Origin of the sequence: Phycicoccus sp. Root101 (assembly GCF_001426245.1) — a bacterium.
In the GTDB taxonomy this organism is placed as follows: domain Bacteria; phylum Actinomycetota; class Actinomycetes; order Actinomycetales; family Dermatophilaceae; genus Pedococcus.
Genome location: NZ_LMCM01000001.1, coordinates 57,672 through 171,324 on the forward strand (window position 1 = coordinate 57,672; position 113,653 = coordinate 171,324).

108 protein-coding genes and 1 pseudogene (2 of these 109 only partly in view) are annotated in these 113,653 nt (G+C 71.9%); 44 read left to right on the forward strand and 65 right to left on the reverse strand.

The features are described from left to right. The 3 genes in view from ASC58_RS00270 to ASC58_RS00280 are tightly spaced (at most 1 nt apart) and all read right to left on the reverse strand, a layout consistent with a single transcriptional unit that may run on beyond the window. Positions 1–2,266, reverse strand: the 5' portion of a protein-coding gene (locus ASC58_RS00270; protein ID WP_056918039.1) for a DNA polymerase III subunit alpha. The gene continues 1,862 nt to the left of window position 1, outside the view; only the first 2,266 of its 4,128 coding nucleotides appear in the window; it begins with the start codon at positions 2,264–2,266; its stop codon lies off the left edge, out of view. Further along, positions 2,263–2,748 (reverse strand): SAV_6107 family HEPN domain-containing protein, encoded by a 486-nt coding sequence (locus ASC58_RS00275; protein ID WP_162246802.1) that lies wholly within the window; start codon positions 2,746–2,748, stop codon positions 2,263–2,265. Before ASC58_RS00275 ends, ASC58_RS00270 begins: the two co-directional genes overlap by 4 nt. A 1-nt stretch (position 2,749) precedes the next feature. Continuing rightward, entirely contained in the window at positions 2,750–3,130 is a 381-nt protein-coding gene (locus tag ASC58_RS00280; RefSeq protein ID WP_082552798.1) for a DUF6504 family protein, read from the reverse strand. Between the two features lie 312 nt (positions 3,131–3,442). Between ASC58_RS00280 and ASC58_RS00285 the strand changes: the two genes are divergently transcribed. After that, the gene (locus tag ASC58_RS00285) at positions 3,443–3,979 is read left to right on the forward strand and encodes a YbaK/EbsC family protein (protein ID WP_056914858.1); all 537 of its coding nucleotides are present in this window, start codon (positions 3,443–3,445) and stop codon (positions 3,977–3,979) included. Between the two features lie 54 nt (positions 3,980–4,033). Here the strand turns inward: ASC58_RS00285 and ASC58_RS00290 are convergent, their stop codons facing one another. Next, positions 4,034–4,423 carry a VOC family protein gene (locus tag ASC58_RS00290; RefSeq protein ID WP_157581320.1) on the reverse strand — a complete coding sequence of 130 codons (390 nt, stop codon included), beginning with the start codon at positions 4,421–4,423 and terminating at the stop codon, positions 4,034–4,036. A gap of 95 nt (positions 4,424–4,518) precedes the next feature. Here ASC58_RS00290 and ASC58_RS00295 point away from each other — a divergent pair, with 95 nt between their 5' ends. Beyond that, positions 4,519–5,328, forward strand: coding sequence for an HAD-IIA family hydrolase (locus ASC58_RS00295; protein ID WP_056917152.1), 810 nt, complete (start codon positions 4,519–4,521; stop codon positions 5,326–5,328). Here ASC58_RS00295 and ASC58_RS00300 read toward each other — a convergent pair. Then, positions 5,325–5,720, reverse strand: coding sequence for a helix-turn-helix domain-containing protein (locus ASC58_RS00300; protein WP_082552799.1), 396 nt, complete (start codon positions 5,718–5,720; stop codon positions 5,325–5,327). The two genes, ASC58_RS00295 and ASC58_RS00300, sit on opposite strands and share 4 nt — an antisense overlap. A gap of 117 nt (positions 5,721–5,837) precedes the next feature. Between ASC58_RS00300 and ASC58_RS00305 the strand changes: the two genes are divergently transcribed. Then, on the forward strand, positions 5,838–7,106 hold the full coding sequence (locus tag ASC58_RS00305; RefSeq protein WP_157581322.1) for an MFS transporter: 1,269 nt from the start codon (positions 5,838–5,840) through the stop codon (positions 7,104–7,106). A gap of 156 nt (positions 7,107–7,262) precedes the next feature. On the opposite strand, the gene metF is transcribed toward ASC58_RS00305, so the two are convergent. Then, positions 7,263–8,180, reverse strand: coding sequence for a methylenetetrahydrofolate reductase [NAD(P)H] (metF, locus tag ASC58_RS00310; protein ID WP_056914860.1), 918 nt, complete (start codon positions 8,178–8,180; stop codon positions 7,263–7,265). A gap of 82 nt (positions 8,181–8,262) precedes the next feature. Between metF and ASC58_RS00315 the strand changes: the two genes are divergently transcribed. Then, positions 8,263–9,348: a polyprenyl synthetase family protein gene (locus ASC58_RS00315; protein ID WP_056918419.1), complete on the forward strand. Its 1,086-nt coding sequence runs from the start codon at positions 8,263–8,265 to the stop codon at positions 9,346–9,348. Positions 9,349–9,430: 82 nt separating this feature from the next. Here ASC58_RS00315 and ASC58_RS00320 read toward each other — a convergent pair whose 3' ends face one another. Further along, on the reverse strand, positions 9,431–9,814 hold the full coding sequence (locus ASC58_RS00320) for an Rv2175c family DNA-binding protein (RefSeq protein ID WP_056914861.1): 384 nt from the start codon (positions 9,812–9,814) through the stop codon (positions 9,431–9,433). Positions 9,815–9,988: 174 nt separating this feature from the next. Here ASC58_RS00320 and ASC58_RS00325 point away from each other — a divergent pair, with 174 nt between their 5' ends. From ASC58_RS00325 to ASC58_RS00335, 3 genes are all read left to right on the forward strand, one after another. Beyond that, positions 9,989–11,308 (forward strand): LysM peptidoglycan-binding domain-containing protein, encoded by a 1,320-nt coding sequence (locus ASC58_RS00325; protein WP_082552800.1) that lies wholly within the window; start codon positions 9,989–9,991, stop codon positions 11,306–11,308. A 69-nt stretch (positions 11,309–11,377) separates the two neighbouring features. After that, the gene (gene pknB / locus ASC58_RS00330; protein WP_056918041.1) at positions 11,378–13,348 is read left to right on the forward strand and encodes a Stk1 family PASTA domain-containing Ser/Thr kinase; all 1,971 of its coding nucleotides are present in this window, start codon (positions 11,378–11,380) and stop codon (positions 13,346–13,348) included. Positions 13,349–13,399: 51 nt separating this feature from the next. After that, a complete protein-coding gene (locus ASC58_RS00335; RefSeq protein WP_056914865.1) occupies positions 13,400–14,314 on the forward strand; it encodes a DMT family transporter in 915 nt (304 codons plus the stop codon). 48 nt (positions 14,315–14,362) lie between these two features. Here the strand turns inward: ASC58_RS00335 and ASC58_RS00340 are convergent, their stop codons facing one another. Continuing rightward, entirely contained in the window at positions 14,363–14,848 is a 486-nt protein-coding gene (locus ASC58_RS00340) for a VOC family protein (protein ID WP_369796174.1), read from the reverse strand. Positions 14,849–14,860: 12 nt separating this feature from the next. Here ASC58_RS00340 and ASC58_RS00345 point away from each other — a divergent pair, with 12 nt between their 5' ends. Next, positions 14,861–15,328 (forward strand): isoprenylcysteine carboxylmethyltransferase family protein, encoded by a 468-nt coding sequence (locus ASC58_RS00345; RefSeq protein ID WP_056918042.1) that lies wholly within the window; start codon positions 14,861–14,863, stop codon positions 15,326–15,328. A gap of 19 nt (positions 15,329–15,347) precedes the next feature. On the opposite strand, the gene ASC58_RS00350 is transcribed toward ASC58_RS00345, so the two are convergent. The 5 genes from ASC58_RS00350 to ASC58_RS00370 all read right to left on the reverse strand — a co-directional run bounded on the left by ASC58_RS00350 (position 15,348) and on the right by ASC58_RS00370 (position 20,672). Continuing rightward, positions 15,348–16,409 carry a low specificity L-threonine aldolase gene (locus ASC58_RS00350; protein ID WP_056918043.1) on the reverse strand — a complete coding sequence of 354 codons (1,062 nt, stop codon included), beginning with the start codon at positions 16,407–16,409 and terminating at the stop codon, positions 15,348–15,350. 8 nt (positions 16,410–16,417) lie between these two features. Beyond that, the gene (locus tag ASC58_RS00355; protein WP_056918044.1) at positions 16,418–17,767 is read right to left on the reverse strand and encodes a class II 3-deoxy-7-phosphoheptulonate synthase; all 1,350 of its coding nucleotides are present in this window, start codon (positions 17,765–17,767) and stop codon (positions 16,418–16,420) included. 82 nt (positions 17,768–17,849) lie between these two features. Next, the gene (locus ASC58_RS00360) at positions 17,850–18,545 is read right to left on the reverse strand and encodes a response regulator transcription factor (RefSeq protein WP_056914869.1); all 696 of its coding nucleotides are present in this window, start codon (positions 18,543–18,545) and stop codon (positions 17,850–17,852) included. Beyond that, a complete protein-coding gene (gene macS / locus ASC58_RS00365) occupies positions 18,542–19,741 on the reverse strand; it encodes a MacS family sensor histidine kinase (RefSeq protein WP_157598313.1) in 1,200 nt (399 codons plus the stop codon). The genes ASC58_RS00360 and macS overlap by 4 nt, the downstream gene beginning before the upstream one ends. Positions 19,742–19,763: 22 nt before the next feature. Then, complete coding sequence (locus ASC58_RS00370; RefSeq protein ID WP_082552801.1) at positions 19,764–20,672, reverse strand: 1-acyl-sn-glycerol-3-phosphate acyltransferase; 909 nt, start codon at positions 20,670–20,672, stop codon at positions 19,764–19,766. Positions 20,673–20,784: 112 nt separating this feature from the next. On the opposite strand from ASC58_RS00370, the gene ASC58_RS00375 reads away from it, so the two are divergent. Beyond that, positions 20,785–21,540, forward strand: a complete 756-nt coding sequence (locus ASC58_RS00375) for a carboxylesterase (protein WP_200947695.1) — start codon at positions 20,785–20,787, stop codon at positions 21,538–21,540. Between the two features lie 35 nt (positions 21,541–21,575). Next, the gene (locus ASC58_RS00380; RefSeq protein ID WP_056914872.1) at positions 21,576–22,067 is read left to right on the forward strand and encodes a hypothetical protein; all 492 of its coding nucleotides are present in this window, start codon (positions 21,576–21,578) and stop codon (positions 22,065–22,067) included. Between the two features lie 42 nt (positions 22,068–22,109). Here ASC58_RS00380 and ASC58_RS00385 read toward each other — a convergent pair whose 3' ends face one another. The 7 genes from ASC58_RS00385 to ASC58_RS00415 are packed head-to-tail and all read right to left on the reverse strand — an operon-like array spanning position 22,110 to position 27,316. Further along, complete coding sequence (locus ASC58_RS00385) at positions 22,110–22,811, reverse strand: endonuclease/exonuclease/phosphatase family protein (protein WP_056918047.1); 702 nt, start codon at positions 22,809–22,811, stop codon at positions 22,110–22,112. Then, positions 22,808–23,773 carry an ROK family glucokinase gene (locus tag ASC58_RS00390; protein ID WP_056914874.1) on the reverse strand — a complete coding sequence of 322 codons (966 nt, stop codon included), beginning with the start codon at positions 23,771–23,773 and terminating at the stop codon, positions 22,808–22,810. Before ASC58_RS00390 ends, ASC58_RS00385 begins: the two co-directional genes overlap by 4 nt. Then, entirely contained in the window at positions 23,770–24,726 is a 957-nt protein-coding gene (locus ASC58_RS00395; RefSeq protein ID WP_056918048.1) for an ROK family glucokinase, read from the reverse strand. Before ASC58_RS00395 ends, ASC58_RS00390 begins: the two co-directional genes overlap by 4 nt. Beyond that, positions 24,723–25,256, reverse strand: coding sequence for a hypothetical protein (locus ASC58_RS00400; protein ID WP_056918049.1), 534 nt, complete (start codon positions 25,254–25,256; stop codon positions 24,723–24,725). The genes ASC58_RS00395 and ASC58_RS00400 overlap by 4 nt, the downstream gene beginning before the upstream one ends. Next, the gene (locus ASC58_RS00405) at positions 25,249–26,484 is read right to left on the reverse strand and encodes an ArsA family ATPase (protein WP_056918050.1); all 1,236 of its coding nucleotides are present in this window, start codon (positions 26,482–26,484) and stop codon (positions 25,249–25,251) included. Before ASC58_RS00405 ends, ASC58_RS00400 begins: the two co-directional genes overlap by 8 nt. A 24-nt stretch (positions 26,485–26,508) precedes the next feature. Next, positions 26,509–26,955, reverse strand: coding sequence for an SRPBCC family protein (locus ASC58_RS00410; RefSeq protein WP_056914878.1), 447 nt, complete (start codon positions 26,953–26,955; stop codon positions 26,509–26,511). A gap of 10 nt (positions 26,956–26,965) precedes the next feature. Beyond that, entirely contained in the window at positions 26,966–27,316 is a 351-nt protein-coding gene (locus ASC58_RS00415; RefSeq protein ID WP_056914879.1) for a hypothetical protein, read from the reverse strand. A gap of 130 nt (positions 27,317–27,446) precedes the next feature. Between ASC58_RS00415 and ASC58_RS00420 the strand changes: the two genes are divergently transcribed. Both ASC58_RS00420 and ASC58_RS00425 read left to right on the forward strand, forming a co-directional pair. After that, positions 27,447–29,246 (forward strand): long-chain fatty acid--CoA ligase, encoded by a 1,800-nt coding sequence (locus ASC58_RS00420; RefSeq protein WP_056918051.1) that lies wholly within the window; start codon positions 27,447–27,449, stop codon positions 29,244–29,246. Between the two features lie 16 nt (positions 29,247–29,262). Then, complete coding sequence (locus ASC58_RS00425) at positions 29,263–30,639, forward strand: DUF2029 domain-containing protein (protein WP_056918052.1); 1,377 nt, start codon at positions 29,263–29,265, stop codon at positions 30,637–30,639. A 3-nt stretch (positions 30,640–30,642) separates the two neighbouring features. Here the strand turns inward: ASC58_RS00425 and ASC58_RS00430 are convergent, their stop codons facing one another. From ASC58_RS00430 to ASC58_RS00450, 4 genes are all read right to left on the reverse strand, one after another. After that, a complete protein-coding gene (locus tag ASC58_RS00430; RefSeq protein WP_056914882.1) occupies positions 30,643–31,332 on the reverse strand; it encodes a snapalysin family zinc-dependent metalloprotease in 690 nt (229 codons plus the stop codon). A 169-nt stretch (positions 31,333–31,501) separates the two neighbouring features. Then, positions 31,502–32,017 (reverse strand): NUDIX hydrolase, encoded by a 516-nt coding sequence (locus tag ASC58_RS00435; RefSeq protein ID WP_056918053.1) that lies wholly within the window; start codon positions 32,015–32,017, stop codon positions 31,502–31,504. Continuing rightward, on the reverse strand, positions 32,014–33,225 hold the full coding sequence (locus ASC58_RS21210; RefSeq protein ID WP_056918054.1) for a hypothetical protein: 1,212 nt from the start codon (positions 33,223–33,225) through the stop codon (positions 32,014–32,016). Before ASC58_RS21210 ends, ASC58_RS00435 begins: the two co-directional genes overlap by 4 nt. Before the next feature lie 198 nt (positions 33,226–33,423). Then, on the reverse strand, positions 33,424–33,645 hold the full coding sequence (locus ASC58_RS00450; RefSeq protein ID WP_056917156.1) for a hypothetical protein: 222 nt from the start codon (positions 33,643–33,645) through the stop codon (positions 33,424–33,426). 195 nt (positions 33,646–33,840) lie between these two features. On the opposite strand from ASC58_RS00450, the gene ASC58_RS00455 reads away from it, so the two are divergent. From ASC58_RS00455 to ASC58_RS20845, 3 genes are all read left to right on the forward strand, one after another. Continuing rightward, positions 33,841–35,556: a DEDD exonuclease domain-containing protein gene (locus ASC58_RS00455; protein ID WP_056918056.1), complete on the forward strand. Its 1,716-nt coding sequence runs from the start codon at positions 33,841–33,843 to the stop codon at positions 35,554–35,556. A gap of 35 nt (positions 35,557–35,591) precedes the next feature. After that, positions 35,592–35,876 carry an Lrp/AsnC family transcriptional regulator gene (locus ASC58_RS00460; protein WP_056914887.1) on the forward strand — a complete coding sequence of 95 codons (285 nt, stop codon included), beginning with the start codon at positions 35,592–35,594 and terminating at the stop codon, positions 35,874–35,876. Positions 35,877–36,036: 160 nt separating this feature from the next. Then, on the forward strand, positions 36,037–38,895 hold the full coding sequence (locus ASC58_RS20845) for a zinc ribbon domain-containing protein (protein ID WP_056918057.1): 2,859 nt from the start codon (positions 36,037–36,039) through the stop codon (positions 38,893–38,895). A 33-nt stretch (positions 38,896–38,928) separates the two neighbouring features. Here the strand turns inward: ASC58_RS20845 and trpD are convergent, their stop codons facing one another. Next, positions 38,929–39,987, reverse strand: a complete 1,059-nt coding sequence (trpD, locus tag ASC58_RS00470) for an anthranilate phosphoribosyltransferase (protein WP_200947696.1) — start codon at positions 39,985–39,987, stop codon at positions 38,929–38,931. Positions 39,988–39,992: 5 nt separating this feature from the next. Beyond that, entirely contained in the window at positions 39,993–40,445 is a 453-nt protein-coding gene (locus ASC58_RS00475; RefSeq protein ID WP_056914889.1) for a response regulator transcription factor, read from the reverse strand. 164 nt (positions 40,446–40,609) lie between these two features. On the opposite strand from ASC58_RS00475, the gene ASC58_RS00480 reads away from it, so the two are divergent. From ASC58_RS00480 to ASC58_RS00500, 5 genes are all read left to right on the forward strand, one after another. Further along, positions 40,610–41,281 carry a heme-copper oxidase subunit III gene (locus ASC58_RS00480; protein ID WP_082552803.1) on the forward strand — a complete coding sequence of 224 codons (672 nt, stop codon included), beginning with the start codon at positions 40,610–40,612 and terminating at the stop codon, positions 41,279–41,281. A gap of 73 nt (positions 41,282–41,354) precedes the next feature. Further along, the gene (locus tag ASC58_RS00485; protein ID WP_056914890.1) at positions 41,355–42,137 is read left to right on the forward strand and encodes a c-type cytochrome; all 783 of its coding nucleotides are present in this window, start codon (positions 41,355–41,357) and stop codon (positions 42,135–42,137) included. Positions 42,138–42,222: 85 nt separating this feature from the next. Beyond that, positions 42,223–43,317, forward strand: coding sequence for a ubiquinol-cytochrome c reductase iron-sulfur subunit (locus ASC58_RS00490; protein WP_056914891.1), 1,095 nt, complete (start codon positions 42,223–42,225; stop codon positions 43,315–43,317). Then, the gene (locus ASC58_RS00495; protein ID WP_056914892.1) at positions 43,314–45,080 is read left to right on the forward strand and encodes a ubiquinol-cytochrome c reductase cytochrome b subunit; all 1,767 of its coding nucleotides are present in this window, start codon (positions 43,314–43,316) and stop codon (positions 45,078–45,080) included. Before ASC58_RS00490 ends, ASC58_RS00495 begins: the two co-directional genes overlap by 4 nt. Positions 45,081–45,205: 125 nt before the next feature. Next, positions 45,206–45,547 (forward strand): metallopeptidase family protein, encoded by a 342-nt coding sequence (locus ASC58_RS00500; protein WP_082552804.1) that lies wholly within the window; start codon positions 45,206–45,208, stop codon positions 45,545–45,547. Between the two features lie 9 nt (positions 45,548–45,556). Here ASC58_RS00500 and ASC58_RS00505 read toward each other — a convergent pair whose 3' ends face one another. The 5 genes from ASC58_RS00505 to coxB all read right to left on the reverse strand — a co-directional run bounded on the left by ASC58_RS00505 (position 45,557) and on the right by coxB (position 51,334). Continuing rightward, positions 45,557–46,612 carry an alkaline phosphatase family protein gene (locus ASC58_RS00505; protein ID WP_056918058.1) on the reverse strand — a complete coding sequence of 352 codons (1,056 nt, stop codon included), beginning with the start codon at positions 46,610–46,612 and terminating at the stop codon, positions 45,557–45,559. Between the two features lie 13 nt (positions 46,613–46,625). Further along, complete coding sequence (locus tag ASC58_RS00510; RefSeq protein WP_235529033.1) at positions 46,626–47,867, reverse strand: Ig-like domain-containing protein; 1,242 nt, start codon at positions 47,865–47,867, stop codon at positions 46,626–46,628. 367 nt (positions 47,868–48,234) lie between these two features. Then, a complete protein-coding gene (locus ASC58_RS00515) occupies positions 48,235–48,636 on the reverse strand; it encodes a cytochrome c oxidase subunit 4 (protein WP_056914896.1) in 402 nt (133 codons plus the stop codon). 2 nt (positions 48,637–48,638) lie between these two features. Then, positions 48,639–50,438, reverse strand: a complete 1,800-nt coding sequence (gene ctaD, locus ASC58_RS00520) for a cytochrome c oxidase subunit I (protein ID WP_056914897.1) — start codon at positions 50,436–50,438, stop codon at positions 48,639–48,641. Then, complete coding sequence (gene coxB, locus ASC58_RS00525) at positions 50,438–51,334, reverse strand: cytochrome c oxidase subunit II (protein WP_056914898.1); 897 nt, start codon at positions 51,332–51,334, stop codon at positions 50,438–50,440. The genes ctaD and coxB overlap by 1 nt, the downstream gene beginning before the upstream one ends. A 96-nt stretch (positions 51,335–51,430) precedes the next feature. On the opposite strand from coxB, the gene ASC58_RS00530 reads away from it, so the two are divergent. After that, positions 51,431–52,657 carry a cysteine desulfurase family protein gene (locus ASC58_RS00530; protein WP_235529034.1) on the forward strand — a complete coding sequence of 409 codons (1,227 nt, stop codon included), beginning with the start codon at positions 51,431–51,433 and terminating at the stop codon, positions 52,655–52,657. Then, positions 52,654–52,926 (forward strand): sulfurtransferase TusA family protein, encoded by a 273-nt coding sequence (locus ASC58_RS00535; protein ID WP_056914899.1) that lies wholly within the window; start codon positions 52,654–52,656, stop codon positions 52,924–52,926. Before ASC58_RS00530 ends, ASC58_RS00535 begins: the two co-directional genes overlap by 4 nt. A gap of 6 nt (positions 52,927–52,932) precedes the next feature. Here ASC58_RS00535 and aat read toward each other — a convergent pair whose 3' ends face one another. Together aat and ASC58_RS00545 are read right to left on the reverse strand one after the other, a co-directional pair. Further along, entirely contained in the window at positions 52,933–53,613 is a 681-nt protein-coding gene (gene aat / locus ASC58_RS00540; RefSeq protein ID WP_056914900.1) for a leucyl/phenylalanyl-tRNA--protein transferase, read from the reverse strand. Between the two features lie 3 nt (positions 53,614–53,616). Further along, positions 53,617–54,603, reverse strand: a complete 987-nt coding sequence (locus tag ASC58_RS00545) for a carbohydrate kinase family protein (protein WP_056918060.1) — start codon at positions 54,601–54,603, stop codon at positions 53,617–53,619. Positions 54,604–54,680: 77 nt separating this feature from the next. On the opposite strand from ASC58_RS00545, the gene ASC58_RS00550 reads away from it, so the two are divergent. Next, on the forward strand, positions 54,681–55,406 hold the full coding sequence (locus ASC58_RS00550) for a flavodoxin family protein (protein ID WP_157581326.1): 726 nt from the start codon (positions 54,681–54,683) through the stop codon (positions 55,404–55,406). A gap of 74 nt (positions 55,407–55,480) precedes the next feature. On the opposite strand, the gene ASC58_RS00555 is transcribed toward ASC58_RS00550, so the two are convergent. Further along, the gene (locus ASC58_RS00555; protein ID WP_056914903.1) at positions 55,481–55,870 is read right to left on the reverse strand and encodes an iron-sulfur cluster assembly accessory protein; all 390 of its coding nucleotides are present in this window, start codon (positions 55,868–55,870) and stop codon (positions 55,481–55,483) included. A gap of 106 nt (positions 55,871–55,976) precedes the next feature. Next, complete coding sequence (locus ASC58_RS00560; RefSeq protein ID WP_056918061.1) at positions 55,977–57,143, reverse strand: glycerate kinase; 1,167 nt, start codon at positions 57,141–57,143, stop codon at positions 55,977–55,979. Positions 57,144–57,418: 275 nt separating this feature from the next. Here ASC58_RS00560 and ASC58_RS00565 point away from each other — a divergent pair, with 275 nt between their 5' ends. Continuing rightward, entirely contained in the window at positions 57,419–57,640 is a 222-nt protein-coding gene (locus ASC58_RS00565) for a hypothetical protein (protein WP_056914905.1), read from the forward strand. Positions 57,641–57,653: 13 nt separating this feature from the next. On the opposite strand, the gene ASC58_RS00570 is transcribed toward ASC58_RS00565, so the two are convergent. Further along, positions 57,654–58,433, reverse strand: a complete 780-nt coding sequence (locus tag ASC58_RS00570) for a maleylpyruvate isomerase N-terminal domain-containing protein (RefSeq protein WP_056918062.1) — start codon at positions 58,431–58,433, stop codon at positions 57,654–57,656. Between the two features lie 30 nt (positions 58,434–58,463). Beyond that, positions 58,464–59,600, reverse strand: coding sequence for an esterase family protein (locus ASC58_RS00575; RefSeq protein ID WP_082552806.1), 1,137 nt, complete (start codon positions 59,598–59,600; stop codon positions 58,464–58,466). Between the two features lie 92 nt (positions 59,601–59,692). Here ASC58_RS00575 and nadA point away from each other — a divergent pair, with 92 nt between their 5' ends. Both nadA and ASC58_RS00585 read left to right on the forward strand, forming a co-directional pair. Further along, positions 59,693–60,895, forward strand: a complete 1,203-nt coding sequence (gene nadA, locus ASC58_RS00580; protein ID WP_369796204.1) for a quinolinate synthase NadA — start codon at positions 59,693–59,695, stop codon at positions 60,893–60,895. A 102-nt stretch (positions 60,896–60,997) separates the two neighbouring features. Next, a complete protein-coding gene (locus tag ASC58_RS00585; RefSeq protein WP_056918065.1) occupies positions 60,998–62,155 on the forward strand; it encodes a ScyD/ScyE family protein in 1,158 nt (385 codons plus the stop codon). A 193-nt stretch (positions 62,156–62,348) separates the two neighbouring features. Here ASC58_RS00585 and ASC58_RS00590 read toward each other — a convergent pair whose 3' ends face one another. From ASC58_RS00590 to ASC58_RS00605, 4 genes are all read right to left on the reverse strand, one after another. Continuing rightward, entirely contained in the window at positions 62,349–63,923 is a 1,575-nt protein-coding gene (locus ASC58_RS00590) for a DEAD/DEAH box helicase (protein WP_056918066.1), read from the reverse strand. A 197-nt stretch (positions 63,924–64,120) separates the two neighbouring features. Beyond that, positions 64,121–65,356, reverse strand: coding sequence for a trans-acting enoyl reductase family protein (locus ASC58_RS00595; protein WP_056918067.1), 1,236 nt, complete (start codon positions 65,354–65,356; stop codon positions 64,121–64,123). Beyond that, positions 65,353–66,366 (reverse strand): glutathione S-transferase family protein, encoded by a 1,014-nt coding sequence (locus ASC58_RS00600; RefSeq protein WP_056914912.1) that lies wholly within the window; start codon positions 66,364–66,366, stop codon positions 65,353–65,355. Before ASC58_RS00600 ends, ASC58_RS00595 begins: the two co-directional genes overlap by 4 nt. Before the next feature lie 23 nt (positions 66,367–66,389). Further along, positions 66,390–67,754, reverse strand: coding sequence for a dipeptidase (locus ASC58_RS00605; RefSeq protein ID WP_056918068.1), 1,365 nt, complete (start codon positions 67,752–67,754; stop codon positions 66,390–66,392). Positions 67,755–67,828: 74 nt separating this feature from the next. On the opposite strand from ASC58_RS00605, the gene ASC58_RS00610 reads away from it, so the two are divergent. Beyond that, entirely contained in the window at positions 67,829–68,410 is a 582-nt protein-coding gene (locus ASC58_RS00610; protein WP_056914914.1) for a DUF3043 domain-containing protein, read from the forward strand. 32 nt (positions 68,411–68,442) lie between these two features. Here ASC58_RS00610 and ASC58_RS00615 read toward each other — a convergent pair whose 3' ends face one another. Then, positions 68,443–68,658, reverse strand: coding sequence for a hypothetical protein (locus ASC58_RS00615; protein ID WP_056918069.1), 216 nt, complete (start codon positions 68,656–68,658; stop codon positions 68,443–68,445). Positions 68,659–68,741: 83 nt separating this feature from the next. Here ASC58_RS00615 and ASC58_RS00620 point away from each other — a divergent pair, with 83 nt between their 5' ends. After that, positions 68,742–70,340 (forward strand): ABC transporter ATP-binding protein, encoded by a 1,599-nt coding sequence (locus ASC58_RS00620; protein ID WP_056918070.1) that lies wholly within the window; start codon positions 68,742–68,744, stop codon positions 70,338–70,340. Positions 70,341–70,415: 75 nt separating this feature from the next. Here the strand turns inward: ASC58_RS00620 and ASC58_RS00625 are convergent, their stop codons facing one another. Both ASC58_RS00625 and gcvT read right to left on the reverse strand, forming a co-directional pair. Beyond that, positions 70,416–70,874 carry an OsmC family protein gene (locus tag ASC58_RS00625; protein ID WP_056918071.1) on the reverse strand — a complete coding sequence of 153 codons (459 nt, stop codon included), beginning with the start codon at positions 70,872–70,874 and terminating at the stop codon, positions 70,416–70,418. 16 nt (positions 70,875–70,890) lie between these two features. Next, positions 70,891–71,997, reverse strand: coding sequence for a glycine cleavage system aminomethyltransferase GcvT (gene gcvT / locus ASC58_RS00630; protein WP_056918072.1), 1,107 nt, complete (start codon positions 71,995–71,997; stop codon positions 70,891–70,893). A 94-nt stretch (positions 71,998–72,091) separates the two neighbouring features. On the opposite strand from gcvT, the gene ASC58_RS00635 reads away from it, so the two are divergent. Beyond that, entirely contained in the window at positions 72,092–73,624 is a 1,533-nt protein-coding gene (locus tag ASC58_RS00635) for a leucyl aminopeptidase (protein WP_056918073.1), read from the forward strand. Positions 73,625–73,750: 126 nt separating this feature from the next. Here the strand turns inward: ASC58_RS00635 and ASC58_RS00640 are convergent, their stop codons facing one another. After that, positions 73,751–73,957, reverse strand: coding sequence for a DUF5302 domain-containing protein (locus tag ASC58_RS00640; protein WP_056918074.1), 207 nt, complete (start codon positions 73,955–73,957; stop codon positions 73,751–73,753). A 144-nt stretch (positions 73,958–74,101) separates the two neighbouring features. After that, on the reverse strand, positions 74,102–74,437 hold the full coding sequence (locus ASC58_RS00645) for a hypothetical protein (RefSeq protein ID WP_056918075.1): 336 nt from the start codon (positions 74,435–74,437) through the stop codon (positions 74,102–74,104). 177 nt (positions 74,438–74,614) lie between these two features. Between ASC58_RS00645 and lpdA the strand changes: the two genes are divergently transcribed. The 3 genes from lpdA to ASC58_RS00660 are packed head-to-tail and all read left to right on the forward strand — an operon-like array spanning position 74,615 to position 78,918. Beyond that, positions 74,615–75,994, forward strand: a complete 1,380-nt coding sequence (gene lpdA, locus ASC58_RS00650; protein WP_056918076.1) for a dihydrolipoyl dehydrogenase — start codon at positions 74,615–74,617, stop codon at positions 75,992–75,994. A gap of 48 nt (positions 75,995–76,042) precedes the next feature. Continuing rightward, on the forward strand, positions 76,043–77,989 hold the full coding sequence (gene sucB / locus ASC58_RS00655; RefSeq protein WP_056918077.1) for a 2-oxoglutarate dehydrogenase, E2 component, dihydrolipoamide succinyltransferase: 1,947 nt from the start codon (positions 76,043–76,045) through the stop codon (positions 77,987–77,989). Positions 77,990–78,015: 26 nt separating this feature from the next. Beyond that, on the forward strand, positions 78,016–78,918 hold the full coding sequence (locus ASC58_RS00660; protein ID WP_056914924.1) for a TIGR01777 family oxidoreductase: 903 nt from the start codon (positions 78,016–78,018) through the stop codon (positions 78,916–78,918). A 17-nt stretch (positions 78,919–78,935) separates the two neighbouring features. Here the strand turns inward: ASC58_RS00660 and ASC58_RS00665 are convergent, their stop codons facing one another. Continuing rightward, positions 78,936–80,522, reverse strand: coding sequence for a serine/threonine-protein kinase (locus tag ASC58_RS00665; RefSeq protein ID WP_056918078.1), 1,587 nt, complete (start codon positions 80,520–80,522; stop codon positions 78,936–78,938). A 94-nt stretch (positions 80,523–80,616) separates the two neighbouring features. Here ASC58_RS00665 and ASC58_RS00670 point away from each other — a divergent pair, with 94 nt between their 5' ends. The 4 genes from ASC58_RS00670 (at position 80,617) to ASC58_RS00685 (ending at position 83,992) form a co-directional block, all read left to right on the forward strand. Further along, positions 80,617–81,363 (forward strand): peptidase E, encoded by a 747-nt coding sequence (locus ASC58_RS00670; RefSeq protein WP_056914926.1) that lies wholly within the window; start codon positions 80,617–80,619, stop codon positions 81,361–81,363. Between the two features lie 10 nt (positions 81,364–81,373). Continuing rightward, positions 81,374–82,009: a lipoyl(octanoyl) transferase LipB gene (gene lipB / locus ASC58_RS00675; RefSeq protein WP_056914927.1), complete on the forward strand. Its 636-nt coding sequence runs from the start codon at positions 81,374–81,376 to the stop codon at positions 82,007–82,009. Positions 82,010–82,200: 191 nt separating this feature from the next. Next, a complete protein-coding gene (lipA, locus tag ASC58_RS00680; protein WP_056914928.1) occupies positions 82,201–83,238 on the forward strand; it encodes a lipoyl synthase in 1,038 nt (345 codons plus the stop codon). Positions 83,239–83,257: 19 nt separating this feature from the next. Then, a complete protein-coding gene (locus ASC58_RS00685; protein ID WP_056918079.1) occupies positions 83,258–83,992 on the forward strand; it encodes a DUF4191 domain-containing protein in 735 nt (244 codons plus the stop codon). A gap of 32 nt (positions 83,993–84,024) precedes the next feature. Here ASC58_RS00685 and ASC58_RS00690 read toward each other — a convergent pair whose 3' ends face one another. From ASC58_RS00690 to ASC58_RS00715, 6 genes are all read right to left on the reverse strand, one after another. Continuing rightward, on the reverse strand, positions 84,025–85,086 hold the full coding sequence (locus ASC58_RS00690) for a LacI family DNA-binding transcriptional regulator (protein ID WP_056914930.1): 1,062 nt from the start codon (positions 85,084–85,086) through the stop codon (positions 84,025–84,027). A gap of 4 nt (positions 85,087–85,090) precedes the next feature. Next, positions 85,091–86,440: a GH1 family beta-glucosidase gene (locus ASC58_RS00695; RefSeq protein WP_200947697.1), complete on the reverse strand. Its 1,350-nt coding sequence runs from the start codon at positions 86,438–86,440 to the stop codon at positions 85,091–85,093. A 2-nt stretch (positions 86,441–86,442) separates the two neighbouring features. After that, entirely contained in the window at positions 86,443–87,420 is a 978-nt protein-coding gene (locus ASC58_RS00700; protein ID WP_082552810.1) for a carbohydrate ABC transporter permease, read from the reverse strand. An 8-nt stretch (positions 87,421–87,428) separates the two neighbouring features. Then, positions 87,429–88,391, reverse strand: coding sequence for a carbohydrate ABC transporter permease (locus ASC58_RS00705; RefSeq protein ID WP_056918080.1), 963 nt, complete (start codon positions 88,389–88,391; stop codon positions 87,429–87,431). 5 nt (positions 88,392–88,396) lie between these two features. Then, on the reverse strand, positions 88,397–89,692 hold the full coding sequence (locus ASC58_RS00710) for an ABC transporter substrate-binding protein (RefSeq protein WP_056918081.1): 1,296 nt from the start codon (positions 89,690–89,692) through the stop codon (positions 88,397–88,399). A 136-nt stretch (positions 89,693–89,828) separates the two neighbouring features. Beyond that, positions 89,829–90,689, reverse strand: a complete 861-nt coding sequence (locus ASC58_RS00715; protein ID WP_200947698.1) for a RimK family alpha-L-glutamate ligase — start codon at positions 90,687–90,689, stop codon at positions 89,829–89,831. 128 nt (positions 90,690–90,817) lie between these two features. On the opposite strand from ASC58_RS00715, the gene ASC58_RS00720 reads away from it, so the two are divergent. Further along, entirely contained in the window at positions 90,818–91,642 is an 825-nt protein-coding gene (locus ASC58_RS00720; protein ID WP_056914934.1) for a DUF4097 family beta strand repeat-containing protein, read from the forward strand. After that, positions 91,639–92,250 carry a PadR family transcriptional regulator gene (locus tag ASC58_RS00725; RefSeq protein ID WP_056918082.1) on the forward strand — a complete coding sequence of 204 codons (612 nt, stop codon included), beginning with the start codon at positions 91,639–91,641 and terminating at the stop codon, positions 92,248–92,250. Before ASC58_RS00720 ends, ASC58_RS00725 begins: the two co-directional genes overlap by 4 nt. A gap of 29 nt (positions 92,251–92,279) precedes the next feature. Here the strand turns inward: ASC58_RS00725 and ASC58_RS00730 are convergent, their stop codons facing one another. Further along, complete coding sequence (locus ASC58_RS00730) at positions 92,280–92,756, reverse strand: RDD family protein (protein WP_056914936.1); 477 nt, start codon at positions 92,754–92,756, stop codon at positions 92,280–92,282. Positions 92,757–92,915: 159 nt separating this feature from the next. On the opposite strand from ASC58_RS00730, the gene glnA reads away from it, so the two are divergent. Then, on the forward strand, positions 92,916–94,340 hold the full coding sequence (gene glnA, locus ASC58_RS00735) for a type I glutamate--ammonia ligase (protein ID WP_056914937.1): 1,425 nt from the start codon (positions 92,916–92,918) through the stop codon (positions 94,338–94,340). Positions 94,341–95,360: 1,020 nt separating this feature from the next. On the opposite strand, the gene ASC58_RS21460 is transcribed toward glnA, so the two are convergent. Together ASC58_RS21460 and ASC58_RS21880 are read right to left on the reverse strand one after the other, a co-directional pair. Then, positions 95,361–95,846, reverse strand: a complete 486-nt coding sequence (locus ASC58_RS21460) for an Ltp family lipoprotein (protein ID WP_235529035.1) — start codon at positions 95,844–95,846, stop codon at positions 95,361–95,363. 264 nt (positions 95,847–96,110) lie between these two features. Then, positions 96,111–96,215, reverse strand: a pseudogene (locus tag ASC58_RS21880) (DUF2510 domain-containing protein); the annotation flags it as partial. Positions 96,216–97,162: 947 nt separating this feature from the next. On the opposite strand from ASC58_RS21880, the gene ASC58_RS00745 reads away from it, so the two are divergent. From ASC58_RS00745 to ASC58_RS00755, 3 genes are all read left to right on the forward strand, one after another. Beyond that, positions 97,163–97,903, forward strand: coding sequence for a DUF222 domain-containing protein (locus ASC58_RS00745; RefSeq protein ID WP_056918084.1), 741 nt, complete (start codon positions 97,163–97,165; stop codon positions 97,901–97,903). Between the two features lie 88 nt (positions 97,904–97,991). Further along, complete coding sequence (locus tag ASC58_RS00750; protein ID WP_056918085.1) at positions 97,992–98,771, forward strand: HNH endonuclease signature motif containing protein; 780 nt, start codon at positions 97,992–97,994, stop codon at positions 98,769–98,771. Between the two features lie 146 nt (positions 98,772–98,917). Then, complete coding sequence (locus tag ASC58_RS00755; RefSeq protein ID WP_056918086.1) at positions 98,918–99,274, forward strand: VOC family protein; 357 nt, start codon at positions 98,918–98,920, stop codon at positions 99,272–99,274. Between the two features lie 100 nt (positions 99,275–99,374). Here ASC58_RS00755 and ASC58_RS00760 read toward each other — a convergent pair whose 3' ends face one another. The 3 genes from ASC58_RS00760 to ASC58_RS00770 are packed head-to-tail and all read right to left on the reverse strand — an operon-like array spanning position 99,375 to position 102,616. Continuing rightward, entirely contained in the window at positions 99,375–101,651 is a 2,277-nt protein-coding gene (locus ASC58_RS00760; protein ID WP_056918087.1) for a glycoside hydrolase family 3 N-terminal domain-containing protein, read from the reverse strand. A 10-nt stretch (positions 101,652–101,661) separates the two neighbouring features. Beyond that, positions 101,662–102,036, reverse strand: a complete 375-nt coding sequence (locus ASC58_RS00765) for a DUF805 domain-containing protein (protein WP_056914940.1) — start codon at positions 102,034–102,036, stop codon at positions 101,662–101,664. 10 nt (positions 102,037–102,046) lie between these two features. Then, complete coding sequence (locus ASC58_RS00770) at positions 102,047–102,616, reverse strand: TetR/AcrR family transcriptional regulator (RefSeq protein WP_056914941.1); 570 nt, start codon at positions 102,614–102,616, stop codon at positions 102,047–102,049. Between the two features lie 195 nt (positions 102,617–102,811). Here ASC58_RS00770 and ASC58_RS00775 point away from each other — a divergent pair, with 195 nt between their 5' ends. Further along, on the forward strand, positions 102,812–105,031 hold the full coding sequence (locus tag ASC58_RS00775; protein ID WP_056918088.1) for an MMPL family transporter: 2,220 nt from the start codon (positions 102,812–102,814) through the stop codon (positions 105,029–105,031). Here ASC58_RS00775 and ASC58_RS00780 read toward each other — a convergent pair. From ASC58_RS00780 to ASC58_RS20850, 3 genes are all read right to left on the reverse strand, one after another. Further along, positions 105,028–105,507 carry a hypothetical protein gene (locus ASC58_RS00780; protein ID WP_056918089.1) on the reverse strand — a complete coding sequence of 160 codons (480 nt, stop codon included), beginning with the start codon at positions 105,505–105,507 and terminating at the stop codon, positions 105,028–105,030. The genes ASC58_RS00775 and ASC58_RS00780 overlap by 4 nt on opposite strands. A gap of 67 nt (positions 105,508–105,574) precedes the next feature. Further along, positions 105,575–106,324: a hypothetical protein gene (locus ASC58_RS00785; protein ID WP_056918090.1), complete on the reverse strand. Its 750-nt coding sequence runs from the start codon at positions 106,322–106,324 to the stop codon at positions 105,575–105,577. Positions 106,325–106,485: 161 nt separating this feature from the next. After that, entirely contained in the window at positions 106,486–106,644 is a 159-nt protein-coding gene (locus ASC58_RS20850) for a hypothetical protein (protein ID WP_157581328.1), read from the reverse strand. Between the two features lie 262 nt (positions 106,645–106,906). Here ASC58_RS20850 and ASC58_RS00790 point away from each other — a divergent pair, with 262 nt between their 5' ends. Then, the gene (locus ASC58_RS00790) at positions 106,907–108,664 is read left to right on the forward strand and encodes a VCBS repeat-containing protein (protein ID WP_056918091.1); all 1,758 of its coding nucleotides are present in this window, start codon (positions 106,907–106,909) and stop codon (positions 108,662–108,664) included. A 107-nt stretch (positions 108,665–108,771) separates the two neighbouring features. On the opposite strand, the gene ASC58_RS00795 is transcribed toward ASC58_RS00790, so the two are convergent. The 3 genes from ASC58_RS00795 to dnaE form a co-directional block, all read right to left on the reverse strand. After that, positions 108,772–110,931 carry an ATP-binding SpoIIE family protein phosphatase gene (locus ASC58_RS00795; RefSeq protein WP_056918092.1) on the reverse strand — a complete coding sequence of 720 codons (2,160 nt, stop codon included), beginning with the start codon at positions 110,929–110,931 and terminating at the stop codon, positions 108,772–108,774. A 94-nt stretch (positions 110,932–111,025) separates the two neighbouring features. Continuing rightward, positions 111,026–113,182, reverse strand: coding sequence for a S9 family peptidase (locus ASC58_RS00800; RefSeq protein ID WP_056914947.1), 2,157 nt, complete (start codon positions 113,180–113,182; stop codon positions 111,026–111,028). Positions 113,183–113,204: 22 nt separating this feature from the next. Further along, positions 113,205–113,653, reverse strand: the final stretch of a protein-coding gene (gene dnaE / locus ASC58_RS00805; RefSeq protein WP_056918093.1) for a DNA polymerase III subunit alpha. The gene runs 3,163 nt beyond the window's last position; only the last 449 of its 3,612 coding nucleotides appear in the window; the start codon falls outside the window, past its right edge; the stop codon is at positions 113,205–113,207.

Here is a 113,653-nt window from a genome sequence, read left to right on the forward strand (position 1 = left end):
GCGCCTCGATGAGGGTGGGGTGCAGGTAGCTGGGCTCCTTCCACCCGTGCCTGGCCTCGAGGAACGGCGTGATCATGTCGGACTTCACCGGTCCGGGCCGGAACAGCGAGATGTCGATGACGAGGTCCTCGAAGCGCTCCGGCCCGAACTTGCCGATCAGCTCGCGCTGGCCGGGACTCTCGATCTGGAAGCAGCCGAGCGTGTGGCTCGTGCGGATCAGCCGGAACGTCGCCTCGTCGTCGAGCGGCACCTGCCGCTGGTCGTCGAGGTCCACCTCCACGGCGTCGACCCGCTGCACCTCCTGCAGCGCGTGGGCCATCGCCGACTGCATGCGGATCCCCAGCACGTCGAGCTTGAGCAGGCCCAGGGCCTCGACGTCGTCCTTGTCGAACTGGCTCATCGGGAACCCCAGCCAGCTCGCCTCCACCGGGGTCCGGTCGAGCAGCCCGCCGTCGGACAGCACCACCCCGCAGGGGTGCAGCGCGATGTGGCGAGGGAGCCCGTCGAGGCGCTCGACGAGGTCGAACAGCACCCGCATCCGGGGACTGTCCAGCCCGCGCGAGCGCAGCTCGGGCAGCTCGGCGATGGCGCTGCGTGCGTCCCGGGCCCGGATGTGCGGGAAGGCCTTGGCGATCTCGTCGATCTCCGTCGGCGGCAGGCCGAGCGCCGCGCCCACGTCACGGATCGCGTGGCGCACCTTGTAGGTGTCCATCATCGAGACGCAGGTGACACGCTCACCGCCGAACCGGTCGAGGATGCGCTCGTAGACCTCGGTACGGCGGGCGGACTCCACGTCGATGTCGATGTCGGGTAGCTCGGCCCGCAGCGGCGAGCAGAACCGTTCCATGAGCAGGTTGTAGCGGATCGGGTCGACCCCGCTGATGCCGAGCAGGTAGTTGACCAGCGACCCCGCCCCCGACCCGCGCGCGGCGACGCGGACCCCCATCTCCCGGATGAGGTCGACGACCTCTGCGACCGTGAGGAAGTAGGTGGGGTAGCCCAGCTCGGCGATGACCTTGAGCTCTTCGGTGAGCCGGCGCTCGACCGCGGCGAACTCCTTCTCCCCGATGCCGGGGTAGCGGCCCCCGACGGCTGCGCGGCAGCGCTGCTCCAGCCTGGCCTGCGGGCTCTCCCCCGGCTCGATCTTCAACGTGTGGGGCTCGGGCAGGTGGACCGAGCCGATGCCGAGGTCGTGCCGGGCGCTCTGGGCGCACGACAGCCCCACGGCCAGGGTGCGCTGGAGCAGCTCGTCGGCGCGACCACGGTCGCCGCCGGTGACCTCGAGGGCGACGGCATGCATGGTCGGGGTCGCGGCGAGGTGGGCGGCGTCGGTGACCCGGTCGAGGTGACGGGTGTCGAGGGCGACCAGCCGCCGCGCCGCGTCGAGCAGGTCGACCACGGCCGACTCCCCCGGGTCGACGTGGCGCACCGCGGCGGTGAGTACCGCGGGGACACCCTGCTCGTCGGCGAGGCCGAGCAGCCGGCGGGCGTGGCTGCGGGACGCCGGGGTGCCCTCGGGGCCGCCGTGGCAGACCACCTCGATCGCGACCGCGCCCGCCGGCAGCCGTCGTCGCCACGCGTCGAGCAGGACCCGCGCCCGGTCGACGCGCTTGACCAGCAGCGCCCGGCCCACGTCGGAGTCGGGTCCGAGCAGGACCAGCAGCGGGCTGGCGTGGTCCCGGCTGGACCGGGGGTCGCCGCCACGCCAGCAGCCTGCGGCGACGACCGCGGCCGAGGTCACCGGCACCCCTCGCTCCCCGCGCAGGTGGGTCTCGGTCACCAACCGGCACAGCGCCGCCCACCCGACTCCTGCCGGGACCCCGCCGGCCCGGCCCCGGGCCAGCACGGTGACCCGCGGGTGGCGGGGGTCGCGGTCGGCGCCACCCCGGGCGGGGGTGCGCGGCGGACGGCTCGGCTGCTGCGGTGGCTGCTGCAGTGGCTGTTGCGCGGAGGAGGAGGCGGACCGGGAGGAGTATGCGGCGGGGTCGCGTCGTCCCTCCCCGGCACCACCGTGGTCGCCCGGGGCGTCCGGCCCCACGGCGAGGTCGACGCCGAGGACCGGGGCGATCCCCGCCGCGGTGGCGGCCTGGACGAACCGGACCGCGCCGTAGAGGCCGTCGCGGTCGGTGAGCGCGAGGACCGGCTGCCGGTGCTGGGCGGCGCGCTCGACCAGCGCCTCGGGGGTGGAGGTGCCGTAGCGCATCGAGAACCCCGAGGCGACGTGCAGGTGCACGAACTCCGCCGCCGGGCCGGCAGCGGCGCTCATGGCGCTGCGCGCGTCGAGCCGGCGGAGCTCGAGCCGGCGGAGGTCGTCGCGAGGGCGGTGGGTACGAGCACCTCGTCGTGGCTGCCCGGCTGGACCGGCAGCCCGAGGCTGCGGCAGACCAGGTCGAGGAACACCTCGGACTGCCGGATCAGGTCGTCGGCCTCCCGGGCGCTGTGGGGCTGGCCGCGCCGGGCCGTCACGAGCTCGAAGAACTCGGCCCACTCCGCGAGCTCCGGGGCCACCGTCGGCAGCAGCTCCCACAGGGAGCGCGGCCCGCAGTGGCCGTCCGGGGTGGCGCGGGCGGCGACGAGGGCGGCAGCGGCCCGCAACGCACCGAGCTGGGCCTGCAGGTAGCGCTGGGACACCTCCCGGCTCTGGCAGGCCTCGAGCAGGGAGTGCCGGGACCGGTCGAGCAGGTCGAGGCTGGCGCCCGCGCTGTGCCTGGTGCCGGTCGCGGAGGCGTCCACGGTGATGGTCGCCATCTCAGTCCGCCACACGCAGCAGCCGCCAGCGCAGGCCGCGGTCCTGGTGGTCCGCACCGAGGTCGTAGACACCGACCGCGGCGCACCGGCCGGCACTGGCCTCCACCCGCCACACCTGGCGCTCCCGGGCGTCGGTGAGGACGTCGTTGCTGCCCTGCTCGCGCGCCTCGCGCCACCACGGCCGACGCTCCTGCCAGCGGTCGAGGACCGCCCGCACGACGTAGAGCCGACCCCGCCACACGAACGCCTCGGGTCCCGGGGTCGTGGGACCGTCCTCGACGGGGACACCGTGGACGCCTTCGGGACCGGGGGCACCGGGAGCACCGGGGGCACCGGTCGCCGTCTGGCGGACCTCGATGGGTTCTTCGTACCGGCGCACCACGAGCAGGCTCCTTCGTCAGGGCAGGGTGGAATGGTGTGGCTCTGGCCCTGCAGGGGACGGGGTCGAGGCGTCCGCTGCGGGCCAGAGCCCCACGGTGGTCCCTGGGCGCGGACGGCAGGTGGCGGGAGTCGTCCGCCCTGCTGGTCGCCCGGTCCTTCGGTGGAACCATTCGAACAGATGTTCGATATGAAGAACCGTACACCTGCCCTCGGACAGCTCGTCAAGAGCGACGGCGCGTCGTCGCCACCCGGGCGCGTCGCCGTCGACGCTCCAGCGCTGGTGGCCGTCGGCAGCCACCCCTAGGCTCCGGACATGAGCCCGCCCGAGCCGGTCGCTCCACCCCCCGCCGAGGTCCGCGACCTCACCGGCCACCCCGCCGTGCAGCGGGTCCTGGCCACGCTCGCCGTGCACAGCGTCGACCCCGAGCTGGTCAGCCTGCCCGACGCCGTCCGCACCGCCGCCGCGGCCGCCGCGGCCATCGGCGTCACCCCGGCCGAGATCGCGAACTCACTGATCTTCCGCGCCCACGACGAGCAGGGCACGATCACCCCGCTGCTCGTGCTCACCTCGGGTGCCCACCAGGTCGACCTCGTCAAGGTCGCCGAGCTGCTCGACGGCGTGGACCACGTCGACCGCGCCGACGCCGACTTCGTCCGCGCCGCGACCGGGTTCGCCATCGGCGGCGTCGCCCCGGTCGGCCACCCGGCCCCGATCCGCACCGTCGTCGACGTGTCGCTGAGCCGCTACCGCCACGTCTGGGCCGCCGCCGGCCACAGCCACACCGTCTACCGCACCACCTACGAGGAGCTGCTGCGCGTCACCGCCGGGCACGCCATGGAAGTGGCCTGACCGCGCCATACCGCCGACGGGCGCGCCACACCGCCGACGGGTGCGCCCGGCCGCTCAGGTGCGGTGCGCCTCGTGGATGCACAGGACGTTCCCGTCGGGGTCGACGAACCACGCGGCCCGCTCCCCCGCGAAGTCCGCGATGTGGTCCTGCGTCTGCAACCCCGGGAGGTCGTAGTCCTCGAACACCACGCCCTTGCCCTCGAGCTCGGCGATCTCGGCCGCGACGTCCGGGACCTCCCACGTCAGGGCGGTGCTCGGGTTCTGCGAGCCGGTCTCCCGAGGCAGCAGCATGAGCACCGTGCCGCCGCTGAGCTCGTACATCAGGCTGCCCTCGGCGTTCGTCCCCTGGAACGGCAGGCCCAGCCGGTCGGAGTAGAACTCCTTCGCGCGATCGGTGTCCGTGACGGGAAGCATCGTCGCAACTGCACTCATGGCCAGTGACATGACCAGCACCTCCTTCAGGCACCTCCCAGCGTCCTCCCCGTCCGAGCCCTGGCGATCCACCAATGTGGTGATCGCTCTGCGCCAGAATGGGCGACATGACCAGACCCAGGCCCGTCGAGTGCTGGCTCACCGACATGGACGGGGTGCTCGTCCACGAGGAGAGCGCCATCCCGGGGGCCGCGGAGTTCCTCGCCGCCCTCACCGAGCACGGGCGCCGGTTCCTCGTGCTGACCAACAACTCGATCTTCACCCCGCGCGACCTCCGGGCCAGGCTGCTGGCCAGCGGCATCGACGTGCCCGAGGAGTCGATCTGGACCTCGGCCCTGGCCACCGCGCAGTTCCTCGACGACCAGCGACCCCGCGGGAGCGCGTTCGTCGTGGGCGAGTCCGGCCTGACGAACGCGCTCTACGACGTCGGCTACACGACCACCGAGCGCAACCCCGACTACGTCGTCCTCGGCGAGACCCGCACCTACTCGTTCGAGGCCATCACCAAGGCGATCCGGCTGATCGAGGGCGGGGCACGGTTCATCGCGACCAACCCCGACGTCAGCGGGCCGAGCCCGCAGGGCTCCCTGCCCGCGACGGGTTCGGTGGCCGCCCTGATCAGCGCCGCCACCGGCCGCCAGCCGTACTACATCGGCAAGCCCAACCCGCTGATGATGCGCAGCGCCCTCAACCGGATCGACGCGCACTCCGAGTCGACGGTGATGGTCGGCGACCGGATGGACACCGATGTCATCAGCGGCCTCGAGGCCGGCCTGCGGACGGTCCTCGTCCTGACGGGATCCACCCAGCGGCACCAGGTGGACCAGTTCCCCTACCAGCCGACGCGCGTCGTCGACTCGGTCGCCGACATCGTCCCGCTCGTGGCCGAGCTGCGCCCGCTCGACGGACCGTCCTAGCGGAGCCTGCTCGACGGACCGTCCTGACGGAGCCTGCTCGACGGACCGTCCTGGCGGAGCCTGCTCGACGGACCGTCCTGGCGGGGGCCGAGGACGCTGTCGAGCAGCCCCGGGAAGGCCGCGTCCACCTCGTCGCGGCGCAGCGACACCAGCCGTTGTCGACCGTGGGGCTCGTTGCGGATCAGCCCGGCCTCGCGCAGCACCTTCATGAGGTGGGACTTGGTCGACTTGGGCAGGGCCGGGTTGGTCGCCCCGCACTGGGCCATCTCGAGGGGCCCGTCGACGAGGTCACGCACGATCTGCAGCCGGGCGGGGTCGCTCAGCGCGAAGAGCACGTCGGTCAGCGCGACGTCACCGAGGTCGGGGTGCACCAGCTCTGGCGTTCCACTCATGGTTCGACAATACTCGAACTGATTTCGCGCGATCGGGAATGCCCCACCTGCTGACACCGTTCGACAATTGTCGAACCAATGTCAGTCCCCCGAGTGTCGTCCCGAGAGGTTGCCGTCATGGCCGAGCGCACCACCCCCACCACGCTCCTGCCCGCCACGACACCCGCCGCGCCGTCGCGCCGGGAGCGTCGAGCGCGCCGACCCCACCGACCGGGCCGACTGGGTCGCGGCCCCGCCTTCACCACCGCCGTCGGTGCCGTCGCAGCCCTCATGGTCGGCGCCAGCGCCCCCTCCCCCTTCTACCCCGTCCTGCAGGCCCAGATCGGCTTCTCTGCCGGCACGATGACGACGATCTTCGGCGTCTACGCCCTCACCCTGCTCGCGACCCTGCTCGTCACCGGGTCGCTGTCCGACCACGTCGGCCGTCGTCCGGTCCTGGCCGTCGGCTTCGTCGTCCTCGCGGTGAGCATGCTCGGCTTCTGGCACGCCGACGACGTCACGACGCTGATGGTGTCCCGTGCCGTGCAGGGAGTCGCCGCCGGCCTGCTCATGTCGACGGTCTCCGCCGCCGCGGTCGACCTCGAACCCCCGACCCGTCCCGGGCTCGCCGCCACCGTCAACGGCGTGACCCCGATGGTGGGCCTGGCCGCGGGCGCCCTCGCCGCGGGTGCCGCCCTCGACTGGTCCCCCAGCGCACTGCCCGTCGTGTTCGGGACCCTCACCGCGGCCTACCTCGTCCTCGCGCTCGTCACCCTGGCCCTGCCGGAGACCTCACCCCGCCACGACGGTTGGCTGCGTTCCCTGCGGCCGCAGGTCGGCATCCCCGTCTCCGCGCGAAAAGCCTTCAACCGCAGCGCTCCCGCGCTCGTCGCCGGCTGGGCCACCGGTGGCCTCTACCTCTCGCTCGGCGCCCCGCTCGTCGCCTCGCTCGGTGGCCGTGACCACATCGCGCAGGGCGCGGCGGTCACGCTGCTCACCGGCACCGGCGGCCTCAGCTCCTACCTCGCGCGAGCCCGCTCCGCGCGGGCCGTCACCCTCTACGGCACCGTCATGCTCGCGGTCGGCACGGCGCTGACCCTGGTCGCGATGCACCTCGGGTCGCTGGTCGGGTTCCTGCTCGCCGTCGTCGTGGCGGGATCCGGCTTCGGCACGTCGTTCCTCGGGATCATGCGCTCGGTCACCCCCACCGTGGGCCCGGACCAGCGCGGCGAGCTCTTCTCCTCGGTCTTCGTCGTGAGCTACCTCGCCTTCGGGCTCCCTGCCGTGGCAGCGGGTTTCGCGGTGCCGCACCTCGGCCTCGAGACGACCGCGACCGTGTATGGCGTCGTCGTCGCCGTGCTCTCCGCCGCGGCGGCGCTCCTGCGCCGCTTCACCACGCGGGACTGACCACCGCGATCTGAGTACGGGTACGGATGCCGGACCCTGCCGGTCGACGGCAGGCTCGACGCGTCGCAGTCGGGGGAATGCGACAGCGCGGGGTACGAGCCGCGGGCGCAGTCAGGAGGGGAGGCCGCGTCGGGCTCGTGCCCCGTCAGATCCGGGTCAGTGCAGGCCGAGGTTGCGGTGCACCTCGAGGGTCGCCGTCGAGCGGTTCATGGTGATGAAGTGCAGCCCGGGCGCGCCCTCGCCGAGCATTCGGTTGGCCAGCTCGGTGGCGATCTGGACGCCCACCTCACGGGTGGCGGCAGGATCCCCCGACACCGCCTCCAACCGTGACACGACCGTCTCGGGCAGCGGCGTCCCCATGAGCTGGGACATCCGGGCGACCTGCTTGAAGTTCGTGACGGGCATGAGCCCGGGGGTGATCGGCAGGTCCGGGCGACGGGCTGCGACGGCGTCCCGCAGGCGCAGGTAGCTCTCGGCGTCGAAGACCATCTGGGTGATCGCGAAGCTCGCGCCCGCGTCGGCCTTGCGCACCATCACCTCGACGTCGTGCTCGAAGCTCGGCGAGGCCGGGTGGACGTCGGGGAACGCGGCCACACCGATGGTGAAGTCCCCCAACGACTTCACCAGCCCGACCAGGTCGGTGGCGTGGTTGAGGCCCTCGGGGTGGGGCACCCACTGCCCGCCGGGGTCGCCCGGCGGGTCACCGCGCAGGGCGAGGATGTTGCGCACACCCGAGGCGGCATACAGGCCCACGACCTGGCGCAGGGCGGCCACGGACGCACCGACGCACGTGAGGTGGGCCAACGGCGTCAGGGTCGTCTCCCGGGCGATCCGCTCGGTGACCCGCACGGTGCGGTCCTGGTTGGTGCCGCCGGCGCCGTAGGTCACGGACACGAAGTCCGGGCGCACCGACTCGAGCCGACGGATCGCGTCCCAGAGGACCGCCTCGCTCGCATCGTCCTTCGGGGGGAAGAACTCGAAGCTCATCGACGGCGCCGGCGAGGAGAGCATGCCGGGGATCGACCGGGTCAGCTGCGCCGGACGTTCGAGACGAGAGGGCTGCCCCAGTGCCATGGCGGTGAGACTAGTCGAGCACCCACACCGTAGGCTCAGGACCAGCACACGGTGAGACGACAGGGCACAGGAGGAGCGCGTGGTGGTCAGCCCCCTCGATGCCGCGCAGCTGCGCGAGCGCGTGCAGCGGTGCGTCGACGACGTGCTCGCCCACCAGTCCGGCGTCCTGGCCGAGGTCGGCCCGGACGCGCAGGAGCTGCTCGCAGCGGTGGCCCGCCTCCTCACCGGCGGCAAGCGCCTGCGCGCAGCCTTCCTCTACTGGGGCTACCGCGGTGCGGGCCAGCCCGACTCGGACGCCCTGGTGCGGGTGGCGACCGCCATGGAGTTCTTCCAGGCCGCCGCCCTCATCCACGACGACGTCATGGACGACAGCGACACCCGGCGCGGCATGCCTGCCGCCCACCGCTCGCTCGCCGCGCGCCACGAGGAGGAGTCGTGGTCCGGTGACGCCGGACGGTTCGGCGTGGCCGGTGCGATCCTCGCCGGCAACCTCTGCCTCAACTGGACCGAGGAGCTGTACGCCACCTCGGGCCTGGACGCGACCCACCTGGCCCGTGGTCGTGGTGTGTTCGACCTGATGCGCACCCAGCTCATGGGCGGGCAGTTCCTCGACGTGGTCGAGTCGGTCCGCTCCTGGGACGGCGTGCCGACGGCGGAGCGCATCGAACGGGCCGAGCGCGTCATCCGGTTCAAGAGCGCCAAGTACACGGTCGAGCACCCCCTGCTCATCGGGGCCAGCGCCGGTGGCGCGGACGGTGACGACCTGGCGGCCCTGTCGCGCTACGGCCTCGACCTCGGACAGGCGTTCCAGCTGCGCGACGACCTGCTCGGGGTGTTCGGCGACCCCGTGGCCACCGGCAAGCCCGCCGGCGACGACCTGCGCGAGGGCAAGCGGACCGTGCTCGTCGCCCACGCCCTCGCCGGGGCCGACGAGGCCGGGGTCGCCCTCGTCGAGGCGCACCTCGGCGACGCCGACCTGGACGGCGCGACGGTGGACCGGCTGCGTGAGGTCATCACGGTCAGCGGGGCCGTGGACGCCGTGGAGGCCGACATCGCCCGCCTCGCCGACTCGGCCCGGATGGCGCTGAAGTCGACGCGCGGCCTCGACCCCGAGGCCGTCGCGGTGCTCGACCAGCTGATCGACAGCGCCACCACCCGCGAGCACTGAGCGCCATACCCGGCCCCGACCGGCCAGGCGCGGACGGACGCCACGGCGGGGCACCACGGTGGGGCCCCGCGCGAGACGGTGACTAGAAGGCCTGCTCCATGGCGCGGCGACGCACCTCGGTCTTGAACCCGGCGGCCAGGTTGTCGACGGGCGTGCCGGGCACCCGCAGGGTCTCGTCGGGGGTGAACAACCAGGTGAGGATCTCCTCGTCGTCCATGCCGCCGTCCGTCAGCACGGTGAAGGTGCCACGGAGGTAGGGGTACACCGACTCCAGGAGGAACTGCTCGGGCACCGCCACGACGCGGCGCTCGCCGATGCGGGCACTGATCAGCTCGCGCTCCTCGATCAGCCGCCGCACGCTGGACAGGGGGATGCCGAGGCGTTCGGCGATGTCGGGGACGGTCAGCCAGGACCCGACGAGGTCCTCCAGGGACGTCTCGGGCGATGCGGGGGTCTGGTCGGTCACGGGGACAGCCTGCCAGCACGCGGGAGCATTGCAAATTACATCGATGTAAGTCGATATGGGACCGGTTGCGTGGTGTACCTTTCACTCTCGTCACAGTCGCCCCACCCCCCACTTGAGCACCTCCCCCCACTGCAGCACCGCTCCGCACGCGGTGGGCACCCCGAAAGGCACCCGATGTCCCCAGTGATCGCTCCCGCGGCGCTCCCTTCGGCGTCGACCCACGTCGTCACCGCGGTCGTCCAGAAGGCCAAGCCCGCTCCCCACGGCTGGACCTCCTACACCGTGCGCAGCGGCGACACCCTCGCCGCCATCGCCGACCGCCTCGGCACGACGACCGGCGTGCTCGTGTCCCGCAACCGCCTTTCCGGCGGGGGCAGCCACCTGTCGATCGGCCAGCACCTGTCCGTCCCCAAGTCCGCCGCGCAGGCCCGCTCCGAGGCCGCCCGCGCCCGCGCGGCAGCCAAGGCGCGTGCGGCCGCCATCGCCCGCAGCACGTACGTCGTGCGGTCCGGCGACACCCTCGGCGGCATCGCCGCCCGCAAGGGCGTCTCCCTGGCGGCGCTGCTCAAGACCAACCACCTGTCCAGCCGGTCCGTGCTCCAGATCGGCCAGAAGGTGCGGATCCCCGGAGCCGGGGCCGCGAGCGCCCACCGACCCTCGGGTGGTGGCAGGACGATGTCGACGACGCGCTACACCGTGCGCAGCGGCGACACCCTCAGCGCCATCGCCAGCCGCACCCGTACCCCCCTGGCCAAGCTCTACTCGCTGAACCACCTGAGCAGCCGCAGCACCATCTACCCCGGGCAGAAGCTCAAGGTCCGTGGCACGACCGCCGTCTCGCGCACCTCGACCTCCGGGTACACCGTGCGGTCCGGCGACACCCTCAGCGGCATCGCCGCCCGCCACGGCGTCTCGCTCGCCGCGCTGCTCAAGGCGAACCGGCTCGCGAACGCCAACCACCTCAGCGTCGGCCAGAAGCTGCGCCTCCCCGGCCGCAAGGCCTCGACGGCGAGCAGCGCCAACACCTTCGCCGGACGCACCTACCCGAGCTCGACCGTCGGCGCGGCGAACCGCAACCGCGACACCCTCGCCCGCTCCTCGGTGCCCACGCGCGACCAGACGCGGGCGATGATCATCGCAACGGCCCGCCGCCACGGCGTCGACCCGCGCCTCGCCCTCGCCGTCGCGTGGCAGGAGTCCGGCTGGAACCAGCGCCAGGTCTCGGTCGCGAACGCCATCGGCGTCATGCAGGTCATCCCGTCCTCCGGCGAGTGGGCCTCGCAGATGAGCGGCCGCAGGCTGAACCTCATGCGCACCCAGGACAACATCACCGCCGGGGTCGTCATCCTGCGCTCCCTGACCCGGTCGGCGAAGAACGTCGACCAGGCCATCGCGGGCTACTACCAGGGCCTCTACTCGGTCCAGCACCACGGGATGTACGCCGACACGAAGGTCTACGTGAAGGCCGTGAAGGCGCACCGCGCCCGCTTCTGAGGGGGTTCGTGGGGCCTCCCCCGGACCCGCCTGCATCAGTTGACCGGCTCGACCTCCTACACTTTGCGGGTGTCTTCCGGTGTCACCGAGTCCTTGCTCGGCCGTGTGCTCGACGGGCGTTACCGCGTCCAGTCGCACATCGCCGACGGCGGAATGGCGTCGGTGTACCTCGCTCTGGACACCCGCCTCGACCGTGACGTCGCCCTCAAGGTGCTGCGCAGGGACCTCGCCCAGGACGAGGCGTTCGTCAGCCGGTTCCGGCGCGAGGCGCGGTCCGCGGCCCGCCTGTCGCACCCCAACGTCGTGTCGGTGTTCGACCAGGGCGACGACGACGGTCACATGTTCCTCGCGATGGAGTACGTCCCCGGGCAGACCCTCCGCGAGGTGATGAAGGCCGAGGGCCCACTCACCCCGAGGGCAGCCCTGGACATCATGGCGCCGGTCCTGCAGGCGCTCGGCGCCGCCCACCGCGCCGGCATCATCCACCGCGACGTCAAGCCCGAGAACATCATTTTGCGCGAGGACGACGGCACCGTGAAGGTCGCCGACTTCGGCCTGGCCCGCGCGGTGAGCAACCAGACGTCGCACTCCCAGACCGGCGTGCTCCTCGGCACGGTCGCCTACCTGTCCCCGGAGCAGGTCGAGCGCGGCATCGCCGACGCCCGCAGCGACGTGTATGCCGCCGGCCTGATCCTGTTCGAGATGCTCACCGGCTCGAAGGCGTTCACCGGCGACACCCCCATCCACATCGCCTACCAGCACGTGCACAGCTCGGTGCCCGCACCGTCCTCGCGGGTCACCACGGTGCCGGCCGAGCTCGACGCGCTCGTCGCCCTGGCCACCTCCCGCGACCCCGACCAGCGCCCCGCCGACGCCGCGGACTTCCTGGCCGAGGTGCGCAGGTCGCGGGCCATGCTGACGCCCACCGAGCTCGACCGTCGACCCGAGGGTCCGTCGGCCCTGGGCCCGGGGGCGAGCACGGTCGCGGTCGAACGCACCAGTGCGCTGCCCGTCGAGGCCTCGCACGAGCCCCGCCAGTCACGCCCGGTCGGCCCGGTGGCCCTGCCGATCGACCACACCCCCACCGTCCCCCCAGGCCCCGACCCCTACGCCTCGGACGGTCGCGCCCTCGAGGGCCGGGTGGTGGGCGCGCGTCGCGGCACCCCGTGGGGCTGGGTCGTCGCCGCCCTCGCGGTCCTGGCGATCGCCGGCATCGCGGCGTGGTGGTTCCTCGCCGGTCCCGGCTCACCGACGACGGTCCCCCGCGTGACCGGCCAGCAGTACACCCAGGCGCAGAGCGCCCTGCAGACCGCGCACCTGACCGCCAAGCGGGTCGACGCCTTCGACGAGACCATCCCCAAGGGCGTGGTCATGTCCACCGACCCGGGTGCCGGCACCGAGCTGCGCCGCAGCCAGGACGTCACCGTGACCGTGTCGAAGGGTCCGGAGCGGTATGCCGTGCCCCAGGTCGTGGGGGCCAGCGCCAACGAGGCGACGGCGAGGATCACCGCCGAGAAGCTCGTCGTCGGCGACACCAAGCAGGCCTTCGACGAGACCGTGGCCGCCGGCCTGGTGATCAGCGTGGATCCCAAGGAGGGCACCGCCCTCAAGCGCGGCACGAAGGTCACCATCACCGTGAGCAAGGGCCGCCAGCCGATCGAGGTCACCGACTTCACCGGCAAGCCCGCCGACGACGCCGTGAAGGACCTGACGGGCAAGGGCCTCGAGGTCGACGCGACGCAGCAGAAGAACGACGACACGGTGCCCAAGGGCTCCGTCATCTCCCAGACCCCCTCCAGCGGCAACCTCTTCAAGGGCGACAAGGTCACCCTCGTGGTCTCCAAGGGACCCGAGCTGGTCAAGGTCCCCGACGTGCAGGGCAAGCAGGAGGCCGAGGCCGTCCAGATGCTCAAGGACGCGGGTTTCCAGGTCAAGGTCGACCGGTTCATGGGTGGGATCTTCGGCACCGTCCGCAGCCAGAACCCCGCCGCCGGCACCGAGCAGCCGAAGAACAGCACCGTCACGCTCGTCATCGTCTGACGCTCTCTCGCCGACGACCGAGCCGACGACCGACCACCCCCGGGGCACCCTGTGCGAAACCTGTCTGCGAGCCGTCTCGCCACCCTTCTGCTCCTCTCCGTCACGGCGGTCTGGGGCTCGACGTTCTTCCTCATCCGCGACCTCGTGCAGCACGTCCCGTCGGCCGACTTCCTCGCCGTGCGGTTCGCGATCGCGGCCGTCGTCATGGCCGTGGTGTTCCGTCGCCAGACGCTGGCGCTCACCCGACGCGAGGTCGGGATCGGGGTCGGTCTCGGCGTCCTCTACGGGCTCGCCCAGCTGCTGCAGACCGTCGGGCTGGAGCACACCGACGCGTCGGTCTCGGGCTTCGTCACGGGCACCTACGTCGTGCTCACGCCGGTCCTCGGCGCGGTGCTGCTCCGCGACCGCATACCGCTGTCCACCTGGCTGGCCGTCGCCCTGGCGACGATCGGACTGGGGGTCCTGTCCTTGCGGGGGATGTCGGTGGGGTTCGGTGAGGCGGTGACCCTGGCCGCCGCCGTCCTCTACGCCCTGCACATCATCGGCCTCGGTCGCTTCTCCACCGCGGGCTCGGCCACCGGGCTGGCGACGGTGCAGGCGTTCGTCATCACGGCCGTGGCGCTGGTCGGGGCCGTCCCCGGCGGGATCACGCTGCCGCAGGGCGGCGGCCAGTGGGCATCCTTGCTCTACATGGCCCTGGTCGCGGGTGCCGTCGCGCTGTGGGCGCAGACCTGGGCGCAGTCCCACCTGCCGGCGACGCGGGCGGCGATCGTCATGACGATGGAGCCGGTGTTCGCGGCGTTGTTCGCGGTGCTGCTCGGGGGCGAGTCCCTCACGGCGCGCATGCTCGTCGGTGGCGGGCTCGTCCTGGTCGCCATGTACGTCGTGGAGATCCTCGGCAGGCGGTCCCCCGGCGCCACCGCCGAGCAGGACCGCCCGGCCGAGCTGCTGCACCACGAGGTCTGACCCGACTGCGCGGGAGGGGTGCCCCCAGGCACCAGAGGAAAGGCGCTCCTAGAAGGTGTCGCCCCTGCGCCAGGTCATCTCCTGCAGCTCGAACCCATTGCCGTCGGGGTCGGTGAAGTCCGCGCCCCTGACCCCGCCCCCGAAGTCATGGATCTCGCCGACCTCCACACCCCGGCCGACGAGCTCGGCCCGGGCGGCGTCGAGGTCCTCCACCACCAGGTGCAGGCCGCGCATGCTGCCCGGCTCACCGTCGTACACGGGCAGGCCCGTCCCGAAACCGATCGAGCAGCCCGAACCGTCGGGCGTCACCTGCACGATGCGCATGCCCGGGGCGGGCTCGACGTCGACGTCCTTGGTGAAGCCGAGCCGCTCGGTGTAGAAGGCGATCGAGCGCTCCACGTCGGAGACGGGGACGGGGATCAGTTCGAGCTTCATCTGCATCGGGGTCGTGCCTTCCCTGGGGCGGTCATCGTCCGCGCGAGCATCCCACACGACGCCGACACCGCACTGCTGGTCGGCGGTGGCAGCGCGCACGACAATGACGTCATGGGCGGCGCACAGGACGTGGTGGCCCTCCGGCTCTGGCCGCCGGTCGCCATCGGTGCACCCCTGCTCGTGGGGTGGCTCGCGACGGCGCGGTGGGGCGACCCGGTCGACCTCGGCGGGTGGCGGGTGCCGGTCGGCTGGGCCCTCGTGGTGTTCTTCCTGGGGTGGAACGGCTGGTCGCTGTCGCTGTTCGGTCGCCACGGGACCGGGCTGCTCCCCGGCCAGGAGACGCACGCGATGATCGTCGAGGGTCCCTACCGGCTCTCCCGCAACCCCCTGTACGTCGGGCTCCTCGCGCTGTACCTCGCGCTGGCCCTGCTGGGGTCGACCACCTGGGGGCTGGTCCTGTTCCCCGTCGCGGTGCTGCTCGTGCGCTGGGGCGCCATCGCCCCCGAGGAGCGGTTCCTGCGCACGCGTTTCGGCGCCCGGTACGACGACTACGCCCGACGGGTGCGGCGCTGGGTCTGAGGGTCCGTCGCGGCGGTGGTCAGGCCGCGGAGGGGCCCTGCTCGAGCAGGGGCACCAGCGCATCGGTCGCACGGGCGGTGCCGGCGTCGTCGACGTCGAGGTGCCAGACGAGCCGGACCCCGGTGGCGCTCACCGGATAGAGGCGTATGCCGCGACGGCCCGCCTCCTCGACGAAGGCGGCCGAGGTCCACCCCGCGACCGACACGTCGAGCACGACGATGTTGGTCTGCACCGTGGCCGGGTCGATCGACCCCGGGACCGCCTGAGCCGCCGCGGTCGCGAAGCGGTGCGCCCGCGCGTGGTCGTCGGCGAGCCGTTCGACGTGGTGGTCGAGGGCGTGCAGGCCGGCCGCGGCGAGGATGCCCACCTGCCGCATGCCGCCACCGAACCGCTTGCGCCAGATGCGCGCCGCGGCCATCCGGTCGCGCGACCCCACGAGCACCGAACCCACGGGGGCGCCGAGGCCCTTGGACAGGCAGACGCTGACGGTGTCGAAGTGCCGGCCGTAGTCGGAAAGCGCGACGCCGGTGGCCACGTGGGCGTTCCAGAGGCGGGCCCCGTCGAGGTGCATGGCGACGCCGCGCGGCTGGGTGCCCGCGCGCAGCGCCACGATCTGGTCGAGCGGCTGGACCGTGCCCCCGCCGAAGTTGTGGGTGTTCTCCACGACCACGAGCCGCGTGTTGACCTGGTAGGTGCCGCCGTCCGGGATCATCAGGGCGAGCGGGTCCGCCGCGTCGAGCAGGCCCCGCGTGGCCACCCACGACCGCGACGACAGCCCGGACAGTGCGGCGGCGGCGCCCATCTCGGCACGCAGCACGTGCGCGAGGGAGTCGGCCACGAGCTCCTCGCCCGGGTTGACGTGCAGGCGCAGCCCCAGCTGGTTGGCCATCGAGCCCGAGGGCGTGAAGAGCGCGTCCTCGTGGCCGAGGAGCCCGGCGACGCGCTCCTCCAGCTCGCGGACGGTGGGGTCCTCGCCGAACACGTCGTCACCGACGGCGGCAGTGGCCATGGCGTGGCGCATCGCCTCCGTCGGCCGCGTCAGGGTGTCGGACAGCAGGTCGACGTCGACAGGGGTGCTCATCAGCGCGGTCAGTCCTTGGCCAGCATCTCGGCGACGAGGAACGCCAGCTCCAGGCTCTGCTGGTGGTTGAGGCGGGGGTCGCAGACCGTCTCGTAGCGCTTGTTGAGGTCGGCGTCGAGGATCTTCTCGGCGCCACCGATGCACTCGGTGACGTCGTTGCCGGTGAGCTCGACGTGGATGCCGCCGGGAACGGTGCCGAGCCCACGGTGCACCTCGAAGAACCCGCGCACCTCCTCGACGACGTCCTCGAAGTCACGCGTCTTGTACCCGCTGGCCGACTCGAAGGTGTTGCCGTGCATCGGGTCGCAGATCCAGGTGACCTGCGCGCCCGAGGCGGTGATCTTCTCGACCAGGGTCGGCAGCGCCTCACGGACGGTCTTGGCGCCCATCCGGGTGATGAACGTCAGGCGCCCGGGCTCGCGGTCGGGGTCGACCTTGTCGATGAGGCGCAGGACGTCGTCGACCTCCGCCTTCGCCGACAGCTTCACGCCGATCGGGTTGAGCACCTTGGAGACGAAGTCCATGTGTGCGCCGTCGAGGTCGCGGGTGCGCTCCCCGACCCAGATGAAGTGGCCGCTGGTGTCGTAGAGCTCGCCGGTGCGGCTGTCGACGCGGGTCAGCGGACGCTCGTAGTCGAGCAGCAGCGCCTCGTGGGCGGAGAAGAACTCGGTCGTGCGCATGGCGTCGAAGTCGGCGCCACAGGCCGACATGAACTTCATCGCCTTGTCGATGTCCTTGGCCAGGTGCTCGTAGCGGCTGTTGGCCGAGTTGGAGACGAAGCCCTTGTTCCAGTCGTGGACGTGGCGCAGGTCGGCGAAGCCACCCATGGTGAAGGCGCGCACGAGGTTCAGCGTCGCCGAGCTCGCGTGGTAGGCCTTGACGAGGCGCTGCGGGTCGGGCGTGCGCGACTCGAGGGTGAACTCGAAGTCGTTGACCATGTCACCGCGGTAGGCCGGCAGGGTCACGCCCTCGCGCGTCTCGTCACCGCTGCTGCGCGGCTTGGCGTACTGACCGGCCATCCGGCCGACCTTGACCACCGGCACGGAAGCGCCGTAGGTGAGGACGGCGGCCATCTGCAGGATCGTCTTGACGCGGTCGCGGATGTTGTCGGCGGTCGCGGCGGCGAACGTCTCGGCGCAGTCGCCGCCCTGGAGGACGAACGCCTCGCCGCGGGCGGCAGCAGCCATCCGCGACTTCAGGACGTCGCACTCACCGGCGAACACCAGGGGCGGATACGACGCGAGCTCGGCGACGGCGCTGGAGAGGCGGGCGGCGTCGGGCCAGACCGGCTGCTGGGCAGCGGGGAGGTCGGCGCCGGCCGCGAGGCTGGCGAGGGCGTCCTGGTGCGTGGTGCTCACCCGCCAAGGATAGGTGCGCGCCGGACCGCCCCGTCCCCCAGCCCGCATCGCGGTCACCGACGGCCGCCGTATGGCGCCCGCCTCAGGCTTCGGGGGTGTCCAGTCCCCGGGCGATGGCGAACCGGACGAGCTCGATCCGGTTGTGCATCTGCAGCTTGCCCAAGGTGTTCTGCACGTGGTTCTGCACGGTGCGGTGGGAGATGAACAGCTCGGCTGCGATCTCCTTGTAGGACATGCCGGTGGCGACGAGCTTGAGCACCTCGGTCTCCCGCTCCGTGAGCTCGGGGATCGGTCGCGAGGGGTCGGCCTGCGGCTGGGTCGACATCTTGCGGAACTCCCCCAGCACCAGCCCGGCGAGTCCCGGGGTGAAGACCGCCTCCCCGCGGGCGGTGGCCTCCACCGCGGCCACGATCTGCTCCCGGGTCGCCGACTTCACGAGGTACCCGGTGGCCCCGGCCTTGACCGCCTCGAGGACGTCCTGCTGCTCCCCCGACGCCGACAGGACCAGCACGCGGGTCTCCAGCGACCCGAGGGCGGCACACACCTCGTGGCCGCGCAGCCCCGGCAGGTTGAGGTCGAGCACCAGCACGTCCGGACGGGTCGCCTTGGTCCGGTTGACGGCGGACGGCCCGTCGTCGGCGGTGGCGAGCACCGTCATCCCGGCCTCGGCGAGGTCGCGGGCGACCGCGTCCCTCCACAGCGGGTGGTCGTCGGCGACGACCACCCTGAGCGGGTCCGACGTCCCGGTGACCGCTGCGGACTCCTGCTGGTCGTTCATGCGACTCCTCCACCCGGGGCACCCGTCCTGGGTGCCCGCATCGTCACCGTCGTCCCCGAGCCCTCCCGGCCCGAGTACACCGCTTCTCCCCCGAGGTCGGCCAGCCGTCCGCGGATGCTCGACGAGGCACCGAGGCGTCCTGCCGCGGCGGCCTCTGCGAGGCGACCCGGCGGCATACCGGCGCCGTTGTCGCGCACCGTCAGGGCCACGGTCTCCCCCTCGTCCTCGACCAGGACCCACGCCTGGGCGTCGTCGCCGGCGTGCTGGCGCACGTTGTCCAGCGCGGCACCGACCGCGGCCACGAGCTCTCCCGCGACGCGGGGCGGAACGAGCACGGGATCGGCCGGGGCGACGAGGTGGACCCGGCCCTCGGCGTACCGCCCGAGCTGCTGGCGCAGGTCGACGTCCCCGTGCACGACACTGGCCGACTCGTCGGGCGTCGCGCCGCTGACCAGGGCCCGCAGGAGGCGCTCCTGGTCGGCTGCCATCTCGCCGAGCTGCATGGCCTCGCCCCCGAGCTGGGCCCCGCGCCGGTTGATGAAGGCCAGGGTCTGCAGGACCCCGTCATGGACCGTGCGGGCGAGGCGTTCGCGCTCGCGCACCTGGGCCTCGAGGGCGATGGCCTCACGCAGCCTCGCGTGCCCCTCCCTGGCGAGGTCGACGGCGTAGCCGATGAGGGTGCCGATGAGCAGCAGCAGGACGATGTTGTTGATCGTGTTGGGCGTGGCCCGTCCCACCTCGACGAGGTCGACGAGGCCGATGAGGACCGAGGCGGCCAGTCCGCCCCTGCGGCCGAACAGCACCGCGGCCGAGACGACGCCGGCGGCAGGCCAGAACGTCGGCAGGGTCCGCGAACCCGCCTCGATCGACGCGGCCGAGTCCACCAGCCGGGTCGCGAGGATCGCCCCCGCACCGAGCAGCAGCTCCACCACCACGAGCGAGAGGCGACGCCGCCGGTAGAGGACGAGGAACACCGTCCAGACGGCGAGGATCCCCAGGACCGTCCAGGCCAGGGCGGGACGCACGAGGTCCTGGGGCCGGTCCCACAGCGAGTACGCGGCATACGCGAGCGCGATGGGGCGGAAGACGTCGATGCCCTTCCAGAACGCCGACACGACCGCGGGCTCGGAGTCGCGCACGGCCACCGGCCGCACCCGGCGACCCGCTCCGCGCACGCCGCGCTCCCCCGCTGCCACGCCCTCCCCCGACGTCAACGGCTCAGCTGGCCTCGCGCCGGCGGCGGCGCCCGCGCGGTTCGTCCTCGTCGCCGACCTCGGGGCCGCCACCGCGCTCGGTGGTCTCGTCGATGTCGGCGGCGGCGTCGTCCACGCGGCGGCGGGCCCGACGGATCGCCTCGTCGTCGTGCGCGTCGAGGGCCTCCTCGAGCTCCTTCGCGGCCGACCCCGGCAGGGCTGCCTCCTGCAGCTCACGGGCCTTGGTCTTGGCGGCGGCCAGGATGCGGTCCTTCATGGACGTCGCGTACATGTCGACGTACTCCTGGCCGGACAGCAGCATGAGCTCGTACATGATCTCGTCGGTGATGGAGCGCAGGACGAAGCGGTCGTCCTCCATGCCCTCGTACCGCGAGAAGTCGAGCGGCTTGCCGATCTTCACGCCGATCCGCATGAGCTTGGGGATCTTCTTGCCGGTCGGCTGGGCCTTGTCGGTGCCGATCATCGCGACGGGCAGGACGACGACACCACCCTCGAGGGCCATCCGGGCCACACCGGTGCGGCCGCGGTAGAGCCGGCCGTCGGGGCTGCGGGTGCCCTCGGGGTAGATGCCGAGCATCTCGCCACGACGCAGGACCCGCAGTCCGGAGCGCAGCGCGGCCTCACCCGCGCGACCACCGGAACGGTCGACGGGCAGCTGCCCCACACCGCGGAAGAAGGCCGCCGTGAGGCGGCCCTTGATCCCCCGTCCGGTGAAGTAGTCCGACTTCGCCAGGAACGTCATCCGCCGGGGCACGACGAGCGGCAGGAAGATGGAGTCCGAGAACGACAGGTGGTTGCTCGCGAAGATGACGGGCCCCTCCTCGGGGATGTTCTCCTCGCCCTCGACCCACGGGCGGAACAACAGCTTGAGGATCGGGCCGAGCACGACCGTCTTCAGAACCCAGTAGAACAACCGTTCACCTCCATGTGACGCGGTGAACTCTACGGCACTCTGTACGCCCGTCGTGGTGCGTGCGAGGATGCGCGCCAACGTCCATCCGTGGCCCGCCCTAGGAGCGCCCCCCTTGTCCGTCCGACCCGGTGCAGAGCCCTACTCCCACGACGGGACGGGCGACCTCGGCCGCACCGGCGTCGTCCTCGCCCACGGGTTCACGGGGAGCCCCGCGAGCATGCGCCCCTGGGGCCAGTTCCTCGCCGACGCCGGCCACACCGTGCGCGTCCCCCGGCTGCCCGGCCACGGCACGACGTGGCAGGAGATGAACCGCACCAGGTGGCAGGACTGGTATGCCGCGGTGGACCGTGCCTTCCGCGAGCTCCACGAGCAGTGCGACCAGGTGTTCGTGGGCGGCCTCTCCATGGGAGGTGCCCTCGCCACCCGGCTCGCCCAGGAGCACGGCCCACGGGTGAAGGGCCTGATGCTCGTCAACCCCGCGTACAAGGTGGAGGACGTCCGCCTCAAGGCCCTACCGGTCCTGCAGGCCGTCCTGCCGTCGCTGCCGGGGATCGGCAACGACATCAAGAAGCCGGGCGAGGACGAGATCTGCTACGACCGCATCCCGCTCAAGGCGCTCTACTCCCAGACCCAGCTGTGGGCGACGGTGGTCCGCGACCTGCCCGAGGTGACCCAGCCGGTGGTGCTCTGGCACAGCGCCGACGACCACGTCGTGCCCGCCTCGAGCTCCGAGCTGTTCCTCTCGCGCACGTCGAGCACCGACGTCACCGAGCACGTCCTGCACGACAGCTTCCACGTGGCTACCCTCGACCACGACGCGCCACGTATCTTTGAGGAGTCGGTGCAGTTCATCGAGCGGCTCAGCTGATCGCGCAGCCCTCCCCAGCAGGAAGCAGGACCGTCATGGGCGACAAGGACGTCGACGCACAGTTCGCGGACATCGTCGCGCACTGGGACGACGTCGAGTCGCTGCCGGACAAGCCGCACCACAGCGGCGTCAACCCGCCGCTCGAGCCCGACACCCACGTCAACCCGCCGCCGACCCGTCCGTTCGTCGTGTGGCGCGGCGCCGAGGTCGAGCCGCCTCCCGTCACCCCGGAGCCCGAGCAGGACACCCCACCGGCCGAGCTCGTCGACCTCGACGACGAGGAGCACTTCGAGCCCGGCCCCACCGCCCCCCTGCCTCCGCAGGAGGACCTGCACTTCTGGGGCATCGTCGTCGGGCTGGTCGTCGGACCGCTCCTCGTGCTCTGGCTGGTGCTGTTCCGTCCCCAGGTCAGTGGCTGGTGGACCCTCGCAGCCGTCGTGCTGACCGTGGGTGGTTTCGTCCTGCTCGTCCTGCGCCAGCCGCACGACCGCGACGAGCACGACCCCGACAACGGGGCCCGCGTCTGACCGAGGCGCTCGCCACGCCTCCCTTCCTTGCCTCGCCCTGCCTCAGGCCGGGTCGGGCACCTGGCTCGGGTACGGGTCCAGCTCGAGGTCGACCCAGGTCGGTCGGTGGTCGCTGGCCGCGACGAGGTCGGCCTCGTCCAGCGGCACCGCACGGTGCGGAAGGACCGTCACGTCGCGGGAGGCGAACACCACGTCGAGCAGCGTGCGGGGAGCCTTGGCCGGGTAGGTGGGCGCCGTCGGCGAGACGAGGCGCAGCGGCGCGGCGAAGAGCTGCCACGCGCGACCGGTCTCTCCCTCGTTGAGGTCTCCGGCGAGCAGGACCGGGCTACCGCCGGACACCCCCTCGAGGATCAGCCCGGCGTGCCGCTCGCGCTCGGCCGCGTCGAGGCTGAGGTGGACCGACGCGACCACGAGCGGCTCGTGACCCGCGGGCGCGACGCGCGCCACGGCATACCCACGGGTGCGTTGCAGCGCGGCCACCCGCAACCGGTGGTGCCGCGACTCCCGGACGTCGACGCGCAGGGAGGTGAGGATGGTGGTGCCGCCGCTGCCGCGGTGACGCCCCGACCAGTACAGGCCGCACTCGGCCGCGAAGGACGACACCTGCCACGACCCGAACAGGCGACGCGGCACCTCCTGCAGGCACAGCACGTCGGGGTCGATCGCCCGGATGACGCGGGCGGCCGCGTGCCGGTCGAGGGTGAGGTCCTTGAGGTTGTAGGACGCCACCCGCATCGTGGTCATGCGTCGCGACGGGCCAGGTCGGCCGCCCCGATCAGGCCCGCGTCGTTGCCGAGCTGGGCGGCGACGATGCGCGCCTCTGGCCGGTAGCCGCGACCGGTGAGGTGGCGACGGAACGTCGTGCGCGCCGGGTCGAGCAGGAGGTCGCCCGCTGCGCTGACGCCACCACCGATGACGAACGTCCCGGGGTCGAAGGCCGCGGCCAGGTTGGCGATGCCGACACCGAGCCAGGTGCCGATCTCCCCGAGCAGCTCGGTCGCCGTCGGGTCGCCCTCCTGGGCGGCCTCGGTGATGAGCGGGCCGGTGAGGGCCAGCGGGTCACCCTCGACCCGGGCCAGCAGGTCGGAGGCCACCGGGCTGTTCGCGGTCATCAGCGAACGCGCCTCCCGGACGAGGGCGTTGCCGGAGGCGTACTGCTCCCAGCAGCCGCGGTTGCCGCACTCGCAGCGCTGGCCGCCCGGCACGACCTGCATGTGGCCGAACTCCCCGGCGATGCCGTACTTGCCGCGCACGACCTGTCCGTCGAACAGCAGCGCGCCGCCGATCCCGGTGCCGAGCGTGATCATCATCAGGTGGGTCTCGCCCTGCGCCGCACCGAACCGCCACTCCGCCCAGGCCGCCGCGTTGGCGTCGTTGTCGACGGAGATCGGCACGGGGACCCGGCGCTGGAGGTTCGCCTCGAGCGGCTCCCCGCGCCAGGACAGGTGGGGGGCGAAGACGACGGTCGCCCGGTCGGCCGCGACGAAGCCCGCAGCACCGATGCCGACCGCGACGACCTCGTCCTGCGCCAGGTCGAGCAGCTCGGTGACGACCTCGACGATGGTGTTCTCGACGACCCCGGGGCTCTTGGAGCGGTGCGGGGTGTCGCGCCGGGCACGGGCGACGATCGTGCCGTCCTCGGCCACGAGGCCGCCGGCGACCTTGGTGCCACCGATGTCGATGCCGACCGCGAGCCGTTCGCTCATGAACCGATCCCCTCCGCCGCGAGCGCCGCGGCGCCGATGAGACCCGCGTCGTTGCCGAGCGCGGCCGGGACGAACTCTGCCACCGGTCGGTGCCCGCGGCCCGTCAGCTGCCTCCCGTATGCCGCCCGCGCCGGCTCCATGAGCAGGTCGCCCGCGGCGACGACGCCCCCACCGATGACGATGAGCTCCGGGTCGAGGATCGCGGAGACCGAGGCGGCGCCCTCCCCCAGCCAGCGTCCGAGGTCGGCGAGCAGCTCGACGGCCGCCGCGTCCCCGGCCTGCGCGACGGTGGTGACGTCGTGGCCGCGCAGGGCCGCCGGGTCGCCGCCGCAGGCCTCGGAGAGGGCGGCACCGTGCGGCGTCCCGGACGCCACCAGCTCGCGGGCCTCGCGGACCAGGGCGTTGCCCGAGGCATAGACCTCCCAGCAGCCGCGGTTGCCGCAGCCGCACCTGATCCCGTCGGGCACGACCCGCATGTGGCCGAGCTCGCCGCCCACGCCGTACGCACCGCGCAGCAGCCGCGAGTCGACGACCACGCCGCCACCGATCCCGGTGCCGACGGTGACCAGCACCATGTCGTCGGCCTCGTGGGCGGCGCCGCACCGGAACTCGCCCCACGCGGCCGCGTTGGCGTCGTTCTCGATGATGACGGGGAACTCCACGAGCGCCTCGAGCCGACGCTTGAGCGGCTCGTCGCGCCAAGCCAGGTTCGGGGCGAAGAGGACCGTCGAGCCGGTGCGGTCGACGAACCCGGCGCACGCCACCCCCACGGCGACGACGTCACCGCGCGGCCCGGCGAGCTCGGTGACGAGGTCGGCCACGTCGTGCGCGATCTGGTCGGGGTCCTGCGCGGGGGTGTCCCGGCGGGCCCTCGCGAGGATCTCGCCGGTCGCGGAGACGACACCGGCCGCGATCTTCGTGCCGCCGATGTCCACGCCGATCGTCACGCTCATCGCGTCGCGCTCCCTTGGTCCTCGTCCTCGATGGTGATGTCCTGCACCCGCGCGCTGCGGTTCCGGGGGTCGTGCGGTGGCGGCGCGCCGTCGGTCGCCCCGCCCGCGCCGCGGGTGTGGCCGGCGACGTCACGCAGGGCGCTGGCCAGCGCTCCCGCGAGGTCCGCGAGGCGCTCGACCGTCTCCGGCCGCACCGAACGCAGCAGGCCGATGCCCTGGCACACCGGGCACCACTGGCAGGTGACCGCCTGACCTGTTCCGTTGGCGGCACCGCACTGGTCGCAGTGGCCGACCGGGTGCGACGGCGCATCCTCCGGCGGCACCGGTCCCGGCGCCCCGTCGGAGGCGTCGTCAGGGCCACCCGCCCCGGTCGGCGCGGAGGCGCGGGGCGGCCCGGCGGCACGCGGTGGTCCGGCGGCATACCCGCTCGTGCTCACCCAGCCCCCCAGGGCGTCGAGCAGCCGAGCGGCCTCGTCCGCGACCGAACCCACCGGGGGACGGCCGTCCTCGTGCTCGGTCCGGTCAGCCACGGGGCCACACCTCCTCGTCGGGGACGAAGCGGATCCGCAGCAGCCCGTCACGCACGGAGGCTCCGTCGACCACGCATCGTTGCAGAGCCGCGGGGAGGGTGAGGACCCGGCGGTGCTCGCCCACGGCGACGAGCAGCTCGTCGCCGCGCCGCTGGAGGCCGAGGTCGCGGGCGTGCGCGAGGGGCAGCGGCAGGGTCAGGGTGAAGCCCTCGTCGGTGCGCTCGACGGTCATGCCGCGGTGGGTGACGGGCGCGAGCAGGTCCCGGGCGTCGTCCGTGCCGTCGCCGTGGGACCGGCCGAGTGCGGCGAGCGCCTCGACACCGATGGGCTCGGCAGCCAGGTAGGGCGCGACGACGACGGGGAGGCCTGCGAACGACTCGCGGACCTCGACCAGGCCGGCCTGCTGGGCGGTGTTCCAGCCACTGCGCCACGGGTCGGGGACGGTGTCGGTCGAGGTCGGTTCCGGCACCCCCGCGTCCGGGAACACGCGGTTGACCACGACGGCGTCGACGACGAACCCGTACAACGACAAGGACGTCCACGTCCGGCGCGACTCGGCGATGACGACGCGCTCGGGGGTCAGCACCAGGCGCACGGACGTCTCTTCGCCGGTGAGGATCCGGTGGACCTGGCGCATCTGGCGCTGCCACCCGGTGACCGCCTCGATGACCTCGGGGGCAGGCAGCGGGACCCCGGCTGCCGCTGCCGCCGCGGGGCGCAGGGTCCGGATCAGGCCCCGCTGCGCGGGCAGCAGGCGGTCGAGGTGCCACGCGAGCGCCTCGGGGAGGGCGAGCAGTCGCAACGTCTCGGCCGTGGGCGCGCAGTCGACGACGACGAGGTCCCAGGGGCCGGAGTCGACCTGGGCCCGCATCTCGAGCAGCGCCGCGACCTCCTCGGCGCCGGGCAGGCGGGTCAGCTCCTCCGCGACGACGGTGTCGATGCCGAGGGTGCCGAGGACCGACAGGAGGTAGTCCTGCACGACCCGCCACGACTCGCCCAGCAGGTGGGGTGGACTGATCTGCAGGGCCGACAGCCCGGGCTCCACCTCGACCGGCTGGCCGGCTTCGGCCGCCCCGAGCGGGACCCCGAGCGCGTCACCGAGGGAGTGCGCGGCGTCGGTCGACATGACGAGGGTCTTGACGCCGCCGCGGGCCGCGCGGACGGCCGTCGCCGCGGCGGTCGTGGTCTTGCCCACCCCGCCCTTGCCGGTGAAGAGGATGACGCGCATGGGTGTGCCCCGGCTGGCGCCGGGTCAGCCCTCGACGCGCTTCTTGAGCTCCTTGAGCGCGGTGTCGATGATGACCTTCTCGGCCTTGCGCTTGAGCATCCCGAGCATCGGGATCTTCACGTCGACGGCGAGGCGGTACGTCACCGTGGTACCCGTCTTCCCTTGTGCTGCAAGGGTGTACGAGCCGTTCATGGCCTTGAGGACGTTGGCCTCGACCAGCGACCAGGACACGACCCCGGTGCCGTCCTTGGTCACGTCCCACTCGTAGTCGAGGACGTAGGTGTCCTTGATCGCGCCGGCGTCCAGGGTGAACTGCACCTGGTCGGCCCAGCCGTCGCCCTCCTCGGTGAGGACGCTGACCTTCTTCACCTCGGTGGCCCACTCCGGGTAGCTCTCGAAGTCGGCGATGACGTCCAGGACCTCGCCGGGGGTGGCGGCGATGTCGATGCTGGATTCGGTGCGGTCGGCCATGCGCCGAAGGCTACAACGAGTTCCCCTCGAGCCCGTCCTTCAGTCCGTGCACGGCCCGCTTCCACCGCAGCGTGTGGCGCGTGGCCACGTCACGGGGTGCACCGGGCTGGCGGTGGCCGCGCAGGTAGTGGTGGACGATGGCGCCGTCCCACCAGGGCTCGATCCACACCTCCATCTCACCGGAGACCTGACCCGTCACGGCCCAGCGGATGCCCTTGACGCCCCGGTCGCGGACGACCTCGCGCCGGACGTGCGGCCAGACCTGCTGCGCCCACGCCTCGTCGCCGACCCGTTCCCGGATGACCGCCGGCGGGGCGTCGACGAAGGTCTCGTCCACGACGTCGATGCGCGAGTCCTTCACGCCGCCAGTGTTCCGCACCTCACGTGACTCGTCACGACGCGCCCTCCCCACGGCAGCTACCCATCGGTAGGCTGTGGTCCTGAGGGCCCTGGCCCCTCAGGCCAGTGATGCCGCCGTCAAAGGAGACTCCGTGCAGGAACACGTCGCGCCCCCACTCGTCGAGCCCACCACGGAGGGCAGCCTTGCCGACCTGCCCGCCCGCAACGCGGCCAACAACCCCCAGAACGTCGCGTTCTCCCGCAAGGAGGGCTCCGGCTGGGTCGAGGTCACGGCGGGTGAGTTCAACGACGACGTGCGGGCGGTGGCCAAGGGCCTGATCGCCTCGGGCATCACGCCCGGCGACCGCGTCGCCATCATGTGCAAGACGCGCTACGAGTGGACGCTCACCGACTTCGCCGTCTGGACCGCCGGTGGCGTGACCGTCCCCATCTACGAGACGTCGTCGGCCGAGCAGGTGGCGTGGATCCTCGCCGACTCCGGCGCCCGCGCCATCATGCTGGAGACGCCGTCGCACCAGGCCACCCTCGACGAGGTCCGCGGTGACCTGCCCGGCCTCGACCACGTCTGGCAGGTGGACGCGGGCGCGATCGCCGACCTGAAGAAGGCCGGGAGCGACGTCGGCGACGACGCGCTCGCCGCGGCGACGGCGGGGGTCAACCGCGCCAGCACCGCCACGATCATCTACACCTCGGGCACCACCGGCCGCCCCAAGGGCGTCCAGCTCACCCACGACAACTTCATGGCGCTCGCCGACAACGCGATCACCAAGCTCAAGGAGGTCGTCAAGGCCGACAACGCCTCGACGCTGCTGTTCCTCCCCCTCGCGCACGTCTTCGCGCGCTTCATCCAGGTCCTCTGCGTCACCGGCGAGGCCAAGATGGGCCACAGCGCCGACATCAAGAACCTGCTCGAGGACTTCGGCGAGTTCAAGCCGACCTTCATCCTCTCCGTGCCGCGCGTCTTCGAGAAGATCTACAACTCTGCCGAGGCCAAGGCGACCGCCGACGGCAAGGGCAAGATCTTCGCGACCGCCGCCGACACCGCCATCGCCTGGTCGACCGCGCAGGACACCGGTGGCGCGGGCCTGGCCCTCAAGGTCAGGCACGGGGTGTTCGACAAGCTCGTCTACGGCAAGCTCCGTGCGGCGATGGGCGGCCAGGTCATGTATGCCGTGTCCGGTGGCGCCCCGCTCGGCACCCGGCTCGGCCACTTCTTCCGCGGCATCGGCGTCACCGTCCTCGAGGGCTACGGCCTGACCGAGACCACGGCCCCCGCGACCGTGAACGTCCCGGACCGCGTCAAGATCGGCACGGTCGGCGCGCCGCTGCCCGGGGTCGGCATCCGCATCGCCGACGACGGCGAGATCCTCATCCGTGGCAACAACGTCTTCGCCAGCTACCACAACAACGACGAGGCGACCTCGGGCGCCATGCAGGACGGCTGGTTCCACACCGGCGACATCGGCGAGCTCGACGAGGACGGCTACCTCAAGATCACCGGTCGCAAGAAGGAGCTGCTCGTCACCGCCGGCGGCAAGAACGTCGCCCCTGCCGCCCTCGAGGACCGGCTCCGGGCCCACCCCCTGGTGTCGCAGTGCATCGTCGTGGGCGACCAGAAGCCGTTCATCGCCGCGCTCATCACCCTGGACGAGGAGATGTACCCCGCCTGGGCCAAGAACAACGGCATCCCCGGGGTGACCTTCGAGCAGGCCCGCACCGACGAGACCGTGCTCAAGGCCCTGCAGGACGCCGTGGACGACGCCAACAAGTCGGTCTCCAAGGCGGAGTCGATCCGGAAGTTCGCCGTCCTGGAGGGCGACTTCACCGAGGACAACGGCTACCTGACCCCGAGCCTGAAGCTCAAGCGCAACATCGTCATGAAGGACTTCCACGACCAGGTGGAGGGCCTGTACTCCGGCGCACGGGAGTGACCTCTACGGTCTAGGCATGCCCTCCGGCACCCGAACGCGCCCGTCCAGCCGGGCCACCGTCCTCGCGGTGGCCTGGCTGGTGTTCTTCACGGTCCTGCAGTGGAGCGTCGTGCGCTACCGCATCCCGATCGTCGCCACGCTCACACTGGCCACCGTCGCCCTGGCGCTGTGGCAGTGGCGCGGCTGGCAGGTGCGCCTGACCGGTCCGGCTGTCGCCCTCGCCCTCAGTGGCGCCGCGCTGGCGACACTGGCGGTCCCGCTGTTCAGCTACCTCGCCCCCACCGGCCTCGCCGTCGCGACCAGCGCGCTCGTGGCCGGACCCCTGGTGTGCGCGGCGCTGCTGTGGTCCCGTGGCCGCGGCGCGGTGCGCGCCGCGCGGGCGGCCGGGGCCACCGCGGTCCTCGCGTATGTCGTCGCCGCCGCGACCGCCGTCATCTCCTCACCGCGCCCGCGCATCGACGTCTGGGTCACCCTCCAGCAGGCCAGCGACGGCATCGCCAGGGGCGAGAACTTCTATGCCATGAACTGGACCGGCTCCCCCGGCATCCAGGACGCCTTCACCTACCTGCCGTGGACGGCGGTGCTGCTCGCCCCCGGCCGCTGGATCGCCGGCGACGTCCGCTGGGCCCTGGCCGTCTGGACCCTGGTCGGCGTCGCGGGGGTCTGGCTGCTGGCGCGCCATACCTGGACCGCGGCGGCGGCGACCGCCCTGCTGCTCCTGGCCCCGGGCACCCTCACCCAGCTCGACCAGGCCTGGACCGAACCACTGCTGCTCACCGGGATCGTGTGGTGGGCCGTCCTCGTGCAGCGCGACGAGGCGTGGTGGGCGGTCGTCCCCCTGGCGCTGGCGTGCGCGAGCAAGCAGCACCTCGCGCTGCTGCTCCCCGTGCTGCTCGTGTGGCGGCCGTTCGGCTGGCAGCGGACCCTCGCGACGGGCGCGCTGACGGGGGTCCTCATCGCGCCGTGGTTCCTCGCGAGCCCTCCCGACTTCGTGCACGACACCATCACGCTGCTGCTGTCGTTCCACCCCATCAAGTTCGCGAACACGCTGTACCTGTTGGCGCTGAACACCTTTGGTGTGACCCTGCCGTTCTACGTCACGGGCGTGGTCGTCCTCGGCACCCTCGCCTCCGTGGTCTGGACGGTCCGGCGGCGCCAGCCCGACCTCGGTCAGGTGCTGCGCTGGCTGGCCCTGGTGCTGCTCGTGGCGAACCTCGTCAACAAGCAGGCCTTCTACAACCAGTTCTGGCTGGTCGGCGCGCTGGTCGTGGTCTCACTCGCCGTGCGCGTGCCTGCGGCGGCCACGGTGCCGGGCGACGGGGCGCAGCAGGGCGCGCCCGCCCACGTGGGTGGGGGGCGCGCCCGGTCGTCGCGAGAGGCCGCAGCTCCCTGAGGGTCAGCCGACCTTCGCGAAGGTCCCCACCGCGGCGAAGCCGTTGGCCCAGAGGGTGTTCACCTCGGACGCCTCGACGGAGTCCGGGTAGGGGTTGGTGCACGACGGGCCGGGGCCACCGCCGGACATGAGCTTGGAGCACGGCTGGGTGTAGCGGTCGGGCAGGCCGAGCGCGTGACCGGTCTCGTGCGTGACGATGCGCTGCGGCGCGTAGGTGTTCGCCTGGTCGTAGTCGAGGAAGATGTAGCCGCTCCCGTGGCCGTCGCCGGAGTAGTAGGAGCCGCTCGGGTCGCTGCCCTCGTAGTAGGCGAGGCTGGCGTTCGAGGAGTTGCCCTGGACGAGTCGGACGTTGCTGACGCGGGAGTTCCAGATCGCCGCGCCCTGGTCGATGAGCGAGTTGAAGGACGGGGCGTTGGCGTCGTCGTAGTAGATCGTCGTCACGGCGGAGGCAGCGGACTGACGGCCGGCAGCCTTGTCCTTGGCCGCCTTGGCGATCGCGGCGTCGAGGTTCCTCTGGAGCCGCTCGTTCTGCGCCTTCTCACGCTCGTTCGGCAGGTAGCTGCTCGACCGGGCGACGGTGGCCGCGCCGTCAGGGGCCGCTGCTGCACCGACCGGGGCCGGCGCCGCGGCGAACGCGGTTCCGGAGGCGAGTGCGGCGGCTGCCGCGGCGAGGGTGAGGCGGTACTTCGACATGTCCAGGCTCCTGGTGGGATCGGTGTCAGGTCGGTGTCGTCGGCCGGTTGCCGGCGGCACTCCTCCATTCCCTAACCGGCGGGAGTTCGGCTGCCCGAAATGTCCGGGTCAAGGCTTGGCCAGAGCCCGACAGATCGACGTATGCCGCGTGTGCGGCAGGTCTGGAAGGTCAGGAGCGCGTCGCCGCGGCCTCGATGACGTCCTCCACCAGCTGCTCCAGGATCACGGGGTAGACCGCCTCACCTGCGGCCCTGGTCTGCGCCGGCTCGATCCAGTCGATCCGGATCGTCGAGCGCACCTCGAGCTCCTCGAGCGCCGACGGCTCCGCGGGGAACCGCTCGGTCACCCAGCCGTAGAAGACCTGCTCCTGGTGGATGGTGCGCCCCTCGAACGAGAAGGTGCCCCGGTCGGCGTGCACCGGCCCGAGGAGGTCGTCACCGGTGACGGTGGCTCCGGTCTCCTCCCGGACCTCCCGGACCGCCGCCTGCCGGTCGCTCTCCCCCGGCTCGACGCCCCCGCCCACGGTGTACCAGTACGGGTCCTCCGGGCGGTGCGGGTCGAACCCCTTGATCATCAGGACGTACCCGTCGGCATCCACGACGACGACCCGCGCGGCACGCCGGTGCACCACCTCCGCTACGTCGTCGTCCCCGGCCCGGTCGGTGCCGACGTGCTCGCGCGTCACGACGCGGCCAGGCGGCGCAGGTACGCCAGCCAGTCGCGGGTGAAGGCGGGCTCGGTGGTCCGCAGGACGGTCGTGAAGGCCACCCGCGCGTCGGCGTCGGGGTCGACCGAGGTGTTCGTCGAACCGCTCGCGGCCCCGGGAGCGGTCGCCACGTCGAGGTAGAACCGCACCAGCCCGGCCTCGCCGTGCCGGTCGACGATGCGGCACACCGCGAGCCACGCGGCGTTGTAGCTCGGGGCGATCGTGGAACGTCCGGGGTCGAAGTCACCGGCGGTGGGCAGCGCGGTCGGCCCGGTGCCGGCCCGGACCTTCTGCAGGAGCGCTGCAGCGATCCGTTGTCGGGTGGCGTCGACGTCGCGGTACCCGACGTAGTCCGCCATCCCCTCGGAGAGCCACAGGGGCACCTGCCTGGTCGTCGTCGCCCGGATGGCCACGTGCGTGGCCTCGTGGGTGGTGACGACCTGCTGGCCCGTCCGCTCGAGCGTCGCGAACGCCTCCGGGTTGATGACCACCCGGTCGGTCCCCGTCCGCCCCGTCGGGTCGAAGGGGCCGTCGGTGACGGCGGCCACCTGGGCCACCGCCGTGGGGTCCTGTCCGACCTGCTCGGCCATCTGGCCGGAGGTCGCCGGGACCACGAGGACCAGTCGGGCGTTCCAGCGGGGCGTCCAGACCGCGCGCACGCCCGCCACCGCGCGGTCCCCGAGCTGGAGGTAGGGCCGCAACCGGCTGGCCGGCCCCGACCCGATGACCAGCGTCGTCGCGCTGCGCGCCACCGCGAGGTCCGGCAGGTCCCACACCTGCACCTGGGTGCCACCGTCGGTGTCGTCGACCAGCTTCCACCCGCCAGCACGCCGGACCACGGTGAAGTAGGACTCGAACTCCCTGGTGCCGGTGTCGAACCCGGCCAGGCTGTAGCGCCCGCCGACCCTGGAGACCCAGGCATCGGGACCGAGCTGGGCGACGCGGTCGGTCGACAACGGCGGCGCGGGCTCGGGGGTGCCGTACCGGAAGGTCCCGAGCGGCAGCTTCGTGAGCGCGTCGAACTGTTGCAGCTGTCGCAGCCCGAACCCCGAGGCCGGGTCGTCGAGGGTGGCCCGGAAGGCTGCGCGGTCGTGCTCCCTGACGGCGCGCGCCCGACGGTCGAGGAGGGCGGCGAGCGCCTCCTCGCGGTCGACCGTCGGGGTGCCCGAACCCTGCTGGGTCGTCACCCCCGACGAAGCCGACGCAGAAGACGCAGAGGACGCGGACGAGGACCCGGAGGAGCGGGGCGCGTCGTCCGAGCAGGACGAGAGCGTCAGGATCAGGCAGGTCACACAGGTCAGGCCGGTCGCCACCGAGGCGACTCGCCGCTGTACCGCCCTGGTCCGCACCGGCCCATCGTAGGCAGGACGGCGGGACGGGATCGCTCAGCCGACGGCGCGGACGTGGGCGGCCCACGGCTCGCGCCGAGCGCTGACGTCGCCGGCCTCGTGCGCCGACACCAGCCCGGCCGCCGCGAACCGCGTCACGGCCAGCCGCTCGGCGGCGTCGAGCGGCAGCTCCGCGCTCGAGGGGGTGAGCAGCGCCGTGACCATGCAGTCGTCGCAGTGCAGGTCACGCACGGGGCAGCTCTGGCAGTCGATGATCATCGCGATCACCCCTTCTTCGTCGTCAGCTGTCGGTGTACCCGGTGGACCACTTCCACCTGACGACGACGCTACGAGACGCCACCGACAGCGCCCTCCGACGCCATCCGGGCTGCTCTCCCCGTCGCCCCCGACGCCGCCCGTCCGGACCCGCGCGCCTGCGTCGGGCTGTCACACCACCGGCATACCGTCGGGGACATGCAGATGGTCCAGGGCACCTTCGACGACTTGGGCACGGCGTTGGCCGATGTCACGTTCGTCGTCGTCGACCTCGAGACCACCGGTGGCAGCCCGGCCGACTCCGCGATCACCGAGATCGGGGCGGTGAAGGTCCGCGGCGGCGAGGTGCTCGGCGAGTTCCAGACCCTGGTCAACCCGCACCTGCCCATCCCCCCCTTCATCCAGGCGCTCACCGGCATCACGACGGCGATGGTGGCCGACGCCCCGCGCATCGAGTCGGCCCTGCCCGCGTTCATGGAGTTCGCCGCCGGCACCGTGCTGGTGGCGCACAACGCGCGCTTCGACATCGGGTTCCTCAAGATGGCCGCGTCCCTGCAGGGCATCGAGTGGCCCCGCCACACGGTCCTCGACACCGTCCACCTGGCGCGGCAGCTGGTCCCCCGCGACGAGGCCCGCAACCACAAGCTGTCCACGCTCGCGGCGCTGTTCGGCGCGCAGACCACCCCCGACCACCGGGCGCTGCACGACGCGCGCGCCACCGTGGACGTCCTGCACGCCCTCATCGGCCGGGTCGGCAGCCTCGGGGTCCACACCCTCGAGGAGCTCTCGAGCTACACCTCCAGGGTCAGCCCGGCGCAGCGCCGCAAGCGCTGGCTCGCCGACGGGCTGCCCGACCAGCCGGGGGTCTACCTGTTCAAGGACGGCGCCGGCCGCGTCCTCTACGTCGGCACCTCGGTCAACATCCGGACCCGCGTGCGCAGCTACTTCACGGCGTCCGAGCACCGCTCACGGATGGCCGAGATGGTGCGCCTCGCCGAGAGCGTCACCCCGGTCGTCTGCGCCACGACCCTCGAGGCCGAGGTCCGCGAGCTGCGCCTCATCGCCGAGCACAAGCCGCGCTACAACCGGCGATCGAAGACCCCCGAGCGCGCCACCTGGGTGAAGCTCACCGTCGAGGCCTTCCCCCGCCTGTCGATCGTGCGCGAGGTCCGGGCCGACGGCGCGAAGTACATCGGCCCCTTCGGCAGCCGTTCCTCCGCCGAGGCGGCCGTCGCCGCCGTCCACGAGGTGATCCCGTTGCGGCAGTGCGTCCAGCGCCTCTCCCCCACGAGGTTCGTCGGGTCGTGCGCCCTCGCCGACATGGGCCGGTGCGGCGCGCCCTGCACCGGCGCCCAGTCCGTCCAGCAGTACGACGTGGTCGTCCAGGACGCCGTGCACGCCCTCGTCGGCGACTCCCGGGACGTGGTCACCGCCCTGCGCGGCAGGATGGGCTCCCTCGCGGAGCAGGAGCGGTACGAGGACGCCGGCACCCTGCGTGACCGCCTCCTCGCGCTCGTCCGCGGTATGGCGCGGGCGCAGCGCATCGCGCCCCTCGCCGCCAGCCCGGAGATCGTCGCCGCCCGCCGGGCCGCCGCGGGCGGATGGGAGCTGGTCGTGGTCCGCCACGGACGCCTCGCCGCCTCCACGATCTCCCCGCGCGGCGCCGACCCGATGCCCTACGTCGAGGCGATGCGCCAGGCGGCCGAGGTGGTCCTGCCCGCACCGTGGCCGGCACCGGCCGCGATCCCCGAGGAGACCGAGAAGATCCTGCGCTGGCTCGAGCAGCCCGGAGTCAGGGTCGTCGACGTCGACGGCGAGTGGACCTGCCCCGTCGGTGGCGCAGCCGGTGCCCGCGTCGCGCTGGAGGGGACGGCCGAACGGTCCCAGCGCTCCGCCTTCGTCGCCGCATCCTGACGCCGCGGGCCCGCGCCCGCCGATACAGTGGGCAGGTGATCTCCGCCATCGTCCTCATCAACGCCGAAGTCGACCGGATCCCCGAGGTCGCCCAGGCGATCGCCGAGCTGGACGGGGTCAGCGAGGTCTACTCGGTGGCCGGCGACGCCGACCTCATCGCGCTGGTGCGGGTCCGCGCGCACGAGGAGCTGCACGACGTCATCGCCGGACGGCTCAACAAGGTCGAGGGCGTCACGGGCACCAACACGCACATCGCGTTCCGCACGTACTCCAAGCACGACCTCGAGGCGGCGTTCAGCCTCGGCCTGGACGGCGACTGAGCCCACGGGCCATCCCGGTCGTCAGGGGGCCGTCCGCGCGACCACCCGGGAGTACGGACACCCGTCCGGCTGATCTGAGTAGCAGAACCCATCCGGCGGCAGGGCGCACCCTCCACACTCGTGCCACCGCGCACGGTGCGCGCCCTTCCCTGGAGGACCGATGCCCCCGATCCCCTGTCCGTCCTGCGGCGCCCCGCTCCCGGCCCAGCCGGTCCAGTGCCCCGCCTGCCGACTGCCCCTGATCGGACCCGACGCCGCGCGGCTGTGGGAGCTCGACCAGCGCCTCGCAGCCCTACGGACCGAACGAGCACAGGTCCTGCTGGCCCTGCGCACCACGGGCGTGCTCGAGGCAGGGGGCGTCGCCACGGCGGCGGGCTCCGGAGCAGACGTCCTCGCCTCGAGCTCGCCCACCCCTGCCGGTCCGACACCGACACCCGTCACCGCACCACCCGTCACCGCACCACCCGTCACCGCACCACCCGCCGACATCGCACCGCCCGCCGCACCACCGGCGGCCGCCGCACCGCGTCGGCGCTGGACCACTCAGCAGACCCTGCTCGGAGTGGGCGTCCTGCTCGTCCTGGTGGCCTCGTCCATCGCCCTCGCCGTCGCCTGGTTCCTCATCGGCCCCTACGGCCAGATGGTCGTCATGGGCGGCCTCACCGCGGTGGCGGCGGGCGTCTCCCTCCGGCTCTCCCGGCGCGGCCTGTCCAGCAGCGCCGAGGCGCTCGCGCTCGTGGCCGGCGGCCTGCTGCTGCTGGACACGACCGCCGCCCGCCGGTTCGGGCTGCTGGGCCTGGCCGGCCTCGACTCGCGCCCGTACGCCACGGTCACCGGCCTGCTCGTCGCCTGCCTGCTCGCGGCGCTGCACCGCCGTGACCGCAGGATCGCGGCCTTCGCCCTCCTGTCGCTCACCTCGGCCTCGATCGCGTGGGCCGGTGTCGTCGCCCTGGCCGACGACCCCGCTCCCGTGGCAGCCCTCTCCCTCTTGGGTGCGTCAGTCTTCGGCGCGGCACGGCTGCTGTTGCCCGAGTCGCTGGGACTGACGAGGCGAGCTGCCGCGGGGCCCGCGTCCGGCTGGGTCGTGCTGGCGTTCCTCGCTGCCGCCGCCGGTGCCCTCGCCGGGGCTGAGCCGGGAGGCCCCTCCTCGGTGACCTTCTCGGGCGCGGTCAGCGTGGGCCTGCTCCTGCTCGTCTGCGCCGCGGGCGCAGAGGTCGTCCGCCGGGTCGTCGCTGCCCGTGCGGCCGTCCTCGGTTCGCGGGCTGCCGTGCGCGCCGACTGGTCGGCCCGGGCGCTCACCGGCGACTGGCGCGCGCTCGGCGTGGTGGCCGTCACCGCCACCCTGGCCGCGCCGACCGCGGTGCTGTCGTTCGGCCTCCAGGTCGGCGCGACCGGCACGGCCGTGCTCGCCGTGCTCGTCGCGGCGGTCGGCGCCGGCCTGCTCGTCCTGCGACGCCCCAGCCGGTCCCTCGGGGACCTGTGGCTCCTCGGCGAGCTGGGCCTCGCGCAGCTGCTCCTCGTCGTCGTCGGCGCGGCCCACGGGGCCGACGTCGCCACGACCATCACCCTCCTGGCGGTCGCCTCCGTCGCCACGACCGCGGCTGCCCGCCGTCCTGCCTGGCGGGCCGTCGCCTCGGGCGTCGCAGCACTGGCCCTGCTGGGGGCGGTCGCGCTGGCCTCGGGTCTGGGCTCCCCCGTGGTGCAGGTGTTCGCGCTGACCGCGCTCGGGCTGGCCCTGACCGCAACCGCGCTGGCCCGCCCCGCCCGCGCCGAGGAGGTGCCCGTGGCCGCCGTCGCCGTCCTGGCCTTCGCCCTCGCCCTGGCCGGCGCGACCGGTCAGCGGCTGCCCGACGGGGTCACCGCCACCGTCCTGGCCGCGGTCACCGTGGCCGCCACCGCCACCGCCGTCCTGCGCCCCCGCGGGCGGTCCGTCGCCTCGGGTGTCGGCGCGCTCGCCCTCCTCGGCGCCGTGGCGCTGGCCTCCGGACTTGTCTCGCCCACCACCCAGGCCCTGGCCGTCACAGCGCTCGCCGTCGTCCTGGCCTCGGCGGCCCTCGCCCGCCCGCACCGGGCCGAGGAGCTGCCGGTGGCCGCCGTCGCCGGCCTCGGCTTCGTCCTGGCCCTCGTCACGTCAGCGGGCCAGCAGCTGCCGGAGGCGGTCACCGCGACCGTCCTGGCCGCCCTCGCCGCCACCGCTGCGGTCGCCGCGGTCCTGCGTCCCGCGGTGCGACCGGCGGCCGAGGGCCTGGCCGCCGTCAGCGGCACCGCAGCGGTCTGGTTGGCCGGCGGACTCGTCTCCCCTGAGGTGCAGTGGACCCTGCTGGCCCTGACGGCCACCGCCCTGGCAGCGCTGTCCGCCTGGCGCCGCGGCGCCCTCGACGAGCTCGTGCTGGGGTCCGGCGCGGTGCTCACGTCGTTCGCCGCCGTGGCCGTCGCCCTCGACCACGGCTGGCCGCACGCAGCGGCGGGTGCCGCCGCGGCATACGGTCTCGTCGCGGTGGGGTATGCCGCCCTCCCGCACCGCCGCGCTGTCGTCACCGCCGCCGTCCTCGGGCTCACCACCGCGGTGTGGCTGGAGCTCCTCGAGGCGGAGGTGACCCGGCTGGAGGCGTACACGGTGCCCCTGGCCCTGGTGCTGCTCGCTGCCGGGTTGTGGTCGCACCGCGAGCTGGGTGACCGGTCCTGGGCCGTCGCCGGACCGGCGCTGGCCGTCGGGCTGCTGCCGTCGGCACTGGCCACGGCCGTCGGCGACGACCTCGCCCGTGCCCTGGTCACCGTCACGCTGGGCGCCGCCGTCCTCGCCCTCGGCGCGTGGCGCCGCTGGCAGGCGCTGGTGGTGCTCGGCGCCGCCGCCGCAGCGCTGGTGGCGGTGACCCAGCTCGGGCCGGTGACCCTGCACGCACCGCGGTACCTCACCCTCGGCACCGTCGGGGTCGCGCTGCTCCTCGTGGGCGCCCGCTACGAGCAGAGCCGGGCAGGAGCCCGTCAGGCCGTCAGCTGGCTGAGCCAGATGTCCTGACGCGCCCGAGCGCCCACGCGAGGGGGCGGACGATCAGGCGGTCGTGGCTGCGGCCCAGGCGGCAAGCTTCTCCGCCGCCGCACCGGAGTCCAGGGCCTGCTCGGCGCGATCCATCCCTGTGCGGATGCCCGCGAGGAAGTCCGCGTCGGAGGTGCCACGGTCGGGCTCGGTGAGCGCCAGCGCGATGCCCACGTTGAGGACCACAGCGTCCCGGACCGCCCCACGGCTGCCGTCGAAGAGCTCACGGGCGACCCGGGCGTTGAAGGCCGCGTCGGCGCCGCGGAGGGCCTCGATCGGCTGCCGTTCGAGCCCGAGGTCGAGGGGGTCCAGGGTGCGCTGGGTGACCGTGCCCCCGCGGACCCACCACACCGTGGACGTGGTGCTGAGCGTCAGCTCGTCGAGGCCGTCGTCACCGCGGAAGACCGCCGCGTCCTTGCCGCGGTCGGCGAACACCCCGGCCATCAGCGTCGCGAGCCGCGGGTCGGCGACACCGACGGCGGCATACGTGGGCTGCGCGGGGTTGGTCAGCGGACCCAGGGCGTTGAACGTCGTGCCCACACCGAGACCGCTGCGCGCCGCGGCGGCGTGCCTCATCGCCGGGTGGAAGGTCTGGGCGAAGCAGAAGGTGATGCCGGCCTCGCCCGCCACCTGCTGCACGCGCTCGGGCGAGAGCGTCAGGCTCACGCCCAGGGCCTCGAGGACGTCGGCCGACCCCGACGACGAGGACGCGGCCCGGTTGCCGTGCTTGACGACGCGGATGCCGCTGGCGGCGATGACGACCGACGCCATCGTCGAGATGTTGACCGTGTGCGAACGGTCGCCACCCGTGCCGACGATGTCGAGGCTGGGCTCGGGGACGACGATGCGGTTGGCGTGCGCGAGCATCATGTCGGCGAGGCCGCGCAGCTCCTCGACCGTCTCCCCCTTGGCGCGCAGGGCGATGAGGAAGCCGGCGACCTGGACCGCCGAGGCCTCACCGCTCATCACCTGGTCCATCGCCCAGGACGCCTGGTCACCGGTGAGGTGCTCACCCGCGAGGAGCAGGGTGAGCAGGTCCGGCCAGGTGTACGCGGACCCGACCTGTGAGGACACGGCGGTCAGGACGCGCTCGGGCGCCCGCGTCGACCGAGCTCCGCCACGGCACCGGCCAGGGCGATCGGGTCGAGCGGGTGCGGGACGGCCAGGTCGGCCAGGGACCACGTCGCGAGCCAGCCGTCCTGCGGGCGTCCGGTGAGGACCAGCACGGGCGGGCAGTCGAAGATCTCGCTCTTGAGCTGGCGGCACAGGCCCAGCCCACCGATCGGCGAGGTCTCGCCGTCGAGGACCAGCACGTCGAAGCGCGTCGACTCGACCGCCTCGACCACGGCGGCGGCCGTGGCGCACTCACGCCACAGGGTGACCTCGACGTCGCGGGCCGGGCGCCGGCCAACGTTGACGCGCACCGCGTCACGGGTCGTGCGGTCGTCGCTGTAGAGGAGCACCGAGATCTGACGAGCCGAGGACCCCGTGGAGGGGGTCGGGTCGGCGGCGGTCGCGTGCGAAGCGGTCATGACGCAGATGCTACCGGTGCGGCCCCGGCGGCCTGTCGCACGGCCTTCGAGCCGACGTCGCGGACCCCGCACAGGTGTTCTGCGACACCTGTCAGGCGGCTGTCCGGCATCTGTCGGGCATCCGTCGGGGGGTCGGCGGTGTGCCCGTCCGGGAATGGGCAATAATGGCGCTCGTGGCGACAGCATCCGTGACTTCCGACGTCCCCCGAGCGACCGGGAGCATTCCCGGTCACGGGCCCGTGTCCCGACCCAACATGGTGTCGGTCGGCACCATCGTCTGGCTCTCCAGCGAGCTGATGTTCTTCGCGGGCCTGTTCGCGATGTACTTCACGATTCGCTCGGTGGAGCCCGACCTCTGGTCGGTGAAGACGGACGTCCTCAACGTCCCCTTCGCCACGATGAACACGATCATCCTCGTGATCTCCTCGGTGTGGTGCCAGCTCGGCGTGCACGCCGCGGAGCACGGCAAGCCGCACCGCGGCAGCGCGAGCCTCCTGTCGCTCAAGGAGTGGGGCATGCGCGAGTGGTACGTCCTCACCTACGTCTTCGGCGCGATCTTCGTGTCGGGTCAGGTGCTGGAGTACTCCGAGCTCGTCCACGAGAACATCACGCTCTCCTCCGACGCCTACGGCTCGGTCTTCTACCTGACGACCGGCTTCCACGCGCTGCACGTGACGGGCGGGCTGCTCGCCTTCCTGCTCATCATCGGCCGCACCTTCACGACCCGGCACTACAGCCACGCACAGGCTGCCGGCGCCGTCGTGACCTCGTACTACTGGCACTTCGTCGACGTGGTGTGGATCGCGCTGTTCGCGACCATCTACCTCCTGAAGTGACCTGCGCCGACATGACGTCGCTGCCGACCAGTCCCCTGACCGCCCTGCCCGCACCCACCGACAGGACCGCACCGTGAACGCCCTGGCCGCCCGCCGCCGACACCCCGCCGCGATCGCCCTGCTCATCCTGCTCGGCCTCGTCGTGACCGGCGTCGCCTACGCCACCTTCGCCCCGAAGCAGGCCGACGCCGCCACCGCCTCGGCCAGCTCGGTCCAGGACGGCAAGAAGCTCTTCCTCGCCAACTGCGCGACGTGCCACGGCCTGCAGGCCCAGGGCACCAAGGCCGGCCCGAGCCTCGCCGGTGTCGGCGCGGCCGCCGTCGACTTCCAGATGGGCACCGGTCGTATGCCGCTCGCGGCCCCCGGGGTCCAGGCACCGCAGAAGCGGGTCCAGTTCAGCGACGACGAGATCGCCTCGGTCGCGGCCTACATCGCCTCGCTGGCCCCCGGCCCCACGGTGCCGGACAGCGACGTCTCCAGCGGCCAGGGCGGCAACGTCGCCAAGGGCGCCGAGCTGTTCCGCGTCAACTGCGCCATGTGCCACAACTTCGCCGGCTCGGGTGGTGCGCTGACCCGCGGCAAGTACGCCCCGTCGCTGCGCGACGTCGAGGGCAAGCACATCTATGAGGCCATGGTCACCGGCCCGCAGTCGATGCCGGTCTTCAGCGACACCAACATCGCCCCCGAGTCCAAGAACGACATCGTCGCCTACCTGCACTCGGTCGACAAGCAGGAGAACGTCGGCGGCATGGCCCTGGGCAACCTCGGGCCGGTCTCCGAGGGACTTTTCGTCTGGGTCTTCGGGCTCGGCATCATGGTCGCCTTCGCGGTCTGGCTGGGCAAGAAGGCCGCCTGATGCGCATGTCACATCCGGTGGCCACATCCGCGCCGAAGGCGCACCATGGAACTCACGACCGCAACGCGACAGGATCGAACTCACGATGAGCGAAAACGGCACGCCCCACGGCGAGGTCGTCGGCACGGGCTCGAACGGCTACGGCGCCTCGGCGGTGCGGCTGGACCAGGGTCACATCGAGGGCACCGGGGGTCTCCCCGAGCGCTTCGAGAACCCCGGCCTCCCGCCCCACGTCGCGCGCATGGCCGACCTCGACGAGAAGGCCGCCAAGCGCGCCGAGAAGCAGGTCGCCACGCTCTTCGGCCTCTCGAGCCTCGCGACGGTCGGCTTCATCATCGCCTTCTTCGCGATCGACAAGGAGAGCAGCACCTACATCCCCGGGATCGGTGACGCGAGCCTCTACAACGTCGTCATCGGCGTGCTGATGGCCGTCGCCCTGCTCGGCGTCGGCGTCGGCGCCGTCCACTGGGCCAAGACCCTCATGCCCGACGCGGAGTCGGTCGAGTACCGCCACCCCCAGCGGGCCAAGGACGAGGACCGCCAGCGCGTGGTCTCGGAGCTGACGGCCGGTGGGGACAAGGCCCAGCTCGGTCGTCGCCCCCTCATCAAGTACTCCCTGCTCGGCGCGCTCGCGCTGCCGCCCATCACGCTGGTCGTCCCGCTCGTCGCGGGCCTCGGCCCGGTGCCGAAGGACGCGCTCTCCAAGACCATCTGGAAGAAGGGCGACCGGCTCGTCCGCGACCCGGAGCGCACGCCGATCCGCGCCGACCAGGTCACGATCGGTTCGGTCTTCCACGTCCTTCCCGAGTCGATCAAGGACTCCGAGCACGTCCTCGAGGACAAGGCCAAGGCCGCCGTCCTGCTGATGCGGCTCAACCCCGAGGACATCAAGCCCAAGAAGGAGCGTGACTGGGGCCATGAGGGCATCGTCGCGTACTCCAAGATCTGCACCCACGTGGGCTGCCCCGTGGGCCTGTACGAGCAGCAGACCCACCACCTGCTCTGCCCCTGCCACCAGTCGACGTTCGACGTGACGCAGGACTGCAAGGTCATCTTCGGCCCGGCCAAGCGCCCGCTGCCGCAGCTGAAGATCACCGTTGATTCCGAGGGTTACCTGGTGGCCGACTCCGCCTTCCGCGAGGCTGTCGGCCCGAGTTTCTGGGAGCGTGGTTCCGCATGAGCAACGACCGCAACGGGTCCTCCGACGACCCGATCGATCGCCTTCGCCGCGAGGACCCGCAGCCGGAGGCCCCGGCGAACCCCGGGATGAAGGCCGTCGGCGGTGTCGCCGGCTGGCTCGACGACCGCACCGGTGCTGCCAAGCCGGTCGGGTACCTCATGAAGAAGGTGTTCCCCGACCACTGGTCCTTCATGCTCGGTGAAGTCGCCATGTACTCGATGATCATCTGCCTGATCTCGGGCACCTTCCTGACGTTCTGGTTCGTCCCCAGCGCCGGTCAGGTCGTCTACGACGGCTCCTACCTGCCGCTGCGTGGCGTCACCGTCTCCGAGGCCTACCGCTCCACCGTCGACATCTCGTTCGACATCCGTGGCGGCCTGCTCATCCGGCAGATCCACCACTGGGCCGCGCTGATGTTCATCGTCGCGCTGTCGGTGCACATGCTCCGCGTGTTCTTCACCGGTGCGTTCCGCAAGCCCCGTGAGATCAACTGGGTCATCGGCTGCATCCTGTCGATGCTCGCGCTGGTCGAGGGCTTCGCCGGCTACTCCCTCCCCGACGACCTGCTGTCCGGTACCGGCCTGCGGGCCGCCGAGGGCTTCATGCGCTCGGTCCCCGTCCTCGGCTCGTACATGTCGTACTTCCTGTTCGACGGCGCCTTCCCCGGCGAGGCGATCATCCCCCGCCTGTACTCCGTGCACGTGCTGCTGCTGCCCGCGATCCTGGTCGGCCTCTTCGTCGCCCACATCGGCCTGGTCTTCATCCACAAGCACACGCAGTACCCCGGCCCGGGCAAGACCAACGACAACGTCGTCGGCTTCCCGGTCATGCCGGTGTATGCCGCGAAGGCCGGTGGCTTCTTCTTCATCGTCTTCGGTGTCCTCGCCCTCATCGCGGCGCTGGTCACGATCAACCCCATCTGGGCGTACGGGCCCTACGACCCGTCGCCAGTCACCGCCGGCTCCCAGCCGGACTGGTACATGGGCTTCGCCGACGGTGCGCTGCGCCTGCTGCCCGGCTGGCTGGAGTTCACGGCCTTCGGGTTCACGTTCTCCTTCAACGTCATGATCGGTGCCATCCTCCTCATCCCCGTGATGTACGGGCTGATGGCTGCCTACCCCTTCCTCGAGCGCTGGGTCACCGGCGACGACCGGGAGCACCACCTGCTCGACCGGCCGCGCAACAACCCGACGCGCACCGGCCTGGGCATGGCGGCGCTGACGATGTACGGCGTGCTCATGTTCGCCGCGGGCAACGACATCATGGCGATCAAGCTGGGCCTGTCGATCAACGACATCACCCACATCCTGCGTGCGGCGTTCTTCGTCGCCCCACCGATCGCCTTCTGGGTCACCAAGCGGATCTGCCTGTCGCTGCAGCGCCGCGACCGCGACCTCGTGCTGCACGGTCGCGAGACCGGCCGCATCGTCCGCACCGCCGACGGCCAGTTCTTCGAGCAGCACGAGCCGCTCGACGAGTACACCCGCTGGCTGCTGGTGCAGCACGACAAGCAGGAGCCCCTGCAGCTCACGGCCGGGGTCGACGAGCACGGTGTCGCCTCCCCCACCGCCCGCAAGGACAAGCTGCGGGTCGCGCTGTCGGAGTTCTACTTCAAGGACCGCATCGACCCGGTCACGCCGGCCGAGCTCGCTGCCGCCCACCACGACGGCCACGCCCTCGAGGCGATCGAGGAGGCCCCCCACGAGGAGGCGTCCCGCCCGGCTCTCGAGAGCTCGCACCGCAAGCCCCGCAAGCGCCCCTGAGGCCTTCCCGGGCACCGATTCCACCGGTATGCCGTCCGCTCCCCCCGGAGCGGGCGGCATACGGCTGTCCGGGGGTGGTGTCCCGCCGGCGGCGGGCTGCGTGGCAGGCTGGGCGCGTGGTCGAGATGGGGGCACGGGAGTTCGAGCTGGCGGTCGGTGACGCCCTGGACGAGGTGCCGGGCGAGCTGATGGCGCTGCTCGACAACGTGGTGTTCCTCGTCGAGGACGAGCCACCACCGGAGGACCCCGACCTGCTGGGCGTCTACGACGGCACTCCCCTGACCGAGCGCGGGGACGCCTGGGCGGGTGCGCTGCCGGACCGGATCACGATCTTCCGCGGCCCGCTGTGCCGCATGTGCGAGGACCGCGACGAGCTGCTCGACGAGATCGCGGTGACCGTGGTCCACGAGATCGCCCACCACTTCGGCATCGACGACGCGAAGCTGCACGCCCTCGGCTGGGGGTGAGCGGCCCCGCTACCGCGTCCGGAGCGCGAACGCGGCAGCCATGGAGGGGGCCCTGGCCCCCTCGCCCAGACGCGGCGTGCCGGTGACCTCGGCATAGAGCCGGGTGAGCGAGTAGTGGGTCAGCGGCGTGTGTACGACGACGTGGGACAGGGACGGGTGCGCCACGACGGTCAGCACGCGGTTGCCGGCCGTGCGGTCGTCCTCGTCCGCGGTGAGCACCACCGCCAGGCGGCCGGACCGCCAGTCCGGCCCGGTCAGGACCTGCGCCATCCGGGCGCGGAACCACTGGTCGGCCGTGGCCAGCGAGCAGTCGTGCGCGTCGTGGCACAGGTCGGGCACCAGCATCCCGGCGTCGGGCAGCGTTCCGGCGCGTACCGCGCGGTCGAAGGCAGCCAGGGGCTGGTCGTAGCGCCCACAGGCGGCCCGCTCGTCGACGAAGTACGCCCAGGGGTTGTGCTTCACCGCGTAGCGTCCCGCAGCGGTGAGCCGGCAGGGCGTGGTCATGGCGTCGAGGTAGATCCCGGCCGTGCGACCCCGGGCCAGGGCCGACCCGAAGACGCTGGGGCCGTGCAGGCGGTGGACGGCCGGACCGCCGTCGTCGGTGACGCCGTGCGTGCTCCCCGAGGCGATGGCCAGGTAGTTCGGCAGCGAGGGGTGACGGGTGGCCGTGTAGTGGTCGGCGTACCCGTAGCGCTGGGCCAGCGAGTACGTGTAGGGCATGGCTGACCGCATCTGGGCCAGCGAGTGGTTCTCGACCACCACGACGAGCAGTTTGGTCACCACGGGCGCGGTGAGGGCCGCCACGCCGGCCCGGGCCGGCGGGGCGGTGCTGGACGTCGACGCGAGGGTGGAGGTGGGGGCGGGGGTGGTGGTCGTCACCGGACCGGACCGCGGTCGCGAGGTGGCTGTGCCCGAGGTGGCCGTGCCCGAGGTGCTGTTGCCCGAGGTGGCCGTGCCTGCGGAGGGCGCACCCGGGGCGCCGACGCAGCCCCCCGCGACCAGGGCGCAGGCCAGGACGCCGAGGAGACGGGTCACCGCGGGTGACATCTCGAGCACGCGGCGCACGACGTCAGGACCTTCACACGAGGGCGCTCTGCGCCTTCCAGCCCTTGTACGAGTACTGCCAGACGCCGATGCCCTCGGTCGGCAGGAACGGGCGGTTGGAGCCGGTGAACTTCACGATGTCACCGACCTTGGAGTTCTCGAACATCCACTGCGCGTTCGCCAGGGACATGTTGACGCAGCCGTGGCTGACGTTGGAATTGCCCTGGGCGCCCACCGACCACGGTGCAGCGTGCAGGTACTCACCGGTCCAGGTGACCCGCAGGTTCCACTTGGTGTCGATCTTGTAGTACCCGGGCTTGCCCTTCGCGATCCCGATGGTGGTGGAGTCCATGGTGACCTCCCCCTCCTTGCGGATGATGACCTTGGTGCCCGAGCGGGTCTCGGTGAGCTTGCCGGGACGCCCGGTGCTCACGGGGATGACCTTGATGACCTGCCCGCCGCGGCGGACGGTCATGGTGTGCGCCTTGATGTCGACCGTGGAGACCATGGCAGAGCCGACCGTGAAGCTGGCGTTGTCGTCGTTGCCGACCCACTTGTCGGGACCGGTCTGGACGCCGGTCAGGGGTGCCGCGACGGTGACCGTCGTGCCGGGCTTCCAGTAGCTGGCCGGACGCCACATCAGCTGGCGGCTGTCGAGCCAGCCCCATGCGCCGGCCTGCTTGGGGTTCGTCGTGACCTTGACCCGCTTCTCGATGTCCGCGCGCTGCTGGGCGGTGGTCACCGCCGAGTCGAACTGGATCGCCACGGGCATGCCCACCCCGACGGTGGCGCCGGCGTTGAGGATGCCGTACGTGGCGGTGACCTTGGGCTTGAGGGTCGAGAACCTGGCGGTCGTGGTGGACGGCGTGCCGTCCTCGCCCTTGGCTGCCGCGGTGACGGTGTAGGAGGCGCTGGGAGCCAGTCGGGCCGTGGACGTCCACGTGCCGTCGCCGGCGACCGTGCCTGCGACCTTGCGGCCCTTGGCGTCGGTCACCGAGACGGTGCCCAGGGCTCCGCTGACGGCCTTGACGACGACGGGCTGGTCGGGCTTGACGCCCGTGCTGCCGTCGGCGGGCGTCACCGTGAGCTCGGCCGGCGTGCTGGTGGTGGTGCTCGACGAGCTGGACGACGAGCTCCCGCTCGCCGACGGGCTACCGGCCACGGGGTCGGTCGCCGGGCTGGCGGCGTTGCCGGAGCACCCGGCCAGCAGGGCGACGGCCGCCACGGCCCCCACCACTGCCATCAGGCCCCGCGAACGCTGTGTCGTACGCACCACGTGTGAACTCCCTGTGTCCCTGTGCGCGGCCGGGGCCGCGCATCCTGCTCGTGCTTCGTCACCAGGGGCCGATCGGACGGGCCCCTGCTCGACAGACGCCGCAGGACCGCTGGAGGTTGTCGGTCGTGTCGGGTCTGTGGTCGGCCGCGACGACGCAGCCGGGATGTTGGAACAACCGAGCCCGGCTGCGCAACGCTGATCGGCCTGGCAGGTGCCGGGCCCCCTCGGAGAGCGGCGACCCACCTGGACCGCCACGGCCACCCCTCGGGCCGCCCCCACATCGTACCTTCCCACCGGGACGACGACGGCGCCCCGCCCGCCGAGCGGGAGGGGCGCCGGTCGGACGCGCAGGGTCGGGAGGTGCCGTTCAGACCGCGTGCGGGCCCTTGAAGTACTCGAAGGTCCACCCCACGAGGGCGACGACACCGAACGCGGCGCCGATGATGAACAGCCACCAGCCGACGGCCAGGCCCAGGAAGACGACGGCACCGGCAGCGGCCAGCGGCAGGGGCCACCAGGAGTGCGGGCTGAAGAAGCCGTACTCGCCCTCCTGCTCGGCGATCTCGCCGCTGGGGTTGTCCTCGGGGCGCTCCGGCAGTCGCCGGGCGGTCGCCCAGAGGTAGAAGGCGATCATCAGGCCCAGACCGGAGGACAGGAACAGCCCGGCGGGACCGACCGGCTCCTTCCAGTGGGTGAAGATGCCGTACGCCAGGCCCACGGGGGCGAAGAACGCGGCCAGGATGACGAAGAGCTTGTACTCGATCTTCATGGTCAGTCGCGCTCCTCGTGGAACCGGGGGTGCTTGTCGTGGTCCAGCGAACCGGTGGCGTGGGCGTGCTCGCCCACCCCGACCTCGGCCGGCCCGATGATCCGCGTCAGGGTGTCGGGGTCGGCCTGCAGCCCACCGGCGGGAGCCGCCTCGGGGTGGTGCAGGTCGAACGCCGGACGCTCCGAGCGGATGCGCGGGAGGGTGTCGAAGTTGTGGCGCGGCGGCGGGCAGGAGGTCGCCCACTCGAGCGAGGCGCCATACCCCCACGGGTCGTCGGTCTCGACGAGCGGCGCGGTGCGCCACGTCTTCCACACGTTGTAGAGGAACGGCAGGGTCGAGGCCGCCAGCAGGAAGGCGCCGAAGGTCGAGATCTGGTTCTGGACGGTGAACCCGTCCTCGGGCAGGTAGTCGGCGTAGCGACGGGGCATGCCGTCGATGCCGAGCACGTGCTGGATGAGGAAGGTCGTGTGGAAGCCGATGAAGAGCATCCAGAAGTGGATCTTGCCGAGCGTCTCGTCGAGCATGCGCCCGGTGAACTTCGGCCACCAGAAGTAGAACCCGGCGAACATCGCGAACACGACCGTGCCGAAGACGACGTAGTGGAAGTGCGCGACGACGAAGTAGCTGTCGGAGAGGTGGAAGTCCAGGGCGGGGCTGGACAGGATGATGCCCGTCAGGCCACCGAACAGGAACGTCACGAGGAAGCCGATCGACCAGAGCATCGGGGTCTCGAAGGACAGCTTGCCGCCCCACATCGTGCCGATCCAGTTGAAGAACTTCACGCCCGTGGGCACGGCGATGAGCATCGTCATCACCGCGAAGAACGGCAGGAGCACCTGGCCTGTGGCGTACATGTGGTGGGCCCAGACCGTCACGGACAGCGCCGCGATGCCGATCGTCGCGAAGACCAGGGTCTTGTAGCCGAAGATCGGCTTGCGCGAGAAGACCGGCAGGATCTCGGAGATGATGCCGAAGAACGGCAGCGCGATGATGTAGACCTCTGGGTGCCCGAAGAACCAGAACAGGTGCTGCCACAGCATCGGACCACCGTTCCCGGGGTCGAACACGTGGGCTCCGAACTTGCGGTCGGCGCCGAGCGCGAGCAGCGCGGAGGCGAGCACCGGGAAGGCCATCAGCACGAGCAGCGACGTGATGAGGATGGTCCAGGTGAAGATGGGCATCCGGAACATCGTCATGCCGGGCGCGCGCATGCAGATGATGGTGGTGATGAAGTTGACGGCACCCAGGATCGTGCCGAAACCACCGAGCGCGAGGCCGAAGACCCACAGGTCGCCACCGAGGCCGGGGCTGTTGGAGGCGTCGGACAGCGGGGCGTAGGCGAACCAGCCGAACGACGCCGCACCCGACGGGGTGAGGAAGCCGGCCGAGGCGATGAGGCCACCGAACAGGTAGAGCCAGTAGGCGAACATGTTCAGCCGCGGGAACGCGACGTCAGGCGCGCCGATCTGGATCGGCATGAGCGCGTTGGCGAACCCGGCGAACAGCGGCGTCGCGAACAGCAGCAGCATGATCGTGCCGTGCATCGTGAACAGCTGGTTGAACTGGTCGGGGTTGTCGACGACCTGCAGGCCCGGCTGGAACAGCTCGGCGCGGATGAGCAGTGCCAGCACCCCACCGAACATGAAGAAGATGAACGACGTGATGAAGTAGAGGTTGCCGATGACCTTGTGGTCGGTCGTCGTCATCCACTTCACGACGGTCTGGCCCTTGGTGAGCCGACGCGTCGCGGTGGCCTCCGTCGAACGGAAGTACGTCCCCGTCGACTCGGTGGCGGCTGCCATCAGTTGCTCCCTGCACTAGGCACGAGGTTCTTGTCCTCGTTCATCAGCTTGTTGACGTTGAGGCTGTTGTCGAGCTGACCGGTGTTGCCCTGCGCCTTCAGCTCGGCGATGTGCGCCTGGTACTCGGCCGGTGTGACGACCTTGACGTTGAACAACATCTGCGAGTGGTAGGCGCCGCACAGCTCGGCGCACTTGCCCTTGAACGTGCCGACCTCGGTGGGCACGACCTGGAACTTGTTGACGCGGCCCGGGATCATGTCGAGCTTCTGGAGGAAGGCCGGCACCCAGAACGAGTGGATGACGTCGCGGGAGGTCAGCACGAACTCGGTGCGCTGGCCCACGGGGAGGTAGAGCGTCGGGAGGCTCTCCTCCGCGCCCGGCTCACCGGTGAGCTCGGCCTGCGTGCCGGTCTCGTAGGTCTGCTCCTTGACGTAGTTGAAGTCCCAGCTCCACTTCTTGCCCACGACGTTGACGACCACGTCGGCGGGCTTGGAGGTGTCGAGCAGTGCGGCCTCGTCACGGGCGGTGTAGTAGAAGAGCACCGCGATCATGAAGACGGGGACGACGGTGTAGAGGATCTCCATCGGCACGTTGTAGCGCAGCTGCACCGGGAGCTCGGTGTCGTCCTTCTTGCGCCGGTAGGCCACGACGCACCAGAGGATCAGACCCCAGGTGATGACGCCCACCGCGAGGGCCGCGATCCACGCGCCGTTCCACAGGGACGTGACGCGCTCACCGCCCTCGGTGACCGCGCGCGGCAGGAACCCGTCCTGGGCGCGACCGGCACACCCCGACAGGACGAGCGTGGTGATCGCCAGGCCTACGCCGGTGGCGGATCTCCTGCTAACAGACCGCTGCCGGTGAGGGCGCGGCGCAGAGACGTCGAGCTGACGCAACGGTGCACCTTCTTCGAAACAGTGATGGGCCATCAAGCGCAAACCCTACTCCAGCCCGGACAGCTGTTCCGGTCAGGGGGCGGCTAACGTCGAGGTGTGGCGAACCCCTCCCCCGAGGCCCCTCCCGGGGCTCCCGTCGAGCCCGGCGCCGGCCCCCGTCGCCGGGCCGTGCTCGACGCCGCCCCCGGCCCGCTCCACCCGGTCGCGGCCCGGACGCTGGCCGCCGCCGTCGACGCCGGGTGGGCCGACCCGAGGCGGCTGCACGCCGAGGGCAGGACGGCGCGCCGGCTGCTCGACGACGCCCGGGCCGTCCTCGCCGAGGGCCTCGGTGTGCGCCCGGAGGAGGTCACCTTCGCCCCTGACGGCCCCACCGCGGTGCGGTGGATGGCCCAGGGCCTGTCGTATGCCGCGCGCCGCCGTGGCGCCCGCGTCGTCACCTCCGCGGTCGAGCACTCGGCCGTGCTCCTGCCGGCCCGCCACGACGCCGCGCAGGCCGGCGACCGGACCCTGGCCCGCGTCGTCCCCGTTGACCGGCTCGGCCGGGTGGACCTCGACGCCTGGGCCCGCGAGGTGGCAGTGCCCGGCACCGTCTCGGCCCTGCTGCAGCACGCCAACGGCGAGGTCGGCACGCTGCAGCCCCTCGGCCCGGCGCACGAGGCCTGTCGTGCGGCGGGGGTGCCGCTCGGCGTCGACGCCCAGGCGTCCCTGGGGCGCGTGGCTCCACCACGGGCCTTCGACGTGCTCGCCGGCGACGCGACGTCGTGGGGCGGCCCGGGTGGCCTCGGTGTCCTGGTCGTGCCCGACCGCACCCGCTGGCTCCTGCCCGGACCCGCCGACCCGGATGCGGCCCTGCACGGCCCGAGCCGCCACCTCCCGTGGGTCCCCCTCGCCCTGGCCGCCGCCGAGGCCTGGCAGCAGACCGCGGCCACCCGGGACTCGGACGCCGCGGAGGCCTTCGCCCTCGTCGACGAGCTGAGGGCCGTCGCTGCGGGCGTCACCGACGTCGAGGTCGTCGGCGACCCGGTCGACCGGCTGCCCCACGTGCTCACGTTCTCCGCGCTGTACGCGGACGGCGAGGCCCTCGTCCGCGAGTTCGACCGGCACGGCTTCGCCGTCGGCTCCGGGTCGGCCTGCACCTCGAGCACCCTCGAGCCGAGCCACGTGCTCGCGGCGATGGGCGTGCTGACCCACGGCAACACGCGGATCACCCTTCCCCTCGCGGCCGTCGCCTCCGACCGCGAGCGCGACGTCCGCGCCTTCGCGTCCCGCATCGCCCCGGTGGTCGCCGCCGTCCGCGCCGAGCTGGGGGCCACCCACCTGTGAGGGCCGCCGTCGTCGTGGACGCGCGCGGGCTGCGCTGCCCGCTGCCCGTGATCCGGCTGGCCCAGCACGTCCGCGACCTCGAGCCCGGCACGGTCGTCGAGGTGTGGGCGACCGACCCGGCAGCCGCCGCGGACGTCCCGGCGTGGTGCCGGATGCGCGGGCAGGAGTACCTCGGCAGCCGCGAGGTGGCCGAGGGCGATGACGGCCGCGAGGACGGTCCCCGGGGCGACCACACGGCATACGTGGTGCGGGTGGTCGCACCGGGCTGAGGTGCCCTAGGCGCCGAAGGTGGGGGGCTGCAGCTCCATCGCACGTCCGAGGCGTTCCAGGTAGTCGCGCCGGGACACCGTGACGACCCCCAGGGTGCTGAGGTGGTCGGTGGACCACTGCACGTCGATGATCCGCCGGTCGTCGCCGTCGGCGAAGACGTACCCGGCCATGGCGAGGACAGCGGCCTTGGAGGCGTCGGTGACGCGGTGGAACATCGACTCCCCCGCGAACAGCCCGCCGACCGCGATCCCGTAGAGACCCCCGACGAGCTCGCCGTCGCGCCAGGTCTCGATGCTGTGGGCCCAGCCGAGGGCGTGCAGCTCGGTGTACGCGTCGACGATCTCCGGGGTGATCCACCGCCCCTCACGGCTGGGGTCGGCGCAGGCCGCCACCACCTCGCCGAACGCCGTGTCCACCCGCATCTCGAACTGCCGCAACGACTTCCGCAGCGAACGGCTCGCGTGCACCCCACCGGGGAGCAGCACCCCCCGCGGATCCGGCGACCACCAGCCCATCGGCCGGTCGCCGTGCTCCCCCAACCCCATGGGGAACAGCCCGCTGCGGTAGGCCTCGAGCAGGGTGCCGGCGCGCAGGTCTCCCCCGACGGCGACGAGGTCCTCGCCGTCGTCGACCTCCGTGAGGTCGAACTCCCAGGGTGTCGGGAGCGGTTCGATGGGTTCGCTCACGGGCTAGGGGGCGATGCAGGAGATGTGCGGCTCGATGGCGTCGGCGGACTCCTGGCCGTAGGCGTCGGCGAGGCGCTGCAGGAAGCTGCGCTTGCCGAGGGTGTACTCCTGCGTGCCGATCGTCTCGATGACATAGGTGGCCAGCATCGACCCGAGCTCGGCGGCGTGCCGCAGCCCGAGGTCGGCGGCCAGGCCGGTGAGGAACCCGGCGCGGAAGGCGTCGCCGACGCCGGTCGGGTCCGCACGCCGCACCTCGCGGGCGACGTGGACCTCGAGCGGCTCCTCACCGCGGCGCTCGATGGTCACCCCGTCCTTGCCCTTGGTGATGACGCGCGTCGTGACGCGGTCGGCGATCTCCTCGGGGCTCCAGCCGGTCTTCTGCGAGGTGAGGGCGGCCTCGTACTCGTTCGTGAGCAGGTAGTCCGCGCCGTCGATGAGCTGGCGGATCGTGTCGCCGTCGGCGAACGCCAGCTGCTGGCTGGGGTCGGCGGCGAAGGGTATGCCGCGGGAGCGGCACTCGCGGGTGTGGCGCAGCATCGCCTCCGGGTCGTTCGCCCCGACCACGACGAGGTCGAGGCCGCCCACCCGGTCGGCGATCGGGCCGAGCTCGATCGCCCGGGCCTCGCTCATCGCCCCGGCGTAGAACGTCGCGATCTGGGCCATGTCCTCGTCGGTGGTGCAGACGAAGCGGGCCGTGTGCTTGGAGTCCGAGACGTGCACCGAGGCGCAGTCGACGCCGTGCCGCTCGAGCCAGCTGCGGTAGTCGGCGAAGTCCTCGCCCACGGCGCCGACGAGGATCGGCCGCTGACCCAGGCCCGCCATGCCGAAGGCGATGTTGGCGGCGACCCCTCCGCGTCGGACCTCGAGGTCGTCGGCGAGGAACGACAGCGAGACCTTGTCGAGCTGCTCGACGACGAGGGAGTCGCGGAACCTGCCCTTGAAGGTCATGAGGTGGTCGGTGGCGATGGACCCGGTGATGGCTATCTGCACAATCGGGAAACCTACCCGGTCACCACCCACCCGGCACCCATTGCCCCACCCGGCCCCGGCGGAGGAGCATGCCTGCCATGACCGACCTCCAGCACGACTTCACGGGCCTGCGCGCGGTGTTCGTCAACTGCACCCTCAAGCGCTCCCCCGAGCAGAGCCACACGCAGGGCCTCGTCGACGCGAGCGCGGCGATCATGAGCCGGCACGGGGTCGAGGTGCAGCTCATCAGAGCCGTCGACCACGACATCGCGACCGGCGTCTACCTCGACATGACCGAGCACGGCTGGGACCGCGACGAGTGGCCGCTGCTGTTCTCCCGGATCGTCGAGGCCGACATCCTCGTCGTCGCCGGGCCGATCTGGCTCGGCGACAACTCGTCCGTGACCAAGCGTGTCATCGAGCGGTTGTACGCCGGGTCCTCGATGACCAACGCCATGGGCCAGTACGTCTACTACGGGAAGGTCGGCGGCGCGATCATCACCGGCAACGAGGACGGCATCAAGCACTGTGCGTCGAACATCCTCTACAGCCTGCAGCACATCGGGTACTCGATCCCGCCGGGGGCCGACGCCGGGTGGATCGGCGAGGCCGGGCCCGGACCGTCGTACCTCGACCCCGGCAGCGGTGGCCCGGACAACGAGTTCACGAAGCGGAACACGACGTTCATGACCTGGAACCTCATGCACCTCGCCGCGATGTTCAAGGCTGCCGGCGGCTTCCCCGTGGGCGGCAACCAGCGCACCGAGTGGGACGCGGGCGCGCGGTTCGACTACGAGGAGCACCCCAACCCCGAGTACCGCTGACGACGAACGGGCCCCCACCGGTGGCGGGGGCCCGTTCGGTCGCGCGGCAGGTGCCGCGGTGACTCAGCAGCCGATCAGCTGAAGGAGTCGCCGCAGGCGCAGGAGCTGCCGGCGTTGGGGTTGTCGATCGTGAAGCCCTGCTTCTCGATGGTGTCCGCGAAGTCGATGCTGGCGTTCTCGAGGTACGGAGCGCTCATGCGGTCGACGACGACCTCGACACCGTCGAAGTCACGGACGAGGTCACCGTCGAGGGTGCGCTCGTCGAAGTAGAGCTGGTAGATCAGGCCCGAGCAACCGCCGGGCTGGACGCCGACGCGCAGGCGCAGGTCGTCACGACCCTCCTGCTCGAGCAGCGACTTGACCTTGGCAGCGGCGACGTCGGAGAGGAGGACGCCGTGGGTCGTCTCGGCGGCCTCGGCAGGTGCCGTGGTGGTGGCCGGAGCGGTCTGGTCCTGAACACTCATCGTGGAACGTCCTTCATGTCGGTGGTCGGGGGTCGGCTGACCATCTCTGCCAACCCACGGTCTGCGGGATATGTTCCCACCCGCTGCTCACCACTGTACGTCGTGGTCACCGCTGGGGGGACCAGGTGGCCGCCACCCGGGCAGCGCGCGCCGCGAGGGTCCCGACGGGGTCGGCCATCGCGGCCTCCACCTCGCGCGCCGACTCGGCCACGGCATACGTCCCGGAGAGCCCCAGGGTCATCGCCTCCCGGCGCCCCACCAGGGTCTGGCCGGCGATGACGACGCTCGGCGTGGCCGTCTCCAGGGCCAGCTCGGCGACCCCGGCAACGACCTTGCCCTGCAGGCTCTGCCAGTCGAAGCTGCCCTCCCCCGTGACCACGAGGTCGGCGGCCGCGAGGACGTCACGCAGCCCGACGGCCGTGAGCACCTCCGTGACGCCGCTGACCCGGCGTCCGCCCAGCAGGTAGAGGGCGTAACCGAGCCCGCCCGCCGCACCGGCACCCGGCTGCTTGTCGAGCCGCAGCGGCTTCCCCGTGAGCAGGTCGGTGGTCTCGGGGAGGGTCCGGCGCACCACCTCGACATACCGCCCCAGCGCACCCTCGAGGGCCTGGGCCAGCTCCGGCGACGCACCCTTCTGCGGGGCGAACACCGCCGAGGCACCCTGGAGCCCGAGCAGCGGGGACTCCACGTCGCTGGCGAGGACGAGCTCGACCCCGGCGAGCTTGCGACGCACGTCCTCGAGCCCGGTCAGGGCGTCGTCGGCGAGGTCCGCGAGCGCCATGCCCCCGCGCGCGAGCTCGGAGGGCCCACCCACGCCGAGGGCCGCGAGCAGGCCCGCTCCCCCGTCGTTGGTGCCGCTGCCCCCGAGGCCGACGACGATACGGGTCGCCCCTGCGGCCAGGGCCGCGTCGAGCAGCTGCCCGACCCCCCACGTGCTCGTCACGGCGGGGTTGCGTTCGTCGGCGGCGAGCAGGTGCAGGCCCGCAGCCTGCGCCGACTCGAGGTATGCCGTCGGGCCGGGTTCGCCGTCGACGAGCAGGATCGCGGCGGGTACCTCGCGGCCCAACGGGTCGGCGACGGTGACGGCCAGGGTGCGGGCCTCGGGAATGGCCGCGGCGAGGACGTCGAGGAACCCCGGGCCGCCGTCGGACAAGGGCATGAGCGTGAGCAGGTCGTGCGGTGCGGTCCGTCGCCACCCCGCAGCCATCGCCTCGGCGGCCTGCTGGGCCGTGAGGGTGCCGGTGAAGCAGTCCGGGGCGATGACGACGTGCACACGGGCATTGTGGCAGCGATGCCGACGGCCACGCCCCGGGCGTCGGTTCCCAGCAGGACCTCGGCCTCCACGTCTCGTTCTGCACCGCCGCCCCCAGGCCGTCGTCGCCCGGTCACCGGGAGAAGTGCTGACCAGCCCCACGACCGTCAGGGGAGCCCATCTGCGCAGGTCAGGAGCTCGTCGGCGCCCCGAAAAGCAGGGTAGCCGGCCGGAAAGGCGCTGATCGGACGGCACGGCGGTCCCCAGGACACGCCAAATAGGAGGACACTGGACTGATGCGCCCCCGACAGCCCGCCAAGAAGCCCGTCCTGAAGAACAGCCCTTTCCAGGCGAAGCCGGCACCCGAGCTGCACGACTTCGCGGTCGACGACCGGGTCACCCACGACCGGCACGGCCTGGGTTCGGTCGTCCGGATCATCGGTGACCGCATGGAGGTCCGTTTCGGTGCCAGCACCGTGAGCGTGGCCCTCAACAGCACCAAGATCCACCCCCTCTAGGCCAGACCCGGCCTCAGGGCACGAGCGAGGCGCCCAGGAGGCGACTCGCCGCTGCCCCGTCCCCCTCGACCTCGAGCACCCCCGCGTCGGCGCGGTGCCAGAGCGAGAGGTACAGGTGGGTCGCCGGTCCACGGACGAGCGCGACCGCATCGCCGCCGACCCCCGGGCGCACCACGGGGACGCCGTCGACCAACCGCAGCGTCCACGAGGCGTCGACATCGCTGCAGGCGAGGGCGACCGGGTGCGGTGCCGGCACGACGACCTCCGGTGGCTCGTCCGCCCGGCGCACCAGCACCCTGGGAACGAACACCTCGAGCACCTCGTCCACGCCGTCGGCGGCCTCGGTGGCTGACAACCCCGCCACGGCATCCACGCGCCCTGACAGGTCGAGCGCCCCTGCAGCGACGAGGGCGTCGACGTGGTGGACGGTGGTCTCGTGCAGCTGGCGGCGCCGCCAGAACCGCACCGTCCCGTGGTGCGGGACGGCGGAGAAGCTCCACGCCGCTTCGTCGGGGTCCCGTCCGGCCAGCGTCTGAACGAGGAGGGCGGCGCTGTCGGCGTACCAGTCGCCGAGCGCCCGGTCACGGTCCCGCCTCGGGTAGGGCTCCGGCGACGCTCCGGTGCGGACCGCCGCCTCCGCCCAGAGGTGCACCCGGCCCAGGTGGTCGACGAGGCTGGTGACGTCCCAGCCCGGGCAGGTCGGCACGGGCGCAGCGGCATCGAGCCCGGCCACCGTCCCGGCCATCGCGGTGGTGGCCCCGCGCAGCGCGGCCAGGGTCGCGGTGTCGTCCATGCGCCGAGCGTACGGGCCCCCACGGTCCGCTCAGGGCGAGAAGCCGGGCACGCTGCGTCCGAGCCAGCTCAGGGCCGTCGGGAGCTCCCCCGCCCAGAGCTGCTCGCGGTGCCCGCCGGTCTTCAGCAGGTCGGTCGTCACCGACAGCGGCGCCCTGACCGACTTGAGGAACGCCGCCGTCGGCGGGTAGGCGTAGCCGTCCTTCTTGCTGGCCTGCACCCACATCGCCAGAGGGGGCGGGTCGCGGCGCACGACCGCGGCCAGCTGGTAGCGGCCCGGGACCCTCGACCCGAACGGTCGGTAGCCACGGCTGAACTCCGGGGTGAACGAACCGCTGAAGACGATGTCACCCCCGAAGACCGCGGGGTGGCGCAGCCCCAGCATCGCGGCGCACCAGCCGCCCTCCGAGTACCCGGCCACGGCCCACGACGACCTGTCGGTCCGGACCCTGAAGTGGTCCACCACGAACTGCGGCACGTCGTGGGCGAGCCAGGTCTCCACCTGCGGCGTGCCCGCCGGACCGTCGACGCACTCCGAGTCCACGGCATACGGCAGGTTGATCTGCGGGAGCACGACGACGGCATCCTTGATCGAGTGGTCGGCGACGGCCCGGTCCAACGCTCCCTCCACGCCCATCCCGGTGAGCCAGGAGTCGGTGGTGCCGGGGTAGCCGTGCAGGGCCTCGAGGACGGGGTAGCTCGTGGCCGTCGCGGTCGAGTAGCCCGCGGGGAGGAGGACGTCGACCTGGCCACGCACCCCGCTCCGCGCGCCGGTCACGGTGTAGTGCTGGACCCGTTCCCCGGGGCTCGGCAGGGCGGGGAGGCTCGTGGCGGGGCGCAGCCCGGACGGCAGCCGGGTGGAGGCGGCGGACCGGGCGGTGGCCCCGTGGTGCGTCACCGTGGTCGCCGCCTGCGCACCGGCGAGGTCGGACCAGCTGACGTAGAAGTCGAAGTGGTCGTTCAGCTCGGCGCCGACGAGGGCGACGACGAGCACGTTGAGCACGAGGAGGCCGGCTGCGCGGGCACCGGTGGCGGCCCAGGGCCGCCTCACCCGGGGACGCCCGGACGCCAGCAGGGCGAAGACCGCGGCCGCAGCCAGCGCGAGGACGACGGGCAGCGTCGTCGACGTCAGGGACACGGCGGACTCCCCGACGCGCGGCGCGTGCACGGCCCACCCATGGGGGCAGCCTGCGCCGGACGCCTGACAGGAGGCTGGGGGTCAGGTGTGAGTCGGCTGCACGTCGGCCCACGGCATACGATCTGGGCGTGAGCACCTCGACGGACGCCTCCCCCACCACGCCACTGCCCCTGCTGGTCCTCGGTCGTGGCCGGGACCTGCACAGCGAGCGCGGGGTGGAGTGCCCGGGCGACCTGCCGGCCGCGTCCGACCCCGGCCTGGTCGAGCGCGCGCGAGCGGCGAAGGAGGCGCTGGGCGACCGGGTCTTCGTCCTCGGCCACCACTACCAGCGTGACGAGGTCATCGAGTTCGCGGACGTCACCGGCGACTCGTTCAAGCTCGCCAAGGACGCGGCGGCGCGACCGGACGCCCCCTACATCGTCTTCTGCGGTGTGCACTTCATGGCGGAGTCGGCCGACATCCTCACCAGTGACCAGCAGACGGTGATCCTGCCCGACCTCGCGGCCGGCTGCTCGATGGCGGACATGGCTGCGATCCGGCAGGTCGAGGACGCCTGGGAGGACCTCGTCGAGGCCGGCGTCGCCGACCGGACCGTGCCGGTGACGTACATGAACTCGTCCGCGGCGATCAAGGCCTTCACCGGTCGCCACGGCGGCACGATCTGCACGTCCTCCAACGCGAGGACCGCCCTGGAGTGGGCCCTGGCGGAGAAGGGCGAGGGGGGCAAGGTGCTCTTCCTGCCGGACCAGCACCTGGGGCGCAACACCTTCGTGCGCGACCTCGGGGGCTCCCTCGACGGCTGCGTGGTGTTCGACCCGCACCAGCCGATGGGCGGCCTGACCCGCCAGGAGCTGCAGGACGCCACCATGATCCTGTGGCGCGGGCACTGCTCCGTGCACGGCCGGTTCAGCCTCGAGGCCGTCGAGCAGGCTCGTCGCGACATCCCGGGCGTCAAGGTCATCGTCCATCCCGAGTGCCGCCACGAGGTCGTCGAGGCAGCCGACGAGGTGGGCTCCACGGAGAAGATCATCAAGACCATCGCGGCCGCCCCCGACGGGACCTCGTGGGTGGTCGGCACCGAGCTCAACCTCGTGCGCCGGCTCGCGACGATGTTCCCGAAGCAGCAGATCGCGTTCCTCGAGAAGAACGTCTGCTACTGCTCGACGATGAACCGGATCGACCTGCCCCACCTCGTCTGGACGCTCGAGTCGCTCGTCGAGGGTCGGGTCGTCAACCCGATCCGCGTGGACCCCGACGTCGCGCACCACGCCCGCATCGCCCTCGACCAGATGCTCGCGCTGCCCGGGGAGACCCACAAGGACTAGTCCCGGTCCGCACGTGGACTAGTCCTCGTGCGGGAGGCGACCTCGTTCACAGATCAACACACTGGGTGACTTGCAGGGATTCCTACCGCAGGGAGTCACCGTATGACCACCACCAGCAGCATCGGACGATACCGCCGCCGGGTCCTCGTGACCTGGGCGGCCAGCGCAGCCCTGGCCGCCGGGACGGTCGGCGCGACCGCCGGACCCGCAGGCGCGCACGACGACCACCACGGCGCCAAGGGCCCGACGAGGGTCGCCTCGGGGTTGGACAACCCACGCCAGCTCACCGTCACCGGCCGCGGTGACGTCTACGTCGCAGAGGCGGGCCGCGGGGGCGCCGGACCGTGCATCGCCGGGCCGGAGGGTCAGGCGTGCCTGGGCACGTCCGGAGCCGTCACCAAGATCGGCAAGCGCGGCCACCAGACCCGCGTGGTCACGGGGCTGCCGTCACTGGCCGCACCGGACGGCACGAGTGCCATCGGCCCGTCCGACGTCGTGGCGCTCGGCGGGCGACGGCTCGCCGTGCTCGTCGGCCTCGGCGCACCTCCCGCGGCCCGCGACGGACTGCCCGACTCGGCGGCCCGCCTGGGCACCCTCCAGCTGGCCCGCGAGGGCTCCGGGTGGACGACCACGCTCGCCGACCTGGCCGCGCACGAGGCCACGGCCAACCCGATCCACGACCCCGACAGCAACCCGAGCTCGGTGGAGCGGTCGGGCTCCGGTTTCGTGGTGACCGATGCCGGCGGGAACGACCTGCTCACCGTCAAGCACGGGAAGGTCACCACGACAGCGGTCTTCCAGGACCAGCTCGCCGAGGCACCGCCGTTCCTCGGGCTGCCTCCCGGGACGATGATCCCGTCGCAGGCGGTACCCACCGCGGTCGTCCGTGGCCCTGACGGCGCCTGGTACGTCAGCCAGCTCACCGGCTTCCCGTTCCCCGTGGGCCACGCCAACATCTACCGCGTCGTCAAGGGCCAGGCCCCCACCGTGTGGGCCACCGGCCTGACCAACGTCACCAGCCTGGCCTTCGACCGCCACGGCCGGCTGTATGCCGTGCAGCTCGCCGACACCGGGCTGCTGGCCGTCGGTGACGCGCTGCCGTCGGGCTCGCTGCTGCAGGTCTCGCGGACCGGCGCGCACAAGGTCGTCGCCGACGACCTGCCCGCGCCCTACGGCCTGGCGATCCGTGACGGCTCGGCCTACGTCTCCACCTGCTCGGTCTGCCCGGGCGGCGGAGAGGTCTGGAGGTACCGGCTGTAGGACCACCGGCGTCGCGCGGGAGGGGCGTGACGCCGGCACAGAGCACAGGGGGCGCCCCGGTCCGACTCATCCCGGACCGGAGACCACCACAGGGGGGCATGGTCCCCGTCACGGAGTCGCAGGGGCGACACCGTGACGGGGACCAGCATCGTGCGCTGGTCCCCGTCAGGCGAGGTGGTGCCGTGCCGTGAGGTCAGCGACCCCGGCGCGCGCCGGGCCTGCTGCCCGCGGAGAAGCCTGCCGCTCCACCGGTGGACGTCGAGTAGGTCGGGGTCGACCCACCGGCCGGGCGACCGCCGGAGCGCTGCCCGCCGGACCGCTGGCCACCTGCCGAGCCCTGGCCCCCGGAGCGACTGCTGCCCGAACGCGGGCCGCCGGTCGAGTCCGCGGCACCGGCCGGACGACCACCGCGGCGGCCACCACCGGACCGGGCGCCGTCCCCGGAGCGCGCGCCCTCACCGGTGCGCGGGCCGCCGGAGCGGGCCCCGCCCGAACGGGCGCCGCCACCGGAGCGGCCGGAGCCGCCACGACGGGACTGTCCGCCGCCGGACCCGCCCGAGGGCTGGGTCGGGGTGGTGAGGACGAGCGGGCCGGTCGTGACGCGCTCGCCCGGGGCGACCTCGAGGAGCATGGGGTGACCGAGGCCAAGCCTCGTGGTCTTGGCGCGGATCCCGGCCTTGTTCGTGAGGACGCGCACGTCGGCGACCTGGTCGTCGGTCATGAGCGTGATGACGGTGCCGTCGGCGCCGGCGCGGGCGGTGCGGCCCGAGCGGTGCAGGTAGGCCTTGTGCTCGACCGGCGGGTCCGCGTGGATGACGAGCGCGACGTCGTCGACGTGGATGCCGCGGGCCGCGATGTCCGTGGCCACCAGCGTGGAGGCCTTGCCCTCGTGGAAGGCCGCCATGTTGCGGTCACGCGCACCCTGGCCGAGGTTGCCGTGCAGCTCCACCGCCGGGACGCCGGAGGCGTTGAGCTGCTTGGCCAGCTTCTTGGCACCGTGCTTGGTACGGGTGAAGACGACCTTGCGGCCCGGGGCCGAGGTCAGGTCGAGGAGCACCTCGAGGCGGGCGTCGCGGTGCACGTGGAAGATGTGGTGCGCCATGGTCGAGATCGGCGACTGCGCCGAATCAGCCTGGTGCGTCACGGGATTGGACAGGTAGCGCTTGACGATGACGTCGATGCCGGCGTCCAGCGTCGCCGAGAACAGCAGCTTCTGGCCGTTCCGGGGCGTCTTGTCGAGGATGCGCTTCACACCGGGAAGGAAGCCGAGGTCGGCCATGTGGTCGGCCTCGTCGAGGATGGTGACCTCGATGCCGTCGAGGGTGAGGGCGCCCTGCTGGAGCAGGTCCTCGAGGCGTCCGGGGCAGGCGAGCACGACGTCGACGCCCTTGCGGAGCGCGGACACCTGCGGGTTCTGGCCGACGCCACCGAAGATGGTGACCGAGGAGATGCCGAGCGGCTCGGCGAGCGGGGCCATGGCGGCCTGGATCTGGGTGACGAGCTCACGCGTCGGGGCCAGGATCAGCGCACGAGGCCGGCGCGACTGGCGCGGGGCGTTCGACGCGGACAACCGGGCCAGCATCGGCAGCAGGAACGCGTAGGTCTTGCCGGACCCGGTGCGGCCGCGGCCGAGGACGTCGCGACCGGCGAGCGAGTCGGGCAGGGTCGCGGTCTGGATGGGGGTCGGGACGGTGATGTCGCGAGCCGCGAGGACGGAAGCCAGGGCGTCGGGGACGCCGAGGCTCGGGAAGGTGGTGTCGACAGACACAGGGGTACTCCAGAGCAGTCAAAGGGGTGTTCCGCCCGGCGCGAAACCGACATGGGTTCGCAGCGCAAGAGCTTGATCACGTGCCACGGCCCGAGGCAGAACTGTGCGGGCCGGTGGCACCACCCTATCGGTTCGCGGCTGCCTCCCCTGACAGCCGACCCCGGGTGCCGCGTCCGCACCACCCGGGGGACGTCCCCTCAGGCGCCCGGGATCTCCTCGACCCGCAGGGTGAAGTCGCGGGCGCGCAGGCGGTTGACCAGCGCGTCCCCCATGGCCGTGGCGGGGGTGAGCACCCCGGCCGCCGGCGGCAGACGGTCGCCGTCCAGGGCCAGGCACAGGGCGGCCTCCCCGAGCATGACCGTCGTCGCGGCATACCCCGGGTCTCCCTGGGCGGTCACGGTGGCGAGGTAGCGGCGACCGGTCTCGGTCGTGGTCCGCACCTTCATCGAGAACCAGCCGCTGCGACGGGCCTTCTCGCTGGGGCCCTCGCCCGGCGAGGGCGCGAGGCGGTCGAAGACGGGACGGGTCCGCGGGTCCGCCATCGCCTTCATCGCCAGACCCAGCCCGGCGGTGAAGACGTTCGCACGTTGCCTGGCGACGAACCCGTCGCCATAGGCGCTGAGCTCGCGGTAGCGGAAGCGACGACCGTAGGCGTGCTCACGAAGGGCGTTGCTGCGCCTCACGATCCGTGAGTTGAAGCTCGCCATGACAAAGGGCCCGACCCAGTCGCCGGTGTCGGCGTCACGGAAGACGGACATGGGGTCGCGCTGCTTGCCCAGGTCCGGCTCGGCCTTGCGGTCGGGGCTCAGGGAGTAGGGGTCGAACAGCGTCTTCACGGCCCGGCGGTCCGTCGCGACGGCCTCGAGCTGGGCCCGGGAGGAGTCCACGGTGCCACCGCTCACGCCACCCTTCGCCCGAGCGTGCAGCGTGGTGTCGAGCAGGCCTCCGGCAGCGTCGTGCCGCGCACGCTCGTGCAGCAAGTGGACGGCGAGGTCGGACGGCACGGAGTCGTAACCACAGGCGGTGACGATGCGCGCACCACTGGACCTGGCCACCGCGTCGCACTCGTCGATCGCCTTGCGCACGAACAGGATCTCGCCGGTCAGGTCCGCGTAGTGGGTACCCGCCCCGGCACAGGCGCGGGCCAGGGGCAGGCCGTAGCGCAGGTAGGGACCCACGGTCGTGGCGACGACGGTGGTGGACTCCGCCAGGGCGCGCAGCGCGTCCTCGTCGGCGGCATCGGCCACGACCACCGGCCAGTCACGCGCAGCGGCGGGGAGCCCGCGACGGACCTCCTCGAGCCTGGCCCGCGAACGACCGGCGAGGGCCACCCTCGTCCCGAGGGGCGCGTGCTCGGCGAGGTAGGCGGCCAGCAGCCGCCCCACGAAGCCCGTGGCCCCGTAGACGACGACGTCGTGCTCCCGGACGCTCACGCCCGCCCCTCGGCAGCCACGGCCTCGCCGTCGCGGACCGGACCAGGAGGGGTCCCGTCGCCGAACGGGCTGCCGCCGAGCGCCTCACGACCGTGGTCCGTGAGCCAGCCCGACAGGTCGGGCCCTGCCGGCACGATGCCGGTGGGGTTGATGTCGTGGTGCACGACGTAGTAGTGCCGCTTGATCTGGGCGAAGTCGGTCGTGTCGCCGAACCCGGGCGTCTGGAAGAGGTCGCGCGCGTAGGCCCACAGGACCGGCATCTCGCTCAGCTTGGAGCGGTTGGTCTTGAAGTGCCCGTGGTAGACCGGGTCGAACCGCGCGAGCGTCGTGAACAGGCGCACGTCGGCCTCGGTGATCGTGTCGCCCATGAGGTAGCGGCGGTCCGCGAGCCGGTTCTCCAGCCAGTCCAGGGCCGTGAACAACCGGTCGTACGCCTGGTCGTACGCCTCCTGCGTCCCGGCGAAGCCGCAGCGGTACACGCCGTTGTTGACCTCGGTGTAGACGCGCTTCATCACCTCGTCCATCTCCTCGCGCAGCGCCTCGGGGTAGAGGTCCGGGGCGCCGTCACGGTGGTGCTGGCGCCACTGCGTCGAGAAGTCGAGGGTCATCTGGGCGAAGTCGTTGGTGACGACCTTGCCGCTCTCGACCTCGACGATCGCCGGGACGGTGATGCCCCGCGGGTACCCGGGCTGGCGCGCCTCGTAGGCGTCCTTGAGCCGCGGGATGCCGAGCACCGGGTCGACGCCGCCGGGGTCGAGGTCGAACGTCCAGCTGTCCTGGTCGTGGGTCGGCCCGCACAGCCCGAGCGAGAGGACGTCCTCCAGCCCGAGCAGCCTCCGGACGATGATCGTGCGGTTCGCCCAGGGACAGGCCCGGGCCGCGACGAGGCGGTACCGCCCCGGCTCGACGGGCCACTCCCCCTCACCGTCGCCGGTCGTGGTGATGCGGTCGTTGATGTAGCGGGTGTCGCGTTCGAACGACGGCTCGACGTAACCCTTGCTCTGCGCCATGCCCTGAACCTAACCGGTTCCGGTCAGCGCGGCAGGGCGCCCAGCCTGGCCAGAAGGATCGCCTCGGCCACGCAGACCTTCTCGAACTCCCCGAGGTGCAGCGACTCGTTCGCGCCGTGCGCCCTGGTGTCGGGGTCCTCCACGCCGGTGACGAGGATCGCCGCCTGCGGGAACTTCTCGGCGAACGCGGCGACGAACGGGATCGAGCCCCCCACGCCGATGTCCACCGGCTCGACACCCCAGGCGTCGGTGAACGCGGCCCGCGTCTGGTCGTAGACCGGCCCGTCGGCGTCGGCGGCGAACCCGGCACCCTGGTCGTCGAGGTGGACCTCCACCTTGGCGCCCCACGGGATGTTCGCCTCGACGTGGCGCTGCACCGCGGCATACGCGTCGAGGGGGACCTCGTCGGGAGCGAGGCGGATGGAGACCTTGGCGCTCGCGGTGGGCACGAGGGTGTTCGAGGACTTCGCCACGGAGGGGGCGTCGATTCCGATGACCGTGGCCGTGGGCTTGGCCCAGATGCGGTCGAGCAGCGAACCGGTGCCGATGACCTCGACCCCGTCGAGCAGGCCGGACTCCTCACGCAGGCGCGCCTCGTCGAAGTCGAGGTCGCTGGCGGTGCCCGACCGCAGGCCCGCGATCGCAACGTCGCCGGCGTCGTCGTGCAGGGTCGCGAGCAGCCGCACCAGCGCGGTGATCGCGTCCGGGACGGCGCCGCCGAACATGCCGGAGTGGATGCCGTGGTCGAGGGTGGTCACGGTCACCACGACCCGGATCAGGCCGCGCAGCGTCGTGGTGAGGGCCGGCTCACCGATGGCCCAGTTGGTCGAGTCGGCGAGGACGATCGCGTCCGCGCGCAGCTTCTCCCCGTGCCGCTCGAGGATGGTGGGGAGCGAGTCGGAGCCGATCTCCTCCTCGCCCTCGACGAACACCGTCACGCCCACGGGCAGCCGCCCGCGGTGGGCGCGCAGGGCGGCGAGGTGGGCCATGATCCCGGCCTTGTCGTCGGCGGCGCCGCGCCCGTAGAGGCGTCCGTCACGCTCGGTCGGCTCGAACGGAGCGCTGTCCCAGTCCTTGTCGTCGCCGGGGGGCTGCACGTCGTGGTGGGCGTAGAGCATCACCGTCGGCGCACCCTCGGGCCCGTCGACGTGGGCGATCACCGCCGGACGACCGCCCTCGCGGACGATCTCCACCTCCAGCCCCTCGGCGCGGAGCAGCTCGGCGGTCGCCTCGGCGCTGGCCTCGACGTGGGCCTGGTCGAAGGCGTCGAGGCTGACGCTGGGGATGCGGGTCAGTGCCTCCAGGTCGGCGCGCAGGCCGGGCATGAGGTCGGCCACCGTGGCCTTGAGGGCGGAAACCTGGTCGGGGCTCAGAACGTCGTCGGTCACGGCGGCGAGCCTAACGGGAGCGCGCACGCCGTCGCGATTCCGGGGAACCCAGGCGCACGGCATACAGTGAGCACGTGTTTGGACGCAGCAAGACCCTCAACGACCAGCAGGCCGAGACCATCGCGCGCGAGCACCGCGAGGGCGCCAAGAACCGGCCCACGCCCAAGCGCAGGGACCAGGAGGCGGCCAACCGTCGCCCGCTGGTCGTCGCCGACCGCAAGGAGGCCAAGAACCTCGACCGCGCCAAGCGTCGCGAGGCCCAGCTCCTGCAGCGCCAGGCCATGGCGACCGGCGACGACGCCCACCTCCCGGCTCGTGACAAGGGTCCGGTCCGCCGCTACATCCGCGACCACGTCGACGCCCGCTGGAACGTCGGCGAGTTCATGCTCCCGGTGATGATCCTCGTGCTGGCGCTGTCGTTCGTGCGGGTGCCGGCGGTCTTCCTCATCGTCTCGGTCGGCGTCTACGGCCTCCTGCTCGCCGCCGCGATCGACTCGTGGTTCATGTGGCGGGGCCTGAAGAAGAAGCTCGTGGCGAAGTTCGGTGCGGACAAGGTCGGCCGCGGGCTGGCCATGTACGCCGTGATGCGCGGCTTCCAGATCCGTCGCTCGCGCATGCCGCGCGCCCTCGCCAAGCGCGGCGAGTACCCGGCCTGACGGTTCCCCGGTCGGCTGACCCGCGCCGCGCCCTACTCGGCGGCGCGCAGGCTCATCGGCCCGTAGACGACGACACCCTCGCGGTGCAGGACGACGGCGTCGACCCCCGCGTCGCCGAGCTCGTGCCAGCTCTCGCCGAACCAGTTCTCCGCGTCGGACTGGGACGGGAACGCCGTCGTCACGAGCTCCTCGCCGGTCAGCTCCTTGCCATCGGCGTCGAGATAGGTCCACGTCCACGCTTCGCTCATGGCGCCACTGTAGGCGGCTGCCGCGACAGCACGCCCGGTGGCGGCTTTGACACCCGTGGGCGCCGGTGCAACGGTCGGGCACTGTGATCGTCCTCGAGGGTGTGCGCCTGGCGTATGGCGCGCAGCAGGCCCTGCGGGACGTCACCGTGAGCGTCCCCGAGGGTGAGCTCGTGCTCGTCGTCGGCCCCACGGGGTCGGGCAAGACGACCCTCCTGCGCACCCTCGCCGACGTCGGGCACGCCCGCACCGCCGTGACGGCGGGCCGGGTCGACGTCGACGGGACGGACCCGCGCACCTGCGACCAGACGACGCTGTCCGCCCTCGTCGGGTGGGTGCCGCAGGACCCGGCGACGGGGTTCTCCACCGACACCGTCGAGGCCGAGGTCGGGCGCCACGTGAGCGCGTCGGCGGGCGACCCGCACGGTGGCCGGCGCCGCATCGAGGAGACCCTCGACCTGCTCGGCCTCACCCCGCTGCGCAGCCGTCGCCTCGTCGACCTCTCCGGGGGCGAGCAGCAACGGGTGGCGATCGCCGCAGCCCTCGTGACCGGTCCCCGGGTGCTGGTCCTCGACGAACCGACCTCGGCGCTCGACCCCGTGGCGGCGGAGGACGTCCTCGCCACGCTGCACCGGCTGGTGCACGACGTCGGCGTCACCGTCCTCGTCTCCGAGCACCGCCTCGAACGGGTCGTCCACCACGCCGACGCCGTGCTGCTGGTCGGCGACGGCGTCGTCAGCCCGTTGCTCGACACCGCCGACGCGATGGCCCGCTCGGCCATCCACCCGCCGCTGGTCGACCTGGGTCGCAACCTCGGCTGGGACCCGTTGCCCCTGTCCGTCCGGGACGCCCGTCGCGCGGCCCGCGACCTGCGGGGCTCCCTCGACGGCTCGTCCCCCCACGGGCCACCGCTCGTCGGGTCGCCCGTGGCCCCGGCGGTTCGTCCGGCCCCGGGCGGGCCGTCGCCCCTGGTCGAGGCCCGCGGCCTCGGGGTGCTGCGCGGCGACACCGTCGCCCTGCGCGGGGTGGACCTGGCCCTCGCCCGCGGCGAGGTCGTCGCCCTGATGGGGCGCAACGGCGCCGGGAAGTCGACCCTCCTGCACGCCCTCGCGGGCGACCTGCAGCCGTCGGCGGGGCGGGTGCGCCACGACGGCGCCGGAGCCGTCGCGCTGTCGACCCAGGACCCGGCAGCCACGGTGGCCGCCCTCGTCGGGGCCGACACCGACTGCACCGTCTCCGCGGTTCTGGCGGCCGTGGACGGCAGTGCCGAGGTGTTCGTGCGGCTGGCGCCGGGGGCGACGCTCGACGGTCCGGTCAGCGCCCTCTCCCAGGGCCAGCGCATGGCGTTGTCCCTCGCCACCGTCCTGGCCCGCCGGGCACCGTTGACGCTGCTCGACGAGCCCACCCGGGGCCTCGACTACGGCGCCAAGGCCCGGCTGGTGGGCGTCCTGCGCGAGCTCGCCGCACGCGGCGTCGCCGTGCTCGTCGCCACCCACGACGTCGAGCTCGCGGCCGAGGTGGCCGACCGCGTCGTCGTCCTCGCCGAGGGCGAGGTCGTGGCCGACGGTGCGGCGGTGACCGTGCTGCTCGACTCCCCCGCATTCGCCCCGCAGGTCGCCAAGGTCGTGCGCCCGGCGCCGTACCTCACGGTCGCCTCGCTCGTCGCGGCGCTGGCCCGCCCCTGACGGGGCTCGGCAGTGGTCACGGCAGGGGCGCCCGCGGGCGGGGTCAGGCGCGCCAGGGGTCAGGCGCGCCGGGGGTCAGGCGCGACGGACCTCGGGCTCGACGACGACGTCGGTGGTGAGGGAGTTCGCGATGTAGCACTGCTCGTGCGCCTCGTGCAGCAACCGCTCGACCTCCTCGTCGGTGACCGTCCCCGCCACGGTGACCACGGGCCGCAGCACGATGCGGGTGATCCGCTGCGGCGTCACGTCCTGCGGCATCTCCCCCGTCGCCTCGTCGGAGTACCCGACGACGTCGACCTTCGCCCTGGCCGCCACCGCGAGGAACGACAGCAGCTGGCAGGACGAGGCAGCGAGGACGAGCAGCTGCTCGGGGTTGGGCAGGTCCGCGTCGCCGCGGAAGTGTGGGTCGGCCGACAGGTCGAGCCCGTCGGTCGCCGGCGGCAGGAACGCCGAGTGCGCCCGCGGGTAGTCGCGGTAGCCGACACCGGTGGAGCCGTCCCACCGGACCTGCGCGCGGTACTCGTGCGACGCCATACCGGCCCCCCTCCCGTCAGCCCTCGCGGACGTCGACCGTCACGAACGGCGGCTTGACCACGGTGGCGGTGACCTCGCGCCCGCGGACGTCGATGACGACGTCGTCGCCCTCGGCGACCGTCGGCTTGAGGAGGGCGAGCGCGATGCCGTTCTTCAGGGTCGGGCTGAACGTCCCGGACGTGACCTCGCCGACGACCGCGCCGTCCACCTTCACCGCACACTGCGCCCGCGGTATGCCGCGGCCGGTCGCGAGCAGGCCCCACGCCACCCGCTCGGGGCCGGCCGCCTTCTCGGCGACCAGCGCGTCCTTGCCCCAGAAGGCGTCCTTCTTCCAGCCGACCGCCCAGCCGACGCGCGCCTGGACGGGCGTGATCTCGGTGGAGAGCTCGTGGCCGTGCAGGGCGTACCCCATCTCGGTCCGGAGGGTGTCGCGAGCGCCCAGGCCGCAGGGCAGCCCGTCATAGGGGGCAGCCGCCTCGGTGAGGGCGTCCCAGAGCTGGGCGGCGACGTCCCACGCGGGGACGAGCTCGTAGCCGCGCTCGCCGGTGTAGCCGGTGCGGCACACGATGACGGGCAGGCCGTTCCAGTCGGTCTCGACGAAGGACATGTACTCGTGCCCGGTCGGCAGGCCGAGCGCGTCGAGCACCTCGTCCGACCTGGTGCCCTGGACGGCGATGACGCCGTAGGACTCGTGCAGGTCCTCCACCACGATGCCCTCGGGGGCGGCGTCGGCCAGGCGGCGGACCACCTCGGCGGTGTTGGCGGCGTTCGGGATGAGGAAGACGTCCTCGTCGCTGCGCAGGTAGGCGATGAGGTCGTCGACGACCCCGCCGTTGTCGTCGCAGCACAGGGTGTACTGCGCCTTGCCCTCGTGGATCCGGCCGAGGTCGTTGGTCAGGCAGGAGTTGACGAAGTCGCGGGCCCCCGGACCCGAGACGCGGGCCTTGCCCAGGTGCGACACGTCGAAGATCCCGACGGACGACCGCACCGCGGTGTGCTCGCGGACGACGCCGCCTCCGGGGTACTCGATCGGCATCTCCCAGCCACCGAAGTCGGCCATCTTGGCGCCCAGCGCCACGTGCCGGTCGTGCAGGGGGGAGGTCTTCAGGGCTGCGTCGCTCATGGGCCGAACGCTACCGCCCCGTGCCGCGGACCCCCGCCGGCACGGATATCCTGCGCAAGCAGGGCCAAACCCACACCACACGAAGGATGCGAACGTGACCACCGTCAACGTTTCCGACCGATCCGCCCACGACCTCAAGGCCGACGTCGTCGTGCTCGGCACGGTCGACGACTCCGGCTCCGCGGCCCTCGCCGCCGGCCAGGGGCTCCCCCGCGACGCCGCCGCCCACGTGGCCGCGCAGCTCGCGGCCCTGCACGCGACCGGCAAGCCCGAGGAGGTCCTCACCCTCGCCGCGGTGCCCTCGGTCGCCGCCCCGCGCGTCGTGCTCACCGGTCTGGGCTCCGCCACCGCCCGCACCACGTCGTTCGACGCGGAGGTCCTGCGCCGCGCCGCCGGCGCCGCCGTCCGCTCCGTGAAGAAGGCCGGCAGGGTCGTCGTGGCGCTGCCCGCCTCCGGCGTCGAGTCGGTCGCGGCGGTCGCCGAGGGCGCCGCCCTGGGTGCCTACCACTACCGCGGGATCCGCGGTCCGGTGAAGGCCTCCCGTGCGAAGGGCACCAAGGCCGCGGCGAAGGACGAGGGTGTCACCACGATCACGGTGGTCACCGCCGACGCGCGGCTCAAGGCCGTCAAGGCGGCGGCGACCCGCGCCGCGGTGCTCGCGGACGCCAAGGCCTACGCCCGCGACCTGGTCAACACCCCGCCGAACGTCCTCTTCCCGCAGTCGTTCGCCGACTCGGTCAAGGCGCGCAACACCGCCGCCAAGGCCAAGGTCACCATCAAGGTGCTGGACGAGAAGGCGCTCGAGAAGGGCGGCTTCGGCGGGATCGTCGGCGTCGGCCAGGGCTCGGTCAACCCGCCCCGCATCGTCACCCTGACGTGGGCCCCCGCCGGCGCCCGGCACTCGGTCGCGCTCGTCGGCAAGGGCATCACCTTCGACTCCGGCGGCCTGTGCATCAAGCCCCCGGCCTCCATGCTCACCATGAAGTCCGACATGGCCGGAGCAGCGGCCGTCGCGGCGACCGTGTTCGCGGCCGCCGAGCTGGGCCTGCCCGTCACGGTGACCGGCTACCTGTGCCTCGCCGAGAACATGCCGAGCGGCAGCGCGCAGCGTCCCGGCGACGTCGTGACGATGCGGAACGGCACCACGGTCGAGATCCTCGACACGGACGCCGAGGGCCGCATGGTGCTCGGTGACGGCCTCGTCCTCGCGGGCGAGGCGAACCCCGACGCCATCGTCGACATCGCCACCCTCACCGGCGCGCAGATGGTGGCCCTCGGTGGCCGGGTCGCCGGGATCATGGCCAACGACGACGCCTTCCGCGACCGGGTCCGCGCCGCCGCCGACGGATCGGGCGAGGCCGCCTGGCCGATGCCGCTGCCGAGCGACCTGCGCTCGCAGCTCGAGTCCGCGGTCGCCGACCTCTCCCACAAGGGCGAGCGCTGGGGCGGCATGCTCACGGCCGGCCTGTTCCTCAGCGAGTTCGTCGAGGAGGGCACCCCGTGGGCCCACGTCGACATCGCCGGCCCGTCGTTCAACGAGGGCGCGCCCTACGGCTACACGCCGAAGGGCGCGACCGGCTACGGCGTCGCGACCCTGCTGTCGCTCGTGGAGGGCTACGCCGGCTGACGCGGCGGACGGGTGACCGGCAGGCCGGCCACCCGTCATACCGGCAACTCAGAGGGGCCCGTCCGGATCGGACGGGCCCCTCTGCAGATATATCCAGGCGTGGATCAGGAGTGCGGTCGAGCCGCCTCAGCCACCGCTCTTGCGCCGGAACATCTGCTGCGTCGCGCTCGTCGCCGCGCCCTGGGCGTGGTCGACCTTGCCGTGCTCGCTGTCATCGGACACGTCGCGCCCTGCGTGCGACTGCTTCTTGTCCAGGGCCTCGCGGAACTTGCGCTTCATCTCCTCGCTGGGCCCCGTGGATCCTTGGGACTTCGCACCGTCGGACTTGGCCATCGTGCCCTCCTGCTGCTCGTGCGGCGCGGGCCGCGTGCGGACCCGCCGTGGGTCAACCTTCGCATCCCGGCTCCGGGGGGCACCACCGCATATCCCCTCGGGTCGAGCGCGCGTCGTGCCTCGCGACGCCACCGGTATGGCGCGTCAGTCCTTCTTGCGCTGGCGGGAGTTCCACTCCCGCATGCGGTTGGGGTACCCGGTCTGGAGGACGTCGTACACCGGGACGCCCAGGCTCCCTGCCAGCTCGAAGGCTGCCTGCCGGGAACCGGCCGCACGACGAGTCCACTCGCCGTCGTGCGCGATGAGGATCACCGTCGTCGCCGTGACGTTGGTGGGTGGCTCGACGTAGGCCTCGACCCCGCGACGACTCTGGGTGAAGTCGGCGAAGTGCTTGCGCACCGCCTGCTGGTCCACCGCCATGTTGGGTCCGTCGGACGGACCACGTCCGGAGCCCTTGTGTCCCCGCTTCCACCACGCCATGACCCAACGATAGGGGGACGGACTGTGCAACTGCTGCCATTGCACGGACGTGGACCTGCTTGCGCCCCGCACTCCAAACAGTGACAAGATGCACTGTGTCGATCCCGGGCTGGTCACGACCTGGCCGCTCCACCGTCGACGAGGACCACCCAGTGCCCACGACGCGAGGGAGCGAGCATGTCGGCTGACGCCGAGACCATCTTCGATGTAGTCATCCTGGGTGGAGGAAGTGGCGGCTACGCCTGCGCGTTCCGTGCGGCCGAGCTCGGACTGAGCGTCGCACTCGTCGAGAAGAACAAGCTCGGTGGCACCTGCCTGCACGTCGGGTGCATCCCGACCAAGGCGCTCCTGCACGCGGCCGAGGTCGCCGACACCGCCCGTGAGGGTGCGCAGTTCGGTGTGAAGTCGACCTTCGAGTCGGTCGACATGTCCGGCGTCAACGCCTACAAGGACGGCGTCATCGCGCGCCTCTACAAGGGCCTGCAGGGCCTGGCCAAGGCCCACAAGATCGAGCTGGTCGAGGGCGCCGGGCGCCTGGTCGACCGCTCCACCGTCGAGGTCGACGGTGGAGCGGTCCGCGGCCGCAACGTCGTCCTCGCCACCGGCTCGTACGCGAAGTCGTTGCCCGGCCTGGAGATCGGCGGTCGGATCATGACCAGCGAGCAGGCCCTGGCGCTGGACTTCGTACCGCCGCGCGTCGTCGTCCTCGGTGGCGGCGTCATCGGGGTCGAGTTCGCGTCGGTGTTCCGTTCGTTCGGTTCCGAGGTCACCATCGTCGAGGCGCTTCCCCGGCTCGTCGCCGCCGAGGACGAGGCCGTCTCCAAGACGCTCGAGCGCTCGTTCCGCAAGCGCAAGATCGCGTTCCGGACCGGGGTCAGGTTCGCGGGCGCGACGCAGTCGGGCGACACCGTGACCGTCTCGCTCGAGGACGGCGCCACCATCGAGGCCGACCTGCTCCTCGTCGCCGTCGGCCGTGGGCCCGTCACCGAGGGCCTCGGGTATGCCGAGGCCGGCGTCACCCTCGACCGTGGTTTCGTCACCACCGACGAGCGCTTGCGCACCGGCGTGGAGGGTGTCTACGCCGTCGGCGACATCGTCCCCGGGCTGCAGCTCGCCCACCGTGGGTTCGCCCAGGGCATCTTCGTCGCCGAGGAGATCGCGGGACTGGCCCCGGCCGTCATCGACGAGCTCGGCATCCCGCGAGTCACCTACTGCGACCCCGAGATCGCCTCGGTCGGCCTCACCGAGAAGCAGGCGGCCGAGAAGTACGGCGAGGTCGAGACGTACGAGTACAACCTCGGCGGCAACGGCAAGTCGCAGATCCTGCAGACGCAGGGGTTCGTGAAGCTGGTGCGCGAGAAGGACGGTCCCGTCGTGGGCATCCACATGATCGGCGCCCGCATGGGTGAGCAGATCGGCGAGGCGCAGCTCATCTACAACTGGGAGGCGCTGCCCTCCGACGTCGCCGGGCTGATCCACGCCCACCCGACCCAGAACGAGTCCCTCGGTGAGGCGCACCTGGCGCTCGCCGGCAAGCCCCTGCACGCCCACAACTAGACGCACTGCTGATCCGCCAGCGAACACGAAACAAGGAGATAGAGGGACATGTCTGAACGCGTGACCATGCCGGCCCTGGGTGAGTCGGTCACCGAAGGCACCGTGACGCGCTGGCTGAAGAACGTCGGCGACACCGTCGAGGTCGACGAGCCGCTGCTCGAGGTCTCCACCGACAAGGTCGACACGGAGATCCCCTCGCCCGTCGCGGGTGTCCTCCAGGAGATCCTGGCGAACGAGGACGACACCGTCCCCGTCGGCGCCGACCTCGCCGTCATCGGTGACGGCAGCGACAGCGGCAGCAGCGACTCCGGCGACCAGTCCGGCGACGCCGGGCAGGACGCGGGCGAGCGGGCCTCCGCCGAGCAGGCGTCGGCGGAGTCCGACGAGCCGCCGGCCGAGGCTCCCTCGACCGAGCAGGCGCCGCAGGAGTCCACCTCCGAGCCCGAGGCCGCTGCTGCCAGCGGGTCCTCCGACGGTGGTTCCTCCGACAGCGGGTCCTCCGCCGCCGGTGGCTCTGGTTCGGGTGGCGATGGTTCGGGTGAGACGGTCACCATGCCGGCGCTCGGCGAGTCCGTCACCGAGGGCACCGTCACCCGCTGGCTCAAGGCCGAGGGCGACACCGTCGAGGTCGACGAGCCGCTGCTCGAGGTCTCCACCGACAAGGTCGACACCGAGATCCCCTCGCCGGTCGCCGGCACGCTCACCAAGATCCTCGTCCAGGAGGACGACACCGTCCCCGTCGGTGGCGAGCTCGCCATCATCGGCGGCTCCGGCTCGTCCGGCGGTTCGGGCGACAGCACGCCCGCCGAGGCCCCCAAGGAGGCCGAGGCCCCGAAGGAGGAGTCCAAGCCGGAACCCGCTCCCGAGCCCGAGGCGCCGAAGCAGGAGGCTCCCCAGCAGGAGGCTCCCAAGGAGGAGGCCCCCAAGGAGGAGGCCCCCAAGCAGGAGGCCCCCGCTGCTCCTGCGCCGCAGGCTGCTGCCGCCCCCGAGTCCGCACCCGCTGCGCAGTCGTCGGGCGACAGCCAGGACGCGTCGGCCTACGTCACACCGCTCGTGCGCAAGCTCGCGGCCGAGAACAAGGTCGACCTCGGCTCCCTCAAGGGGACCGGCGTCGGTGGCCGTATCCGCAAGCAGGACGTGCTCGACGCCGCCAAGGCTGCCGAGGAGGCCGCCAAGGCCGCGGCGGCTCCCGCCCCGGCGGCTGCTGCCCCTGCTGCCGCTCCCGCGGCGTCGACCTCGTCGGCGGCCCCGGCATCGGGCTCGGCCTCGGTCTCGCCGAAGCGCGGCACCACGGAGAAGATGTCCCGGCTGCGCCAGACCATCGCCAAGCGCATGGTCGAGTCCCTCCAGGTCTCGGCCCAGCTGACCACGGTGGTCGAGGTCGACGTCACGAAGATCGCGCGGCTGCGGGCCAAGGCCAAGAACGAGTTCGCGCAGCGCGAGGGCACCAAGCTCAGCTTCCTGCCGTTCTTCGCCCTCGCGGCCGTCGAGGCGCTCAAGGCCCACCCGTCGGTGAACTCCAGCGTCGAGGGCACCGAGGTGACCTACCACGGCACCGAGAACCTCGGTGTGGCCGTCGACACCGAGCGTGGCCTCCTCGTCCCGGTCATCAAGGACGCCGGCGACCTCAACATCGCCGGGCTGGCCCGCAAGATCGCCGACCTCGCCGAGCGCACCCGCACCAACAAGATCGGCCCGGACGAGCTCGGCGGCGGCACCTTCACGCTGACCAACACCGGCAGCCGGGGGGCCCTGTTCGACACCCCGATCATCAACCAGCCCAACGTCGCCATCCTCGGCACCGGCGCGGTCGTCAAGCGCCCGGTCGTGGTGTCCGACGGTGACGGCGGCGAGACGATCGCGGTCCGGTCGATGGTCTACCTGGCCCTGTCGTACGACCACCGGGTCGTCGACGGTGCCGATGCCGCGCGCTTCCTCACCACGATGAAGACGCGTCTCGAGGAGGGCGGGTTCGAGTCCGACCTCGGGCTCTGACCTTCCCCACCTCACCAGGAGCACTCATGCCGCAGCGCGTTGCCGTCACCGGTTCCACCGGCCTCATCGGCAGCGCGCTGTCGGCGTTCCTGCGCGAGCGGGGCGACGAGGTGGTGCGCCTGGTCCGTCGGGCGCCCGAACAACCCGACGAGGTCCGCTGGGACCCCGCCGCCCGGCTGCTCGACCCCGCGGCGCTCTCGGGCGTGACGGCCGTCGTGCACCTCGCCGGGGCCGGGGTCGGCGACCACCGCTGGACCCCCTCCTACCAGCAGCAGATCCTCGGCTCGCGCGTCGACGGCACCACGACGATCGCCACGGCGCTGGCCGACCTCGGCGAGCCCGTGCGCCTCGTCAGTGGGTCGGCGGTCGGTGTCTACGGCGACCGGGGTGACGAGGTCCTCACCGAGGACTCCCCCCTGGGCGGCGGTTTCCTCAGCGAGGTCGTCCGCGCCTGGGAGGCAGCCGCGGACCCTGCCCGCGACGCAGGCCTCTCGGTGGCCCACCCGCGCACCGGGATCGTGCTCTCCCCCGAGGGCGGCGCCCTGTCCCGCATGCTGCCGCTGGCCCGCCTCGGCATCAACGGCCCGCTGGGCAACGGCCGTCAGTGGTGGCCGTGGATCTCCCTGCGCGACACCGTCGCCGGGCTCGCCCACCTCGTCGACCACCCCGAGGTCGAGGGTCCGGTCAACCTCGTGGCCCCCACCCCCGATCGCCAGATCGACATCGCCAGGGCCCTGGGCCGCCAGATCCACCGGCCGGCGATCTTCCCGGCGCCCGCCTTCGGCATCAAGCTCGTGCTCGGGGGCTTCTCCGACGAGATCCTCACGAGCAAGCGGGTCGTCGCTCAGCGACTCACCGCCTCCGGCTTCACCCACCGCGACCCCGACATCGCCTCCGCCCTGCGCTGGGTGCTCGCGCAGCAGTCCTGAGACCCACCAGCCACTCGTCACGCGACTGCCTCCACCCGTTCGACCAGCCAGCGCCCCCCGCTCCACACCAGGACGAACCGCAGGGCCTGCCCCCGCACCGCCGCCTCGCTGCGCACCACCCGCCGTGCGTCGGTCGCCGACACGACCCGGTATGCCGCCGTGTCGACGACCGCCTCGACGGTCGCCGACCGCGTGGTCACGGTGACGGGACGTGCCGACCGCACGGTCAGCCGGACGCCGGCGTAGGCCACCCCGGCCTCGCGGACCCGGCGCAGGTCTGCGGTGTCGCGGTCCAGGGCGGCCGAACCGGGGGCGTCCAGGTCGGCCAGGTCGTCGTCGCGGCCGCTGACCATGACCTCGGCCCGCAGGGTGGCCAGCTCCTGGACCAGGGCCAGGGGGGCGAGCGTCGGCGCCCGGTGGTCCCGTTGCGCGTGCCGTGGCGACACGGACGGCGAAGGGATCCGCGTCATCGGGCTCGCTCGCGGGCCGGCCGCCGGCGCCCCGCGCTCCGTGGACCTCGCAACGCGCGCGGGGTCGTCCGTCGGGCGGCCCGGTCCGAGCCACCCCGGCGACCGAACCACCCCCGTCGCCAGCAGGGCCCCCAGCACGAGCGCCGACAGCAGTCCCGCCCCGGCCACCCCGGCCCTCGTCCTCGGCCGCTCCAGGCACGTCCTCGACCGCCGCAGCCACGTCCCCACCTCCACCGGCGCGGCGACCCCCGGTGCCGCCTCGTGGTCGGACGGTGTTCGGCGCAGCCGCTGCGTCAGCAACGAGGTCTCGTCCGTGCCGACGACCAGCCGCACGGGTTCGCAGGGCGCCGAGTCGAACCACGCCAGGGCGAGCTCCGCCGCGCTCGGGCGGTCCGCCGGGTCGGCCGCGAGCGCCCGCGTCGTCACGTCCCGCCACGCGTCGGGGACCTCGGGGGCGAGCGTCTCGAGCGGGGGCCGCCAGGAGACGGGCTCGGGGGCCTGCCCGGTGACGCACCACCAGGCCAGGGCCCCCGCGGCATACACGTCGGCAGCCGGGGTGACGGGACCGCCGTCCACGACCTCCGGCGCCACGAACCCCGCGGTGCCGACCGCGTGCCCCGGCGCCTCACCGACGAACCCGGCCACCCCGAGGTCGGCGAGCAACGGGCGACCCGAGCGTTCGAGCAGGACGTTGCCCGGCGTGACATCGCCGTGCTGCACCCCGACGGCGTGCAGGCCCGCAAGGGTTCGCGCGACGGGTGCCAGGACGGTCACCGACTCCCCCACGTTCAGGTGCCCGCGAGCCCCGACCACCCGGGCCAGCGACCCGCCGGCCACGTGGTCGAGGACCAGCGCCACCCGCTGGTCCGCGCCGGGGAGCGCCACCGCCTCGTGGAACCGCACCAGGCCGTCGACCTCGACGCGGCCGAGCACCCCGAGCTCGCGGACCGCCGCGTCCGCCTGCTCGCCCACACCGACCGGGACGACCTTGACCGCCACCGGCGACCCGTCGCCGTCGCGGGTGGCCGCCCACACGACACCGCTGCCACCGGCCCCGATCCGGGCGCCCAACGTGTAGCCGGGCACCCGCGGTGGCGCCTGCTCGTCGGCACGGGTCTCGTCGTCCGGGTCCACCACCTCAGTCTGGCCACGGACGCGGCACCCCCTGCCCGGTTGTCCACAGGCCCGGGCGCGGGCAGCCGTCAGCAGCCGTCCTAGAGTCGGGGCCATGCCTGCAGACCAGCCCACGATCCTGGCCACCTCGGGTGGCTACCGCTACGGCTCCCGCATCCGCCTCGAGTTCAACTCGCTCGTGCACCACGCGGTCGAGCTGTCCGGCGCCGAGGGACGCGCCCCGCGCATCACCCACCTCGGCACCGCCGGAGGGGACCAGGCCTACTTCAACGGCTGGATGGACGAGGCCGGTCGCCACGCCGGGTTCGACCTGAGCAACCTCAACCTCTTCTCGATGCCGAACGTCGAGGACGTCGAGGGCCACCTCCTTCAGCAGGACGTCGTGTGGGTCAACGGCGGCTCGGTGGCGAACCTCCTGGCCGTCTGGCGGGTGCACGGGCTGGACGAGATCTTCGAGCGGGTCTGGCGCGCGGGCGTCGTCCTCGCCGGCGTCTCGGCTGGTTCGATCTGCTGGTACCGCGGCGGCACCACCGACTCGTTCGGCCCCGAGCTGCGCGCGGTCACCAACGGCCTGGCCCTGCTCCCCTACGGCAACGGCGTCCACTACGACTCCGAGGAGCGCCGCCGCCCCTTGGTCCACCAGCTCGTCGCCGACGGCACCCTGCCGACGACGCACTGCACCGACGACGGCGTCGGCCTCGTCTACCACGGCACCGAGCTCGCCGGGGCGGTCACCGAGACGGACGGCAAGGGGGCCTACCTCGTCACGCGTGACGGCGACACCGCCGTCGAGGAGCGCCTCGAGCCGGTCCGGCTCAAGGCGCCGTCGGTGCGGGCGTAACGTAGGGGCCATGCGGTTCGAGCACGTCGGTTTCTCCCCTGACCTCGTCGACTACGAGCAGGCCTGGGCCCACCAGCGCGAGGTCCACGCCGGGGTCGTCGCCGGCGACGAGGACACCGTGCTCCTGCTCGAGCACGCCGCCGTCTACACCGCGGGCAAGCGCACCGAGCCCCAGCAGCGTCCCGTCGACGGGACCCCGGTCATCGACGTCGACCGGGGTGGGCTCATCACGTGGCACGGTCCCGGCCAGCTCGTCGGCTACCCCATCGTCCGCCTCCACGGGGTGCCGATCGACGTGGTCGCCCACGTCCGTCGCCTCGAGGAGGTGATGATCCGCACCTGTCGCGAGTTCGGCGTCGAGACGGTGCGGGTCGAGGGACGCAGTGGGGTGTGGGTGCTCGCCGACGACCGCGGCCCGGACCGCAAGCTCGGCGCCATCGGCGTGCGCGTGAGCCGTCAGGTGACGATGCACGGCTTCGCGCTCAACTGCGACGCCGACCTCTCGTGGGCCGACAACATCATCGCCTGCGGGATCGAGGACGCCGGGGTGAGCTCGATCAGCCGCGAGACCGGCCGGGTGGTCACCGTCCAGGACGTCCTCCCGTATGCCGAGAAGCACCTCGCCGACGTCCTCGCCCCCGCCTGACCGACCCGGGCTTCACCCAGCCCTCTCCCCACCGCCGGATCGAGGTATTTCCCCACCGCAGGACGGTGGCGGAATACCTCGAACGGCGCTGACGTAGTCTTGAGGGACGCCCGGTGACCTCCGGGCGCACCCGTGCCCCGCGGCATACCGGCCGCCGGAGGCGCACCGAACGCAAGGCGAGGGAGTCTGCTGTGACCGTGGCACCCGAGGGCAGGCGCATGCTGCGCGTCGAGGCGCGCAACGCCCAGACCCCGATCGAGCGCAAGCCGGAGTGGATTCGGACCACCGCGAAGATGGGCCCGGAGTACACGAAGCTGCACTCCATGGTGAAGACCGAGGGTCTGCACACGGTCTGCCAGGAAGCCGCCTGTCCCAACATCTTCGAGTGCTGGGAGGACAAGGAGGCGACCTTCCTCATCGGCGGTGACGTGTGCACCCGCCGCTGCGACTTCTGCGACATCGCCACCGGCCGCCCCGAGGCGCTCGACCGCGACGAGCCGCGCCGTGTGGCCGAGTCGGTCGCCACGATGGGACTGCGCTACTCCACCGTCACCGGTGTCGCCCGTGACGACCAGCCCGACGGCGCTGCCTGGCTCTACGCCGAGACCATCCGCCAGATCCACGCCAAGAACCCCACCACCGGTGTGGAGATCCTTCCCCCCGACTTCGGCGCCAAGCCCGAGCTCGTCGGCCAGGTCTTCGACGCCCGGCCCGAGGTGTTCGCCCACAACCTCGAGACCGTGCCGCGCATCTTCAAGCAGATCCGCCCCGCGTTCACCTACGACAAGTCCCTCCAGGTCCTGTCGATGGCGCGCGAGGCCGAGCTCGTCACCAAGTCCAACCTCATCCTCGGGATGGGCGAGGAGGACCACGAGGTCGAGCAGGCCATCCGCGACCTGCACGACGCGGGCTGCGACATCCTCACCATCACGCAGTACCTGCGTCCCTCCAAGCTGCACCACCCGATCGACCGCTGGGTGAAGCCGGAGGAGTTCGTGCACTGGTCCGACGTGGCGCAGGAGATGGGCTTCAAGGGCGTCATGGCGGGCCCCCTCGTGCGGTCGTCCTACCGCGCCGGCCGCCTGTGGGCGACCGCGATGAAGAAGTGGGGACGCGACATCCCCGAGCACCTCCAGCACCTCGCCGACGCCGCCGGTGACCCGGCCCGCCAGGAGGCCGCCTCCCTCGTGGCCGCACGCACGCCGGCCGCGTTGGGTGCACCCGCCTGACACCCGTATCCTGACCCCCATGGCCCGCGAGAAGAAGCAAGAGTCCGACACCCCGAAGAAGCAGGGCCGGTTCTCCCAGATCCGCCAGGTGTTCACGGCGGCACGGAAGGCAGACCCGACCATCCCGTGGTGGATGCTGCTCGCCTTCGTCGCCGTCCTCGCGGTCGGCACGACCATCGGTGTCCTCGTCGGTCACTGGACGTACGCCCTCGTCCTGAGCATCCCGCTCGGGCTGCTCGCCGCCACCCTCGTGCTCAGCCGCCGGGCGGAGCGCGCGGCGTACGCCAGCCTCGAGGGCCAGCCCGGTGCGGCCGGCGCCGCACTCGGTGCGCTGCGTCGTGGCTGGTTCTTCTCCCAGGAGCCGGTGGCCATCGACGGCGCCCGGGGCACCCGCCCCGAGGACATGCACGGCGCGGCCTTCGTCTACCGCGCGATCGGCCGTCCCGGCGTCGTCCTCGTCGCGGAGGGTCCGGACGCCCGTCGCACCAAGCTCATCGCCCAGGAGCGCAAGAAGGTCGAGCGGGTGGCCCCGGGCGTCCCGATCTCCGCGATCGTCGTCGGTGACGGTGCCGACCAGGTGCCGGTGCGCAAGCTCAGCAACAAGATGACGCGCATGAAGCCCGTGCTGACCAAGGAAGAGGTCTCCGCGGTCAACAAGCGGCTCAAGTCCCTCGGTGGGATGCGCCCGCCCGTCCCCAAGGGGATCGACCCGCAGCGCGCCCGCATCGACCGCAAGGCCATGCGCGGCCGCTGATCGCGCCGCCGGCCCGACCGGCGACCGAACGCTCAGGTGGAGGCGCGCTCGACCAGCTCGGTGTCGAGCACCAGCTGTTCGTCGACGCGGCCGTCACCGTGGCCGATCTGGGCCAGCAGCATGGTCGCCATCTCGCGTCCCAGCTGCTCCATCGGCTGGTGCACCGTCGTCAGGGGTGGTTCGGCGACCTCGGCGAGCGGTCCGTCGTCGAACCCGACCAGGGCGACGTCGTCCGGCACCACGCGTCCGGCCTCCCGCAGCACCCGCAGCGCTCCGAGGGCCATGGGGTCGCTCGCCGCGAAGACCGCGTCCACGTCGGGACGTCGGGCCAGCAGCGCACGCATGGCGGCGGCGCCACTGGCCTCGCTGAAGTCACCGAGCTCGACGAGCGAGTCGTCGACCTCGTGCCCGGCGGTCGCCACGGCGGCCCGGTATCCCTCGAGCCGGTCACGGCCGGCGATCATGTCCTGCGGACCGCCGATGTGCCCCACGACCGAGCGTCCCCGGGACAGCAGGTACGCCACCGCGTCGCGCGCTCCCCCGCTGTTGTCGACGTCGACGTAGCTCGCGTCCGCGAGCCCGTTCGGGCGCCCACAGAACACGATCGGCAGCCCGCGCCCCTGGATCAGCCCCGGCAGCGTGTCGGCGTCGTGGGCGGAGAGCATCAGGACCCCGTCGACGTGCTGGGGCGTCAGGTAGGAGTCGAGCCGGTCGACCTGCTCGCGGGTCTGCACCAGTGCCAGCACCAGCTGGCGGGACGCCTCCCCCACGACCGTCGTGATCCCCCGGACCACCCCGGCGAAGAACGGCTCACCGAAGATGCGCTCCTCGGACTCGGAGATGACCAGCGCGATGGCCCCGGTGCGGCGGGTCACGAGGGCGCGCGCCGCCATGTTGGGCACGTACCCGAGCTCGTCGACGGCACGCAGCACGCGGACGCGGGTCCGCTCCGAGACCTGGGGCGAGCCGTTGATGACGCGGGACACGGTCCCACGCCCGACCCCGGCACGGGCAGCAACCGCCTCGAGGGTGGGTTGCCCGCTCGAGCCGTTGGTCGTGCCGTTGGTCGTGCCGGTGGTCACGCCGTTCGTCATGGGGTCAGTATTGCGTGCGCTTCCCGGCGAGGAACGCGGCATACCAGCGCCCGCTGTCCTTGACCGTGCGCTCCTGGGTGTCGAAGTCGACGTGCACGATCCCGAACCGCTTCGCGTAGCCCTCGGCCCACTCGAAGTTGTCCATGAGCGACCAGGCGAAGTAGCCGCGCAGCGGCACCCCGCCGGCGATCGCCTTCGCGCCCGCCTCGAGGTGGCTGCGCAGGAAGTCGACCCGTTCCGCGTCGTGCACCTGTCCGTCGACCAGCTCGTCGTCGAACGCCGCACCGTTCTCGGTGATGACGAGGGGGATCTGGCCGTAGTCCCGGGTGACCCTCTGGAGGATGTCGGCGAGGCCCTCGGGATCGACCTCCCACCCGAGCGCGGTCGTCGGCAGCCCGCGGGAGGCGAAGTCCACCTCGCCGGTCCCGGGCAGGGCGCCGGGTGCCACCACGTGCCGCGTGTAGTAGTTGACCCCGAGGAAGTCCAGGGGCGCACTGGTCGCCGCGAGGTCGCTGTCGTGCACGAACGACAGGTCCGTCAGGTGGGCGACGTCGTCGACGACGTCCTGCGGGTAGCTGCCGCGCAGTACGGGGTCGAGGAACCACCGGTTGGACAGGCCGTCGACGCGCCGGACGACGTCCTGCGTCCCGTGGCCGTCGTGGGCCGGCGCAACCGGGTAGAGGTTGAGCGTGATGCCCACCTCGGCGTCAGGCGCCCGCTCCCGCAGGGCCTGGACCGCGAGGCCGTGTCCGAGGAGCAGGTGGTGCGACGCCGCGAGGGCCGCCCCCGCGTCCGACCGCCCGGGGGCGTGCCGTCCCGAGCCGTACCCGAGGAACGCCGAGCACCACGGTTCGTTGAGGGTGATGAAGTGCCCGACCCGGTCGCCGAGCGCGTCGGCGACGTGCGCGGCATACTCCGCGAACCGGTGCGCGGTGTCACGCACCGGCCATCCGCCGGCGTCCTCGAGCGGCTGCGGGAGGTCCCAGTGGTAGAGCGTCGCCCACGGCGTGATCCCGCGCTCGAGGAGGGTGTCGACGAGCCGGCTGTAGAAGTCGAGCCCCTGGCGGTTGACCGGCCCCGAACCCGTGGGCTGCACGCGCGGCCAGGCGATCGAGAAGCGGTAGGCGTCGACGCCGAGCGACGCCATGAGGTCGACGTCCTCGGCGTACCGGTGGAAGTGGTCCACGGCGACCGCGCCGCTGTCGCCCCCCACCACCCGGCCGGGCGTCGCCGAGAAGGTGTCCCAGATGGACGGGCCGCGACCTCCTTCGGTCGTGGCCCCCTCGATCTGGTAGCTCGAGGTGGCGACGCCCCACGTGAAGCCGTCCGGGAAGTCGCTGCGCGACAGGTCCATGGTCATCCTTTGACTCCGCCCTGCATGATGCCGCCGATGATCTGGCGGCCGAACACGATGAACACGATGACGAGCGGCAGCGTCCCGAGGAGGGTGCCGGCCATGACCAGCGCCTGGTCGGTGTAGTAGCCGCCGGACAGCCGGGACAGCGCGACCTGCACGGTCGGGTGCTCGGCGTCGAGGGTGAGGTAGGGCCACAGGAAGTCGTTCCACCGCTCCATGAACGTGAGCAGCCCGAGGACCGCCGCGGCCGGTCGCAGGATCGGGAACACGATCGAGAAGAAGATCCGGGTCGTGGAGGCTCCGTCGACGCGCGCGGCCTCGATGAGCTCGTTCGGGATGGCCTGGGCGGCGTACTGCCGCATCATGAAGACCCCGAACCCGCTCACGAGGAACGGCAGCAGCGCGGACGGGAGCGTGCCTGCCAGCCCGAGCTTGCCCATGAGCATGTAGAGCGGCACCAGGCCGAGCTGGACCGGCACCATCATCGTGCCGATCACGATGAGCAGCAACGCGTTCCGGCCCCTGAAGGCCAGCTTCGCGAAGGCGAACCCGGCCAGCGCGGAGAGCACCACGACCGAGACCGTGGCCAGCCCGGCGACGAGGACCGAGTTGACCATCGCCTGGGCGAACATCACGTCCTGGTTGGCGAAGACCCGCGAGATGTTCTCGCCGAGCTGGTCACCCGGGGTGAGCGGTGGCGGGATCGACGTGATGTCGCTGTTGGGGCGCGAGGCCATCACGACCATGTAGTACAGCGGGCCGGCGGCGAGCAGCACGGAGATCGCGAGGGTCAGGTACACGAGCGGGGTCGCCGGCGTGGCACCGGTGCTCCGGTCCGCCGCCCGTCGCAGCGAGCGGGTATGGCGCCTGCTCACCGGTGGGGCCACGGCACCGTCCGTTCCGCGTGCGGCCACGGCGCGCGACGGAGCAACGGGCGCCGGGGTGCGCGTCGGGGGCTGGGTCTGGGTCGGGGGCATGGGGGTCCTCACTCGGCCGATCGGATCCGGCGCAGCAGCAGCACGTTGACCGCCGAGAACACCGCGATGAACAGGAACAGCACCCAGGCCACGGTGGCGGCGTACCCGAACCGCTGGCCCGTGAACGCCTGCTGGATGAGGTACATCGCGGCGGTCTGGAACTGCCCGGTCGTCCCGCCACCGATGGAGTTGGCGCCCGGGTTGAACAGCAGGGGCTCGGTGAACAGCTGGGTGCCACCGATGGTGGCGACGACGGAGACGAAGATCAGCGTGGGTCGCAGCATCGGCACGGTGATGGACCAGAACGTCCGCCAGGCCTTCGCCCCGTCGATCCGGGCCGCCTCGTAGATCTCCGTGGGCACGGACTGCAGGGCCGCCAGGAGGATCAGCGCGTTGTACCCCGTCCAGCGCCAGTCGACCATCGTGGAGATCGCGAGCCAGGAGGACCACCGGTGGTCCTGCCACGCGATCGGGTCGACCCCCACGTGGCCCAGCAGCCAGTTGAACAGGCCGAAGTCACGGCTGAGCATCATCGTGAAGATGATGCCGACGGCGGCGACCGAGGTGACGTTCGGCAGCAGGATCCCCATGCGCCACAACGTCGCTCCGCGCAGCCGCGAGTTGAGCAGCTGGGCGAGGACCATCGCGAGGACGAGCTGTGGCACCGTCGCGATGACGAACATCGCGACGGTGTTGAGCATGGCGTTCCAGAAGTCCCCGTCCGCCATCAGCTCGCGGTAGTTGCCGAGCCCGACGAAGCCCTGGTCACCGGCGAGCAGGCTCCAGTCGTGCGTCGAGACCCAGGCCGTGTACACGAGCGGGAAGAACCCGAACACCGCGAAGAGCAGGAAGAACGGGGAGACCATCGCGTAGGGCGTGTACCGCGCGTCAGCGCGGCGCAGCCAGCGGCGCCACCCGGCCGGGCGAGGACCCGGTGGCGCCGCTGGGGGTGCTGCTGTCGTCGAGGTCACGAGGACTACTTCGCGGCCTTGGTGGCTGCCTTGACCGCTTCGGACCACCCGTCGGCCGCACTGCGCTGGCCACCCTCGACGCTGCGCATGGCGTTCTCCACGGCGTCGCGGACCGGCTGGTTCTTGGCGCCGAGGTAGACGGGCTTGAGGTTGGCGGCACCGGCGACGAACAGCTCACCGACGGGGGCGTCGTTGAAGTACTCGTTCTTCGCGTCCTTCAGGGCCGCCTCGGAGTAGAGCTTGGGGTTCGACGGGAGGTTGCCGGCCGCCTTGAACGCCGCGAGCTGGCTCTGGCCGGTCGTGAGGAACTTGGCGAGCTCGACCGCCTCCTTCTGGTGCTTGCTCTGCGTCGGCACGCCGAGCCACGAGCCACCCCAGTTGCCACCGCCGCCGGGGACCGTGGTGATGTCCCACTTCCCGGTGTTCGCCGCACCGGCCTGGTCCTTGATGTAGCCGGTCATCCAGGCGGGGCAGGCGAGCGTCGCGAACGACCCGTTCTTGAAGCCGGCGTTCCACTCGGGCGAGAACGCCTTGAGCTTGGCCGACAGACCCGTGTCGACCATCTTCAGCGACTCGTCCCAGGCCGACTTCACGGCCGGGTTGGACTCGATGACGAGCGCGTTGCTCTTGTCGAAGTAGGTGTGGTCCCCGGACTGCATGAGGATGGAGTTGTAGGTGTTCGTGGCGCTGTCGACGAACTTCGCCTTGGGGTCCTTGATCCCGGCCTGGTACTTCTGGCCGGTGGCGATGTAGTCGTCCCAGGTCGGCCAGAGCTTGCCGACCTCGACGCGGTCGGTCGGCAGGCCTGCCTTCTCGAACAGGTCCTTGCGGTAGCACATCGCCAACCCGCCGACGTCGGTCCCCAGCCCGATGGTCGTCTTGCCGTCGGCCGTGGTGGCGTTGGTGTACTTCCAGGGGAGCCAGTTGTCCTTGAGCTCGTTGCTCCCGAACTTCTGGAGGTTGACGAACTTGTCGGCGCTCTGGAGGAAGTTGACGACCTGGCCCTCCTCGATCGCGACGACGTCGCCCGCACCGGAGCCGGCGGCGATGCGCTGGATGAGCTGGGTGTTGTACTTGCCGAGGTCGCCTTCGGCCGTCTCGACGACCGTGACGTTGGGGTGGTCCTTCATGTACTGCGTGTAGAGGTCCGTGTAGCCGAACTTGCCGAACGTGCTCACCCGCAGGGTGACCTTCCCGCCCGAGGACGAGGAGGCCGATCCGCCACCTCCGCACGCTGCCGTGAGGGAGGCCGTGGTGAGCAGGACGGTGGCCGGCAGCAGCCAGCGAGAACGTGAGTGCACCGTTGCACCTTTCGTCGGGCCCCCTCATGGGAGCGCTCCCGAACAGAGTGCGACGAGCAGGTGGGTACCGTCAAGGGGTCCATGGGAGGGTTCCCATTTCGTGACCTTCCCGTGACCTTTCGGTCACGGGCCCCGCTCAGGCGCGGGGCAGCTGCCCCTCGACGCAGTCGACGAACCGCTCGAGGGCCCGTTCGTCCGCGCGCAGGAACAGGTCGGGCTCGATGAGCTCGAGCTCCATCACGGTGGGGACCCCCTCGTGCTCCACGAGGTCGACGCGGGCGTAGACGACGCCCGCGGGGGCGAGGGCCAGGGCGGCCCGGGCCGTGGCGAGCTCCGCCTCGGTCACGACGTGCGGCTCCTCGGAGCCGCCGTGGTGGGCCTGCACCCGGTAGTCGCCGGACGCCGGGACCTTGCGGACCGCGTGCGACACCTCACCGTCGAAGAGGAACAGCGAGACCTCCCCTTGCTCGATGCCCGGCGCATAGGGCTGGACGACGACGTCCCCGACCCCCGCGATGCGCTCGGCGTGCGCGACGAGCGCCTCCGAGCCCGCCTCACCCAGGGCCGCCTGGCGGGCGCCCCCGTCGACCGCGGGCTTCACGACGACCCTGTCCCAGCCCGTGGCACCGATGCGGGCCGCGACGTCCACGGCACCCTGCGGCAGGACGAGCATGGGCAGCACCGGGACCCCCGCAGCGCCGAGCTCGGCGAGATAGCCCTTGTGGACGTTCCACCGGATCACGTTGGGGGGATTGATGATCCGGCTCTCCACGTCGACGCGGTCCACCCAGGCGAGGAACTCCTGGAGCCGGTCGAAGTAGTCCCACGTCGAGCGGACCACGACGAGGTCGTAGCTGCTCCAGTCGACCTCCTCGTGCCACACGACGACGTCCGCCCGGTGGCCCCTGGCGCGGAGCAGGGCGGCCGCCTCACGGGGTTCGGGGTCGACGTAGGCCGGGTCCGACCAGGTGCACAGGGCGATGCGGTGGGAGGTCACCCGGGCGAGTCTGCCAAAGCCGCACCCGGCCGGGCGACGGGGTTGGCAGGGTCTTGCCCTCGCGGCATACGCGATATAACGTGAGTGACCAAGACGCGATATAACGCGAACGACGGAAAGGAAACCCCATGAGCCAGGACTGGTCGATCGACTCCCCCCGAGTGCTCGACATCGGCGGCGAGGGCGAGCAGGTGCGTGCCCTCAGCGTCGCCGTCGTCGGCGGCCGGGTCGACGTGGTGACCCACAGCGACTCCCCCACGGCCCGCGTGGAGGTGGCCGAGGTGCACGGCATGCCGCTGCGTGTCGTGTGGGACGGCGACAAGCTGAAGATCACCCACGGCGTCGACGGGTCGCGGATCCTCGACAAGGTGCGACAGGCGTTCGACGGCCTGGAGCACAACCGGGTGGCGCTGAGCATCTCGGTCCCCGAGGACACCCGGACGACCGTGAGCACCGTGAGTGCGGGCGCCCTGCTCGCCGGGCTGCGCGCCGGGGCCAAGGCCAACACCGTGTCCGGCTCGATGACGCTGGACGACATCGTCGGCCCGGTCGACATCAACACCGTCAGCGGCGAGATCGAGTGTGACGGGCTCAACGGGCCGCTCAAGGTCAACACGGTCTCCGGCGCGGTCACCGCGCAGCGCAGCGACGTGCCCGAGGTCAGCATCCACACCGTCAGCGGCGACGTCACCCTCGACCTCGTCAACGCCACCACCTCCATCGGCTCGACGTCGGTGTCCGGGGACGTGACGGTGCGGGCCCCGCACGACGGGTATGACGTCAAGGCCAACCTCGCCTCGGGACAGGTCGTCATCGACGGCCGCACGATCGACAAGTTCTCCCGCCCGTCCGGTGGTCGGCTCTCCGACGGCGCAGGGAGCCTGCAGCTCAAGGCCAACGCGGTGTCCGGCAACGTCGTCGTGCTGGCCGCCCCCGCCGGGAGCCCCGCGTGAGTCCCGTCTTCGCGCACGGACAGCTGCGCCTCTACGTGCTCGCGCTGCTCAACGACGGCCCCCGGCACGGCTACGAGGTGATCCAGGACCTCGAGCAGCGGTTCAACGGGCTCTACTCCCCCAGCGCCGGCACGGTGTACCCGCGGCTGGCCAAGCTCGAGGAGGAAGGACTGGTGGAGCGCACCGATGAGGGGCGCAAGGCCGTCTACCGGATCACCGAGGCCGGGCGGGCCGAGGTCCGGGACCGCCGCGACGACCTGTCCAGCCTCGAGTCCGACCTCGACCTGTCGGTGCGTTCGCTCGCCGAGGAGGTGCGCTCGCGGGTCCGCGGACAGAGCAGCGACCTGCGGGCCGAGCTGAGGGCCGCCGCGCAGGAGGCCCGGCGCACCGCGACCCCGGTCGGCGGGCACGAGGGCTGGAACGACCGACCCCCTCGCGACACCGGTGGGCTCGGAGACCTCGAGCAGGCCGTGCACCAGCTGCGCCAGGAGGCGCGGGACGCGTGGAAGCGGCACGGCCTCACCTCCGAGCAGACCAAGGAGATCGTCGACATCCTCGGTGACGCCTCGACCCGGATCCGCGAGGTCGTGCTCAGGTCCGGGCGGTGACCGCGGTCAGCTGCGGAGGGTGACCGCGGTCAGCTGCGGACGATGACGGTGCCGGCGGCCTTGTCGTGCAGGCCGCGGCCGTCCTTGTCCCAGAACATCGCCGGAAGGAACAGGCACAGCAGGACCGTGCGCACGAGGGTCTGGAACGGTCGGGGGATCCGGCCGTCCGTGGACTGCACACGCAACCCCACCAGGCGGTGGCCGAGCGTGGAGCCGAGGGTGCCGACGAGCAGCAGGTTCTCCACCGCGAACAGTCCCAGCAGCACGGCCGTGTCTCGGCTGGTCGCCACCCCCGCGAACGGCAGGGGGACGCTGAAGAACGCGAAGGCGATGAGCTGGCAGACGGTCCAGTCCACGAGGACGCCGACCAGGCGCCGTCCGAACCGGCCGAGCGAACCCGCCCCGTCGCGCGGCATACCGAGGCGCTCCCCCGGGTATGCCGAGGGGGCGCCTGAGCGCGAACCCGGCCCTTCGAGCCAGGACCCGATGTCCTTGCGGTCGACCACACCGAAAGCCTATGCGCCCACCCGGTAGCAGGCGCAGGGGGTGTAACACCCACGAAACATTCGGGTCATGGCCGGGCAACCTCGACCCGTTAGGGTCGACGACGACAGCGTTTCAGTCATGGGCGGATCCCCTCCGTCCCACCAACAGGAGGCCCCAATTTGTTCAGCAATGCTGACGAGGTCCTGAAGTTCATCAAGGACGAGGACGTCAAGTTCGTCGACGTGCGCTTCTGCGACCTGCCGGGCGTGATGCAGCACTTCAACGTGCCCGCCAAGAGCCTGGACGCGGACTTCTTCAAGGAGGGCCAGATGTTCGACGGGTCCTCGATCCGCGGGTTCCAGGCCATCCACGAGTCCGACATGAAGCTGGTCCCGGACCCCACGAGCGCGTACCTCGACCCGTTCCGCAAGGAAAAGACGCTCATCCTCAACTTCTCCATCGTCGACCCGTTCACCGGCGAGGAGTACTCCCGCGACCCGCGCAACATCGCCGCGAAGGCTGAGGCCTACCTCAAGTCGACCGGCATCGCGGACACCGCGTACTTCGGCGCCGAGGCCGAGTTCTACGTCTTCGACGACGTGCGCTTCGAGACCAAGCAGAACGCCAGCTACTACTACATCAACTCCATCGAGGCCGCGTGGAACACCGGTCGCGAGGAGGAGGGTGGCAACAAGGGGTACAAGACCCGCTACAAGGGCGGCTACTTCCCCGTTCCCCCGACCGACCACTTCGCCGACATGCGCGACGAGATGTCGCTCGCGCTCGAGGAGGCGGGCCTGTCGGTCGAGCGCGCCCACCACGAGGTCGGCACCGCCGGACAGCAGGAGATCAACTACCGCTTCAACACGCTGAAGCAGGCCGCCGACGACGTGCTGAAGTTCAAGTACATCGTCAAGAACGTCGCCTGGGAGGGCGGCAAGACGGTCACCTTCATGCCGAAGCCGATCTTCGGTGACAACGGCTCGGGCATGCACTCGCACCAGTCGCTCTGGAAGGACGGCGAGCCCCTCTTCTACGACGAGCGCGGCTACGGCGGCCTGTCGGACCTGGCCCGCTGGTACATCGGTGGCCTGCTCAAGCACGCCCCGGCGCTGCTCGCGTTCACGAACCCGACGGTGAACTCCTACCACCGCCTGGTCCCCGGCTACGAGGCCCCGGTCAACCTGGTCTACTCGGCCCGTAACCGCTCGGCCTGCATCCGCATCCCGATCACCGGTGACAACCCGAAGGCCAAGCGCGTCGAGTTCCGCGTACCGGACCCGTCGGCCAACCCGTACCTCGCGTTCTCCGCGATGCTGATGGCCGGCCTGGACGGCATCAAGAACCGCATCGAGCCCCCGGAGCCGGTGGACAAGGACCTCTACGAGCTCCCGCCCGAGGAGCACGACGCCATCGAGCAGGTCCCCGGCTCGCTGCCGGCCGTCCTGGACGCGCTGGAGGCAGACCACGAGTTCCTGCTCGAGGGTGACGTGTTCACCAAGGACCTCATCGAGACCTGGGTCGAGTGGAAGCGCAAGAACGAGGTCGACCCGATCCGCTTCCGCCCGCACCCGCACGAGTTCGAGATGTACTTCGACATCTGACGTTCAGAAGCCGCCTGACCTGCTGCTTTGCGTTCACGATGCGCTCCCAGTCCGCATCTAGTCCGCAAGACTTCGGGCTTTGCTCAGCGAGTCCGCCCGTGTTGCCAGTACCACTCCAACGGCAGCGCGGGCGGACTCGTCTGCGTCGGGGCCCATGTGCCCGTAGAAGTTGAGGGTCGTTATCGCCGATGGCTACGCGAGTCGGCGCAGGACGACCTTGACTTATGCGCCACTCGCGATGAGCAACGAGGCGAAGTAGTGCCGCAGGTCGTGGAACCGGAACCGGGCCGGCAGTCCCTTGGATTGCTTGCGTGCGACTCGCACAGCCCGTTTCGATCGCCCAGGGGCCGACCCGCTCCCCCTCCTCGTTCGCCACGACCGTCGGGCCACAGAACCGTGCAACCGCCGCGGACAGCTCGAGTGCGAGCTCCTGCGGGATCGGCACATGCGTCCGGTAGGAGCTCGCCGACTTGAGCTTGTCCTCGGGCCACCGGATCGCACGAGCGACCACGCCTCGCATGAAGTCGACGTCCCCGACCCGCAAAGCCGCCGACACCTCGGCGATGCGCAGGCCCACGAACGCACCGATCAGGACAGCCAACCGCATCTGCTCGGGCATCGCGTCGTGCAGCGCCCAGATCTGGCCCGTAGTCGCGACGTATGGACGCTGCGGTCCCTGCCCACCCGACGTTTTCCGGTTGCGCGCTGAGCGAGGATCAGCCCATCATGGGCCGCATCGCCTATCACGTGGGCCAGGCGCCGCTACGTGGCGTAGCTTCTTGAGTCCGCGTAGCCAGCCGCCTTCATGCCAGCCGCCCACGCGTTCACCTGCGATGGCCGCACGTTCATAAGTCGTGACGAGCCGAAGGTCCTGTTGATGTGGACGATGATCACCTTGGCTTCGCGGACGTTCGACGGCCGGCGCGTGGCTTAGCCCTTGAGCCACGCCTGCTTGAGGCCGTCCCGCGGCCGCCTCCCAAACCACCTAAGCGAGGATCGCGTAGGTCATTCATATGGCGCTCAGAGCCCCACCGAGTTCGCGCCGTGAGCCGCTTGCGCACTGGTGAATCCCTCGAACCGCAACTGCTCGATGAGTCCCGAGCGAGAGAAGCCCGACATTTCGAGGTAGGACTTCGCGCTCTCGTCTGCCTCCGCGTTCCAATTGACATGCATCCGGTCAATCGCACGTTGGGCGTCATGATTGCTGAACCCTTCGAACCGCAACTGCTCGATAAGTCCCGAGCGAGAGAAGCCCGACATTTCGAGGTAGGACTCGGCAGAGCGCTTTGCGTTCTCTTGCGCGATCGTCAACCTGTTTGCGTCCGCGATCCTCTTGGCGGCCGCGGCCTTGGCGGCAGCCGCTGCTTTGGCCTTCGCGTCAGCTGCTGCCTTGGCTTTGGCTTTCGCGTCAGCCACGGTTTTGGCCTTCGCGTCAGCTGCAGCTTTAGCCTTCGCGTCTGCCGCGGCCTTCGCGTCAGCCACGGCTTTCGCCTTCGCGTCAGCCACCGCTTTCGCCTTCGCGTCAGCCGCAACCTTTGGGTCCACTAGCGTCGTAGCGGCCTTCGTTGGGACGGTCTCCACCAAGGCGGTGGGAGTCGTCCTGGTCGTCGCTGGGTCGTCTGTTAGCGTGCCAATCATCCAAAGGGCTGCCAACGAGGCGATCGGGAGGACAAAGCGCTTCTTCTTGTACCAGGGTCGCACCGCCTTACCAGATGCTACGGGCGCGTCGGCGTCCTCCTTGCCCTGCGGGATTCCCGGGGGCACGCCCTGCGGCCCCGGCTGTCGGTGCTCAGTCCACGCGGCCCCATCCCAGTAACGGAGTTGACTCGGGTTCTCGGGGTCCGCATGCCAACCGGCAGGAGGTAGTTCTTGCATCTCTAATCCGTTCGCAGTGGTACTTGCTCGCTTGGAGGTGTTGGTGCACACCGATCGAGGGTCATCGAAGGCTCGTCTGTCGCGTGTGACCCTATGCAATGGTTCGGCGTATACGCCCTTGAATCTCTGAAATGCCCTTTTTTATGACCGCTGCAAGCCGAACGAACTAGCGCAAACGGCGTAGCGCTCTGGGGCTCACTTTTGGACCGAGCACCCCACTTCGGGCCGATCGGCTGCGCAGTCCTTGTGTCGCCCACTTGTCAGAAGCGCAGCGGTAGCTGTATTCGAGATCCGGGCAACGGAGTAACCGGGCGGCCGCGAGCTCGGGCTTGAGGTCGTGGGTTTCCTTCACAGGTGAGGGACGGAAGCGGTGTCGGCCCTGCGATCCACATCCCGGCGCCGAACCAGTCGCGCCAGACGCAGCGCCACGATCCTGCGACCCCTTCCACCACCCACCGCGTACGTTGAGCGCAGGATCGGAAGCAGTACATCTGCCTCGGCCCGCGTCGCTTCGCCCCCGTCGCACGCGCTCGTGCAGTCAGGAGCAAGGCAGGCGGCCGTCCCTGTCACGGCGAGCGTCACCTCGAGCAACTGCCGCTGGCAGTCGGTCAACGGCTTCGGGACTGAGGGTCGGCACGCCGTGGACTCGATTTGCGAGCGGGCGGGTGTAGAAGCTGCCGGGCCGTTGCGCCATCCGTGGGCGACAAGCACCAGCCCCGCGCATGGCGTGGGGTCGGGCATGCGCGCGGGATAGAAGGAAGTCAGCCCCCTAAGGGCCCGAATGTGGTTCTGCTGTCAGCGAATTCGAGCGATTCGGGGTGTGGACAAGTCTTTCTGCATCATTCGAACAGGTGTACGATTGAGGTATGTCGGTCAGAAGCGAATTCGAGCGATTCGGGGTGTGGACAAGTCTTTCTGCATCATTCGAACAGGTGTACGATTGAGGTATGTCGGTCAGCCCGCTCACCGCCGTCCCGGACACCGGTCCGGACGGTGGCTGGGGCGTGCGGAACCAAGCGTTGTGGGAGCGGACCGCGGCTGTTGCGGGGTGGTTGAACCGGGCGCAGGCCGAGCTGGTCGACATCATCGACGAGGTCATGCGCGACCGGCACTGGGGTGAAGGTGGGTTCAAGTCACCCGAGCACTACCTCGTCGTCCGCGCCGGCCTGTCCCATGCCCACGCCGCTGACATCGTCGCCGTCGCCCGGCAACGCACCGAGCTCACCGACGCAGCTGTGGCGTTGGAGGCTGGGGAGCTGTCCCTGGACCAGGTCGCCGTCCTGGCCCGCCACGTCCCGGTCACCCACCAAGCCTCGGTCACCCAGTTCGCCCGGAACGCGACCGTCACCCAGCTGCGCCGAGCGGTCGCCCGCCACGCGTTCGCCACCCCCGCACCAGCCGCACACGCCGCCCAAGGCACCGACGCAGCGGGCAGCGATCTGCCCGTCGAGCCGCACACGCTGGGGTTCGGCGACCTGGACACCGCCGCCCTGCCGTCCACCGCCTTCCAGTCGGCCGCCGAGCAGCGTGCCTGCGCCAAGCCCGACCTGGCCATGTCCTACGACGCCGACGGCCGGTTCCAGCTGCGCTACTCCGCCCCCCGCGACCATCGGCGCGCTGGTCGAACAAGCCGTCAAAGAAGCCAAGGACGCACTGTTCCTGCGCCGCCGCGACACCGACAGCAGTGACGCCAGCGACGCCGCGCGGACTGGCTGGGCTGCCGACGTCGACGACCGCTACGCGGGGTCGCCGACCTACGCCGACGCCCTCGAGGAGATGGCCACCCGATCCCTCGCCTCGGTCACCTCCACCAGCAGGTCGGCGCACTACCGGGTCTACCTGCACCTCGACACGACCGGTGCGTGGGTCAACGGCGGCCACGCCATCCCCCTGCGCCTGCTCGGACGGTTCATCAGCGACGGCACCGTCCAACCCGTCTGGGAAACCGAAGGGCGACCGGTGTCCGTCGGACGGGCCATGCGGATCCTGCCCCACCGCACCCGCCGCCTGATCACCGACCGCGACCGCGGCTGCCGCTTCCCCGGCTGCCCCACCACCGGGTTCGTCGAGGTCCACCACCTCCAGGCATGGGCCGACGGCGGAGCCACGGACACCGACAACCAGATCAGCCTCTGCACCACCCACCACGACGGCATCGACCGCGGCGACTACACCATCACCGGCGACCCCACCCACCCCGACGGACTCACCGTCACTAACCGGTACGGGCTACCCATCCGCCCACCCCACCCCCACGAGACCGCCCCACCACCAGGCGGCGACCCACACATACCCGAAGGCACCTACCAACCGCCCTCAGGCGGGGCCATCACCTGGAACGACCTCGCCATCCCCTCCGACCACGAGGCCACCCACGGCACGCCACCCGGCAACACCGTTGGCTCCATCCCGCGCCCGAGAAGAACGCGCTCACGGACCAGCGGCCGCAGGACGAAGTCACACGCAACAGGACTCGTGATCGTCTCCGACGGACTCATCCCCTGGGAGACCGACCCACCCACGACACCCGGAGAACGCCCCTGGTCCACGCCCTGAGTACCGGGGCCCCATCCGTCGGGGCGCACGAGGCAGCACGCCGACGGGCGAGCGCACGGATCGTGATGCGGACCCCGACACCTGGGGTGCCGGATCGCTGGCCTATTCGGACGCGAAGTGTCCGCAACCGTCGATACCGTGCGGGCATGGCCATCGCCCGATACCCCAGCATCGTCCTCGACTGCCCCGACGCCGCGACGCTCGCCGCCTTCTACGGCACCCTCCTCGACTGGAAGGTGACCGACTCGGACGACTGGTTCGAGGTGCGCGCGGAGTACGGGCAGTGCATCTGCTTCCAGACGGTCGAGAACTACCGCGCGCCGATCTGGCCCGGTCAGGACGTGCCGCAGCAGATGCACCTCGACGTGGTGGTCGACGACCTCGACGTGGCCGAGGCCGAAGTGCTCAAGATCGGCGCGACGAAGCACGAGCACCAGCCGGGCACGACGTTCCGGGTGTTCCTCGACCCGGCCGGTCACCCCTTCTGTCTCTGCCTCAGCTGAGCCACCCGACCCCGACGCCCGTCCTCGGACGCTCGGCCACGGATGCCCGACGCTCGACGCACAAGCCCGGCCCGGACGCCCGGGACAGCCCGTCAGCCCGTCAGCCCGTCAGCTCGAACGCCGCGCGGAGGAGCACCTCGTCCCGCGACGACGGCCCCACGAGCAGCTCGAACCCGCCGGGCTCGACGACCCTGCGACCCGAGGCGTCCACGATCGAGCAGGCCGACACCGGCACCGCCACGTCCACCGTCACCGAGGCACCCGGCTCGACCCGCACCTGGGTGAACGACTTGAGCTCCTTGTCGGCCCAGCTGGCCGACGTCACGAGGTCGCGCACGTAGACCTGGACCGTCTCGAGGGCCGGCCGAGATCCCTTGTTGGACAAGGTGACTCGACCTGAGACCGTCCCGTCACCCGTGACAGGCACCGAGACCGAGTCGGCGTCGAGCACGAGGTCGGAGTAGTCCACCGTCGTGTACGACAGTCCCTCCCCGAAGGCGAACGCCGGGCGCTGCGTGAGGTCTGCGTACCGGTCGCCGTGCTGGCCGCGCACCTGGTTGTAGTAGGTCGGCTGTTGACCGGCATGACGGGCGAACGAGATCGGCAGCCGACCCGATGGTTCGATGTCGCCGAGGAGCAGCTCCGCGATGGCCCGGCCACCCTGCATACCCGGGTTGGCGACCCACACCACCGCAGCGGCGTCGAGGGCGGAGTCGGGCAGCACCAACGGCTTCGAGGCCAACAGCACCACGACCATCGGGGTCCCGGTGGCGGCGAGCGCATCGAGCAGGGCCACCTGACCGCCGACGAGCTCGAGCGTCGCCGTCGAGCGCCCCTCACCGACGAGCTCGATGCGGTCGCCGACGACGGCGACCACGACGTCCGCGGCAGACGCAGCCGCAACGGCCTCCTCGATGAGCGCCGGGTCGGGAGGACTCGGCACCGCCACCTGGGGACGTGGCTGCCCGTCCGGGAAGAACTCGCCCGACGGGTCCGGCGCCAGGGTGAGGATGTCGGCGCCACGCGCCCGGCTCACCGTCCAGTCGTCCGGCACCGCCGCGCGCAGTCCGTCCAGGACGGTCGTGATCATCTCCCGCGGGTGACCCTCGAGGATCCAGTCAGCCTGCCCCGACGAACCGGCCCAGTCCCCCAGCTGCGTCTGGGCGTCGTCCGCGAGCGGTCCCACGACCGCGATCCGCCGCGCACCACCATGGGTGGGACGCGAGGCGTCCCGCAGCGGAAGGGCGCCGTCGTTGCGCAGCAGCACCAGCGAGCGCCGTGCCACCTCGAGGTTGAGCACGGTGTGCGACGCCGTGGCGATCACCTCGCGCTGGCGCGAGGGATCGGGTCGGCGCGGGTCCTCGAACAACCCGAGCTCGAACTTCACCGTCAGGATGCGGCTGACCGCGGGGTGCAGGTCCGACTCGGACAGCAGCCCCCGGGAGATCGCGTCGAGCGCCCCCGCGAAGAACTGCGGCGTCGTCATGACCATGTCGTTGCCGGCCTTCACCGCAGCGGCAGCGGCGTGCGTGTGGTCGGGCTGCACCTGCTGCTCCCAGACCATCCGGCCGACGTTGTCCCAGTCGGTGATGAGCGTCCCGGTGTAGCCCCACTCGCCGCGCAGCACGTCGCCCAGCAGCCAGTCGTTGACGGTGATCGGGACGCCGTCCATGGTCTGGTACCCGAGCATGAACGTCCGGCAGCCCTCTCTCGCAACCCGTTCGAACGGCGGCAGGAACCAGGACCGGAGCTTGCGCCGACTGATGTCTGCCTCGCTGGCGTCACGGCCGCCCTGGGTCTCGGAGTACCCCGCGAAGTGCTTGGCCGTCGCGAGGATCGCCGTCGGGTCGTCCAACCCGTCGCCCTGGTAGCCGCGCACCATCGCGGACGCGAGCTCACCCAGCAGGTGCGGGTCCTCCCCGAACGTCTCGTTGACGCGCCCCCAGCGCAGGTCGCGGGCGATGCACAGCACCGGCGAGAAGGTCCAGTGCACGCCGGTCGCCGACACCTCGACCGCCGTGGCGCGCGCTGCCCGCTCGACGAGGACGGGGTCCCACGAGGCCGCCATGCCGAGCTGGGTCGGGAAGATCGTGGCCCCCTTGAAGAACGAGTGCCCGTGGATGCAGTCCTCCCCCACGAGCAACGGGATGCCGAGCCGGGTCCGCGCGACCAGCTCGTGGGCCTCGGCCAACCGCTGGGGCGACGCGTGCAGGATCGACCCCACGTGCGTGGACAGCACGAGCTCGGGGAGTCCTTCGCGCGCGTCGAGCTGCATCATCTGCCCGACCTTCTCCTGCGCGGTCATCCGCCCGAGGAGGTCGGCGACGCGTTCGGCGACGGGGAGCTGGGGGTCGAGGTACGGCAGCGTTTCGCTCACGCCGACGATGCTAGGCCGGGGCGGGGCTGCTCACCGGGTCGGGCGCGGCATCCTTCGTCGGTCTCGCCAGGAAGGTGGCGAGGACGACCACGCCGGCCACCGGGACCAGGAGCCAGAAGACGTGGGTCCAGCGGTATCCCGCATCGCGCAGGCGCCGCACCGTGACCCCCAGGTTGGGCAGGAGGACCGCGATGCTCCACACCCCGGCCAGCGCGCGACCCAGACCCTCGGTCGGGTTGTCGACGCCGCCTCCGGTCGCGACGTCGATCGCGGCGAGGACGAGGACGTTGAACAGCGCCCACCACCAGAACTCGGCCCGGCCCGAGCGCCCCTCGAACTCGGCGTACCGGCGCAGCACGGTGCGGATGGACGCGGCGAAGCTCATGGCCCCGATGCTAGGCCGACCGCGAGGCGTCCACGAGCACCCGGCCGAGGTGCCGCATCTCGGCACGCAGGGTCTGGTCGTCGACGTCCACCAGGTGCGGGTCGGCCCCCGCGTGCGCGATGCCCAGCGCCAGGACGGGCACCGCGATGACGCGCCGCTGGCTGGGCTCGGGTCCGAGCAGCTGGGTGCCGAGCCGGGTGGTGAGGTCGTTGAAGTCCTCGTGGGCCGCGAGGATCCGCTCCACCTCCGGGTCGCTGAGCATCGAGGCCACCACCTGTCGGTGGGCCAGCACGACGTCGATCAGCCCGTCGAGCGCCAGCACCGTCGCCTCCTCGGCAGTCGGCGCCGCCTCGGAGGTCTCGATGTGGCCGCGCAGCTGCTCGACCGCGCCCTCGACGACGGCGAGGACGATGTCCTCCTTGGCGTGGAACTGGTAGTAGACGGCAGCCTTCGTGACCCCGAGGTGGTCGGCGATCATCTGCAGGGACGTCCCGCTCACGCCCTGGGTCGCGAACAGCTCCAGGGCCGCCGCGAGCACGCGGGCGCGACCCTGACCCCTCGGCGCCTGCGGCCTGGCCATCGCGTCTCCCGTTCCGGCCGCCCGGGCCGAGTGTCGTGCGGTCCCGACCGCTCGTCGGCCGTGACGGCCGCCACAGTAGCAGCATGGTTAGCCGATCGGCTTGTCTTGACCTAGCCGATCGACTAACTTGATGGGTGGCCGTCCACCCGGGCCGGCCCGCCCGCATGCACGCACGCACCCACGGGGAGCTCACCGATGGCCAATCTTCTGTACCGGATCGGACGTCTCGGCTTCCGCCGTCGCGGCGTCGTCGCCTCGGTGTGGCTCGTCCTGCTCGGTGCCCTCGTGGCCACCGTCGTCTCGGTCGGCACCGCGCCCACCGCAGGGGTGGCCATCCCCGGCACCGAGTCCCAGCGCGCGCTGGACTCCCTCGCCCGTGAGTTCCCGCAGGCGAGCGGCGCTGCCGGCACCGTCGTGGTCCGCGCACCCGAGGGACAGAGCGTCGCCACCCCGGCGAACCAGGCCACGGTGGCAGGAATCGTGGCGAAGGCGTCCGGCCTTCCCGGTGTCGTCGGCGCCGTGAGTCCCTACGACTCCAAGGCGATCAGCCAGGACGGCCGCTACGCCCTGGTCACGGTGCAGTTCAAGGAGACCTCCGACGCGCTCACGCCCGAGCAGCGCACGGCATACGAGGACCTCGGGAAGGCCGCCCCGGCGGGCTGGACGGTCGCCGCCGGCGGCGAGCCGCTCATGACCGAACCCGAGGTGGGCTCCACCGAGGCCATCGGTGTCGCAGTCGCCCTGGTGGTGCTGCTGATGACGTTCGGCTCGCTGGTCGCCGCCGGCATGACCATGGTCAACGCCCTGATCGGGGTCGGTGTCGGCCTGCTCGGGCTGCTGCTCGCCGGGCACGCGTTCGACCTCACCAGCGTCACCCCGGTGCTCGCGCTCATGCTCGGCCTCGCGGTCGGGATCGACTACTCGCTGTTCATCACCTCCCGGTACCGCCACAACCTCGCGACCGGGCTGGGCCGGGAGGAGGCCGCCGGTCGGGCGATCGGCACCGCCGGGTCGGCCGTGGTGTTCGCCGGCCTCACGGTCGTGATCGCCCTCGCCGGCCTGTCCGTCGTCGGCATCCCGTTCCTCACCGCGATGGGCCTGGCCGCGGCCGGCACCGTCGCGGTCGCCGTCCTCGTCGCCGTCACGCTGCTGCCGGCCCTGCTTGGGTTCGCCGGCGACCGGGTGCTCCCCCGTTCCCAGCGCAGGGCCGCCGCCTCCGGTGGCGCCGGTGGTCGCCAGGACTCCGAGTTCAACCGGGGGTTCGGCTGGGGCCGGACCATGGTGCGGCGGCGCATCGCCGTCATCCTGGGCGGGGTCGTGCTGCTGGGCGCGGTCGCGCTCCCGGCCGCCGACATGCGCCTGGCCCTCCCGGACGACGGGACCGCCCCCGTCGGCACCACCAAGCGGGCCGCCTACGACCTCATCGCCGAAGGCTTCGGTCCAGGCTTCAACGGTCGGCTCGTCATGGTCGTCCACGGCGACGACCCGGCCTCGGTCCAGCAGGCCGTCACGGCGGCGAGCGCCGTCATGGCCAGGACCAAGGACGTCGTCGCCGTCGCCCCGGGAGGGGCCAGCGCCGACGGTCGGACGGCGCTCGTGGCGGTCATCCCCGCGTCCGGCCCCTCCGACGCGGCCACCTTCGACCTCGTGCGGGCCCTGCGCGACGGCGTGGCACCGACGGCCACGGCGACCGGGACCGACATCGCCCTCACCGGGGCGACGGCCGCCGGCGTCGACGTCTCGGACAAGCTGGGTGCCGCCCTGCCCGTCTACCTGCTCGTCGTCGTCGGGCTGAGCTTCGTCCTGCTCACCCTGGTCTTCCGGTCGTTGCTCGTACCGCTCAAGGCGACCGCCGGCTTCCTGCTCACCGTCGGGGCGACCTTCGGCGCGACCGTCGCGATCTTCCAGTGGGGCTGGCTGGCCGACCTCCTCGGCGTCCAGACGCCCGGGCCCCTGGTGAGCTTCCTGCCCATCCTGCTCATCGGCATCCTGTTCGGCCTCGCGATGGACTACGAGGTCTTCCTCGTCTCGCGGATGCGCGAGGACTTCGTCCACGGCCAGGGCTCCCGCGAGGCGGTCGTGTCCGGTGTGGGGCACGGGGCCAGGGTCGTCGTGGCCGCAGCGCTCATCATGATCTCGGTGTTCGCGGGCTTCATCCTCGTCGACGACCCGATCATCAAGTCGATGGGCTTCGCCCTCGCGTTCGGGGTGCTCGTGGACGCGTTCGTCGTCCGGCTCGCCCTGGTCCCCGCGATCATGTCGTTCCTGGGCGACGCGGCCTGGTGGCTGCCCCGCTGGCTCGACCGAGTGCTGCCGCGCGTCGACATCGAGGGCGAGACCCTGCCGCCGGTCCCGGCCGGCGACGACGTCGACCGGACGGCGCCGCGCGAGCTCGCCGAGGCCGTCGAGGGCTAGGAGCGCATCGCCGAGCGGCGCGCGGCCGCGGCGAACTCGTCGTGGACGCGGGTCAGCTCCAGCCCACCGTCACGCCCCAGACGGACCCCGAAGCTGTTGCGCCAGTCGTTCACGACGAGCAGGGCCAGCCCGAGCACGGTCAGCAGGAGCATCAGACCACCGTTGCCCCCGAGGGCCCCGACCACGACCGCGAGCACGACCCCGGACCAGAGCGTGGCCAGCGACGCCGTCCGCAGCGTGCGGTGACGACGCCAGGCCTCGGCCCGGAACGGCACGAGCAGGTCGTAGGACCGCGAGGACAGCGAGCTGACGAACAACCACGCCACCAGCCCGAAGAGGATCGTCGCACCGGCCCAGTCCGGGGCGGCGCGCCCCCGGACACGGACCACGTCACCGGTCGGCACGCCCGTCTTGACGCAGACGCGTGGCAGGACCTCCGCCTTCGGGGTCAGGGTGCTGATCGTGACGACGGCCATGCGGACAGGGTATGGCGCGTCCGCGCGCCCCCGCGGGTGGTTCGGTGCGTCCCCTCCGGTTGCGGGGTCAGAATCCCCCACCGAAGTCGCCGCCGCCGCCGAAGTCACCTCCACCGAAGTCACCGCCGCCGAAGTCACTGCCACCGAAGTCACCGCCGCCGCCGTCGTCGCCTCCCGCGAAGTCCGTTCCACCACCGTCGTCGGACTGGCCGGTGTCCGCGACCGTGTCACCGCCCGCCGAGGTGTCCGTGTTCGAGTCGGCGGCGACGCCGTCACCGGCGGAGGCCGCCTCGGGCGAGGAGTCGAAGCCGTCGAACAGGGCGTCCGCCACCATCGACCCGACCACGACCCCGGCGACGGTGCCCATCATCGAACCCATGAAGGTGCCGCCCATCCCCATGCCTGTCCCCATGCCCGACCCCATGCCCGTCCCTCCGGCCTGCCTGCGACCGAACGCCTGCTCGAGGTACCCGGGACGGCGCAGCTCGGCCCGGGTGGCGAACCGCGCCATCGAGCCGGGGTCGTCGGTCGGCGGCTGCTCGCCCGGCGGCAGGTCGGTCGACAGGTCGGCCAGCACCTGACGTCGCTGCTCGGGGGTCAGTCGGGCGAACGCCTCGGCGTGGACCTGCTCGAGCGCCTCCGGCGGCGCGGTCCGCAGCAGGTAGCGGTAGCGGGCCACGGCCTGGGCGTCCGGGGACGCTGCGGGAGCAGGCGGGGCGCCATACGCCGGTCCGGGTCCCGGGGACGGCGGCGAGCTGCGCTGGGGAGGATAGGTGTCGCGGGCCTCGCGGCCCAGCAGTCGGTCGAGGAAACCCATGACGCACTCCGTCCATCGGCGGGGCGCTGCGGTGCCCGCGGTCGTCCCATCCTGCATCGGCGGGGCTGCGGACGCAGCCACCGGCTCGCCCGGACGCGGCGGGGCGGGGTGGAACAGGTGCGCCCGGGGCGGGCGGACAGACGGTCAGATGGTGGGGACGGTCAGGCGGTGAGGGCGGAGGTGTCGCCCAGCGCTGCACCGAGCGTGTCGGCACCGGTCATCCAGGATCCGAGGGCCGGACCGACACCGTCACGCACGTCGAGGACCGAGGTGTCGTCCTCCATGACGGGGATGAAGCGCTCCAGGAAAAGCTGCCACATGTCCACACCTACCCTTCTGCGGGATCAGCGTCGTCGCCGATCTGGGTCTACCGCGCAGCATTGAGCATGCAGCTCGTGATGGTGGGGCGGCGCGCCGCAGCAGGTCACCTCAACCATTCTGCGGACAGTCTCACCCGTTCGTATGAGGTAGGGCAACCCGCGAACGGATGCATCCGGGCCCGAACCGCCGTCGAGGGCACCCAAATGCCACAAACTGGCAGGCGCATCTCCCCCACACGCGAAACCCCCCGGAGCTGTCGTCATGTCCTCGTCCCCCCGCCCCCGTCGGTCCGCCGGCATCCTGCTGGCCGTCGCCGCCCTCCTCTACGGCCTCCTGACCACCGCCGCCACCGCGAGCGCCCCCGCCGCCTCCGCCGCGACGGCCGTCCCACCCACCCCGACCGGTCTCCCCTCGGGCGTCGAGGAGCTCGCGTCGTACGTCGGCGCCAACTCCTGCGACGCCTCGACCAAGCCCGGCAGCGCCGCCCTCGGCGCCCTCCTCGTCAAGACCTACCCGGGCACGAGCTACGGCTCGGCGCGCGCCTGCGCGTCCGACTCGCTGGCGACCTCGGAGCACTACGACGGCCGCGCCGTCGACTGGATGGCCAACAGCCGCAACGCGACCCAGAAGGCGCAGGCCAACGCCGCGGTCGCCTGGATGCTCGCCAAGGACAAGGCCGGCAACCCGTACGCGATGGCCAGGCGCCTCGGCGTCATGTACCTGATCTGGAACAACAGGTCCTGGTCGGCCTACCGTCCGGCGGAGGGCTGGAAGGAGTACAACGGCTGCCTGGCTGCATCCAAGGCCAGCAGCACCTACGACACGACGTGCCACCGCAACCACGTCCACATCTCGCTGTCGTGGGCCGGCGCGATGAAGCGCAGCTCCTACTGGTCGAAGAAGGTCGCTGCACCCGAGTACGGACCGTGCCGCACGTGGATGACCAACTGGGCCAGCCCCAGCACGACGGCCAACCACACCCGCTGCCAGTCCCTGGCGCCGGTGCAGGCCCTCCCGACCGCCACGACGCTGGGCAAGCGCCTGGTCTCGATCTCGGGCATGTACGTCAAGCAGGGCAGCACGGGACCCGCGGTGACGTCCGTGCAGTCCGCGATCGGTGCGAGCGCCACGGGGTCGTTCACGAGCTCCACCACCAGCGCGCTGGTCGCCTGGCAGAAGCGCAACAGCGTGCCTGCCACCGGGGTGACCGACGCCAGGACCTGGCGGGCGCTGATCCGGGCGCACGCGGCCCAGCCGATCGCCCTCGGACTCGATTCCACCATCGACTCCGACCTGCTCAGCCTCACCGACGGTCGGCTCACCCTCAGCGACTCGGCCTCCGACCCCTACGGTCGGGTGCTGGCCACGAACTGGTCCGGGGTCAACGGCCTGGTCGCCCCGGGTGACTTCAACGGCGACGCCTATCCCGACCTCATCAGCCGCACCGCCGCCGGGGTGCTGCGCCTCCACCGAGGGACGGGCAACGCGACGTTCGCGCCGCCGGCGGCCTGGGGACCCGGCTGGAACGTCTACTCATCCCTGTTCTCCCCCGGTGACTTCAACGGTGATGGCCGCGCCGACGTGATCGGTGTGCGACCGGACGGGGCGATGTACCTCTACAAGGGCAACGGCAAGGGCGGCTTCTCCGGCACCTCCCTCGTCGGCACCGGCTGGAACAGCTACGACCTCGTGCTCTCCCCCGGTGACTTCACCGGTGACGGTCGCGCCGACCTCGTCGTCCACCGGCCCGACGACACGCTGTGGCTCTACAAGGGCAACGGCAAGGGCGGCTGGGTCGGGACGCGCACGCAGCTCGCGAGTGGTCTGCCGGCGCTGACCAGCATCGTCGCGGCCGGTGACCTCAACGGGGACCAGCGGTCCGACCTGCTCGGCCTGACCACCGGTGGTCGCTGGCTCGCCTGGTACGGCACCGGCACGGGCGCACTGACCAGTGGCACCGGGCGGCAGGTCTCCGGCAGCGACTGGTCCTCCGCCGGCCTCGTCGTGGGCGTCCGCTGACCGCGGACGTCCGACCACCAGCTGGCGCCCGCCGAGGGCGGGCGCCGACGGGGATGCGCTGAGGGGGGCATCCCCGTCGTCGGTGCGCTGGGCAGGCCGCGGCCGGCTCAGCGCACCGGCTCACCGAGCACGGGTTCGTCGACGCCCTGCTCGCCGGGGAGCGCCGAGACCACCACCTCGAACCACACCGTGGTCCCGGCCGACGTGCGGTGCGAGCCGAACGCGTCGCTGATCGCCCGGACCAGCGACAGGCCCCGTCCGCGCACGGCCATCGACTCGCCCCCGGTGAGCAGGGGCTCCCCACGGTTGCCGCTGTCGGCCACCGTGACGGAGACCTGCCCGGAGTCCAGGTCCATGGTCAGGTGGGACTCGGTGCCCGCGTGCAGCACGGCGTTGGTGATGAGCTCGGAGATCCCCGTGACGATCGTGTACTGGTCGGACTCCCCGACGTGCCACTGCGTGAGCTGGGCGCGGGCCCAGTCGCGGGCGGCCTTGACCGACTCGGGCATGGGCGGGACGACGATGGTGCACCGCCGGTGTCCCGCCGGCGAGCGACCGACCGTGAGGACGGCGCAGTCGTCCTCCTGACCCGCCACGGGCACCATCGCCTCCATGACGATCTGGGCGACCCGGCGCGGGCTGCTCGGGGGCACGTCCGCGAGCACGTCGAGCAGTCGCGCCTCCCCCTGGACCAGGTCCTCGCCGCGACGCTCGAGCAGGCCGTCGGTGTAGGCGACGAGCATGTCGCCGACCTCGAGCACGAGGGTCGTCGCCGGGCGGGCCCCGGCGATCCCCAGGGGCGGGCCCACCGGCATCGAGAGCAGGCGCCCCCGCGGGGCGCCCTCCTCGCGCGCCGCCCGACCGGAGAGCAGGGCGGGCAGGGGGTGCCCGGCGCTGGCGATCTCGACGACACCCGTCTCGGGCGTGATGGTGGCGTAGAGCATCGTGACGAACAGCTCGCCACCGAAGGACATGCCGGGCCGCGCCCGCGTGGTCCCGAGCGGCAGGGACGCGGGCCACAGGGCGTCGAGGTCCCAGACCACCCGGTCCAGGGCCCCCATGACCGCCTCGGGCCGACTGTTGGCCAGGGCAGCGCCTCGCACCGCGGCACGGACCTGACCCATCACCGTGGCGGCCATCACCCCGCGGCCGACCACGTCGCCGATGACGAGGGCGAGTCGCCCGTCGGGAAGGAAGAACGAGTCGTAGAAGTCGCCACCGGCCACCGTCCCCTCAGAGACCGGTTCGTACCTCGCTGCGACGCTGATGGCGTCGGACTGGGGAAGATTCGCGGGCAGCAGCGTGCGCTGGAGGAGCTCGGCCGTGGAACGTTCGGCGTCGTAGACCACGGCCCGACCGAGCGCCTCCGCCACGAGGTCGGTGAACGCGGACAGCACGACCCCGAGGGTCGGCGGCAGCGGCGTGGCCTCCCGGAAGCCGACCACCGCGGCCCTGATCGTGCGGGCCTCCAGCGGGACGACGACGAGCTCGCCGGAGTCGGATCCGTGGACCTCCCGTTCCTCGACCGCCCAGGACACGGTCTCGGCGAGGTCCTCCGGGAGCTCGGACCAGATGAGCGGCAGCCGCTCCTCGTCGGGTGAGAGGTCCTCGATCCGGTGGCGGCGGGCGATCCGCCACCCGCCGTGACCCGGTGAGGGCAGGCAGATGCCGGCGGAGCGGGCCCCGAAGGCGGACACCGCCTCCCTGAGCACGACCTTGCAGACGTCGTCCACGGTCACCGCGGTGCCCAGGGCGGTGGCGAGCTCGGCGACCGCGCGCGCCCGGTCGTGCGACGTCGAGGTCTCGACCACGACGTGCACCGCGGCGACCACATCACCGGCCGAGTCACGGATCGGCGAACCCGTGCGCAGGTGGTGGCCGAGCAGCGGGAGCTCGGCCACCTCGGCCTCGCCCAGCGAGGGCAGCCCCACGCGGGAGTCCTCGTCGAGGAACCCGTCCCCGTCGGTCAGGACCCGGTCGAGCAGCCGCCCGAGGTGCGAGCGCTGCCACAGCTCGGGCAGCGCCTCGTCGGCGGGACACCCGAACGCCGCCGGGTGCCTCGCGCCGAGGCGGGCGGCGAAGGCGTCGTTGTACAGCAGGACCCGGCTGGGTCCGACGAGCAGCGCGGTCGGGAGCAGCGAGTCGAGCGCCTGGTCCCAGGCGGCCAGCAGGGCCGCCGGCCACTGGTCGGCGGCGCCGGTGGGCGTACGGGACCAGTCGGTGTGGGCGGCGAGGGCACGCGTGCCCTCAGTCCCGACGTCGACCACTGCTCCACCTTTCGCCACCATGAAGCCTAGGCATCACCCGGGCGCCGTGGGGCCTCACCTGTCCGTGGCCTTCCCATCGGCCGAAAGGACCAGATCATGAGGAGGCCGGGACGGTCTCTTTCTGCGCACCGGCGCCGACCTGGTCCACGAGGAACGCCCACTCCCACGCCACCTGTCGCCAGGAGTCGTACCGGCCGCTCTTCCCGCCGTGCCCCGCCACCATCTCGGTCCGCAGGAGCACCGGTCGCTCGTCGGGTCCGTTGGTGGTGTTCTCCCGGAGGCGGGCCACCCACTTCGCCGGCTCGGTGAAGTACACGCGGGTGTCGTTGAGGGACGTGGTCGCCAGCACGGCCGGGTATGGCGCGCGGTGCACGTTCTCGTACGGCGAGTACGACTTCATGTAGGCGTACACCTCGGGGTCGGCGAGCGGGTTGCCCCACTCCTCCCACTCGACCACGGTCAGGGGCAGGCTGGGGTCCAGGATCGTGGTGAGCGCGTCGACGAACGGCACTGCCGCGTGCACCACCCGGAACCGCTCGGGCGCCAGGTTGACGGCCGCGCCGATGAGGAGGCCGCCAGCCGAACCCCCTTCTGCCGCAAGGCGTTCCGGGTGCACCCAGCCGGTCTCGACGAGGTGGTCGGCGCAGGCGACGAAGTCGGTGAACGTGGAGCGCTTCTGGGTCAGCTTGCCCTCGTCGTACCACGCGCGACCGAGCTCGCCGCCACCGCGGACGTGCGCGATGGCGTACACGAACCCCCGCTCGAGCAGCGACAGCCGGGCCACCGAGAAGTACGGGTCCGAGGAGATCTCGTAGGAGCCGTAGGCCGTGAGCAGCCCCGGCCGGGTGCCGTCCGGCTCGCTGCCCGCCGGGTAGACCAGCGAGATCGGCACCCTGGTGCCGTCGGGGGCGGTGGCCCACTCCCGGCGCTGCTCGTACTGCGAGGGGTCGTAGCCGCCGAGCACGGGCTGGCGCTTGAGCAGGGTGTAGTCGCGGGTGCGCAGGTCGTAGTCCAGGACCGTGCGGGGCGTGACCAGCGACTCGAACACCACCTGCAGGCTGGTCGTCGCGCTCTCTGGGTTGTCCCCCAGTCCCACCGAGTAGACGGGTTCGTCGAAGTCGAGGTCGTGGCTCGCGCCATACCCGGTCGGGGAGCCGGCGTCGCGCTCGAGGACGCGCACGGCGGTGAGTCCCTCCTTGCGCAGGGCGAGGACGGCCACGTCGTCGAAGGCCTCGACCCCCTGGAACCGTTCGCCGGCAGCGGAGCGCAGCAGCGGCTGCCACTGGTCGGCGGACGTGGCGTCGAGCGGTGCCCACGCCAGGTCGGAGTCGATGGAGTCGGCGTTGTGGACGATGAGGAGGCGGTCGGCGGCCGGCTCGACGTCGTACTCGACACCTTCGCGTCGCGGAGCCACGACCCGGAACTCCCCCAGCGGGTCGGTGGCGTCGAGCAGGCGCACCTCCGAGGTCGTCTTGGAGCCCAGCCCGACCATGATCCAGCGGTCGTCGCGGGAGGAGCCCAGGCCCATCCAGAACCGCTCGTCGGGCTCCTCGTGCACCAGCACGTCGTCCTCGGCCGGGGTCCCGACCTCGTGCCGCCAGGCCTGGTGCGGACGCCAGGTCTCGTCGACCCGGGTGTAGAACAGGTAGCGGCCGTCGTAGGAGAAGACGCAGCCGTAGCCGACCTCCTGGACCGCGGTGTCGACGATCTCCCCCGTCGACAGGTCCTTGACCCGCAGCGCGAAGCGCTCGTCACCCTCGGTGTCGACGGCGTAGGCGAGCCACCGGTGGTCCGGGCTGATGCTCAGCGCCCCGAGCGAGAAGAACTCGTGACCCATGGCCTCGAGGTTGCCGTCGAGCAGCACCTGCTCGCCCTCGACCGTGGCACCGACCTCGGGCTCGGGGCGCGGGGCGCCGTCCGCGCGCGGGGCGCGGCACTCCAGCGAGTACTGCGAACCCTCGTAGCTGCGCGAGTAGTACCACCACGGGCCGCTCGCCACGGGCACGGAGAGGTCGGTCTCCTGGGTGCGGGAGCGGATCTCCTCGAAGATCTCGTCGCGCAGCGGCTGCAGGCCGGCCGTCATCGCCTCCGCGTAGGCGTTCTCGTCCTCGAGGTGGGCCACCACCGCGGGGTCGGACTTGTCGCGCAACCACTCGTAGGGGTCGATGACGACGTCGCCGTGGTGCTCGCGCGTGGTGGGGCGCTGTTCCGGGCGGGGGACGGACGGCGGGGTGACCGCGGGCGTGCTCACGCGCAGAACACTACGGGGGTGCTCAGCCGACGAGGCAGCGTGGCCCGAGGATCACCTTGAGGTCGCCGAACAGCGCCTCGGTGGCGTTGACCCGGTAGGCGTCCTCGAGCTTCATGAGCACGGAGCGACCGGGCTGGCTGAGGCGCACGTGCACCTCGGTGGAGCCGGGGTGCGACGACAGCACCGACTTGAGCTCCTCGACCTTCGCCGCGGTGGCCCGGTTGGTGTCCATGGTGACGACCACGGGGCCGCGCGGACCCTCCGAGATGTCGGGCAGCGTGAGGTCGGACGCGTAGATCGACGGGGTGTCGTCGCGCCGGTTGACCCGGCCCTTGACCACGACGACCGCGTCGTGGGTCAGGGCGTGCTGCACGGTGAGGTAGGCCGAGGGGAAGAACAGGCACTCGATGGCACCCTCGAGGTCCTCGACGGTGACGATCGCCCAGAGGTCACCCTTCTTGGTGCGCTTGA

Excerpts from the sequence above, each read along its gene's own strand:
- ASC58_RS00275 (WP_162246802.1), bottom strand. The coding sequence starts at position 2,748 with ATGGCGACCATCACCGTGGACGCCTCCGCGACCGGCACCAGGCACAGC.
- ASC58_RS00695 (WP_200947697.1), bottom strand. The coding sequence starts at position 86,440 with ATGGACCTGTCGCGCAGCGACTTCCCGGACGGCTTCACGTGGGGCGTC.
- ASC58_RS00385 (WP_056918047.1), bottom strand. The coding sequence starts at position 22,811 with ATGACCACGATGCGGGTGGCGTCCTACAACCTCAAGGACCTCACCCTC.
- ASC58_RS00745 (WP_056918084.1), top strand. The coding sequence starts at position 97,163 with ATGTCGGTCAGCCCGCTCACCGCCGTCCCGGACACCGGTCCGGACGGT.
- ASC58_RS00625 (WP_056918071.1), bottom strand. The coding sequence starts at position 70,874 with ATGGCGTCGCACGAGTACCGCGCGCAGGTCCGGTGGGACGGCTCCACC.
- ASC58_RS00425 (WP_056918052.1), top strand. The coding sequence starts at position 29,263 with ATGCCCTCCGGCACCCGAACGCGCCCGTCCAGCCGGGCCACCGTCCTC.
- ASC58_RS00700 (WP_082552810.1), bottom strand. The coding sequence starts at position 87,420 with ATGCCCCCGACCCAGACCCAGCCCCCGACGCGCACCCCGGCGCCCGTT.
- ASC58_RS00690 (WP_056914930.1), bottom strand. The coding sequence starts at position 85,086 with ATGACGAACGGCGTGACCACCGGCACGACCAACGGCACGACCAACGGC.
- ASC58_RS00490 (WP_056914891.1), top strand. The coding sequence starts at position 42,223 with ATGAGCGAAAACGGCACGCCCCACGGCGAGGTCGTCGGCACGGGCTCG.
- gcvT (WP_056918072.1), bottom strand. The coding sequence starts at position 71,997 with ATGAGCGACGCAGCCCTGAAGACCTCCCCCCTGCACGACCGGCACGTG.
- lipB (WP_056914927.1), top strand. The coding sequence starts at position 81,374 with ATGCGGTTCGAGCACGTCGGTTTCTCCCCTGACCTCGTCGACTACGAG.
- ASC58_RS00640 (WP_056918074.1), bottom strand. The coding sequence starts at position 73,957 with ATGGCCAAGTCCGACGGTGCGAAGTCCCAAGGATCCACGGGGCCCAGC.
- ASC58_RS00475 (WP_056914889.1), bottom strand. The coding sequence starts at position 40,445 with ATGACCGCTTCGCACGCGACCGCCGCCGACCCGACCCCCTCCACGGGG.
- ASC58_RS00410 (WP_056914878.1), bottom strand. The coding sequence starts at position 26,955 with ATGGCCGACCGCACCGAATCCAGCATCGACATCGCCGCCACCCCCGGC.
- ASC58_RS00455 (WP_056918056.1), top strand. The coding sequence starts at position 33,841 with ATGCAGATGGTCCAGGGCACCTTCGACGACTTGGGCACGGCGTTGGCC.
- ASC58_RS00405 (WP_056918050.1), bottom strand. The coding sequence starts at position 26,484 with ATGCGCGTCATCCTCTTCACCGGCAAGGGCGGGGTGGGCAAGACCACG.
- ASC58_RS00570 (WP_056918062.1), bottom strand. The coding sequence starts at position 58,433 with ATGGACGACACCGCGACCCTGGCCGCGCTGCGCGGGGCCACCACCGCG.
- ASC58_RS00345 (WP_056918042.1), top strand. The coding sequence starts at position 14,861 with ATGGGCGGCGCACAGGACGTGGTGGCCCTCCGGCTCTGGCCGCCGGTC.
- ASC58_RS00755 (WP_056918086.1), top strand. The coding sequence starts at position 98,918 with ATGGCCATCGCCCGATACCCCAGCATCGTCCTCGACTGCCCCGACGCC.
- ASC58_RS00660 (WP_056914924.1), top strand. The coding sequence starts at position 78,016 with ATGCCGCAGCGCGTTGCCGTCACCGGTTCCACCGGCCTCATCGGCAGC.
- ASC58_RS00645 (WP_056918075.1), bottom strand. The coding sequence starts at position 74,437 with ATGGCGTGGTGGAAGCGGGGACACAAGGGCTCCGGACGTGGTCCGTCC.
- ASC58_RS20850 (WP_157581328.1), bottom strand. The coding sequence starts at position 106,644 with ATGTGGCAGCTTTTCCTGGAGCGCTTCATCCCCGTCATGGAGGACGAC.
- sucB (WP_056918077.1), top strand. The coding sequence starts at position 76,043 with ATGTCTGAACGCGTGACCATGCCGGCCCTGGGTGAGTCGGTCACCGAA.
- ASC58_RS00565 (WP_056914905.1), top strand. The coding sequence starts at position 57,419 with ATGCGCCCCCGACAGCCCGCCAAGAAGCCCGTCCTGAAGAACAGCCCT.
- ASC58_RS00450 (WP_056917156.1), bottom strand. The coding sequence starts at position 33,645 with ATGATCATCGACTGCCAGAGCTGCCCCGTGCGTGACCTGCACTGCGAC.
- ASC58_RS00770 (WP_056914941.1), bottom strand. The coding sequence starts at position 102,616 with ATGGCCAGGCCGCAGGCGCCGAGGGGTCAGGGTCGCGCCCGCGTGCTC.
- ASC58_RS00585 (WP_056918065.1), top strand. The coding sequence starts at position 60,998 with ATGACCACCACCAGCAGCATCGGACGATACCGCCGCCGGGTCCTCGTG.
- metF (WP_056914860.1), bottom strand. The coding sequence starts at position 8,180 with ATGGCACTGGGGCAGCCCTCTCGTCTCGAACGTCCGGCGCAGCTGACC.
- ctaD (WP_056914897.1), bottom strand. The coding sequence starts at position 50,438 with ATGGCAGCCGCCACCGAGTCGACGGGGACGTACTTCCGTTCGACGGAG.
- ASC58_RS00790 (WP_056918091.1), top strand. The coding sequence starts at position 106,907 with ATGTCCTCGTCCCCCCGCCCCCGTCGGTCCGCCGGCATCCTGCTGGCC.
- ASC58_RS00720 (WP_056914934.1), top strand. The coding sequence starts at position 90,818 with ATGAGCCAGGACTGGTCGATCGACTCCCCCCGAGTGCTCGACATCGGC.
- ASC58_RS00500 (WP_082552804.1), top strand. The coding sequence starts at position 45,206 with ATGGGGGCACGGGAGTTCGAGCTGGCGGTCGGTGACGCCCTGGACGAG.
- ASC58_RS00300 (WP_082552799.1), bottom strand. The coding sequence starts at position 5,720 with ATGAGTGGAACGCCAGAGCTGGTGCACCCCGACCTCGGTGACGTCGCG.
- ASC58_RS00780 (WP_056918089.1), bottom strand. The coding sequence starts at position 105,507 with ATGGCCGTCGTCACGATCAGCACCCTGACCCCGAAGGCGGAGGTCCTG.
- ASC58_RS00765 (WP_056914940.1), bottom strand. The coding sequence starts at position 102,036 with ATGAGCTTCGCCGCGTCCATCCGCACCGTGCTGCGCCGGTACGCCGAG.
- ASC58_RS00555 (WP_056914903.1), bottom strand. The coding sequence starts at position 55,870 with ATGAGTGTTCAGGACCAGACCGCTCCGGCCACCACCACGGCACCTGCC.
- ASC58_RS00350 (WP_056918043.1), bottom strand. The coding sequence starts at position 16,409 with ATGAGCACCCCTGTCGACGTCGACCTGCTGTCCGACACCCTGACGCGG.
- ASC58_RS00380 (WP_056914872.1), top strand. The coding sequence starts at position 21,576 with ATGGGCGACAAGGACGTCGACGCACAGTTCGCGGACATCGTCGCGCAC.
- ASC58_RS00395 (WP_056918048.1), bottom strand. The coding sequence starts at position 24,726 with ATGAGCGTGACGATCGGCGTGGACATCGGCGGCACGAAGATCGCGGCC.
- ASC58_RS00515 (WP_056914896.1), bottom strand. The coding sequence starts at position 48,636 with ATGAAGATCGAGTACAAGCTCTTCGTCATCCTGGCCGCGTTCTTCGCC.
- ASC58_RS00670 (WP_056914926.1), top strand. The coding sequence starts at position 80,617 with ATGCCTGCAGACCAGCCCACGATCCTGGCCACCTCGGGTGGCTACCGC.
- ASC58_RS00750 (WP_056918085.1), top strand. The coding sequence starts at position 97,992 with ATGGCCACCCGATCCCTCGCCTCGGTCACCTCCACCAGCAGGTCGGCG.
- ASC58_RS00550 (WP_157581326.1), top strand. The coding sequence starts at position 54,681 with ATGACCGACCTCCAGCACGACTTCACGGGCCTGCGCGCGGTGTTCGTC.
- ASC58_RS00775 (WP_056918088.1), top strand. The coding sequence starts at position 102,812 with ATGGCCAATCTTCTGTACCGGATCGGACGTCTCGGCTTCCGCCGTCGC.
- ASC58_RS00290 (WP_157581320.1), bottom strand. The coding sequence starts at position 4,423 with ATGTCACTGGCCATGAGTGCAGTTGCGACGATGCTTCCCGTCACGGAC.
- ASC58_RS00615 (WP_056918069.1), bottom strand. The coding sequence starts at position 68,658 with ATGAGCGAAGCGTGGACGTGGACCTATCTCGACGCCGATGGCAAGGAG.
- ASC58_RS20845 (WP_056918057.1), top strand. The coding sequence starts at position 36,037 with ATGCCCCCGATCCCCTGTCCGTCCTGCGGCGCCCCGCTCCCGGCCCAG.
- ASC58_RS00295 (WP_056917152.1), top strand. The coding sequence starts at position 4,519 with ATGACCAGACCCAGGCCCGTCGAGTGCTGGCTCACCGACATGGACGGG.
- ASC58_RS00390 (WP_056914874.1), bottom strand. The coding sequence starts at position 23,773 with ATGAGCGAACGGCTCGCGGTCGGCATCGACATCGGTGGCACCAAGGTC.
- lpdA (WP_056918076.1), top strand. The coding sequence starts at position 74,615 with ATGTCGGCTGACGCCGAGACCATCTTCGATGTAGTCATCCTGGGTGGA.
- ASC58_RS00685 (WP_056918079.1), top strand. The coding sequence starts at position 83,258 with ATGGCCCGCGAGAAGAAGCAAGAGTCCGACACCCCGAAGAAGCAGGGC.
- ASC58_RS00480 (WP_082552803.1), top strand. The coding sequence starts at position 40,610 with ATGGCGCTCGTGGCGACAGCATCCGTGACTTCCGACGTCCCCCGAGCG.
- ASC58_RS00305 (WP_157581322.1), top strand. The coding sequence starts at position 5,838 with ATGGCCGAGCGCACCACCCCCACCACGCTCCTGCCCGCCACGACACCC.
- ASC58_RS00285 (WP_056914858.1), top strand. The coding sequence starts at position 3,443 with ATGAGCCCGCCCGAGCCGGTCGCTCCACCCCCCGCCGAGGTCCGCGAC.
- ASC58_RS00600 (WP_056914912.1), bottom strand. The coding sequence starts at position 66,366 with ATGGCGCAGAGCAAGGGTTACGTCGAGCCGTCGTTCGAACGCGACACC.
- ASC58_RS00785 (WP_056918090.1), bottom strand. The coding sequence starts at position 106,324 with ATGGGTTTCCTCGACCGACTGCTGGGCCGCGAGGCCCGCGACACCTAT.
- ASC58_RS00495 (WP_056914892.1), top strand. The coding sequence starts at position 43,314 with ATGAGCAACGACCGCAACGGGTCCTCCGACGACCCGATCGATCGCCTT.
- ASC58_RS00360 (WP_056914869.1), bottom strand. The coding sequence starts at position 18,545 with ATGAACGACCAGCAGGAGTCCGCAGCGGTCACCGGGACGTCGGACCCG.
- ASC58_RS00430 (WP_056914882.1), bottom strand. The coding sequence starts at position 31,332 with ATGTCGAAGTACCGCCTCACCCTCGCCGCGGCAGCCGCCGCACTCGCC.
- ASC58_RS00325 (WP_082552800.1), top strand. The coding sequence starts at position 9,989 with ATGTCCCCAGTGATCGCTCCCGCGGCGCTCCCTTCGGCGTCGACCCAC.